This is a genomic window from Marinobacter sp. F4206 (assembly GCF_019392195.1).
GTDB lineage: Bacteria > Pseudomonadota > Gammaproteobacteria > Pseudomonadales > Oleiphilaceae > Marinobacter.
Genome location: NZ_JAHXKI010000007.1, coordinates 1 through 114,410 on the forward strand (window position 1 = coordinate 1; position 114,410 = coordinate 114,410).

The 114,410-nt window shown below is 58.3% G+C and carries 102 protein-coding genes, 3 tRNA genes and 1 pseudogene; 66 read left to right on the forward strand and 40 right to left on the reverse strand.

Annotated features, from left to right (window positions below):
* Window positions 1-125 precede the first annotated feature (125 nt).
* The 8 genes from KZO34_RS18005 to KZO34_RS18040 form a co-directional block, all read right to left on the reverse strand.
* Window positions 126-806 (reverse strand): sensor histidine kinase, encoded by a 681-nt coding sequence (locus KZO34_RS18005; RefSeq protein ID WP_219478476.1) that lies wholly within the window; start codon window positions 804-806, stop codon window positions 126-128.
* Window positions 807-838: 32 nt separating this feature from the next.
* Window positions 839-2,476, reverse strand: coding sequence for a response regulator (locus KZO34_RS18010; RefSeq protein WP_219478317.1), 1,638 nt, complete (start codon window positions 2,474-2,476; stop codon window positions 839-841).
* On the reverse strand, window positions 2,473-5,991 hold the full coding sequence (locus tag KZO34_RS18015; protein WP_219478318.1) for a hybrid sensor histidine kinase/response regulator: 3,519 nt from the start codon (window positions 5,989-5,991) through the stop codon (window positions 2,473-2,475). Before KZO34_RS18015 ends, KZO34_RS18010 begins: the two co-directional genes overlap by 4 nt.
* Before the next feature lie 44 nt (window positions 5,992-6,035).
* Window positions 6,036-6,542: a hypothetical protein gene (locus KZO34_RS18020; RefSeq protein WP_219478319.1), complete on the reverse strand. Its 507-nt coding sequence runs from the start codon at window positions 6,540-6,542 to the stop codon at window positions 6,036-6,038.
* A 92-nt stretch (window positions 6,543-6,634) separates the two neighbouring features.
* Complete coding sequence (locus tag KZO34_RS18025; protein WP_219478320.1) at window positions 6,635-8,401, reverse strand: sodium:solute symporter family protein; 1,767 nt, start codon at window positions 8,399-8,401, stop codon at window positions 6,635-6,637.
* 6 nt (window positions 8,402-8,407) lie between these two features.
* Window positions 8,408-8,671, reverse strand: a complete 264-nt coding sequence (locus tag KZO34_RS18030) for a DUF4212 domain-containing protein (protein ID WP_219478321.1) — start codon at window positions 8,669-8,671, stop codon at window positions 8,408-8,410.
* Window positions 8,672-8,882: 211 nt separating this feature from the next.
* Window positions 8,883-9,590 (reverse strand): 3'-5' exonuclease, encoded by a 708-nt coding sequence (locus tag KZO34_RS18035; protein ID WP_219478322.1) that lies wholly within the window; start codon window positions 9,588-9,590, stop codon window positions 8,883-8,885.
* A gap of 15 nt (window positions 9,591-9,605) precedes the next feature.
* Complete coding sequence (locus KZO34_RS18040) at window positions 9,606-11,522, reverse strand: putative nucleotidyltransferase substrate binding domain-containing protein (protein ID WP_219478324.1); 1,917 nt, start codon at window positions 11,520-11,522, stop codon at window positions 9,606-9,608.
* A gap of 166 nt (window positions 11,523-11,688) precedes the next feature.
* Here KZO34_RS18040 and smrA point away from each other — a divergent pair, with 166 nt between their 5' ends.
* The 9 genes from smrA to KZO34_RS18085 all read left to right on the forward strand — a co-directional run bounded on the left by smrA (window position 11,689) and on the right by KZO34_RS18085 (window position 19,295).
* On the forward strand, window positions 11,689-12,270 hold the full coding sequence (gene smrA, locus KZO34_RS18045) for a DNA endonuclease SmrA (protein ID WP_219478326.1): 582 nt from the start codon (window positions 11,689-11,691) through the stop codon (window positions 12,268-12,270).
* A gap of 62 nt (window positions 12,271-12,332) precedes the next feature.
* Window positions 12,333-12,524, forward strand: coding sequence for a membrane lipoprotein lipid attachment site-containing protein (locus tag KZO34_RS18050; RefSeq protein ID WP_219478327.1), 192 nt, complete (start codon window positions 12,333-12,335; stop codon window positions 12,522-12,524).
* 82 nt (window positions 12,525-12,606) lie between these two features.
* The gene (locus tag KZO34_RS18055) at window positions 12,607-13,089 is read left to right on the forward strand and encodes a (2Fe-2S)-binding protein (protein WP_219478329.1); all 483 of its coding nucleotides are present in this window, start codon (window positions 12,607-12,609) and stop codon (window positions 13,087-13,089) included.
* 7 nt (window positions 13,090-13,096) lie between these two features.
* Entirely contained in the window at window positions 13,097-15,295 is a 2,199-nt protein-coding gene (locus KZO34_RS18060; protein WP_257900525.1) for a xanthine dehydrogenase family protein molybdopterin-binding subunit, read from the forward strand.
* A 1-nt stretch (window position 15,296) separates the two neighbouring features.
* Entirely contained in the window at window positions 15,297-16,283 is a 987-nt protein-coding gene (locus KZO34_RS18065) for an XdhC family protein (protein ID WP_219478333.1), read from the forward strand.
* A 50-nt stretch (window positions 16,284-16,333) separates the two neighbouring features.
* Window positions 16,334-16,960 carry a methylthioribulose 1-phosphate dehydratase gene (locus tag KZO34_RS18070; RefSeq protein ID WP_219478335.1) on the forward strand — a complete coding sequence of 209 codons (627 nt, stop codon included), beginning with the start codon at window positions 16,334-16,336 and terminating at the stop codon, window positions 16,958-16,960.
* Complete coding sequence (locus KZO34_RS18075) at window positions 16,957-17,517, forward strand: 1,2-dihydroxy-3-keto-5-methylthiopentene dioxygenase (protein ID WP_219478337.1); 561 nt, start codon at window positions 16,957-16,959, stop codon at window positions 17,515-17,517. Before KZO34_RS18070 ends, KZO34_RS18075 begins: the two co-directional genes overlap by 4 nt.
* Entirely contained in the window at window positions 17,514-18,206 is a 693-nt protein-coding gene (gene mtnC / locus KZO34_RS18080) for an acireductone synthase (protein WP_219478338.1), read from the forward strand. Before KZO34_RS18075 ends, mtnC begins: the two co-directional genes overlap by 4 nt.
* A gap of 30 nt (window positions 18,207-18,236) precedes the next feature.
* Complete coding sequence (locus tag KZO34_RS18085) at window positions 18,237-19,295, forward strand: DUF3080 domain-containing protein (RefSeq protein ID WP_219478339.1); 1,059 nt, start codon at window positions 18,237-18,239, stop codon at window positions 19,293-19,295.
* A 13-nt stretch (window positions 19,296-19,308) separates the two neighbouring features.
* Here KZO34_RS18085 and KZO34_RS18090 read toward each other — a convergent pair whose 3' ends face one another.
* From KZO34_RS18090 to arsC, 4 genes are read right to left on the reverse strand one after another with little or no spacing between them, the layout of a single operon-like run.
* Window positions 19,309-21,126 (reverse strand): GspE/PulE family protein, encoded by a 1,818-nt coding sequence (locus KZO34_RS18090; protein ID WP_219478340.1) that lies wholly within the window; start codon window positions 21,124-21,126, stop codon window positions 19,309-19,311.
* 33 nt (window positions 21,127-21,159) lie between these two features.
* A complete protein-coding gene (locus KZO34_RS18095; RefSeq protein ID WP_219478341.1) occupies window positions 21,160-21,519 on the reverse strand; it encodes a DUF2069 domain-containing protein in 360 nt (119 codons plus the stop codon).
* Between the two features lie 55 nt (window positions 21,520-21,574).
* Window positions 21,575-22,180: an NAD(P)H:quinone oxidoreductase gene (wrbA, locus tag KZO34_RS18100; protein ID WP_219478342.1), complete on the reverse strand. Its 606-nt coding sequence runs from the start codon at window positions 22,178-22,180 to the stop codon at window positions 21,575-21,577.
* A 42-nt stretch (window positions 22,181-22,222) separates the two neighbouring features.
* Window positions 22,223-22,576, reverse strand: a complete 354-nt coding sequence (arsC, locus tag KZO34_RS18105) for an arsenate reductase (glutaredoxin) (protein ID WP_219478343.1) — start codon at window positions 22,574-22,576, stop codon at window positions 22,223-22,225.
* Between the two features lie 72 nt (window positions 22,577-22,648).
* Here arsC and KZO34_RS18110 point away from each other — a divergent pair, with 72 nt between their 5' ends.
* From KZO34_RS18110 to KZO34_RS18190, 17 genes are all read left to right on the forward strand, one after another.
* Complete coding sequence (locus KZO34_RS18110; protein ID WP_374706542.1) at window positions 22,649-23,116, forward strand: TlpA family protein disulfide reductase; 468 nt, start codon at window positions 22,649-22,651, stop codon at window positions 23,114-23,116.
* A 44-nt stretch (window positions 23,117-23,160) separates the two neighbouring features.
* Entirely contained in the window at window positions 23,161-26,643 is a 3,483-nt protein-coding gene (dnaE, locus tag KZO34_RS18115) for a DNA polymerase III subunit alpha (RefSeq protein ID WP_219478344.1), read from the forward strand.
* Window positions 26,644-26,821: 178 nt separating this feature from the next.
* Window positions 26,822-27,775, forward strand: a complete 954-nt coding sequence (gene accA / locus KZO34_RS18120) for an acetyl-CoA carboxylase carboxyl transferase subunit alpha (protein WP_219478346.1) — start codon at window positions 26,822-26,824, stop codon at window positions 27,773-27,775.
* A complete protein-coding gene (gene tilS, locus KZO34_RS18125; protein ID WP_219478348.1) occupies window positions 27,759-29,120 on the forward strand; it encodes a tRNA lysidine(34) synthetase TilS in 1,362 nt (453 codons plus the stop codon). Before accA ends, tilS begins: the two co-directional genes overlap by 17 nt.
* Before the next feature lie 87 nt (window positions 29,121-29,207).
* A complete protein-coding gene (locus tag KZO34_RS18130; protein WP_219478350.1) occupies window positions 29,208-30,836 on the forward strand; it encodes a CTP synthase in 1,629 nt (542 codons plus the stop codon).
* Between the two features lie 2 nt (window positions 30,837-30,838).
* Window positions 30,839-31,684 carry a 3-deoxy-8-phosphooctulonate synthase gene (gene kdsA, locus KZO34_RS18135; RefSeq protein ID WP_219478352.1) on the forward strand — a complete coding sequence of 282 codons (846 nt, stop codon included), beginning with the start codon at window positions 30,839-30,841 and terminating at the stop codon, window positions 31,682-31,684.
* 63 nt (window positions 31,685-31,747) lie between these two features.
* A complete protein-coding gene (eno, locus tag KZO34_RS18140; RefSeq protein WP_219478354.1) occupies window positions 31,748-33,043 on the forward strand; it encodes a phosphopyruvate hydratase in 1,296 nt (431 codons plus the stop codon).
* A 201-nt stretch (window positions 33,044-33,244) separates the two neighbouring features.
* Entirely contained in the window at window positions 33,245-33,517 is a 273-nt protein-coding gene (locus KZO34_RS18145; protein WP_219478356.1) for a septum formation initiator family protein, read from the forward strand.
* Window positions 33,518-33,557: 40 nt separating this feature from the next.
* Window positions 33,558-34,259: a 2-C-methyl-D-erythritol 4-phosphate cytidylyltransferase gene (gene ispD / locus KZO34_RS18150; RefSeq protein ID WP_219478359.1), complete on the forward strand. Its 702-nt coding sequence runs from the start codon at window positions 33,558-33,560 to the stop codon at window positions 34,257-34,259.
* 25 nt (window positions 34,260-34,284) lie between these two features.
* Window positions 34,285-34,764 carry a 2-C-methyl-D-erythritol 2,4-cyclodiphosphate synthase gene (gene ispF, locus KZO34_RS18155; protein ID WP_219478361.1) on the forward strand — a complete coding sequence of 160 codons (480 nt, stop codon included), beginning with the start codon at window positions 34,285-34,287 and terminating at the stop codon, window positions 34,762-34,764.
* Window positions 34,761-35,861, forward strand: coding sequence for a tRNA pseudouridine(13) synthase TruD (gene truD, locus KZO34_RS18160; protein WP_219478363.1), 1,101 nt, complete (start codon window positions 34,761-34,763; stop codon window positions 35,859-35,861). Before ispF ends, truD begins: the two co-directional genes overlap by 4 nt.
* Window positions 35,862-35,872: 11 nt before the next feature.
* Window positions 35,873-36,643, forward strand: a complete 771-nt coding sequence (surE, locus tag KZO34_RS18165; protein WP_219478365.1) for a 5'/3'-nucleotidase SurE — start codon at window positions 35,873-35,875, stop codon at window positions 36,641-36,643.
* On the forward strand, window positions 36,640-37,296 hold the full coding sequence (locus KZO34_RS18170) for a protein-L-isoaspartate(D-aspartate) O-methyltransferase (protein ID WP_219478367.1): 657 nt from the start codon (window positions 36,640-36,642) through the stop codon (window positions 37,294-37,296). The genes surE and KZO34_RS18170 overlap by 4 nt, the downstream gene beginning before the upstream one ends.
* Window positions 37,293-38,303 (forward strand): polyprenyl-phosphate transporter, encoded by a 1,011-nt coding sequence (locus tag KZO34_RS18175; protein ID WP_459076679.1) that lies wholly within the window; start codon window positions 37,293-37,295, stop codon window positions 38,301-38,303. The genes KZO34_RS18170 and KZO34_RS18175 overlap by 4 nt, the downstream gene beginning before the upstream one ends.
* A 176-nt stretch (window positions 38,304-38,479) precedes the next feature.
* A complete protein-coding gene (locus tag KZO34_RS18180) occupies window positions 38,480-39,364 on the forward strand; it encodes a peptidoglycan DD-metalloendopeptidase family protein (RefSeq protein WP_219478481.1) in 885 nt (294 codons plus the stop codon).
* 201 nt (window positions 39,365-39,565) lie between these two features.
* Window positions 39,566-40,564, forward strand: coding sequence for an RNA polymerase sigma factor RpoS (gene rpoS, locus KZO34_RS18185; RefSeq protein WP_219478369.1), 999 nt, complete (start codon window positions 39,566-39,568; stop codon window positions 40,562-40,564).
* A gap of 204 nt (window positions 40,565-40,768) precedes the next feature.
* On the forward strand, window positions 40,769-41,344 hold the full coding sequence (locus tag KZO34_RS18190; RefSeq protein WP_219478370.1) for a chalcone isomerase family protein: 576 nt from the start codon (window positions 40,769-40,771) through the stop codon (window positions 41,342-41,344).
* Window positions 41,345-41,427: 83 nt separating this feature from the next.
* On the opposite strand, the gene nth is transcribed toward KZO34_RS18190, so the two are convergent.
* Genes nth through metG form a run of 8 tightly spaced genes read right to left on the reverse strand, consistent with a single transcriptional unit; the run spans window position 41,428 to window position 49,653 of the window.
* Window positions 41,428-42,066 (reverse strand): endonuclease III, encoded by a 639-nt coding sequence (gene nth, locus KZO34_RS18195; protein ID WP_219478373.1) that lies wholly within the window; start codon window positions 42,064-42,066, stop codon window positions 41,428-41,430.
* Window positions 42,067-42,094: 28 nt separating this feature from the next.
* Entirely contained in the window at window positions 42,095-42,811 is a 717-nt protein-coding gene (locus tag KZO34_RS18200) for an electron transport complex subunit E (protein WP_219478374.1), read from the reverse strand.
* Window positions 42,812-42,813: 2 nt separating this feature from the next.
* Window positions 42,814-43,515 carry an electron transport complex subunit RsxG gene (gene rsxG, locus KZO34_RS18205; protein ID WP_219478375.1) on the reverse strand — a complete coding sequence of 234 codons (702 nt, stop codon included), beginning with the start codon at window positions 43,513-43,515 and terminating at the stop codon, window positions 42,814-42,816.
* A 3-nt stretch (window positions 43,516-43,518) separates the two neighbouring features.
* Window positions 43,519-44,571, reverse strand: a complete 1,053-nt coding sequence (gene rsxD, locus KZO34_RS18210; RefSeq protein ID WP_219478376.1) for an electron transport complex subunit RsxD — start codon at window positions 44,569-44,571, stop codon at window positions 43,519-43,521.
* Window positions 44,572-44,592: 21 nt separating this feature from the next.
* A complete protein-coding gene (gene rsxC, locus KZO34_RS18215) occupies window positions 44,593-46,419 on the reverse strand; it encodes an electron transport complex subunit RsxC (RefSeq protein ID WP_219478377.1) in 1,827 nt (608 codons plus the stop codon).
* Window positions 46,419-46,997, reverse strand: coding sequence for an electron transport complex subunit RsxB (gene rsxB / locus KZO34_RS18220; RefSeq protein WP_219478378.1), 579 nt, complete (start codon window positions 46,995-46,997; stop codon window positions 46,419-46,421). The genes rsxC and rsxB overlap by 1 nt, the downstream gene beginning before the upstream one ends.
* A 14-nt stretch (window positions 46,998-47,011) precedes the next feature.
* A complete protein-coding gene (gene rsxA / locus KZO34_RS18225) occupies window positions 47,012-47,593 on the reverse strand; it encodes an electron transport complex subunit RsxA (RefSeq protein WP_218637610.1) in 582 nt (193 codons plus the stop codon).
* Between the two features lie 26 nt (window positions 47,594-47,619).
* Window positions 47,620-49,653 (reverse strand): methionine--tRNA ligase, encoded by a 2,034-nt coding sequence (gene metG, locus KZO34_RS18230; RefSeq protein ID WP_219478379.1) that lies wholly within the window; start codon window positions 49,651-49,653, stop codon window positions 47,620-47,622.
* Between the two features lie 140 nt (window positions 49,654-49,793).
* Between metG and apbC the strand changes: the two genes are divergently transcribed.
* The 4 genes from apbC to KZO34_RS18250 all read left to right on the forward strand — a co-directional run bounded on the left by apbC (window position 49,794) and on the right by KZO34_RS18250 (window position 53,654).
* Window positions 49,794-50,894, forward strand: coding sequence for an iron-sulfur cluster carrier protein ApbC (gene apbC / locus KZO34_RS18235; protein WP_219478381.1), 1,101 nt, complete (start codon window positions 49,794-49,796; stop codon window positions 50,892-50,894).
* Between the two features lie 240 nt (window positions 50,895-51,134).
* Window positions 51,135-51,701, forward strand: coding sequence for a dCTP deaminase (dcd, locus tag KZO34_RS18240; RefSeq protein ID WP_219478382.1), 567 nt, complete (start codon window positions 51,135-51,137; stop codon window positions 51,699-51,701).
* Complete coding sequence (locus tag KZO34_RS18245; RefSeq protein WP_219478384.1) at window positions 51,698-52,297, forward strand: YjaG family protein; 600 nt, start codon at window positions 51,698-51,700, stop codon at window positions 52,295-52,297. The genes dcd and KZO34_RS18245 overlap by 4 nt, the downstream gene beginning before the upstream one ends.
* Window positions 52,298-52,376: 79 nt before the next feature.
* Window positions 52,377-53,654: a valine--pyruvate transaminase gene (locus tag KZO34_RS18250; protein WP_219478386.1), complete on the forward strand. Its 1,278-nt coding sequence runs from the start codon at window positions 52,377-52,379 to the stop codon at window positions 53,652-53,654.
* Here KZO34_RS18250 and KZO34_RS18255 read toward each other — a convergent pair.
* The 3 genes from KZO34_RS18255 to purM all read right to left on the reverse strand — a co-directional run bounded on the left by KZO34_RS18255 (window position 53,651) and on the right by purM (window position 56,204).
* Window positions 53,651-54,394, reverse strand: coding sequence for a DUF3108 domain-containing protein (locus KZO34_RS18255; RefSeq protein WP_219478388.1), 744 nt, complete (start codon window positions 54,392-54,394; stop codon window positions 53,651-53,653). The genes KZO34_RS18250 and KZO34_RS18255 overlap by 4 nt on opposite strands.
* 86 nt (window positions 54,395-54,480) lie before the next feature.
* Entirely contained in the window at window positions 54,481-55,143 is a 663-nt protein-coding gene (gene purN / locus KZO34_RS18260) for a phosphoribosylglycinamide formyltransferase (RefSeq protein WP_219478390.1), read from the reverse strand.
* Window positions 55,140-56,204, reverse strand: coding sequence for a phosphoribosylformylglycinamidine cyclo-ligase (gene purM, locus KZO34_RS18265; RefSeq protein WP_219478392.1), 1,065 nt, complete (start codon window positions 56,202-56,204; stop codon window positions 55,140-55,142). Before purM ends, purN begins: the two co-directional genes overlap by 4 nt.
* A gap of 215 nt (window positions 56,205-56,419) precedes the next feature.
* Here purM and KZO34_RS18270 point away from each other — a divergent pair, with 215 nt between their 5' ends.
* Genes KZO34_RS18270 through KZO34_RS18290 form a run of 5 tightly spaced genes read left to right on the forward strand, consistent with a single transcriptional unit; the run spans window position 56,420 to window position 60,248 of the window.
* A complete protein-coding gene (locus KZO34_RS18270) occupies window positions 56,420-57,778 on the forward strand; it encodes a DUF2066 domain-containing protein (RefSeq protein WP_219478394.1) in 1,359 nt (452 codons plus the stop codon).
* Window positions 57,779-57,799: 21 nt separating this feature from the next.
* Window positions 57,800-58,360 (forward strand): CDP-alcohol phosphatidyltransferase family protein, encoded by a 561-nt coding sequence (locus tag KZO34_RS18275; RefSeq protein ID WP_219478398.1) that lies wholly within the window; start codon window positions 57,800-57,802, stop codon window positions 58,358-58,360.
* Window positions 58,339-59,055, forward strand: coding sequence for a DnaA regulatory inactivator Hda (hda, locus tag KZO34_RS18280; protein WP_219478399.1), 717 nt, complete (start codon window positions 58,339-58,341; stop codon window positions 59,053-59,055). The genes KZO34_RS18275 and hda overlap by 22 nt, the downstream gene beginning before the upstream one ends.
* Window positions 59,056-59,102: 47 nt before the next feature.
* Window positions 59,103-59,900 (forward strand): ParA family protein, encoded by a 798-nt coding sequence (locus KZO34_RS18285; protein ID WP_219478401.1) that lies wholly within the window; start codon window positions 59,103-59,105, stop codon window positions 59,898-59,900.
* A gap of 12 nt (window positions 59,901-59,912) precedes the next feature.
* Entirely contained in the window at window positions 59,913-60,248 is a 336-nt protein-coding gene (locus KZO34_RS18290) for a YqcC family protein (protein WP_219478403.1), read from the forward strand.
* Here KZO34_RS18290 and nadC read toward each other — a convergent pair whose 3' ends face one another.
* The gene (gene nadC / locus KZO34_RS18295; RefSeq protein ID WP_219478405.1) at window positions 60,249-61,088 is read right to left on the reverse strand and encodes a carboxylating nicotinate-nucleotide diphosphorylase; all 840 of its coding nucleotides are present in this window, start codon (window positions 61,086-61,088) and stop codon (window positions 60,249-60,251) included.
* A 221-nt stretch (window positions 61,089-61,309) separates the two neighbouring features.
* On the opposite strand from nadC, the gene KZO34_RS18300 reads away from it, so the two are divergent.
* The 9 genes from KZO34_RS18300 to KZO34_RS18340 all read left to right on the forward strand — a co-directional run bounded on the left by KZO34_RS18300 (window position 61,310) and on the right by KZO34_RS18340 (window position 73,011).
* On the forward strand, window positions 61,310-63,613 hold the full coding sequence (locus KZO34_RS18300) for a DUF1631 domain-containing protein (RefSeq protein WP_219478407.1): 2,304 nt from the start codon (window positions 61,310-61,312) through the stop codon (window positions 63,611-63,613).
* A gap of 73 nt (window positions 63,614-63,686) precedes the next feature.
* Window positions 63,687-64,316 (forward strand): 1,6-anhydro-N-acetylmuramyl-L-alanine amidase AmpD, encoded by a 630-nt coding sequence (gene ampD, locus KZO34_RS18305; protein ID WP_257900524.1) that lies wholly within the window; start codon window positions 63,687-63,689, stop codon window positions 64,314-64,316.
* Window positions 64,317-65,204, forward strand: coding sequence for a regulatory signaling modulator protein AmpE (gene ampE, locus KZO34_RS18310; RefSeq protein WP_219478409.1), 888 nt, complete (start codon window positions 64,317-64,319; stop codon window positions 65,202-65,204). It abuts the gene before it with no gap.
* A gap of 120 nt (window positions 65,205-65,324) precedes the next feature.
* Entirely contained in the window at window positions 65,325-67,355 is a 2,031-nt protein-coding gene (locus KZO34_RS18315) for a methyl-accepting chemotaxis protein (RefSeq protein WP_219478411.1), read from the forward strand.
* Window positions 67,356-67,782: 427 nt separating this feature from the next.
* Entirely contained in the window at window positions 67,783-68,250 is a 468-nt protein-coding gene (locus KZO34_RS18320; RefSeq protein WP_219478413.1) for a spore coat protein U domain-containing protein, read from the forward strand.
* A 69-nt stretch (window positions 68,251-68,319) separates the two neighbouring features.
* A complete protein-coding gene (locus KZO34_RS18325; protein ID WP_219478415.1) occupies window positions 68,320-69,012 on the forward strand; it encodes a fimbrial biogenesis chaperone in 693 nt (230 codons plus the stop codon).
* Window positions 69,013-69,020: 8 nt separating this feature from the next.
* Complete coding sequence (locus KZO34_RS18330) at window positions 69,021-69,734, forward strand: fimbrial biogenesis chaperone (protein ID WP_219478417.1); 714 nt, start codon at window positions 69,021-69,023, stop codon at window positions 69,732-69,734.
* On the forward strand, window positions 69,734-72,136 hold the full coding sequence (locus KZO34_RS18335; protein WP_219478418.1) for a fimbria/pilus outer membrane usher protein: 2,403 nt from the start codon (window positions 69,734-69,736) through the stop codon (window positions 72,134-72,136). Before KZO34_RS18330 ends, KZO34_RS18335 begins: the two co-directional genes overlap by 1 nt.
* Window positions 72,133-73,011 (forward strand): hypothetical protein, encoded by an 879-nt coding sequence (locus KZO34_RS18340; RefSeq protein WP_219478419.1) that lies wholly within the window; start codon window positions 72,133-72,135, stop codon window positions 73,009-73,011. Before KZO34_RS18335 ends, KZO34_RS18340 begins: the two co-directional genes overlap by 4 nt.
* Before the next feature lie 37 nt (window positions 73,012-73,048).
* Here the strand turns inward: KZO34_RS18340 and KZO34_RS18345 are convergent, their stop codons facing one another.
* The 5 genes from KZO34_RS18345 to KZO34_RS18365 form a co-directional block, all read right to left on the reverse strand.
* On the reverse strand, window positions 73,049-73,606 hold the full coding sequence (locus tag KZO34_RS18345) for a cob(I)yrinic acid a,c-diamide adenosyltransferase (RefSeq protein WP_219478420.1): 558 nt from the start codon (window positions 73,604-73,606) through the stop codon (window positions 73,049-73,051).
* A 13-nt stretch (window positions 73,607-73,619) separates the two neighbouring features.
* Complete coding sequence (locus KZO34_RS18350; RefSeq protein WP_219478421.1) at window positions 73,620-74,513, reverse strand: ketopantoate reductase family protein; 894 nt, start codon at window positions 74,511-74,513, stop codon at window positions 73,620-73,622.
* A gap of 4 nt (window positions 74,514-74,517) precedes the next feature.
* On the reverse strand, window positions 74,518-77,370 hold the full coding sequence (locus tag KZO34_RS18355; RefSeq protein ID WP_219478422.1) for a valine--tRNA ligase: 2,853 nt from the start codon (window positions 77,368-77,370) through the stop codon (window positions 74,518-74,520).
* Window positions 77,371-77,455: 85 nt separating this feature from the next.
* Window positions 77,456-77,968, reverse strand: a complete 513-nt coding sequence (locus tag KZO34_RS18360; protein ID WP_219478424.1) for a DNA polymerase III subunit chi — start codon at window positions 77,966-77,968, stop codon at window positions 77,456-77,458.
* Window positions 77,955-79,448: a leucyl aminopeptidase gene (locus tag KZO34_RS18365; protein ID WP_219478426.1), complete on the reverse strand. Its 1,494-nt coding sequence runs from the start codon at window positions 79,446-79,448 to the stop codon at window positions 77,955-77,957. The genes KZO34_RS18360 and KZO34_RS18365 overlap by 14 nt, the downstream gene beginning before the upstream one ends.
* 227 nt (window positions 79,449-79,675) lie before the next feature.
* Here KZO34_RS18365 and lptF point away from each other — a divergent pair, with 227 nt between their 5' ends.
* Both lptF and lptG read left to right on the forward strand, forming a co-directional pair.
* Window positions 79,676-80,779: an LPS export ABC transporter permease LptF gene (gene lptF / locus KZO34_RS18370; RefSeq protein WP_219478428.1), complete on the forward strand. Its 1,104-nt coding sequence runs from the start codon at window positions 79,676-79,678 to the stop codon at window positions 80,777-80,779.
* A complete protein-coding gene (gene lptG / locus KZO34_RS18375) occupies window positions 80,772-81,833 on the forward strand; it encodes an LPS export ABC transporter permease LptG (protein ID WP_219478429.1) in 1,062 nt (353 codons plus the stop codon). Before lptF ends, lptG begins: the two co-directional genes overlap by 8 nt.
* Window positions 81,834-81,846: 13 nt before the next feature.
* Here the strand turns inward: lptG and KZO34_RS18380 are convergent, their stop codons facing one another.
* Window positions 81,847-82,380 carry an RDD family protein gene (locus KZO34_RS18380; protein ID WP_219478430.1) on the reverse strand — a complete coding sequence of 178 codons (534 nt, stop codon included), beginning with the start codon at window positions 82,378-82,380 and terminating at the stop codon, window positions 81,847-81,849.
* A gap of 140 nt (window positions 82,381-82,520) precedes the next feature.
* On the opposite strand from KZO34_RS18380, the gene alaS reads away from it, so the two are divergent.
* From alaS to KZO34_RS18410, 6 genes are all read left to right on the forward strand, one after another.
* Entirely contained in the window at window positions 82,521-85,151 is a 2,631-nt protein-coding gene (alaS, locus tag KZO34_RS18385) for an alanine--tRNA ligase (protein WP_219478431.1), read from the forward strand.
* Between the two features lie 106 nt (window positions 85,152-85,257).
* Window positions 85,258-86,496: an aspartate kinase gene (locus tag KZO34_RS18390; RefSeq protein ID WP_219478432.1), complete on the forward strand. Its 1,239-nt coding sequence runs from the start codon at window positions 85,258-85,260 to the stop codon at window positions 86,494-86,496.
* Between the two features lie 188 nt (window positions 86,497-86,684).
* A complete protein-coding gene (gene csrA / locus KZO34_RS18395; protein ID WP_007155535.1) occupies window positions 86,685-86,882 on the forward strand; it encodes a carbon storage regulator CsrA in 198 nt (65 codons plus the stop codon).
* Window positions 86,883-87,008: 126 nt separating this feature from the next.
* Window positions 87,009-87,098 (forward strand) — tRNA-Ser (locus tag KZO34_RS18400).
* 61 nt (window positions 87,099-87,159) lie between these two features.
* A tRNA-Arg gene (locus tag KZO34_RS18405) sits at window positions 87,160-87,236 on the forward strand.
* Between the two features lie 27 nt (window positions 87,237-87,263).
* Window positions 87,264-87,340 (forward strand) — tRNA-Arg (locus KZO34_RS18410).
* Between the two features lie 54 nt (window positions 87,341-87,394).
* On the opposite strand, the gene KZO34_RS18415 is transcribed toward KZO34_RS18410, so the two are convergent.
* The 3 genes from KZO34_RS18415 to KZO34_RS18425 form a co-directional block, all read right to left on the reverse strand.
* Window positions 87,395-87,901 carry a CHRD domain-containing protein gene (locus KZO34_RS18415; RefSeq protein WP_219478433.1) on the reverse strand — a complete coding sequence of 169 codons (507 nt, stop codon included), beginning with the start codon at window positions 87,899-87,901 and terminating at the stop codon, window positions 87,395-87,397.
* A 272-nt stretch (window positions 87,902-88,173) separates the two neighbouring features.
* Window positions 88,174-90,030, reverse strand: coding sequence for a HAMP domain-containing methyl-accepting chemotaxis protein (locus KZO34_RS18420; protein WP_219478435.1), 1,857 nt, complete (start codon window positions 90,028-90,030; stop codon window positions 88,174-88,176).
* A gap of 244 nt (window positions 90,031-90,274) precedes the next feature.
* Window positions 90,275-90,811: a DUF2058 domain-containing protein gene (locus KZO34_RS18425; RefSeq protein ID WP_219478437.1), complete on the reverse strand. Its 537-nt coding sequence runs from the start codon at window positions 90,809-90,811 to the stop codon at window positions 90,275-90,277.
* Between the two features lie 108 nt (window positions 90,812-90,919).
* Here KZO34_RS18425 and dbpA point away from each other — a divergent pair, with 108 nt between their 5' ends.
* From dbpA to KZO34_RS18445, 4 genes are all read left to right on the forward strand, one after another.
* The gene (gene dbpA, locus KZO34_RS18430) at window positions 90,920-92,293 is read left to right on the forward strand and encodes an ATP-dependent RNA helicase DbpA (protein ID WP_219478439.1); all 1,374 of its coding nucleotides are present in this window, start codon (window positions 90,920-90,922) and stop codon (window positions 92,291-92,293) included.
* A 226-nt stretch (window positions 92,294-92,519) separates the two neighbouring features.
* Entirely contained in the window at window positions 92,520-92,771 is a 252-nt protein-coding gene (locus tag KZO34_RS18435; RefSeq protein ID WP_219478441.1) for an OadG family protein, read from the forward strand.
* A gap of 40 nt (window positions 92,772-92,811) precedes the next feature.
* Window positions 92,812-94,599: a sodium-extruding oxaloacetate decarboxylase subunit alpha gene (oadA, locus tag KZO34_RS18440; RefSeq protein ID WP_219478443.1), complete on the forward strand. Its 1,788-nt coding sequence runs from the start codon at window positions 92,812-92,814 to the stop codon at window positions 94,597-94,599.
* A 13-nt stretch (window positions 94,600-94,612) separates the two neighbouring features.
* Entirely contained in the window at window positions 94,613-95,947 is a 1,335-nt protein-coding gene (locus KZO34_RS18445; RefSeq protein WP_374706543.1) for a sodium ion-translocating decarboxylase subunit beta, read from the forward strand.
* 219 nt (window positions 95,948-96,166) lie between these two features.
* Here KZO34_RS18445 and KZO34_RS18450 read toward each other — a convergent pair whose 3' ends face one another.
* The 6 genes from KZO34_RS18450 to KZO34_RS18475 all read right to left on the reverse strand — a co-directional run bounded on the left by KZO34_RS18450 (window position 96,167) and on the right by KZO34_RS18475 (window position 105,051).
* Window positions 96,167-99,286: an error-prone DNA polymerase gene (locus KZO34_RS18450; protein WP_219478446.1), complete on the reverse strand. Its 3,120-nt coding sequence runs from the start codon at window positions 99,284-99,286 to the stop codon at window positions 96,167-96,169.
* On the reverse strand, window positions 99,286-100,704 hold the full coding sequence (locus tag KZO34_RS18455) for a Y-family DNA polymerase (protein WP_219478447.1): 1,419 nt from the start codon (window positions 100,702-100,704) through the stop codon (window positions 99,286-99,288). The genes KZO34_RS18450 and KZO34_RS18455 overlap by 1 nt, the downstream gene beginning before the upstream one ends.
* A gap of 7 nt (window positions 100,705-100,711) precedes the next feature.
* Window positions 100,712-101,401: a translesion DNA synthesis-associated protein ImuA gene (gene imuA, locus KZO34_RS18460; RefSeq protein WP_219478448.1), complete on the reverse strand. Its 690-nt coding sequence runs from the start codon at window positions 101,399-101,401 to the stop codon at window positions 100,712-100,714.
* Between the two features lie 151 nt (window positions 101,402-101,552).
* Window positions 101,553-103,040, reverse strand: a complete 1,488-nt coding sequence (gene cysK, locus KZO34_RS18465; protein ID WP_219478449.1) for a cysteine synthase A — start codon at window positions 103,038-103,040, stop codon at window positions 101,553-101,555.
* A gap of 79 nt (window positions 103,041-103,119) precedes the next feature.
* A complete protein-coding gene (locus KZO34_RS18470) occupies window positions 103,120-104,583 on the reverse strand; it encodes a pyridoxal phosphate-dependent decarboxylase family protein (protein WP_219478450.1) in 1,464 nt (487 codons plus the stop codon).
* A 90-nt stretch (window positions 104,584-104,673) separates the two neighbouring features.
* Window positions 104,674-105,051 (reverse strand): DsrE family protein, encoded by a 378-nt coding sequence (locus tag KZO34_RS18475; protein ID WP_219478451.1) that lies wholly within the window; start codon window positions 105,049-105,051, stop codon window positions 104,674-104,676.
* Window positions 105,052-105,214: 163 nt separating this feature from the next.
* Between KZO34_RS18475 and KZO34_RS18480 the strand changes: the two genes are divergently transcribed.
* Window positions 105,215-106,843 carry a winged helix-turn-helix domain-containing tetratricopeptide repeat protein gene (locus KZO34_RS18480; RefSeq protein WP_219478452.1) on the forward strand — a complete coding sequence of 543 codons (1,629 nt, stop codon included), beginning with the start codon at window positions 105,215-105,217 and terminating at the stop codon, window positions 106,841-106,843.
* 103 nt (window positions 106,844-106,946) lie between these two features.
* Window positions 106,947-107,294, forward strand: coding sequence for a 4a-hydroxytetrahydrobiopterin dehydratase (locus KZO34_RS18485; protein WP_219478454.1), 348 nt, complete (start codon window positions 106,947-106,949; stop codon window positions 107,292-107,294).
* A 92-nt stretch (window positions 107,295-107,386) separates the two neighbouring features.
* Here the strand turns inward: KZO34_RS18485 and KZO34_RS18490 are convergent.
* A pseudogene (locus KZO34_RS18490) lies at window positions 107,387-108,296 on the reverse strand (integron integrase).
* Between the two features lie 370 nt (window positions 108,297-108,666).
* Here KZO34_RS18490 and KZO34_RS18495 point away from each other — a divergent pair.
* The 8 genes from KZO34_RS18495 (at window position 108,667) to KZO34_RS18530 (ending at window position 114,314) form a co-directional block, all read left to right on the forward strand.
* Window positions 108,667-108,975, forward strand: a complete 309-nt coding sequence (locus KZO34_RS18495) for a hypothetical protein (RefSeq protein WP_219478456.1) — start codon at window positions 108,667-108,669, stop codon at window positions 108,973-108,975.
* Window positions 108,976-109,112: 137 nt separating this feature from the next.
* Window positions 109,113-110,060 carry a zinc-dependent alcohol dehydrogenase gene (locus tag KZO34_RS18500; protein ID WP_219478458.1) on the forward strand — a complete coding sequence of 316 codons (948 nt, stop codon included), beginning with the start codon at window positions 109,113-109,115 and terminating at the stop codon, window positions 110,058-110,060.
* Window positions 110,061-110,119: 59 nt separating this feature from the next.
* Window positions 110,120-110,683, forward strand: coding sequence for a hypothetical protein (locus tag KZO34_RS18505; RefSeq protein WP_219478460.1), 564 nt, complete (start codon window positions 110,120-110,122; stop codon window positions 110,681-110,683).
* A gap of 92 nt (window positions 110,684-110,775) precedes the next feature.
* Window positions 110,776-111,336 (forward strand): hypothetical protein, encoded by a 561-nt coding sequence (locus KZO34_RS18510; protein WP_219478462.1) that lies wholly within the window; start codon window positions 110,776-110,778, stop codon window positions 111,334-111,336.
* A 100-nt stretch (window positions 111,337-111,436) separates the two neighbouring features.
* Complete coding sequence (locus KZO34_RS18515) at window positions 111,437-112,129, forward strand: hypothetical protein (protein ID WP_219478465.1); 693 nt, start codon at window positions 111,437-111,439, stop codon at window positions 112,127-112,129.
* Window positions 112,130-112,308: 179 nt separating this feature from the next.
* Window positions 112,309-113,190 carry a hypothetical protein gene (locus KZO34_RS18520; protein WP_219478466.1) on the forward strand — a complete coding sequence of 294 codons (882 nt, stop codon included), beginning with the start codon at window positions 112,309-112,311 and terminating at the stop codon, window positions 113,188-113,190.
* Window positions 113,191-113,227: 37 nt separating this feature from the next.
* Window positions 113,228-113,773: a hypothetical protein gene (locus KZO34_RS18525; RefSeq protein ID WP_219478468.1), complete on the forward strand. Its 546-nt coding sequence runs from the start codon at window positions 113,228-113,230 to the stop codon at window positions 113,771-113,773.
* Window positions 113,774-113,855: 82 nt separating this feature from the next.
* The gene (locus KZO34_RS18530) at window positions 113,856-114,314 is read left to right on the forward strand and encodes a hypothetical protein (RefSeq protein ID WP_219478475.1); all 459 of its coding nucleotides are present in this window, start codon (window positions 113,856-113,858) and stop codon (window positions 114,312-114,314) included.
* Window positions 114,315-114,410: the final 96 nt, after the last annotated feature.

Sequence of the window (114,410 nt, forward strand, 5' to 3'; positions counted from 1 at the left end):
CTGCGCCGATGGTAGTGTGGCATTGCCCATGTGAGAGTAGGTCATCGTCAGACTCTTAATACCTAAACCCCAGCTTCGAGGAAGCTGGGGTTTTTTATTGCCTGGAGAAATGGCTGTTAACGCGGTCACGGCAGCCAGATTTCGAAGACACCTCCGCCAAAACTCCCGCCATTGTGCAGTTTAATGGAGCCGGTCCGCTCACCTTCACAATGGAGCCTGGCAACGGAGGAGGCGAAGAAAAGGCCGAGGCTGGTGCTGCCGCTATTGAAGTCCAGGGATTTAAAACTCAGCGTTCCCGTGTGCTGCATGCTCTCCGGATATCCTGCGCCGTCGTCTTCAACACCTATGACGAGATAACCGCTGCGTTCCTCGGCAGTCAGTCGAATCCTGCTTCGGGTGTACCTGAGAGCATTGTTGAGGGTGTTGTTTAACACACCGGTCAGCAAGTCCGCGTCGAAGAAACCGTTAATATCCTGAGCTTCGATATGACATTCGATGCCCAGACCGTTGAGGAGGGGCGTGTGTCGGGCAAGGTGCGCCGACAGAAAGTCCGGAACAAAATGCTCCTCGATGTGGGCCGACAGGTTGTCCTCACCAAGCCGGTAGATACCCAATAGCTGCACCAGATCGTTGTGCATTCGCTCGGCTTCGTATTGCAGAGTGTTAAAACGGGATGAGTCATTGAGGTCTTTGTCGTAATCCGCTCGTAACTCATCGAGCGAGTTCAGCAGCATGCCCAGTGAATTTTTCATGTCATGGACGGCCGAGGCCAGCACCATGGAGAAATCTATGCTCTGGTTGGCCATTCGTCCGGGCTTCTCCGGCTCTTGTGCGTCAGTCATGCTGTCAGTCCTTCCAGTTTCCGGCACAGTGCCTTGTATCGCCGATGCTGCCGGTGTTGCTCCGGCAGCCCCTCGAGCCGGTCGAGGCACACCCTGCACTGGCTCAGAAGGTCGCGGTTCGTCGAATCGTTTTCGTATTCCTTCATCAGCACCTGAACCAGATTCAGGTTCAGCGCAGCGTGGTCCGGTACCACGCTCAGTGCTTGGGAAAAAGCCTCAGCCGCTGTCGCGAGCTGACCGGATTCAAAGGCTTTTATGCCATCCCGGTTGAGCGTACGCGCCTGTAGTTTCTGCCGGAATCCGACCGGCTCATCCAGCAGGCTCTCAATCTTCTGGACAACGTCTGCATCGTCGGCAAAACGTTCGGCGAGCTGTGCCAAGAGAGTCTTGGCATGGCTGTCATGTCCGACCCTGAATAGCGTCTTGGCGTAATCCAGGCCGGTCTCGGCATCCAGCACTTCCGTGCTTTCAATATCCGCCTTAATCCCGGCGAGGAGCTTCTCCGCATCCTGCCGATTACCTTGACCGGCATGCACGCGGCATTGGATGATTCGGCTGCGAAGACTAATATCGGTGCGGTCGGAAAATCGTTTCTCCATTCTGCTGAGAGCAGTCATTGCCTCTCTGGCACGCTCTGCACCTTCGGGTTCCTGGTCGCCTTCACTGAGGTCTGAGAGGCTTTGGCCAAGGGCCAGGTGATGTTCGGGGCAGTCGTGTATCGAATGGGTGCCGAGGACAACAGTGCGTCGCCAGGCTTCAGATGCGGTTTCGATATCCTGATTGGCTTCGGCCAACTGTGCCAGATGTCGTTGCCGCAACAAGGCGTTCGGGGAATGTTCAACGGCCTGTTCGAGGATTCGTTGGGCCTGCCCCACCTTGCCTTGTCGTTCGAGACCATCGGCCAGCAGATCATAGGCTTCCATGTAGTCAGGATGGTTGGCGATGAGCTGCCTCAGACTGTCGACGGCCTGATCGTAACTCCGGTTTGCCAGCAGGACCTTACTACGCCCGAGGCGGGCCCAGGACAGTTCCCTCTGGTTGAGTACCTCGTCGAAGACTTTCGCCGCATGCGCCAGATCCCCGAGCCGGAAGTAGAGATCTCCCAGGGTCTTCATCAGCCACGTTTTGTAGCGTGGCTGCTTCGGTAGCGCCTGCAGGCACAGGGAGATTGCTTCTGGATAGTTCTCCCGGTCGATCTCCCGGTTAATGGGGTACAGGGCATTGCGCTGGTCAATCAGGGCGCTCAGGCGTTGCTCCAGCACCGCGCGGTTGATGGGTTTGGTCAGGTAACCGTCGGGCTGGTTTTCCCGGGCGCCCATAACCATCTGCTTAGAGGTTTCTGCGGTTACCATGAGAAAGAGCGACGAACGTTTCAGCAGTTTCTTGTGTCGGAGCTCCTCAAGCACGTGCTGGCCATTTCTGCCTTCTCCAAGGTTGTAGTCACAGAGCACAACATCAATATGGTTGTAGGTGCACAGCTGAATGGCCTGGGCGGCATTGGGCACAAGTTCGATGGTGTCGGCACCGCAACTTCTGAGCATTTGCCGCATTGAAAGACGAAAGTTCTCAAAATCATCAATGATCAGGTAGCTCAGCTTACGAAATGCATTTGCCGTGTTGCCGGGATCCGTCATGATCGTTTCTGCTTGAGTAACTTGTTGACTAGCGCCCGAAGCGCCGCCGGCTTAACGGGCTTGTACAGCATGTGGTAGCCCCGGCTGACCGCGTCTTCTCGGACCTCTGGCGCCATGTAGCCGGTTATCAGTATGCCCGGAATGTCATTGCTGACCGCTTCCCGGAGGCTATCCATGGCATCCAGCCCGTTCTTGTTATCATCCAGCTGGTAGTCTGCCAGGATGATCTCAGGCGTCCGGCCATCAAGTTTGTGGATGGCATCCTCGAGACTCTCGGCGGCGGTGACATCGCATTTCCAGTTACCGAGCAGCGCCACCATCCCCTGGAGGATAGCAGGGTCATTGTCGATGCACAGGACATGAAGGCCGCCGAGGCTTGAAACCCGACGTGAGGAGGCCGCGGGCTTGTCGCCGGTTGGCTCACGCTGTTCCGCAGCCGCGACCGGAACGGTAATGCCAAACAGGCTGCCCCGCCCCTGGATGGAGTGCACGGTTACCGGATGGTTGAGCATGCCGCTTATTCGGTCGACGATGGCCAGCCCAAGGCCCAGGCCTTTTTTGTCCCGGCCCGTCTGAAAGCGCCGGAATTCTTCAAAGATATGAGTCACCTGATCTTCCGGGATGCCTGGCCCGGTGTCCCAGACATCGATCCGGATGTAGCCCTTGAGTCTGCGACAGCCGAGCAGAATCTTGCCTTTGGGCGTGTAGCGGATGGCGTTCGAGAGAAAGTTCTGTATGACCCGGCGCAACAGCTTGGCATCTGACCTTACCCAGGCGGTGCTGGGTACAACGTGCAGTTCCAGCCCCTGGTCTTTGGCAATGGCGGAAAAATCGGTCGCCAGGTGTCGAAGGATGTCATTCACGGGGAAAACGCCAATGTTCGGCTCCAGGGCGCCGGCATCCAGTTTGGAAATGTCGAGCAGTGTACTGATAATCTCTTCGGCGGCACCGAGGGAGCTGTCGATATGTTCCACCAGGTCCTTCGCCTCACCATCGGATGACTTGCCGGCCAGGGCAGAGGTGAACAGGCGGGCGGCGTTCAGGGGTTGCAGCAGGTCGTGGCTCGCCGAGGCCAGAAAACGGGTTTTACTCTGGTTGGCCTGTTCTGCGACGGACTTTGCCTTGAGCATCTGCTCGTTAATGACCTGGAGCTCCTGGGTCCGCTCCTTTACCCGTTGCTCCAGGTAAATGTTGGTTTCTTTCAGCGCCTGTTCGGTTCGGCGCATGGCCGTGATGTCCTGGAAGGTGGTGACATAACCGCCGCCGGGAATGGGGCTGCCGTCGACCCGAAGCACCGTTCCATCCGGGCGCTGGCGTTCGTAGGACATCGGCTTGCCCTCACGCATGCTGGCACACCGGTTGGCAACGATGTCATCAATGCGCCGGGCGGAGAGGTTGGCGTTGGTCAGGTTGTAGCGCATCAGGTCTTCCACCGGGCGGCCGACCCGGACGAAGCCTTTAGGATAGGTAAACAGCTCCAGATAGCGATGGTTCCAGACCACCAGCTGCTGCTGGTGGTTCACCACCGACACGCCGAGGCTGATGTTTTCAATTGCCGACTGAAGCAGCTCACGACTGAAGGTCATGGCCTGGGAAGCTTCATCAACGATGCTGACCACATCCTCGATCTGCATGTCGCGACCGGTCAGGGTCGATTCCAGCACCACCCGCGCTGTGGATGCACCGATTACCGAAGCCAACTGCCGCTCGATGTATTTCATCAGGTGGGCAGAAGCAGGCCGGTGCGGATGCAGGCGAATCGCATTGCGGCGCTCGTAATTGCGGAAAATGGTCTCCGAGCGCTCCTCGCCCATGAAGCGGTCGGTCAGTGCCTGCAGGTCTGATGTCAGGATCTCCCCCTGCCAGCTCTGATGCTGCGCGGTTTCGGCTCTGGGCTGGGGATCATGGAAAAACGAGGCAATCTGGATCTTCTCCCGCACCCGCTGACGGGTGAGCATCGACAGCACCGTGTAGGTCAGGGTATTGATCCCGAGACTCCAGAGAATGCCATGGCTGGTCTGGTCCAGATCGGATCCGAACAGGGCGGTTGGCCGGGTCCAGCTCAGGCCCCAGAGGCCCTGGTTGATCAGGGTGTCTGTCACCCAGCCGGTACTCGCCAGCGCCGGCAACAGCAGCGTGTAGCACCACATCAGGAATCCGAGCGCCAGCCCCCACACAGCGCCCATGTAGTTGCCCCGACGCCAGATAATGCCGCCCACAAGGGCCGGACCAAACTGGGCGGCTGCGGCAAAGGAGAGCAGGCCGAAGGCGGTCAGGCTATAGTCCGCACCTGCCATCCGATAGAAGCCATAGGCGGTGAGCAGCACCACGAAGATGGCCACGCGTCGGATGCTCAGGAGCAGGTAGCTCAGGTCTGCACGCCGGTTCATTCTCGGGCGGAAGAACTTCAGCAGGGCCGGCATGATGATTTCGTTACTGACCATGGTCGCGATGGCAACCGAACAGACAATGACCATGGCCGCCGCGGCAGACCCGCCGCCGAGGAACGCCAGGATCGCCAGCCATTCTTCGCCCGCCATGATGGGGAGTTGCAGGATAAGGATGTCGGGATTGCCGTTCGCCGCCTCGGGGGCCAGCAGGCCGGCGGCAGCAATCGGAAGCACGAATGCGCTGGCGACGATCAGGTAAATGGGCATTGCCCAGCGGGCAACCTCGAAATCCCGGTGATCGGTGTTCTCGACGACCATGACGTGAAACTGTCGGGGTAAACAGATGATCGCCAGCATGGCCACGAGTGTCTGGGTAATGAATGCCGGCGCCTCAAGACCATCGGTGGTCAGAGTGCTGATCAGGTCTGCGTCCTGCGCTCGGTCGAACAGTTCTCCAAAGCCACCATAGAGTCCGTAACCGACAAACAGCCCAACGGCGACGAAGGCCACCAGTTTGATCAACGATTCGAAGGCAACGGCCTGAATCATGCCACGGTGGTGTTCCGTCGATTCCAGGTGGCGGGTACCAAACAGGACCGTAAAAACCGCCAGGGCCAGGGTGATGTACCACGCCGAGTCATTCCAGGCCACGGTACTGAGCTCCCCGGTTCCGGTGCCGGCCTCGGAGAGGACATTGAAGCCCATGGAGATCGCTTTCAGCTGAAGGGCGATATAAGGCACGCTGCCGATCAGGGCGAACGTTGCAATCATCGCCGCCAGGAGTTGGGACTTGCCGTAGCGCGAGGCAATGAAATCGGCAATGGACGTGCTGTTATTACGCTTGCTGATGTAGATGATCCGGCGGAGCAGGGGCGCACCGAACAGGAAGACAAGGAGCGGGCCAAGATAGATGGGCAGAAAGCCTAGCCCCTCCTGGGTCGCCCGTCCGACCGCGCCGTAAAACGTCCAGGAGGTGAAATAGACCGCCAGAGAAAGCGCATAGATATGCGTACGCGCGAGCCGTCGGCGGTAGAGTCCCGGATGTTTGTCACCGGCCCAGGCGATGACAAACAGAATCGAGATGTAGGTAAAGGAGATTAAGACCAGCAGCCAGGCACTAATCATGGTAGAGCGATTCCGTCGGGTGCGGGCATTGTGCTACCGGCCTGTCAGCCGGTGCAGACTGTTTTCAGTAGCGTGTCGGAGGTGTCCAACACCTTCATGTTGTCGACCCGGGGTGTGCCGTCTGAGCCCAAGGGTACCAGTTCCCGGGATTCGCAGTTGAGAATGTGGATCCGGTGCGACACGGCATCCGTCAGTTTCTGCTCAAAGCGATACAGGGTAAACCGGACGATATCGGAGTTGGAGGTATCCTGGCTAATGCTCTTGGTGTCCACGGTTGAGAACGCGGTGACATAGGGGAAGGCAAAGGTCCAGGGGCGCCAGAGAATGCCGTCCGTTTCCGTGTCGACCACGATCGCCTCCTCGGGAAGCAGGGTTTTCTTGTGGTCGTACCAGGTGTATTCACCGTGGATCAGGTAGCCGAGCATTCCGATTCCGGCAAACGCCGGGATAATCCACTTTGGAGCTTTATTGCGGGTAGCAGCACGGATGCCAAGGGCAATGCCGGCAGCGCCCAGGCCGCAAAATACAGTGGCGACTAAGGTCCAGAACATACAATCGTTTCCTCAAAAAAGAACGGGCTCCCTCATTGAGGAAGCCCGTTCAGTACAACCTGTCAATTCAATGAATCAGGTCGGGTTGTAGCTTAGTGGTCTTGAGCCTGACCGGAACCGCGTGGGTAACGGACGCTTTCAACCAGCTCCTGAATCTCAACGGGCGGTTCTTCAGTTGCGTTGGATACAACGAAGGCTACCGCAAAGTTGATGATTGCACCAACCGCGCCGATAGACAGCGGGGAGATGCCCAGTACCCAGTTTTCCGGGGTGTCTGGCAGGTTGTTGGTGCCCGGAATGAACAGCCAGCCCTTGTACACGAAGATGTAAGCCAGGGTGAAGCCCAGACCGGTCAGCATGCCAGCAATGGCGCCGGTGTTGTTAACGCGCTTGGAGAAGATACCCATCATCAGCGCCGGGAACAGGGATGCAGCGGCGATACCGAATGCCAGCGCAACGACCTGTGCCGCGAAGCCTGGGGGATTTGCACCAAGCCAGGTGGCAACCACGATTGCCACGGCCATGGAAATCCGTGCCGCCAACAATTCGCCTTTCTCCGTAATATTCGGGTTGATGGAACCCTTGATCAGATCGTGACTGACTGCGGAGGAGATCGCCAGCAACAGACCTGCCGCCGTGGACAGAGCCGCTGCAAGACCACCCGCTGCAATCAGGCCGATGACCCAGCCAGGCAGGTTGGCAATTTCCGGGTTGGCCAGTACCAGGATATCCCGGTTAACAACCAACTCGTTGCCTTCCCAGCCGCGTGCCTGAGCTTCGGATTCGAAAGCCGGGCTGTCGTTATACAGCTGGATGCGGCCGTCGGAGTTCTTGTCCTCAAACTGGATCAGACCGGTAACTTCCCATTCCTTCACCCAGTTCGGACGCTCATCGTACTGGATCGGCTGCGCTGAAGTGCCGTCCGGGTAGATGGTGGTCATCAGGTTCAGGCGCGCCATGGAGGCAACAGCCGGAGCGGTCAGGTACAGCAGGGCAATGAATACCAGGGCCCAGCCGGCAGACCAGCGAGCGTCCGCAACCTTCGGTACGGTGAAGAAGCGGATGATGACGTGTGGCAGACCCGCGGTACCGATCATCAGCGACAGGGTGAACAGGACCATGTTCAGCTTGTTGTCCACGTCCGCGGTGTACTCGTTGAAGCCGAGGTCAGTGATGACCTGATTCAGCTTGGCGAGCAGTGGCATGCCAGAATCGGCGTGCGTGGAGAACAGACCGAGACCGGGGATTGGGTTGCCGGTCAGTTGCACGGAGATAAACACCGCAGGGATGGTGTAGGCGATGATCAGCACGCAGTACTGGGCTACCTGGGTGTAGGTGATGCCCTTCATGCCGCCGAGTACGGCGTAGATGAAGACCACGATCGCAGCGATGATAAGACCCAGAGTGGCGTCCACTTCGAGGAACCGTGAGAAGGCAACACCGGCGCCCGCCATTTGACCGATTACGTAGGTTACAGACGCGACAATCAGGCAGAGAACCGCTACCAGACGCGCATTCTTGCTGTAGAAACGGTCACCGATGAACTCGGGAACCGTGAACTTGCCAAACTTCCTCAGGTACGGAGCGAGCAGCATGGCGAGCAGCACATAGCCGCCGGTCCAGCCCATGAGGAAGGTTGAGTTGGCATAACCACCGGCGGCAATGAGGCCAGCCATGGAAATGAAGGATGCCGCTGACATCCAGTCCGCACCGATCGCCATACCGTTGGTGATCGGATGAACGCCGCCGCCGGCGACATAGAAGTCCTTGGTGCTACCGGCTTTCGCCCAGATAGCGATCAGGATGTAGAGGAGGAAGGAGCCCCCTACGAAGATGATATTGATGGCAAATTGGCTCATTCGTTCTTACTCCTCGTGCACGCCGAATTTTTCGTCGATCTTGTTCATGCGCCATGCGTAGTGAAAAATCAGCGCGATGAACGTGAGAATGGAACCTTGCTGGGCAAACCAGAAGCCCAGGTCCGTTCCACCGACGGGAATGCCGGCCAGCAGGGGACGGAGCAAAATTGCAAAGCCGTAGGAAACGAGGGCCCAAACGACAAGGCTCCCGAGTATGAGGCGCAGGTTCGCCTTCCAGTAGTTTTCAGCGTCGTAGCTATGACCTGACATAGGATCACTCCTGTTTTGTTGTTGTGGAGGTAGGGTGGGTTTTATATGTGCTTTTCCGGATAGAGAATTTATTATTCATATAGTGACTCTCCGACTTGTTGTCATATCTGACTTTACCGGTCAAGCGATTTATAGATATTGGCAAAAGGTCTAATTCTCAGTCATTTGCCGTCGTTTTGGGTCATTCGACGAGCACAGATTCCCTATTTGTTCAGAACCGATGCATGTTTTGAAGGCGACGGTGGTAACGCAGCTTGTCGTGAAGCTCTTTCAGAGTTTTCAGGCCCTCTTTTCGTGCCCGGTTCAGGGCGATCAGGGTCAGCTCGGCGGTGGCGAGGGCATCGGCCGCGGCGTTGTGCCGGGCACTGACCTCCAGTCCGAAGAAATCGGCCCAGTTATCCAGCCCTTTCCCGCCGGTTTTTGCGTCCGGGAAGAACACCGGTAGCAGGTCGGCAACGTCCATCCAGGTGTGGCTCGGCGTGTAGCCCAGTTGGCTGCGGAGGGTCTTCTCCAGAAATTTCTGGTCAAACGCGGCATGGTAGGCCAGTACCGGGTCGCCGTTCATCCAGTCCAGCAGATAGAGCAGGGCGTCTTCGGTTTCGTGGCCCTGGGTCAGGGCCTCGTTGCCAATCCCGTGAATCAGGACGGTTTCCGTGATATCCAGCTCTGGGCGCCGCAGTATCAGATCGAACTGGTCGTGCAGGTGAATGACGCCGCCGTTGATGGCGACAGCGCCGATGGCAATCACCTCGTCTTTGGCGGCATTCAGTCCGGTTGTCTCAAGGTCCAGTACGATCAGCCGGCTGCCAGCGAGGAGTTGGTCGCCCGGGATTTTCGGATTTGGCAGGTTCCCCAGGTCCACCCCGGCGCCGCGGCCCCCGCGATGCCGTTCTATCCACTGTCTGATTTGCTCAAGCATGGTTCGGGCCGGCCTTCAGAGTTGGTAGGTAACTTCGAGTTTCTGCTGCAGACGCTGGGCCTGACGGAAGGATTCCCGCAGGATTCGCCGGTCCAGGGGGTTCAGGTCGTCCGGATCGATGTAATTCGTGAGCTCCTCGCCCCGGTTCAGCATTTCCTGATGAGATCGCATGCGAATGGCCTGGATGAGGCTGTAGCCCTCTTTCCAGGCGTTGGCATCTTTCGGGTCGAACACGCCCTTTTTGGCCAGTTCGTCCATCCGTTCAAGGGTATTCGCGGTTTCCACCCCGTTGGCGAGCGCAAACACTCGGACCGACTCGACAAACGGGGCCAGCCCCTGTCGCTTGAGATCCAGGGCGTGTTTGTTGCCATCGGTGACGTATCGGAAATTGCGGAACATGGTCAGCGGTGGTTTCCGCTGAAAAGCATTTCCGGCGAGCATTTTCTGGAACAGGGCGTTTTTGCGGATGCGGGAGAGCACCTTGTCGAGCAGTTTGTTCAGTGGCTCCGTGGGCCCGAACACCGACCTCATATCAAGGAAAATGGAGGAGTACACCAGGTTCTGTGGCGTTGAGGCATCGATAAACCGGATGAACCAGTCGTCCCACTCGCGATCACTGAGGCAGAGCTTGGGGTTGCTGGCCATGATGTTGCCCTTGCAAAGGGTGAAACCGCACTCTGCCAACTCCTGGTTGACCGTTTGTGCGAACGGGAGCAATTTCTCCCGGACCTGGTCTTCGGTCATGCCTTCCGGGGTCTCGAACAGGATACCGTTGTCCTGATCGGTGAGCAGGGTTTGTTCCTGTCGGCCTTCGCTCCCGAAGGTCAGCCAGGTAAACGGAATGCCCGGGTCGTTTTTCTTGATGTTGAGTTCCAGTACCCGCCTTACGGTGACGTCGTTCAGGGTGGTGATGATCTTCACGACCTGGCCGGAATCCGCGCCATGCGCCAGCATGGCATCGACCAGTCGGGACACGTCGGTTCTCAGGCTGACCAGAGTTCTCAGGTGAGTGGCGGTGCCGATGGTGCGGGCAAGGTTGACGAGATCGACCCGCTGCAGGGCGAACAGGTCCCGCTCGGACACCACGCCGATCAGTCGATTCTCGTCATCGACCACGCACAGGTGCGCAAAATGGTGTTCGGCCATCAGCATGGCGGCTTCAAAGGCGTCAGCGTGGGAGGGCAGGCGGCAGGGATCTGCGGTCATTACTTGCCGTATCGGGGTGTCCAGCGGGCCTTTCTCTTCCGCGATCATGGTGCGCAGGTCCCGAAGAGTGAAAATGCCGGCCGGGTGTCGGTTGTCGTCAGTCACAATAATGCTGCCGACATTGTTCTCGTGCATTCGCGCCACGGCTTTGCGGACGGGAAGGTCCGGGGAGCAGACAATCGGATTTCTGAGGGCGTAGCGTTCAAGCGGTGTGTCGAGGGTGTTGCTGGAGCCGATCGACGCCATGGCACTGGACTGGATCCGCTGGTTCACCTGATCGAGCAGGCTGCTGACACCGCGCAGGCAGAAGTCGCGGAAATGTTCGCTCTCGGAGAACAGGGTGATAAAAGCATCCTGTTCAATACTTAGACAGAAGGTGTCGCCTGCCGCCCGGTGCAGTGTCCGGGTTGGCCGTTCGCCAATGAGTGCGGCCAGTGGAAAGCACTCGCCCAGACTGATTTCGAAGGTGGTATCGGTCCGGTCTTCCTTTTCATTATGGCGTTCGCCGCGGATCCGTCCCTGCTTTACGACGTAAAATCGTTTTACCACGCCGTCGTCCGGAGAAATCACTTCATCGCCGTCTGCATAGAATCGCAGGGTGGCATGCTCCGCAAAATGAGCCAGGTGATTGTCGTCCATGCTGGAAAACGGGGCATGCTCCCGAAGGAATGTCATGATGGCTCGGGTGTTGTGCGGACGGGCGCTGTCCTGATTCGCTGCGGCCATGTAGGGGTCCTTCCTTCGTTATTATTGTCCGGTTCCAGTGTAGTTCACCTGACCGGTGAAGAGCCTTACGATTTTCGTCGAACGGGCGAGGCCGTTTGGCACTTCTTTATGGCGGGCGGAGCGGGTGGTAAAGTTTGCCAATTCACAGCGTACTGATAGCACTGCCATGACCACGAAAGAAGAACGCCAGAGCTTCCTGGAAGAAATGAAGGATGTTCGGCGTATAAAAAAGCCCAATCGCGCCGAAGTCCAGGCACCCCGGGAGCTTACCCCCGGCCATCTGGAGCGCCAGCGTGCGGCGGTTGAAAAGGTGATCAGGGACAAGAACCCCCTGACGTCCGACATGGTGGAGCCCCTGACTGCCCATGATGTTCTGGCCTGGCAGCGACCAGGTATCCAGCACGGCGTGTTTCGCAAGCTGCGGCTGGGCCAGTACCCGATCGAGGCCCGGCTTGATCTGCATCGGATGACAGTTGAACAAGCCCGCCGGGAAGTGTTCGCGTTCGTGGGAGACTGCGTCCGGTATGGGCTGCGTTCAGTGATCATTCTGCACGGAAAGGGCGAGCGCAATCCCGATGGTATCGCACAGCTGAAGAGCTATTTGGCGAAGTGGCTCCCCGAACTCGACGATGTGCTGGCTTTCCATTCGGCCCAGAAACACCATGGCGGCACCGGTGCCGTGTATGTCATGGTTCGAAAGAGTGAACGGGACAAGCAACATAATCGTGAAGTTCACGGGAGTCGGTAACGAGTCCCTCATCCTTGAGTGTCATTTTCAAGCCGCGTAAGCGGCCCCAGAGAGGTATTAGCGTGAAAAAGATTTTGTTGATCGTGTGTTCGGTAGTTGCATTGGCTGGCTGTAAGGATCGCGTCATCTGGAATGACAATGGCAAGCTTGAGGGCGCCACCGAAAACCGTGAGGTCTGGAATTCCAATGGCCAGATGGACTCCGGAGAACGCAAAATCTGGGTCGATAAGGAAGGCAAGGAAGTCATCAAGTAACACTCCGGTCCGAGCATCATTGAGGCGGGAAAGAATAACAACTGTCCGGGTGGACCGGAAGTAAGTGCGGGAGAGCAGGGATATGGCGTTGAGCCTGACAGTCAATGGCGAGCAACGTTCGCTGGAAGTCGAGGGGGATACTCCTCTTTTATGGGTCATCCGGGACGAACTGGGCCTCAAGGGCACCAAATTCGGATGTGGCGCGGGGCTCTGTGGCGCCTGCACCGTGCATCTTGATGGACAACCGGTGCGCTCCTGCTCCACGCCATTAGAACTGGCGGCTGGTGGCCAGGTAACGACCATTGAGGGGCTGGGCGACCGGGATCGCCTGCATGCCCTGCAAGAGGCCTGGATTGAACAGGGTGTGCCGCAATGCGGCTATTGCCAGTCAGGCCAGATCATGAGTGCCGCCCACCTGCTGGCTACCAATGCCAGCCCTTCCCGTGACGATATAATCGCGGCCATGACCGGTAATCTTTGCCGATGCGGCACCTATTCCCGCATAGTTGCCGCGGTTGAATCGGTTGCCAATGCCACGCCGTCCGAGTCGAAGGAGGGCGCGTAACGTGAGCATGAACAGACGTGACTTCCTGAAAGTTGGTGTCGGCGCTTCTGGCAGCCTGATGCTCTCGCTTTCGTTGCCTGGCTGTGCCGGCGCCCAGACCGGGTATCAGCCTGAAACCGGCGAGTGGAAACCGGATGCCTGGCTTGAGCTGACCAGGGACGACGAAATCTTCTTTACCCTGGCGCGAGTGGAGATGGGGCAGGGAACCTACACGGGCCTGACAACCTTGATTGCCGAGGAACTTGGCGTCGAGCCGGATGCCATAACGCCACGGTTCGCGCCCGCGGCTCCGGAATACCGCAACCCCCTCTACAAGCTCCAGCTCACCGGTGGCAGCACCAGTGTTGCGACCAGCTGGGAGCCATTGAGGACCGCCGGCGCGTCGGCCAGGCAGATGCTGGTCATGGCCGCCGCACGGGTCTGGGAGGTCGAGGTCGCCGACTGCACCGTTCGCGACGGGCAGGTGGTGCATCCGAACGGAATCGACTCCATGCGCTTTGGCCAGTTGGTGGAGCTGGCGTCCAAAGAGGTTATTCGCGGCGATGTCCGGCTCAAGCCTCGCAGCGAGTGGAAGTATATTGGCAAGCGCGGCGGCCGGCTTGATGCCGAAGCCAAGTCTACGGGGACCGCCGAATACGGTATCGATGTCGAATTACCCGGCATGGTCTACGCGGTGGTGACCCGTGCTCCCCGTTACGGTGGTCGGGCCCATGCGTTCAACGCAGAGGAAGTTCGGGCCATGCCTGGCGTGGTTGACGTGGTGGAGATAGAGCGTGGCGTGGCTGTGGTCGCTGACAAATACTGGCGCGCCCGAAAGGCCCAGGCGAAATTGATCGTCGAATGGGATTTCTCAGAGGCCCTGTCGGTGTCCACCAACGAGGTGTTCGATGCCTACCGCAAAGCAGCAGACGAAAACCCGGGTGAGACCGAACGCAGCGAGGGTGATTTTGACAAGGCCGCCGGGGCCGCACCCACGGTACTCGAAGTGGAATACGCCCAGCCCTATCTGGCGCACGCCACCCTGGAACCGATGAATGCGACGGCCTGGTACCGGGGCGACAGTGTGGAGATCTGGGCACCGACCCAGGCGCCGGACCTGGGGCAGATTGCCGCGGCCCGGGCGACAGACCTGTCGCCGGATGACGTCACCATCAACACCACATTCCTGGGTGGTGGTTTCGGTCGCCGACTGACCCAGGATTTCATCGAAGAAGCCGCCGCAGTGTCATACCGCACCGGCAAGCCGGTAAAGGTCATCTGGTCCCGGGAGGAAGATACCCGCCACGATCTCTATCGCCCGGCGATGCTGCACCGTATGAGAGCGTCGCTCTCGGATGGGGAGCTGACTGGCTGGCACCATCAGATTGTTGGCCCCCAGATTCTGGACTGGTACGTGCGCAACGCGGCGCCGGCCCAGTACCCGTGGGCGCCCAAGTTCATGTACGACAGCCTTGGTTCGATGGGACTGATGCTGGAGGGCATCGCTACGCCCAAAGACATGTCGGCCATTGAAGGGGCGGTCGAATACCCCTACGCGGTCAGCAACATCGATATTCGTCATACCCACACGGATCCGGGGGTGCCGGTTACCTGGTGGCGTTCGGTGGGCTATTCCCATAATGGCTTTGCGGTTGAAACCTTCATGGATGAGCTTGCTCATGAGGCCGGCGAGGATCCTTACCAGTTTCGCCGCAAGCTGCTGGCCTCCGAACCCCGTCATCGAGAGGTGCTTGATCGGGCCGCGCGGCTGGCGGGCTGGGACCAGCCGGTGCCGGAAGGTCGTGGGCGCGGAATCGCGCTGTTCCGGAGCTTCGGCACCTTTGTCGCCCAAGTGGTCGAGGCTGGTGTTGAGAACGGTGCCATTCGAATTTATCGGGTGTCTGCAGCCGTAGACTGCGGCCAGGTGGTGAATCCGCGAATCGTCGAGGACCAGATCGAAGGGGGGATCCTCTTTGGTTTGACCGCCGCCCTCTATGGTGAAATCACCCTGGAAGAGGGTGAGGTCCAGCAGAGCAACTTCCATGACTACCAACTGATGCGTCAATACGAGCGCCCGGACGTGGCGGTGGAGCTTGTTGACAGTGAGGAACCGCCAACCGGTGTCGGGGAGCCCGGTGTCCCGCCGGTTATTCCGGCGCTTGGTAACGCGCTTTTCGCGTTGACCGGTGAACGGCAGCGCAGCCTGCCGTTAAAGGCCACTGCCTGAGATGGCCGGTGAGAGCATACCGGCAACCGGCCGCGCCTCGGTCATCCTCGATGTTGCGGCCTGGCTGGATCAGGGCGAGCGGGTCTGGCTCTGCACCATCGTCGAAACCTGGGGCTCGTCGCCCCGGCCTGTCGGATCCTGGCTCGCAATCAGTGCGTCCGGGCGCTGGAGTGGGTCGGTCTCCGGCGGCTGCCTCGAGGAGGACTTGCTGCGTCGTACCGCCAGTAGTGGTCCCACGAAGCCGGTGGCGATTGATTACGGCATTACCGATGACGATCGCGACCAGTTCCAGTTGCCCTGTGGCGGCAGGATTCGCCTCTTGGTGGAGCCTCTCCAGAGCGCCGAGGCGGAAAATCATGTTGCCGCCCTGGCATTGGCCCTGAAACAGCGCAGGCCTGTGACGCGCCGCGTTCGTCTGGATGCTGCGCCGGAACTGGTCTCCTTGACGGGCCCGTCCCCCTCATCCCTGACCTTCGATGGCGATCAGCTCGAGCATGTACTGCAGCCCGAGTGCCGATTGTTGCTGATTGGTGCCGGGGAGGTGGCTCGCTATGTTGCGGACTTTGCGGCAGCGGCCGATTTCGAAGTAACCCTGTGCGAACCACGGGACGCCTTTGCCGAGGGCTGGGGGTACCCGCACATACCCCTGGAGCGTGCCTTGCCGGATGATCTGATCGGTCAGCGTTTCAATGATCCCTGGTCCGGGGTGCTTGCCCTGGCTCACGATCCCCGGATTGACGACATGGGTCTGCTGGCGGCACTGGCATCACGGGCCTTCTACGTCGGGGCCATGGGGTCCCGGAAGACCTCGGAAGCCCGTCGGGAGCGGCTTGCCTCCCTCGGGCTTGATCAGCTGGCCCTGGATCGGCTGCGCGCGCCCATCGGGGTCGATATTCCCAGCAAGACACCCGCGGAAATTGCGATCTCCGTGGTCGCCGACGTGATCGCAGCGCGACACCATTTGCGGGCTGCTTTACCATCCCTATAATGTCGGCAAATGAACGCTTCTAAGGCGATTCGAAACCTGGGGGATAGGCCGTGTTTGATGTAACCCGATACGCCGTCGCGGCGGACGCCATTGTTGAAGCTGGACGCTTCCTGTACCAACGGGGCTGGTCGCCGGCTACCAGCAGTAACTACTCGGCTCGAATCGACGAACGACACATCGCCATCACCGTATCCGGACGTCACAAGGGTGAGCTGGGCGCGGGCGATGTCATGGTGGTGGATCTCGCCGGGCAGCCGGTCCAGAGCGATTGCCGCTCGTCGGCGGAAACCCGGCTTCATACGGTACTCTATGAGGTATTTCCCGACGTGGGCGCAGTGCTCCACACCCACTCGGTCAAGGCCACGGTGCTGAGCCGATTGCTGCCCGCGGGTCAGCCATTGGTGCTGGAGGGGTACGAGCTGCAAAAGGCGTTCAGTGGTGTGCAGACCCACGAATCCCAGTTGGCCGTCCCCGTTTTCGACAATACCCAGGACATCGATGCCCTCGCCAGAGACACCAAAACCTGGTTCACAGACCATCCGGAGCAACCGGGTTATCTGATACGCGGCCACGGTCTCTATACCTGGGGCAAAACCATGGCGGACTGCCTTCGCCATGTAGAAGCCTTTGAATTCCTGTTTGAATGTGAACTTGAAACCATGAGGGTTCGCCCATGACTACCTTGAGTATTTTTAACCAGAGCCAGCCAGAGACGGCTCATACGGTCACTGAAAACCCGTCGGAAATTCGGGAGCTATTGGCGAAGCAGGGCATTCGCTTTGAGCAGTGGCCGACCCGGTATCTTCCGGCGGAAGCCTCTCAGGACGACATTCTGGAGGCTTATCAGGAGGAAGTGGCCGCGCTGAAAGCCGAGAGTGGGTTTCAGACCGCCGATGTGATCAGCCTGAACCCGGACAATCCGCAAAAAGACGCGTTTCGCCAGAAATTCCTGGACGAGCACACCCACAGCGAGGACGAAGTCCGGTTCTTCGTGCGCGGGCAGGGGCTGTTCTATCTGCACCTGGGCGACGAGGTGTTTGCCGTTCTGTGTCAGAAAAACGATCTGATCAGCGTACCAAACGGCACCCGGCACTGGTTCGACATGGGGCCCGAACCGCGGTTTACCTGTATCCGCCTGTTCACCAATCCCGAAGGCTGGGTGGCGGACTTTACCGGTGAAGATATCGCAGGGCATTTGCCGCGTTATGAAGCACTGGCAGGAGCTGCCGGATGATCCGGATTGTCCTGACCGATATCGAGGGGACAACGAGCTCGATCTCCTTTGTTCACGACGTGCTGTTTCCCTATGCCAGCGAGCATCTCCCGGCGTTCGTCCGGGAGCACCATGAGGACAGCCCCGCTGTGGCTGAGCAGCTGGATGCGGTGGCACAAAAGGCCAATGTTGATCGCAGCGATATCGAGGCGCTGATAGACACCCTGCAGACCTGGATCCGGGAAGACCGCAAAGAAACTCCATTGAAAGCCCTTCAGGGTATGGTCTGGGAGCAAGGCTACCAGCAGGGAGAGATCAAGGGACACATATACGACGACGCTGCCGACTACCTGCAGCGTTGGCATGATCGGGGTTTACGTCTGTTCGTATACTCCTCCGGATCGGTCAAGGCCCAGCAGCTGATCTTCGGATTCACCACGGCCGGAGACTTCACCCCGTACTTTTCCGGGTATTTCGACACCCGGATCGGCGGCAAGAAAGAGGCCGACTCTTATCGGGCGATCCTGAGTGAGCTGGGGGTGGAGCCCAAGACGGTTCTGTTCCTGTCCGATGTCGAGGCGGAGCTGGAGGCGGCTGAGGCGGCTGGAATGAAAACGGCCTGGCTGGTGCGTGACGGCGACCTGCCTGAAACCGGCCGGTTCGTGGCCCGTGATTTTTCGGAGGTGGATCCCCTGCTGCGCAAGCGGTAAGCCTCCCTTGTCAACGCTCAGGAGACGTTCATGCCCGGTGTCAGATGGATCAGGATACTCGTTTCGGGCCTGTTTCTGGCACTTCTGAGCGGGTGCAATCCCTTCTCTGAAGCCCGTCCGATGATGGATGAATACGTTGAGCGGGTCGCCCGGGTTCTGGAAACGGAGCCCGGGGTCACCGCCATTGAGTCTCCCTCGCAAATCCCCAGACGCCGCAATCGGGTCCTGCCCATGCCGGAGCTGGATATGGGCATGCTGGACTTTCTGTCCCTGTATGGCTGTGAGTTGCAGTTCGTGGTGGGCGAGAAGAACTCGGTCATGGGCAAGGTCATGCAACCGTTGAACCGGTTACGTTACGAACTCCGGTTTATCGAGGCGGCCCAGGACTGCTTGCCCGAAACGGACGACGAAGAGTTGGTGGAGGCCCTGGAAGAGGCGATAGAAAGCAAGCGGGAATCCTTGCCCATTGCGATCTGGAATGCCACTTGGGGCGTCGAAGAAATCGAGACGCTGTTTACCCTGGCCAAGGGGTATTATCCCGTCTCGCCCAAGGGAAATCCGGTATCTGATCTGGCGCTTGATGCCAATGAGCTGAAAAACGCGGTGGTAGCCTTGCGGTCGGGGACGCTCGAGGTATCGTTGGAATTTGCCGGCTCCGTGCAACAGCGGTGGCAGGCGGAATACCGGGCCGGCCAGTTGATCAATAGCGCAGCCTTACTGAAAACCCGGCTTGATGATGCCACGGCCCTTATTCAGGGTCGGGTAAACGGACGTCCCTTGTGCCTGAACGGCAAGCCCAACAATCAGTCAGAGATCGTCCAGAGCATGTTCTTCAGCGTCTATATCGAAAAGATACAGCCGTATATGAGCGATGTGCGTCGGGCCCGGATGACCCTGATCGAGCCGCTTGCCGCGCTGGCCGGGGAGCAGCGGAGCGTTATGCCGTCGGCCTTCGAGAGCTGGTACCAACGGCATTTGTCCCAGGTTGCAGAAAATAGTCTCTGGCGGGAACTTGATGAGGCCATGTCACGCCATACCCGGGCCTGGCAGAACCTGCTTGGACAGTGTGGGTTACGGCCCGGCGCCTGAAATCAACCGAACGTCACCGCTGGCTTTCCGGGGTTACCCGGAGAATCTCCTCGACTGTCGTTTGTCCCGCCGCAACCTTCTGGGCACCGCTGAGTCTCAGCGATTTCATGCCTTCCTTATAGGCATCCAGTCGCAACTGTTCAAGCTCGCATCGGTCGGTGATCTGCCGGGTCAGGGTGCCGGACAGACTCATGATCTCGTAGACGCCGGCACGACCGAGATAACCGGTATTCCGGCATTCCAGGCAGCCCACCGGATGATAGAACTGTTTGGGAACCGGTGCCTTCCAGGGCCGGGTCAGGGTCTGCCAGGCCTGTTCGTCTGCAGGCCCGGGTGCCTTGCAGTGCGGGCACAGGGTGCGGGTCAGGCGCTGGGCCATGACGCCGAGAACGGTGGCGCGAATCAGGTAGGGAGGAATGCCCAGTTCCATCAGTCGGGTGATCGCGCTGGGGGCGTCGTTGGTGTGCAGCGTGGAAAGCACGAGGTGGCCGGTAAGTGCAGCCTGCACGGCCATCTCTGCGGTTTCCAGATCCCGGATCTCGCCGATCATGATGATGTCCGGATCCTGCCGCAACAGCGCCCGAACCCCCGCCGCGAACGTCAGATCAATGTTGTTCTGAACCTGCATCTGGTTGAACGCCGGTTCCACCATCTCGATTGGGTCTTCAATGGTGCAGACGTTCAGTTCTGGCGAAGCCACCTGCTTGAGCGTGGAGTAGAGTGTGGTGGTTTTGCCGGAGCCGGTGGGGCCGGTGACCAGGACAATGCCATGGGGGTGAGAAGTGATGGCTTGCCAGCGTTCCCGGTCATCCTTGCCGAAACCGAGCTGCTCGTAGGATTTCAGTAGAACGTCCGGATCGAATATCCGCATCACCATCTTCTCGCCAAACGCAGTCGGCATGGTGGCCAGCCGCAGTTCCACCTCACGATTGTCGGGCTTTCTGGTCTTGATCCGGCCGTCCTGTGGCCGCCGTTTCTCGGCAACATTCAGGCGGCCCAGAATTTTCAGGCGGCTGGTGACGGCCACGCCCACGTGTTCCGGAAATTCGTAGACGTTGTGCAGAACTCCGTCGATCCGAAAGCGGACCTGGGTAACGGCCCGTCGGGGCTCGATGTGGATGTCCGATGCCCGCTGGTCGAAGGCGTACTGAAGCAGCCAGTCGACGATCTTGACCACATGCTGATCGTTGGCGTCGGGGTTTTCGGAGGTGCCCAGGTCCAGCAGCTGCTCGAAATTCTGGTTACCACCGGCGCCGGGTGACTGGCTACCGCCCGCCTTACTGACGGAGTTGGCCAGTTGGTAGAATTCAACCGTGTAACGCCGGATGTCCTCGGGGTTGGCGACCACTCGACGAATATCTTTGCGCAGGGCCTGGCGCAGATTGCTCTCCCAGTCGCTTTTGAATGGCTCGGGGCTGGCGACCAGAACTTCATCCTGCTGGATTTCCACGGCGAGAATGCCATGGCGCTGGGCGAACGCATACGACATGACTTTGGCGATCGCGGGGGCATCAATTTTCAGCGGATCGATATGGTAATAGGTCTGCCCCGCCCAGTCCGCGAGCCACAGGGTCAGGCGGTCAAGATCCAGGGTCCGGTCGGTTTTCAGGCTGGTGAGGCCTGCGATGGCAACCAGCTCCAGCGGATGGCGTTTTGCCGCCTGGCCAGTGCCGGAGGCGGCGCCGAGGTTGGCCGTCAAAACCCGTTCGGCGTCGTCCTGACTGATTTCCCCGCTGGTAACCAGCGCCGTGCACACGTCTCTCAGGGTCAGTGTGCTGTGCGCGGGTACCGTCGGTTTTTGAGCACGCTCAGGCGTGTGGGTGTCAGACATGGGAACTCGCTGTTGCATTCGTTTCAGGGTGGATCAGTCTGCAACTGGCCGGTTCACTTTCAGGTGAATCATGGCCACAGTGAACAGCAGGAACGTCAGCACGGTGAGCAGAACCGGCCCGGCGGCGCCTTCGCTCAACCAGGCGGAAACCACCGCCTGGGTGAAGTAGAAGATGACCACAAAGGCCAGCCAGATGTAACCCCGGTTGTGACCACGGAACACCGGAACGGCGAAGGCCAGTAGTGGCAACAGTTTAACCGTCAGCATCAGCGGAACTGAGACGCCCTCCACAGGGGCGGGATAAAATGTGGTGACCAGCAGCGTAGCCAGCACGCCCAGATAAAGCAGGATGGTCAGCCGGGCTGTGTTCCGGGCTTTGGGGTTGTGAAGCATAGCGTGATTCCAAAGAGAGTTTAGAAGTGCATTACGACAAGCGGTCCGGGGTGTATCAGGCGGACAGTTTGAGTGCGAAACGGGCCAGACGCTCACCCAGGGCCTGACACAGGGCTTTTTCATGGGGACTGACGGGTAATTGCTCGCCGGTGCCCGCCCAGTGACTGGGTCCATAGGGTGTCCCCCCGGTTTCCGTCTCACCGAGCGCTTTTTCGGTGTAGGGCAGGCCGCATAGCACCATGCCGTGGTGCAGCAGGGGGATCATCATGGTCAACAGGGTGCTTTCCTGACCGCCATGGAGACTTCCGGTTGAGGTGAAGGCGCCAGCCGGTTTTCCCGACAAGGCGCCACTGAGCCAGAGGTCGCCGGTGGTATCGAGAAAGTGCTTCAGGGGTGCCGCCATGTTGCCAAAGCGGGTCGGGCTGCCCAGTGCCAGCCCGGCACAGTGGGCGAGGTCTGATTTGGTGGCATAAGGCGCGCCACTGTCGGGCACAGGAGGCAGTGACGCGTCGGTATCCGGCGATACCGGCGGCACGGTTCGTACGCGGGCCTCGATACCGGCAACCCGGGCCACTCCCCGACCGATCTGGGTTGCCAGTTCGGTGGTTTGGCCGTTCCGGCTGTAAAACAGGATCAGGATATACGGCGCCTGTTCGGCCATGGGCGGGTTCCTTCAATCAGTGGTGAATTGCGTGAGCTGGTATTACAGGATTGACAGCACGTTTTCCGGCGGTCGACCTACCGCAACCTTGCCATTCGCGAGTACAATGGGGCGCTCAATCAGTTTGGGGTTGGCCACCATGGCGGCGATAAGCTGGTCACGACTCAGATCGGGGTTGTCGAGTCCGAGCTCCTTGTATTCCTTTTCCTTGGTGCGCATCAGCGCGCGGGGCTCGGCATCAAGTGCCGCCAGGATATCGGCCATTTCGCGCTGTGTCGGCGGTGTTTCCAGGTAGCGCACAATTTCCGGTTCAATCCCCCGATCTGTAAGCAGTTCAAGGGTTTGGCGTGATTTTGAACAGCGTGGGTTGTGGAAAATCCGGGTTGGTTCTGTCATCTTCGAGCCTGATCGTCTGTCTGAATGGATACAGCAGTTTTGTCCGCCCGTAGTCTAACAGGAGGTTTTCTCGTGCAGTACCCTGCAAACCGGAGGTTTCTCCACCGGATGGCCCGCTTCGGGCTGTTCTTTCTGATCCTGGTGACCGCCGGTTGCGAGAAGATCGAGCTGGACCGCGCTGGCGGTCCGAAACTGAACTGGGACCAGCTTCGTGGCCAGTGGGTTCTGGTCAATTACTGGGCGGAATGGTGCAAGCCCTGTCTGGAGGAGATTCCCGAACTCAATGAGTTGGACAAGGCGCCGGATATCGCCGTACTCGGTGTCAATTTTGATGGCATCCAGGGTCAGGAGTTGGAACAGTTGGGGGAGCGCATGGGCATTGAGTTCACCATGCTGGCGGAAGACCCGGGCCAGAAGCTTGGTTGGCAGACGCCGGTGGCCTTGCCGGCAACCTTTGTGATGAACCCGGACGGGGAGTTGCTCGAGGCCCGCTTCGGCCCCCAGACAGAAGCAGACATCCGGGCCCTGATTGGCGGTTAACGCCCGGGCCCGAACAGAATTTACCACAGGAATTGCCTGACGTTATGGCACAGACTTTTGTACACCTCCGCGTACATTCCGAATACTCAATGGTTGACGGACTGGTACGGGTAAAGCCCCTGATCAACCGGGTTGCCGAGCTGGGTATGCCAGCCGTCGGACTCACCGAGCAGTCGAACATGTGTTCCCTGGTTCGTTTCTACAAGGCCGCCACCGGTGCCGGAGTGAAGCCCATTATCGGGGCGGACCTCTGGCTGGAGAATCCCGACGAACCGGACAATCCGTTCAGGCTGACGTTGTTGGCGCGGAATAACGATGGCTACCTGAACCTGACTGAAATTATTTCTCTGGGTTACACCGAAGGGCAGCGTTTCGGCAAGCCGATTATTCAGCGCAAGTGGCTGGAAGACCGGCCTGGCGGCCTGATCATGCTGTCCGGGGCGAAACTGGGCGATATCGGCAAGGCCCTGCTGGCCGACAAGCCAGAGCTTGCTCGGGAGCGTGCCGAGTACTGGATGAACCTCTATCCGGATGCCTGTTACCTGGAACTTCAGCGTACCGGTCGTCCCGGCGATGAGGACTGCCTGCACCGGAGTGTTGCGCTGGCCCAGGAGCTGGGTCTGCCGGTGGTGGCTACCAACGATGTGCACTTTGTTGATGCCGAGGACTTTGAAGCCCACGAGGCCCGGGTCTGCATCGGCGAGAGTCGGACACTGGACGACCCCCGTCGGGACCGACGGTTCAGCGACCAGCAATACCTGCGCAGCGCCGAGGACATGATCGAGCTGTTTGCCGACATTCCCGAGGCTATCGAGAACACCATGGAGATTGCCCGCCGCTGCTCCGTGAAGGTCCGGATGGGCGAGTACTTCCTGCCGAATTATCCCATCCCGGATGGGATGACCATGGACGACTACTTCCGCAAGGTGTCCGAGGAAGGACTGGAAGAACGTCTTGCCAAGACCCTGAGCAAGGATGATCCCGATTACGAGGAAAAGCGGGCAGCCTACTACAAGCGGCTGAACTTCGAGCTGGATATCATCATTCAGATGGGGTTCCCGGGCTACTTCCTGATCGTGATGGACTTCATCAAGTGGGCCAAGAACAATGGCGTGCCGGTCGGGCCGGGCCGGGGTTCCGGTGCCGGTTCACTGGTGGCCTATGCCCAGCTGATCACCGATCTTGACCCCCTTGAATACGATCTCCTGTTCGAGCGGTTCCTGAACCCTGAGCGGGTCTCCATGCCCGATTTTGACGTCGATTTCTGCATGGAAGGCCGTGACCGGGTTATCGAGTACACCGCCCAGAAATATGGCCGGGAGGCGGTTTCCCAGATCATCACCTTCGGGACCATGGCGGCCAAGGCGGTGGTGCGGGACGTGGCCCGGGTGCAGGGCAAGTCCTACGGTTTGGCGGACAAGTTGTCCAAGCTGATCCCGTTCGAAGTGGGCATGACCCTGGAAAAGGCCATCGAGCAGGAGCCCCAGCTCAAGGAGTTCCTCGAGAACGATGAGGAAGCCCAGGAAATCTGGGAGATGGCGCTCAAGCTCGAAGGTGTCTGCCGGAATGCCGGTAAACACGCCGGCGGCGTAGTGATCGCGCCCACCAAGATCACCGATTTCTCGCCGCTCTATTGTGATGATGAGGGCGGTAGCCTGGTCACCCAGTTTGACAAGGGCGACGTGGAAGATGCCGGACTGGTCAAGTTCGACTTCCTGGGGCTGCGCACGCTCACGATCATCAAGTGGGCCCTGAATATGATTAACCCGCGCCGGCAGCAGCGAGACCTGCCGGAGCTGGATATCAATGAAATCCCGCTCGACGATGTGCCGTCGTTCGACATGCTCAAGAAGGCCGAGACCACAGCGGTGTTCCAGCTGGAATCCCGGGGCATGAAGGACCTGATCCGGCGGCTTCAGCCAGACTCCCTGGAAGACATGATCGCCCTGGTAGCGTTGTTCCGGCCGGGGCCGCTGCAGTCCGGTATGGTTGATGACTTCATCGACCGGAAGCATGGTCGCCAGCCCATGTCCTTCCCGCATCCCGATTATCAGTATGAAGGCCTGAAGCCGGTTCTGGAGCCCACCTACGGGGTCATCCTCTACCAGGAACAGGTCATGCAGATCGCCCAGGTCATGGCCGGTTACAGCCTTGGTAACGCGGACATGCTGCGTCGGGCCATGGGTAAGAAAAAGCCCGAGGAAATGGCCAAGCAGAAGCAGTTCTTCCTGGACGGCTGCGAGCAGAACGGCATCGACAAGACCCTGGCAGAAAACATCTTCGACCTCGTGGAGAAGTTCGCCGGTTACGGTTTCAACAAGTCCCACTCCGCCGCCTACGCGCTGGTGTCCTACCAGACCCTGTGGCTGAAGGCGCATTACCCGGCCGAGTTCATGGCCGCGGTGCTCACCGCCGATATGCAGAACACCGACAAGGTGGTCACGCTGGTGGAAGAGTGCAGGAACATGAAACTGGACCTTCTGGTTCCGGATGTGAGCCGGTCGGAGTACACCTTCACGGTCAATGATGATGGCCAGATCGTGTATGGCCTCGGTGCCATCAAGGGGCTGGGCGAGGGGCCGATCCAGAGTGTCGTGGAAGGCCGTGGTGACGGCGAACCCTACCAGGATATTTTCGATTTCTGTCGACGTATTGATCTGAAAAAGGTCAACAAGCGCGCCATGGAGGCGCTGATCCGCTCCGGTGCCATGGATAAGCTGGGTGCCAGCCGGGCGCAGCTGATGGCCAGTATTGACAAGGCGGTTCAGCAGGCCGGCCAGCAGTCCCGGAATGAATCCGTGGGCATGACGGATATGTTTGGCGAGATGCTTGAAGGCGGTGAGGGCGGCGATCCCTATGCCGACGTGGCTGGCGTTCGGGAGTGGCCGGAAAAACAGCGCCTGAAAGGTGAGAAGGATACCCTTGGCTTGTACCTGACGGGCCATCCGTTCGACGAGTATGAGAAGGAAGTGCGCCGTTTTGTGCGTTCCTCCATTGCCGACCTGAAGCCCAACAAGTCACCCCAGCGGGTGGCCGGCCTGGTGGTCGCCCAGCGCACGATGAAGACGCGGACCGGTTCAACCATGTGTTTCATCACCCTCGATGACCGTAGCGCCCGTATCGAGGCAACGCTGTTCTCGGAAGCTTTTTTCGAGAATCGGGAGCTGTTGCAGTCGGACCAGGTGATTGTGGTCGAAGGCCAGGTCAGTCACGACGACTATTCCGGTCAGATGAAGATGCGGGTGAGCTCGGTGATGGACGTCGGTACCGCCCGTCAGCAGTTCAGCCGTGGGCTAAAACTTGCCCTGCGTTCGGACCAGCTGCAAAACGGCCTGCTGGAAAAGCTGGACAACACGCTCCGACCCTTCCGGTGTGAGGGCAGTCCGGTCTGGATTGAATACACCAGTGCCGAGGCCCAGACCCGGATTGAACTGGGGGAGTCCTGGCGGGTACAGCCCGACGATAACCTGCTGCTGGAGCTTCGCTACCTCGTGGGCGACCAGTCCGTAGAACTGGTCTATGATTAGATCAGTCCGGCAAGGTTCTGGGCGCAAATACGGCTGACATATTGAAAAATTAAGGTTTTGTCAGAATGTCGACTCATACCAATGTCCGCTTTAGCCGTGTTGCTGGCGCTGCTATCTTTGTCCCAAATTCTGGTTTGGCGGAGTGTTTCTCCACCTGGCAATCAAATGATGGAACATCATGAACCCTAATTATCTGGATTTCGAACAGCCCATTGCCGACCTGGAAGCCAAGATTGAAGAGCTTCGCATGGTGGGCAACGACACCGATATCAACATTACCGACGAGATTGCACGGCTCAAGAAGAAGAGCGTCAGCCTGACTGAAAGCATCTTCTCGAATCTCAAACCCTGGGACGTGGCTCGTCTGGCCCGTCATCCGCGCAGACCTTACACACTCGATTACATTGAATCGATTTTTGAGGACTTCGACGAGTTGCACGGCGACCGCCGGTACGCAGACGATCTGGCCATTGTCGGCGGGACTGCGCGTCTGAACGACAAGCCGGTGATGATCATTGGTCACCAGAAAGGCCGGGAAGTGCGGGACAAGGTCAAGCGCAACTTCGGCATGCCCCGCCCGGAAGGCTATCGCAAAGCCCTGCGGCTGATGGAGATGGCTGAACGGTTCAAGATGCCGATCCTGACCTTTATCGATACCCCGGGAGCCTATCCCGGGATCGGTGCCGAGGAGCGTGGCCAGAGTGAGGCCATCGCCTTCAACCTGGCGGTGATGTCCCGACTGAAGACACCGATCATCTCCACGGTGATTGGTGAGGGCGGGTCCGGTGGCGCGCTGGCGATCGGTGTTTGCGACCAGTTGAATATGCTTCAGTACTCCACCTATGCGGTGATCTCCCCGGAAGGTTGTGCCTCTATCCTCTGGAAGAGTGCAGAATTTGCAGCCCAGGCCGCAGAGGCCATGGGGGTAACAGCAGATCGTCTGAGGGACCTTGGGTTGGCCGATAATGTCATTCAGGAGCCCCTGGGTGGCGCCCACCGAAACCCGGATGAGATGTCGGAATCCCTGAAAGAGATCCTGGCCAATGGCGTGGCGGAACTCAGCCGCCTGCCGCTGGATGAGCTGGTAGCCCGCCGCTATGAGCGGCTGACCCGCTATGACAACGGGCGCTGAGCCCGATCACGGATTTGCCTGGCCGGATGCACTGTGCGCGCCGGTCAGGTCGCTCCCCGAACATTCCCGCCTGTGGGTCGCCCTGAGTGGTGGCCTGGATTCCGTCTTGCTCCTGCACCTGGCCGCCTTCTGTCACCGTGACCGAGTTGGCATTCGTGCCGTTCATGTAAATCATCAGCTCCAGCCCAACGCCGGCGACACCGAGGCGTTCTGTCGTGCCCAGTGCAGCGCCTTGGGTATTCCCCTGGTCACCCGACGTGTTTCAGTCGGCAACGGACGGGCTGGCGCCGACACCGGCACCGGCGGTGTGGAAGAGGCCGCTCGCGAAGCCCGCTACGCCGTGTTTGAAGAAGTCCTTGAACCGGGCGACCTGCTGCTTTTGGCTCATCACGCGGACGATCAGGTGGAAACGGTTCTGTTTCGCCTGGTTCGGGGCAGCGGAGTCGCGGGGCTGGCCGGCATGCCGCACTGTCGTCCGCTGGGGGCAGGGCAGCTTGCCCGGCCACTGCTGGAGCTGGAACGGGCGGAACTTGAACGCTGGGCACGGAGAGCCGAGCTCGAGTGGGTGGAAGACCCGAGCAATACCGATCAGGGGTATGACCGCAATTACCTTCGCCATGCCATCATTCCGGGTCTGAGGGCCCGTTGGCCGGGCCTGGCGCAGCGGGTTCGTCACAGTGCCAGGGCCTGTGCCGACAGTGAGTTTCTGAATGAGCGGCTGGCGGAGCGCCAATGGGCTGACTGTTCCGAGGGTACGAGGGCGGTGTCCGTCCGCGCCTTGCAAGGGCTTAGTGTCGTGGAGCAGAAAAATCTGATGCGCTGGTGGAGTCGGGAGTGTGGATTTCGTCCGCCGGTGGTTTCGGACTGGCACCAGGTTATGCACGATCTGCTGCAGGCCCGCGAGGACCGGGAACCCGAGTTGCGGGGGGAAGGGTTTCGACTGCGCCGGTTCCAGGGGTGGATTTATCTGGTGCCGGAGCACTCCACGGTGCCCCAGTCGTCGGTGACGTTGACGCCGGGTGAGTCATTGCGATGGGCCGACTGGACACTGTTGCTGGAGCCGGTCGCTAACCCGGAATGCCCGCCCGGGCCAATAAGGGTATCTACGAGGCAGGGTGGCGAGCGTGTTCGTCCCCGTCCGGATGGGCCGTCGAAATCACTGAAAAACTGGTTCCAGGAGCAGGCCGTGCCACCCTGGGAAAGGGCCTGTCTCCCGTTGGTTTTTGCGGGTTCCGGAGACACCGGAGAGTTGATCGCCATTGGCGATTTCTGGTGTTCTGAACAATACTCGGGAGGCGCTCCTGCCGCCGGTTGGCGGCTTGTTGTGAAGCGGGAATTTGATTGAGTCAGGTGGGGGTTTCTGGTAGTCTGGCGTCCCATCTTGAGATGACAATCTCCCTCCTTCACCGAACCAGACAATCATGGAATCTGCATGACGCGTTATATTTTCGTCACCGGCGGTGTCGTGTCCTCCTTGGGGAAAGGTATCGCATCCGCCTCTCTGGCAGCGATCCTCGAGGCACGCGGCCTGAAGGTCACTATTCTCAAGCTGGACCCGTACATCAACGTGGACCCCGGCACCATGAGCCCGTTCCAGCACGGTGAGGTTTTTGTCACCGAAGACGGCGCGGAAACCGACCTCGACCTGGGCCACTACGAGCGGTTCATCCGCACGCCGATGAGCCGTCGGAACAACTTCACCACCGGCCGTGTCTACGAAGAAGTCATTCGTAAGGAGCGTCGTGGTGATTACCTGGGCGGAACGGTTCAGGTAATTCCGCACATCACCGACGAAATCAAGCGTCGTGTCGTTGAAGGCGCGGCCGGTGCCGATGTGGCACTGATCGAGATCGGCGGTACCGTGGGTGATATTGAATCACTGCCATTCCTCGAGGCCTGTCGGCAACTGAAGGTCGAGGTTGGCCCCCAGCGTGCGCTGTTCATGCACCTGACCCTGGTTCCCTACATTGCGACCGCGGGCGAGATCAAGACCAAGCCGACCCAGCATTCCGTGAAGGAAATGCGCTCCATTGGCCTCCAGCCGGATATCCTGCTGTGCCGCTCCGAGCACGAAGTGGACGCCAGCTCCCGCCGCAAGATTGCACTCTTCACCAACGTGGAAGAGCGCGCGGTCATTCCGCTCCAGGACGCCAAATCGATTTACGCCATTCCGCGCATGCTTCACGAGCACGGCCTGGACCAGCTGGTCATCGAGCGGTTCAATCTGGATGCGCGTCCGGCGGATCTGGGGGAATGGGACGACGTCGTTGAATCCCTGATGAACCCGCAGGGTGAGATTACGATCGCCATGGTCGGCAAGTACATGGAGCTGCTGGATGCCTACAAATCGCTGATCGAGTCCCTGCTGCACGCCGGTATCAAGACCCGCACCAAGGTCAATATCAACTACATCGACTCCGAAGATATCGAGCGCGATGGCACCGGCGCACTGGAAAGCGCGGATGCCATTCTGGTGCCCGGTGGCTTCGGTGAGCGTGGGGTTGAGGGCAAGATCCGCACGGTCCAGTTTGCCCGTGAGAACAAGGTTCCTTATCTGGGAATCTGTCTGGGCATGCAGGTGGCGGTGATTGAATACGCCCGCAATGTGGCCGGTCTGAAAGACGCCCATAGCACCGAATTCCGTGAGCATACGCCAGAGCCGGTAGTGGGGCTGATTACCGAGTGGTTGGACTCCACGGGTGAGCGCGAAGAGCGTACTGGAGAGTCCGATCTCGGCGGCACCATGCGTCTCGGCGCGCAGGATTGTGTGCTGACCGAAGGCTCAACCATTGCCAACTGCTACGGCCGGAAAACCATTCGCGAGCGCCATCGTCACCGCTATGAGGTGAACAACCACTTTTTGCCCAGGCTGGAAGAAGCCGGCCTGAAAATCTCCGGTCGTTCCTCCGATGGCAAGCTGGTGGAAGTCGTGGAAGCTGGCGATCATCCCTGGTTCGTCGCCTGTCAGTTCCATCCGGAATTTACCTCGACACCGCGCGACGGTCACCCGCTGTTCAAGGGCTTTGTTGAAGCCGCCCTGGCGCGTAAGAAGGGAGCCTGATCATGGCGCGAAGCACCGTTAGCGTTTCGGATATCGAGGTAGCCAACGACAAGCCATTTGTGCTGTTCGGTGGCATGAATGTCCTGGAATCCCGGGAGCTGGCGTTCGAAGTTGCTGAGTCCTACGTTGAAGTGTGCCGGAAGCTGGGCATTCCCTATGTCTTCAAGGCATCGTTCGACAAGGCCAACCGCTCATCGGTGCATTCCTTTCGTGGACCGGGTCTGGAGCAGGGTCTCCAGATCCTGGCTGATATCAAAAGCAAGTTCGGTGTGCCCATCATTTCCGACGTGCATGAGCCGGAGCAGGCCGCACCGGCAGCAGAGGTCTGTGACATTATTCAGCTGCCGGCCTTCCTGAGTCGTCAGACCGATCTGGTGGTTGCCATGGCTGAAACCGGTGCGGTGATCAATATCAAGAAGGCCCAGTTCCTGGCACCCCAGGAAATGAAGCACATCATCAGCAAGTGCCAGGAAGCCGGCAACGACAAAGTGATTCTTTGCGAGCGTGGCACCAGCTTCGGGTACAACAACCTGGTCGTGGACATGCTTGGCTTCGGGATCATGAAAGCGATGGATGTGCCGGTGATGTTCGACGTGACCCATTCCCTGCAGATGCCCGGCGGTCGTGCCGATTCTGCCGGTGGTCGTCGTGCCCAGGTCACCGACCTGGCGCTTGCGGGTATGTCCCAGGGGCTTGCCGGTCTGTTTCTTGAGGCCCATCCGGACCCGGATCAGGCCAAATGCGACGGCCCATGCGCCCTGCGCCTGAGCCAGCTGGAACCGTTCCTGGCGCGTGTGAAAGCCGTCGATGACCTTGTGAAAAGCTTTAAACCTATCGACACCGCCTGATTGGCGGTGTTCTTCGTTTCGTCACACCCTTTGACTACTTGAATATTTTGGAGATTCATCACAATGACCAAGATTGCCAACATCAAGGCTCGCGAGGTCCTCGACTCCCGCGGTAACCCGACTGTTGAAGCGGACGTCCTCCTTGAAGACGGCACCCTCGGCCGCGCCTGTGCGCCATCTGGTGCGTCCACCGGTTCCCGCGAGGCGCTGGAACTGCGTGATCAGGATGCCTCCCGCTATCTGGGCAAGGGTGTGCGTAAGGCCGTTGATGCGGTAAATGGCAAGATCCGTGAGGCGTTGCTGGGCAAAGATGCGGCAGATCAGCGCGCCCTCGATCAGGTGATGCTGGAGCTCGATGGCACCGACAACAAGGCCAATCTGGGCGCAAACGCCATTCTGGCTGTGTCTCTGGCGGCAGCCAAAGCCGCAGCCGAATCTCTGGGCAAGCCGCTTTATGCCCACATTGCCGATCTGAACGGTACCTCCGGCCAGTTCAGCATGCCGGTGCCAATGATGAATATCCTCAACGGCGGCGAGCATGCCGACAACAACGTTGATATCCAGGAATTCATGGTTCAGCCGGTCGCGGCCAAGAGCTTCGCCGAAGCCCTGCGTATTGGCGCCGAGATTTTCCATAGCCTGAAGAAAGTGCTCAAGGCCCAGGGTCTGAACACGGCCGTTGGTGACGAGGGCGGGTTTGCCCCGAACCTGCCGTCCAACGAGGCCGCGCTGGCGGTCATCAAGGAAGCGGTTGAAAAGGCCGGTTACGAATTGGGAACCGACGTCACCCTGGCGCTGGACTGCGCTTCCTCCGAATTCTACAAAGATGGTCAGTACCAGCTGTCCGGTGAGGGCAAGAGCTTTGATTCCGAAGGCTTCGCCGACTACCTGGCGGGCCTCTGTGAGCGTTATCCGATTGTCTCCATCGAAGATGGCATGGACGAGAGTGACTGGGACGGCTGGAAAGTGCTGACTGACAAGCTGGGCAGCAAGGTCCAGTTGGTGGGCGACGACCTGTTCGTGACCAACACCCGTATCCTCAAGCAGGGTATCGACAAGGGCGTGGGCAACTCCATCCTGATCAAGTTCAACCAGATCGGTAGCCTGAGTGAAACCCTGGATGCCATCAAGATGGCTCAGGACGCGGGCTACACCGCCGTGATTTCCCACCGCTCTGGCGAAACAGAAGACACCACCATCGCCGATCTTGCGGTGGCAACCTGCGCCGGCCAGATCAAAACCGGTTCCCTGTGCCGTTCCGACCGCGTTGCCAAGTACAACCAGCTGCTTCGCATCGAAGAGGCTCTGGATGGTAAGGCACCGTACCGCGGTCTGAGCGAAATCAAGGGGCAGGGCTGACTCCAGTCCTTCCATTTTGATCCACGATCCTTATGATTGTGGTCACAAAAGTGTTAAGGCCATCGTGTTCTGAGCATTAGTTCAGTCACGATGGCCTTTTTACACAAGCGCTTAGAAGAAGTTGTTGCTAATCTACTCTAACGTCTATACTCGACCTACAGCGTTGAATTTTTGATCGGTTAATTCTTGACGGAATCGGCAATGAAGTTGCTTTGGACCACCATGGTTGTGCTGATAATCCTGCTGCAGGTTCGCCTGTGGGTCGGGGAGGGCAGCTTTGCGCAGGTCTGGGCGCTGGAACAGTCCATTGCCGAACAACGGGCGGAGAATGCCGAATTGGCTACCCGCAACGAGCGCCTCTATGCGGAGGTCCGGAACCTGCGCGGCGAGCGTGGCGCCGTAGAGGAACGCGCCAGAATGAACCTTGGGTTGATTCGCGAGGATGAAACGTTTTTTCTCGTTGTAGAAAACTGAGTTCCAGATCTCGAGTCCCCAGACGTTCCACGGAAAACCCATGACTACCTCAAAACTCTGGCTTGTCGTGCCTGCCGCTGGAATCGGCCAGCGCATGCGGGCTGAATGCCCCAAGCAGTATCTTCGCATTGACTCCCGTTTCATTCTCGATATCACCCTGTCACGGCTACTGGATTCGGCCCCGTTTGCCGGCTGCATGGTTGCCCTGAATGCGGCGGACCATTGGTGGCCCGATACCGAGGCCAGCACGGACAGTCGCATCCAGACCTGCACCGGTGGTGCCGAGCGCTCGGATTCCGTGCGTGCAGCGCTGCTGGCACTGGCTGAGCAGGTGGCCGATGACGATTGGGTTCTGGTACACGATGCGGCTCGTCCCTGTGTTCATCCCGGGGATCTCGTGAAACTGGTTGAAACCCTGTCGGATCACCCGGTTGGCGGACTACTGGCGGCGCCGGTCGCCGATACCCTGAAAAAGGCGGGCAGGGGAGCGAATCCGGAAGTCGTGGAGACAGTAGACCGGGGCCGCCTGTGGCGTGCCTTGACACCACAGATGTTCCGGTACGCTGCGCTCGTCGATGCACTGGCGAGGGCTCAGGAATCGGGGCAGGCAGTGACCGATGAGTCCTCTGCGATGGAGTTTTCCGGTAATATGCCGTTACTGGTGGAGGGTCGGCCAGACAACATCAAGGTAACCGTTCCGGCCGATCTGGATCTGGCAGGCTTTATTCTCAGCCGGTTCTGAACTTATTGTCTTCCCGGAGTATGTTATGCGTATTGGTCAGGGCTTTGATGTCCACGCCTTTGGTCAGGGTGATGCGGTTATTCTCGGGGGCGTATCCATTCCCCATCACCGGGGACTGAAGGCCCACTCAGACGGTGATGTCCTGTTGCACGCGCTGGCGGATGCGCTTCTCGGAGCGGTTGCTCTGGGGGATATTGGTCACCTGTTTCCGGATACCAGTGATGAGTGGGCTGGCGCCGACAGTCGCGACCTCTTGCGTCGGGTCATGCTGCGAGTAAGGGATGAAGGCTATGGCGTGGTCAACGTCGACAGCACGATCATCGCCCAGGCGCCAAAGATGGCGCCGCACATTGAAACCATGCGCCTCAATATTGCGGAAGACCTTGGCATTCCCGCCAGTCGAGTGAGCGTGAAAGCAACCACCACCGAGAGGCTCGGTTTCACTGGCCGCGGCGAAGGCATCGCCTGCCAGGCCATCTGCCTGCTGGAGCAGGTCCCCTCATGAGTGATGCCACGCCTGCCGGCCGCTGGCGCCTGGACTGGCCGACTTCGGCGGGGTTTCGGGTGGCGCGGGCAGAGCTGAAGTCATGCCCGAAAGATTTTCAGGTCGATGAAGAAATTGCCGGTTTTCCCGAACGGTCCGATCCTGGAGAAGAAGCTGGCGGAGACGGGGAGCACCTGTGCCTTCGGTTGCAGAAAACCGGTGACAATACCGAATTTGTCGCTCGCGAGCTGGCTGTGCTGTCCGGCTGCAGGTCGTTTGACGTTGGCTTCTGTGGCATGAAGGATCGCCATGCGGTCACCAGCCAGTGGTTCAGTCTCTACCGCCCGGGCATGGCGAACTCCGATGCCGATTTTATTGCGAATGTAGCGGAGCGTTGGCGCGTGCTGGGGGCGTGGCGCCACAATCGCAAACTCCGTCGCGGTGAGCATCGGGGTAACCGGTTTATCATCACCCTGCGCGGCATTGACGGCCGACGTGCTGAAATTGACGAAGCGCTGACGCGCCTTGAGGTTGACGGTGCGCCCAATTATTTTGGGCCCCAGCGGTTTGGCTTCGGCGGTGCCAATCTGGATCGGGCGGCTACCATGGATGCCTCTGCAATGGATCCCCGGGGACGCTCCGGGGGGCGGGGACGTAAAGGAAAACACCGCGCTGGCAGAGAGGCTTCGAAAAACGTATTGTACTTTTCGGCAGCGCGTTCATGGCTGTTCAACGAAGTTCTTGCCCGCAGGGTGGCCGATGGTACCTGGTTGAGTCCGATTGACGGTGAGCCGGGACTTGCCGCCGGTGAACCGGAAGCAACCGGACCGCTCTGGGGCGATGGTGGTACCTCCGCCAGTGGACTCCAGGAAATGTTGGAGCGAGGCGTCGTCGAGCAGGCGCCGGGGCTGGTTCAGCTGTTTTCGACGACCCGGATGAAGCCCGAGCGTCGCGCGCTGAGGGCCAGGCCCGCTGAACTGGCTTGGTATTGGCAGGAAGAGGGCTGTTTGCGGGTGGAATTCACGCTTGCGCCGGGCCAGTACGCCACCACCATTCTGAGTGATATTTTCGAGCTTGAGGACATGAGCCTCGGCCGCCATAACAAGCAACAAAGCTAGCGGAGAACACAGTGCGTATTCTGTTGTCGAATGATGACGGCGTCCATTCGCCGGGGCTAATTGCCCTGTATGACGGGCTTCAGGGAATTGGCGACCTGGAAGTCGTTGCCCCGGATCGGGACCACAGCGGGGCCAGTAACGCCCTGACCCTGAATCGCCCCTTAACCGTAGAACAACATCCCAACGGCTTCCGCTCCGTTGACGGCACTCCCACGGATTGTGTGCACCTGGCGGTCAACGGTCTGTTTCAGGAACCGTTCGATCGAGTCGTATCCGGCATCAACACCCATGCCAATCTCGGCGACGACATCATCTATTCCGGAACCGTTGCCGCCGCAACGGAAGGTCGCCACCTCGGACTTCCAGCCATTGCCGTCTCGCTGGTCAACGACGGCCACTTTCACTACGAGACCGCTGCCCGTGTGGTTCGTCTGCTGCTTGAGTCCGAGCGCCCGCTGGTGCTGGGCCCCCGTTCCATTCTCAACGTCAATGTACCGGATGTACCCTGGGACCGCCTGAACGGTTTCCGGGTCACTCGACTGGGTCATCGAGAAAGAGCCGAGGGGGCCGTTCCCATGACCTGCCCCCGAGGGAAGGAGCGCTACTGGATTGGCGCCGCGGGCGCGGGTGGCGATGCCGGACCCGGTACCGATTTCCATGCCGTGCGCGAGGGTTTTGTGTCCATCACACCCGTTCATATCGACATGACCCGTCATGAGGCTCTTGTACCGCTCCGTGACTGGATCGAAGGCCTGGGCCATGGCGAGGAGGCGGGTGGATGAGCGCACAACTCCAGGGTATCGGCATGACCTCTCGGCGAACCCGCATGCGTCTGGTGCAGCGTCTGCGTGAGGCTGGCATTGAATCCGATCGTGTGTTGGACATTATTGGCGAGGTGCCGCGCCACATCTTTCTGGATGAGGCGCTGTCTCATCGGGCCTATGAGGACACCTCGTTGCCCATTGGTTACGGCCAGACTCTGTCCCAGCCTTATATTGTGGCGCGCATGACCGAGCTTATGCTCGCCCACGCACCCGCCCGCGTGCTCGAATTGGGTACTGGCTCGGGCTACCAGACCGCGGTTCTCGCCCGGTTGTTTGACGAGGTCTTCAGCGTCGAGCGGATTAAGCCACTCCAGGACCGGGCCCGTGATCGTTTGCGCCAGCTCAATGCGCGGAACGTCCTCCTGAAGCATGCCGACGGTGGGATGGGGTGGCCCGATAGGGGGCCCTTCGACGGCATTATCGTGACCGCCGCACCGGTGGAAGTGCCGCCGGAACTGTTGGAGCAGCTGTGTGACGGCGGTGTGCTGATTGCGCCCGTTGGCGAGGAAAACCAGACCCTGGTGGAAGTAACGCGCAGGGGAGACCGGTTTGACCATAAAGAACTTGAACCGGTGCACTTCGTCCCCCTTCTGGGCGGGGTGGTCCGTTGAACGATGACGTCCGGAATGCCGTTAACCTGAACCGCCCACACCATCCGGCTGCGGTCTTTGTTCGAGGCATGGCGATGGGGGCGGCTGACATCGTGCCCGGGGTGTCGGGTGGCACGATTGCTTTCATCACAGGTATCTATTTCCGCTTGCTGGAGGCCATCAATGCAGTCCCCGGTGCCATCCTGAGTGATTTGATCCGGGGCCGTTTCAAAGCTTTCTGGCAAGTCTGTGACGGAACCTTTCTGATCTGTCTGCTTGGCGGGGTGCTGACCAGTATCCTGACCCTGGCCTCGGCCATCAGCTACGCGCTTGTCGAGTACCCTATTCTGATTTGGAGTTTCTTTTTCGGATTGATTGTGGCGTCGGTCTGGCATGTTGGCCGTCAGGTTCGGCATTATCGGCCCTCGCTGTGTGTGCCGCTGCTCATCGGTATTGGTCTGGCCTGGTGGATAACCACCTTGTCCGCGGGCCAGCTTACTCCCTCCGGGCTGGCTTTCTTCGGCGCGGGCGCACTGGCCATCTGTGCCATGATTCTCCCGGGTATTTCCGGCAGTTTCATTCTGGTCATTATCGGTATGTATGCTCCGGTTCTTGCGGCCATCAAAACCGCGGATCTCGGCATTCTGTTGCTGTTCATGGCGGGATGTCTGCTGGGGCTGCTTTCTATCGCGCGTGTTATTACCTGGGCATTCCATCATTTTCACGATTTCGTCCTGGCCCTTCTCACCGGCTTTATGGTCGGCGCCCTGAACAAGGTGTGGCCCTGGAAGCAAACGCTTAGCTGGCGGACTAACAGTTCGGGTGAACAGGTTCCCTTGAATGAAAGTAGCATCGGTCCCTTTGCCTTTGCGGATCTGACCGGGCAGGACCCGAGACTCGGGCTCGCAGTATTGATTGCCGTCGGTGGATTTTTGCTGGTGCTGCTGGTCGAATGGGGCGGAACGCGAAACCCGCGGAGGAAGGTGTCCCGAGATTCGGCGGCACAGGATGAACAAAATGTTACCTAACGCACAGACAGGATGTTTCTCCCGGTAACAGGTGTGGTCAGGAGGTAACTTGGATTCCCCAGGAAATTGTGCAATATATTAGCAAGTTACTTTTAAAACTTTAGAAAGTTGTGTGACACAGTGGATGCGTTATACGGATTTTTTATAACTGGGTCGTTTTTATTCTTGTGAGATTCTTGCGTGGGCTGTTCAGTGCCGCTTTGCCGGCTTTCCCGCGGTTCCCTTCCGGTGCCCAGGTTTCACCTCGTGCCCTGAAATACCCCCGTCGTCAGTTTCCGGTGTCTGCGATCCTGCTTCTGGCCGCGCTGCTGAGCGGCTGTAACACGCCTGCCCTGTATCAGGATGACCTCTACAACCCGCCCGTTTACTGGGGTCGACACGTGGTTCAGCCGGGTGAAACCCTTTACAGCATCGCCTGGCGCTACGGTCGTGATTACCGTGAGCTGGGCAGCGCCAACGGGATTGATCCACCCTGGACCCTGAGGGCAGGTCAGGTCTTGCGTCTTGACCTTCGCGGAACTGTCACATCCGATCGTCAGAATCGGGTTGCATCCAGACGTTCTGCCGCCTCGTCGGGCAAGCCTCGAGCAGCGCCACCGGCGCCCACGCCGAAACCTGTCCCAAAACCGGCGGTGACCCGGGCCCCGGAAAAGGGAGCTCCGCTGGCGTCACAGAGTCAGACGGTCGCGCGGGTGAACTGGCGTTGGCCGCACATTGGCACCGTAATTGCTGGATATTCAACATCCGGAAAAGTCAACAAAGGTATTGATATTGCCGGAAAAGCCGGGGATGCTGTAAAGGCAGCGGCAAACGGAAACGTTGTTTACGCCGGCAATGGGTTGCTTGGTTACGGCAACCTGATTATTGTGAATCATAACGAGCACTATTTGAGTGCTTACGCACACAACCGGAAGATTCTGGTGCGGGAAGGGGAGGATGTGAAAGCCGGTCAGGTGATCGCAGAGCTCGGTAGCAGTGGCGCTGAACGACCCATGTTGCATTTTGAAATCCGAAAAAATGGCAATCCGGTTGATCCCGCCCACTACCTTCCAAGACGTTAGCGCAGAGGCAGTCAGGATGCTGCTTCCCGCCACCACCGGCACTGACAGAAAAACCGCGTTCGAAAAAAATAAAAAACGGTCGCAGTTGTGACCGGCCAACCAACAGATGTCCTGAAGAAGAAAAGCAGTTTACGAAGAACGTCCGCAATAACAAGAAGTATCGGACGAACACCCAGGATTATTGAGAGGCGGGGCAGGAAAATGTCAGCAGAGCAGGAAGAAATCATCATTGATCGCGCGGCGGACGTGGATGAGTCCGAGGATCAATTGCTAGCAGAAGAGAAAGTGGACAAGTCGTCAGCGGATGAAGAGACCGCGGACGCAGATGAAGAGATTCCCACCCAGGGGCGTTATTTCACCAGCCAGAAGCAGCTGGACGCCACTCAGCTTTACCTCAACGAAATCGGTTTTTCGCCCCTCCTGACACCGGAGGAGGAAGTTTATTTCGCTCGTCTGGCACGCAAGGGCGAGGACTCCGGCCGAAAGCGAATGATCGAGAGCAATCTCCGGCTCGTGGTGAAAATTGCACGGCGTTACGTCAATCGGGGCCTGACTCTGCTCGATCTGATTGAAGAGGGTAATCTTGGCCTGATTCGGGCGGTGGAGAAATTCGATCCGGAACGTGGATTCCGCTTCTCAACCTATGCCACCTGGTGGATCCGGCAGACCATTGAACGGGCGATCATGAACCAGACCCGGACTATCCGGCTGCCCATTCATGTGGTCAAGGAACTCAACCTTTACTTGCGTGCCGCACGGGAACTGACCCAGAAGCTGGATCACGAGCCGTCTGCTGAAGAAATCGCGCGGATGGTCGACAAGCCGGTCGCTGATGTTAAACGCATGTTGGGGCTCAACGAACGGGTTGCCTCCATGGACACCCCGATTGGCACCGGGGGTGAGAAATCCTTGCTGGACACGGTTGCCGATGAAGGGGCTTCCGATCCTGCGGACCTGCTCCAGGACAACAACATGTGTTCGTGCCTGGAAAAATGGATCGATCAGCTCAGTGAGAAGCAGCAGGAAGTTCTGTCCCGTCGCTTCGGTCTGAGGGGCTATCCGGTCAGCACACTGGAAGAAGTGGGGCAGGAGATCGGGCTCACCCGGGAGCGGGTTCGCCAGATTCAGGTCGAAGCGCTGCGTCGCCTGCGAGAGATTCTTGAGAAAGAGGGCCTTTCCGGAAATTTGCTGTTCAAGTAATCCTTGTCTTTATCGGATCGTGCCAAAACCGGCCGGGGAAACCTGGCCGGTTTTTCTGTTTCAGTATGGCCGCAAATGAGAACCAGGTTCAGCCGGACCATCCCCCGTCGTTGTTAGAATGCCCGGACCGGGCGGGGATAAGGGTGTCGAAACCCGGTGCACGAATGAAACACGTCAATAATAACGATCGAAAAGGAAAGGACTATGAAGAAGGCTCTCTTTACCGGTTTTATGTCTCTGGCCATGGCAGCCGCGCTGTCAGCGCCGGCATCTGCTCTGACCGTCGAGGGTGTGGACGTACCCGACACCTATTCGGCCATGGATACCGAACTGAAGCTTAATGGCGCAGGCACCCGGTCCAAGTGGTTTATGGACCTCTATGTAGGTGGCCTGTACGTGCCGGAAGCCATTGATGACGGTGAGGCTGTAATCAACGCCGATGAGCCCCAGGCTATCACGTTGCACATCATCTCCGGCATGATCACCAGTGAACGCATGACCGAAGCGACCCTGGAAGGGTTTGAATCGTCGACCGGCGGCGATATGGCTGCGATCCAGAGTGATGTGGACCAGTTCATGGCGGTGTTCCAGGAGGAAATAAAGGAGGGTGATGTCTTCGATCTGGTTTACCTGCCGGGCGAAGGTGTCAACGTCCTCAAGAACGGCCAGCAAAAGGCCACCATGGGTGACCTGGCATTCAAAAAAGCGCTTTTTGGTATCTGGCTGTCTGACAAGCCGGCCCAGGAAGACCTGAAAGAGAAGATGCTGGGGCAGCGGTAATCGCTGAGCCCTGACCGTAAAAAGCCGGCATTCACTGCCGGCTTTTTTATGGGCCCGGCGCTGGCGAAACGCCTCGGGTGGGCCTACTGATAGTCGCGCTTTTCCTTGAACTCGCACAGATCTTCGATGCTGCACGCTCCGCACTTTGGCTTACGGGCGGTGCAGGTGTAACGCCCATGGAGAATCAGCCAGTGGTGGGCGTCCAGCAGGAACTCCCGCGGCACCAGTCGCATTAGCTTTTGTTCGACCTCTAGAACGTTTTTCCCCGGTGCAATGCCCGTCCGGTTCGAAACCCGGAAAATGTGGGTATCCACGGCCATGGCCATATGGCCGAACGCTGTATTGAGAACCACGTTGGCGGTCTTCCGCCCAACGCCCGGCAAGGCTTCAAGATCTTCGCGCTTTTCCGGCACTTGGCTGCCATGCTTTTCGATGAGGATCCGGCAGGTCTTGATGACGTTTTCGGCCTTGCTGTTAAACAGGCCGATGGTCTTGATGTATTCTTTTAGACCGTCCACGCCCAACGCCAGAATCGCCTCCGGAGTGTTTGCTTCCGGAAACAGTTTGTCGGTCGCCTTGTTGACGCCAACGTCGGTCGCCTGGGCCGACAGGATGACGGCGATCAACAACTCGAACGGCGTGCTGTAGTTCAACTCCGTGGTGGGATTCGGATTGGCGTCGCGCAGCCGGGTAAAGATTTCAATACGTTTTTGCTTGTTCATGAGATCTGGAATTCACCTTGCCTGCGGGTCAGGAAACGTTGCCGGTCACGCGAACGCGTTTGCTGCCGCTGGTGGCAGGGGACGGTTCGGCCGCTTTGCGGCGCTGCTCAATATGGTTATCGATGCCGTTCTTCAGCGCAATCAGCAGGCCCAAGCCGACGAACGCGCCCGGGGGCAAGACCATGAACAGTACGTCCGGATAGCTCTCAAACGGGCGAATGACCCAGTCGGTCGCCATGGGGCCCAGCAACAGATCCATATCGACAAACAGCGTGCCCTGGCCAACCAGCTCCCGCAGGCCGCCCAGCACCACCAGTACTGCAAGAAAACCCAACCCCATCATAGCGCCATCCAGCAGGGCAGGTCCGGGCGTGCTCTTGGAGGCAAAGGCATCGGCCCGGCCAAGAATGGCGCAGTTGGTAACGATCAGCGGAATGAAGATGCCCAGAATCTGGTATAGCTCGTAGGTGAAGGCCTGCATCAGCAGTTCGGCGCAGGTAACGAACGACGCGATGATCATCACGAAGGCCGGCAGTCGGACCGATTCGCCGACAAAATTCCGGATCAGGGACACGGCGAGGTTTGAGCCCATCAGCACCATCAGGGTTGCGAGTCCCAGGCCAATGGCATTGACGACCGTGCTGGTTACCGCCAGTAGCGGGCAAAGTCCCAATACCTGAACGAGGGCGGGGTTGTTGGTCCAGAGCCCGTCACGAATGATTTCGTTGGAGGTTTTGGTGGCCATAATCAGGAATGCTCCGAACGGGTTGCTTCTCCGGCAATGGCTTCCGGAGTGATGGCTTGCTGTCGGGGTGATGGCGCCTCGTTGAGGCGCTCCCGGATTGCCTGCCGGTTCTTACGGAAATAGATCAGGGATTTCTGGACCGCCTTGACCACTGCCCGGGGCGTAATGGTGGCGCCGGTAAACTGGTCGAATTCACCGCCGTTCTTTTTCACGTTCCACTCTCGGTGTGGCGGTTGGCCAAGTGACCGACCTTCGAAATCGAATATCCAGTCCGACTTCTTGGCCTCGATTCGGTCCCCCAGCCCGGGCGTTTCCCTGTGACTGGTGACCCGGACACCGAGCACAGTGCCGTTCAGGTCCACACCGACCAGAAGCCGGATGTTACCCGAATAGCCGTCCGGGGCAACGACCGGCAGGATCATGCCCGTGGGCTGGCCATCCCGTCGCGCCACCCAGGCCGTCGGCGGTCCGTCGGTGGCGAGTCGGTCACTGGCCGGCAGCTGAACCGTATCCCGAAGCAGATCGTTGTCATGAGCGCTTTCGGGAATGATCTCGAACAGGGCCTTGGCCTCGGCGCGGGCCGCCTGTTCCTGTATACGTTCTTCGGTAAGCGCCTGGGTGACCGCGATGGTGCCCCCGGTGATCATGGCGAACAGGCCCAGACCAATGGCGCTGCGACGAATCGATTGTGCAAGTGCGGCCATATCTTATCCCTGCTTCCTGCCCGGCACACCGCGGCGGGCCTTGTGGTGGCCGTAGGTCCTCGGTGGCGTGTAGTGATCAATGAACGGTACCGCGAAGTTCATCAGCAGAACACTGAAGGCCACGGCATCGGGGTAGCTGCCCCAGGTTCGAATCAGGTAAATGAGCACGCCGATTCCGGCCCCGTAGATGAGTTTGCCCTGATGGCTGGTTGCCGCCGACACCGGATCGGTGGCAATGAAGAAGGCCCCGAGCATGGTGCCTCCCGCCAGCAGGTGCAGGGACAGCGGGGCGTACTGATCGGCGTTGTTGCCGAAGGCCAGGCTCATAACGGCAAGTCCGGCGAGAAAACCGGCCGGAATGTGCCAGGTGATGATCCGGAGCAGGACCAGCAACACGCCACCCGCCAGGAACGCCGCATTAACCCACTCCCAGCCCCGGGCGATGCCCTCGCCAAAGGTTGGGTGCTCAAGGACTTCGGCGGCGGTCCGGGTGGCGATTTTGTGTTTGTACTCGTCCAGGGGGGTGGCCATGGTCCAGCCATCCACCGAGGTCTGCTGGGCCGAGGCGATGGTCGTGAGCGTTTCACCAAAACCCGGGGCGCCGTTCCATAGCAGGGCGGGCTCTGCCCAGTTGGTGGTCATGGCAACCGGGAAGGAAATCAGTACCAGGGCGTAACCCACCATGGCCGGATTGAAGGGGTTGGAACCCAGGCCGCCGTATAGTTGCTTGGCGACCACGATGGCGGATATCACGGCAATGCCGGATACCCACCAGGGTGCGAACTGCGGCAGCGACAAGCCAAGCAGCAGTCCCGTTACCGCAGCCGTGTTGTCTTTGAGGAAAAAGGCGACCGGCTTATTCCGGAGCTTCAGGATGGCTGCCTCGCAGGCCATCGCCACGGCGATGCACCAGACGACGTTGATCAGGTTGCCCCAGCCAAAGAACAGGGTTTGCGCCAGCAGTCCGGGCAAGGTTGCAATGATCACCCAGAGCATGACCCGCGAGGTAGGGCGGGCATGACGGGCATGGGGTGAGGACTGTTGAGCAAATGCCATGAAGGTCGGGCCTGAAATCGGTTAATCGGTTGACTGGGATTCGGGCTGGGACGCCAGCTGTTTGCGGGCAGCGGCCAGGGTGTCTTCCGCGCGCTGTACCCGGTCGTGATTCTTGGCGACCGCCCGTTCCAGTTTGTCCACATTGTCGGCTAGCTGGGTTTTGGCGTCTTCCAGCATACCCTGCATGGTTTCAAGTTTGGATTGGGCCTGGGTCAACTGCTTTTCGAGCGCCTCAAGATCGGGCTTGTCCTGAACGGGCTCGGCAGACGGTGCTTCCGGCTTTGCGGCCGCGGTCTTGGCTTTCTTACGTGCCAGCGCCTGTTCTACCAGTGCGGCCTTGGCCGAACGCTCATCTGTAGCGTCACCCTCGGCGGCGGCCTTTTCGGCTTCTGCCTTCTTTTTGGCCTGGGCTTCGGCCGCAGCTTTGGCACGCTCCTTCCGGCGTTGTTCCTTCTCCTGCTGTTCTCGCTCCAGACGCGCCTGTCGGGCTTCAAAGCGTTCACGGGCCCGGTCGGCTTTCAGCTGTTCGGCCCGCTGGACGCGAATCTCACCCTTGGCGTAGCGGTAGTACTGCACCAGGGGAATGGAGCTCGGGCAAACATAGGAGCAGGCGCCGCACTCAATGCAATCAAACAGGTTCAGGTGTTCGGCTTTTTCAAACTCTGTGGCCTTGGAATACCAGAACAGCTGCTGCGGAAGGAGCTCCATCGGGCAGACCTCGGCACACTCGCCACACCGGATGCACGGCTGTTCCGGCGGCGGTGACGGCAACTCGTTGGCGGTAGCGGCAATGACGCAGTTGCTGGTCTTGATCACCGGCACCGCTGTGGTGGTGAGGGTGTAGCCCATCATGGGCCCCCCCATCACCAGGCGATTGACCTTTTCTGTCTGCAGGCCTGCCTGGTCCAGGAGGTATTGCACTGGCGTGCCGATCAAGGCGTCGAAGTTGCCCGGCTCCCGGACCGCCTCGCCCGTGATGGTCACGGTTCTGGAGATCAGGGGCCTGCCTTCAAGAATTAAACGGGAGACGGCAACGGCGGTGCCGATATTCTGGCACATCACTCCGATATCGGCGGGAATGCCGCCACTGGGTACTTCCATGCCGGTCAGGATCTGAATCAGCTGTTTTTCCCCGCCGGAGGGATATTTGGTCGGAATGACGGCGAGTTCAATCTGCGTGCCTTCCGCTGCCGCGCGCATGGCCTCGATGGCTTCCGGCTTGTTGTCCTCGATGCCAATGACGCATCGTTCCGGGCGGAGGATCCAGGCCATTACCTTCAGGCCCGCGACGATCTCGTCGGCCTGTTCCCGCATGGTCATGTCATCGGCGGTAATGTAAGGCTCGCACTCGGCGCCATTGAGGATCAGGGTATCAACCTTCCGGTCTCTCGGTGGACGTAGCTTGATATTGGTGGGAAAGCCCGCACCGCCCATACCGGAGATGCCGCCGCTCCGGATGCGTTCCAGCACCTGATTCCGATCCAGGCTCCGGTAGTCCGGGACGGGTTTGAGTTCGGCCCATTGGTCTTCGCCATCGGGGCGCAGGGTGATGCACCAGTCATTCATGCCAGAGGGGTGGGGCACCGGCAATTCGACGATGCTTTCGATGGTTCCGGAAGTCGGCGCATGCACCGGTACACCCATGCCGTTGGTCACATCCGCGATTCTTTGGCCCTTCAGGACCCGGTCGCCAACGCTGACAATTGCGGTCGCCGGTTCGCCGATGTGCTGCTGCAGGGGCAATACCAGGCGGTCTGGAATGCCGGCGGTGCGAATAGGGCGGGCGGTGGACTGATGCTTGTTCTCGGCCGGGTGAATACCGCCGGCGAAATCCCACAACTGAGTCATCAGGCGCTGGCTCCCTGGCGATCGGTAGCAATGACGCCAGACGCCGGTGGTGTCCAGGTCCAGGTTCGGATATCAGGCTCGACAGTGACCATGTCAATACAGTCCACAGGGCATGGTTCAACGCAAAGATCGCAGCCGGTGCACTCGCTTTCGATCACCGTGTGCATGTGCTTGGCGGCGCCCAGGATGGCATCCACTGGGCAGGCCTGGATGCATTTGGTGCAACCGATGCATTCGTCTTCGCGGATAATCGCCACTCGTTTGGCCTGCTCGACACCGTGTTCAGCGTCCAGCGGTTGGGGCTCCACGTCGAGTAAATCGGCCAGGGCCTTGATGGTGGCTTCGCCGCCCGGAGGGCACTTGTTGATGGCATCGCCGTCGGCGATGGATTCGGCGTAGGGACGGCACCCCGGAAACCCGCACTGACCACACTGGGTCTGCGGCAGGAGCGAATCTATCTGGTCCACCAGCGGATTGCCCTCAACCCGGAAACGCTCCGAGGCAAAGCCCAGCAAGCCGCCGAACACCACGGCCAGGGCAAGTAAAACCAGAACGGCGATGATAATGCCTGTCCACATACTAGGCGTCTCCGTTAAACGCTGACCAGGCCGGTGAAGCCCAGAAACGCCAGCGACATCAACCCTGCGGTTACCATACCAATAGCGGCACCCCGGAAGGCAACCGGCACGTCAGCCACCGCGATGCGTTCACGCATGGCGGCAAACAGCACGAGAACCAGCGAGAAGCCGGCGGCGGCACCGAAACCGTAGAGTACGGACTCAACGAAGTTGTTGTTCTTGTTCAGATTAAGCAGCGCAACGCCGAGCACGGCGCAGTTCGTCGTGATCAGCGGCAGAAAGATGCCAAGCACCCGGTAGAGCAGGGGGCTGGTCTTGCGGACCACCATTTCGGTGAATTGCACCACGACAGCAATCACCAGGATGAAAGTGATGGTCTTCAGAAACGCCAGATCCAGCGGCGCCAGCAGATAGGTATAAGCAAGGTAACTGCACACCGATGACAGAGTCAGTACGAACGTGGTGGCCAGAGACATGCCCATGGCAGTCTCCAGTTTGCCGGAGACCCCCATGAAGGGACACAGCCCCAGGAACTGCACCAGCACGAAGTTGTTCACCAGGATGGTGCTGACCAATATCAGCAAATACTCTGTCATGGGAGCTGCTCTGCCTCGTTCGCTGCTTACATGATCCGCATGCCGGGTGTGGCACCGGAATCAGGGGAGAGAATGAAGATCTCCTTACCGCCCGGCCCTGCGGCCAGAACCATGCCCTCAGACAGGCCGAATTTCATCTTCCGGGGCTTCAGGTTGGCAACCATAACCGTCAGTCGGCCTTCCAGGTCTTCGGGTTTGTAGGCGGATTTGATGCCGGCGAACACGTTGCGCTCTCCGTGCCCGATATCCAGGGTCAGGCGCAGGAGTTTGTCCGCCCCTTCCACGTGTTCCGCTTTGACAATCTTTGCGACACGGAGGTCCACCTTCGCGAAATCGCCAAATTCTATCTCTTCGGCGACCGGCTCCAGATTGGCAGCGGGAGCGGGCTTGCCCGTCGCGGCAGGCAGCTCTTCCCTGGAAGCGTCGAGCATTTTTTCAATCTGGGCCATATCCACCCGGTTCATCAGCGGCTTGAACTTGTTGATGCCGTGATTCTCCAGACGCTGCTCGCGGCCATTCCAGTCCAGTGTAGCGTTCAGGAAGGCTTCGGAGGCCCTGGCGGTTTCCGGCAGAACCGGCGCCAGGTAGGTCATCAGCAAGTGGAACATGTTGATGGCGTTGGTGCAGATGGCCTGGAGGTTATCATCCTGGCCTTCTTGCTTTGCGATTACCCACGGCTGCTCGTCGTTTACGTACTGGTTGGCAATGTCGGCCAACTCCATGATCCGGCGCATGGCGCGGCCGAATTCCCGGGACTCGTAGAATTCTTCGATGTCCTTGCCAGCATCAATGAACTCCCGGAGCTTGTCATGCTCGGTAACCTTGCCCAACTGACCGTCAAAACGCTTGGTAATAAATCCGGCGCTGCGGCTGGCAATGTTGACCACCTTGCCCACCAGATCCGAGTTCACCCGGGCGGCGAAGTCTTCGAGGTTCAGGTCCATGTCGTCAACGCCACCGGTAAGCTTGGCGGCAAAGTAATAACGCAGGTACTCCGGGTTCAGATGATCCAGGTATGTGCGGGCCATGATGAAGGTGCCGCGGGATTTGGACATCTTCTTGCCATTCACGGTCACAAACCCGTGGGCCCAAACCGCGGTCGGCGTCCGGAATCCGGAGTCGTGGAGCATGGACGGCCAGAACAGGGCATGGAAGTTGATAATATCCTTGCCGATGAAGTGGTACACCTCGGCGGTGGAATCGGCCTTCCAGAAATGCTCGAAGTCGATGTCTTCGCGGTTACAGAGGTTTTTGAAGCTGGCCAGGTAGCCGATCGGGGCGTCCAGCCAGACATAGAAATACTTGCCCGGCGCATCGGGAATCTCGAAGCCGAAGTAGGGTGCATCGCGGCTGATGTCCCACTCCTGTAGGCCGGCATCCAGCCATTCGGCCAGCTTATTGGCAACCTGCGGCTGAAGCGTGCCGCTGCGGGTCCAGTTGGCCAGGAAATCGTGAAAGTCGGGCAGTTTGAAGAAATAATGCTCGGACTCTTTCTCGATCGGGGTGGCGCCGGAAACCGCAGAGCGCGGGTTGATCAGCTCCGCGGGGGTGTACGTCGCGCCACAGGCCTCGCAGTTATCGCCGTACTGGTCCTCGGTCTTGCACTTCGGACAAGTGCCCTTGATGAAGCGGTCCGCCAGGAACATGTTCTTTTCCGGATCGAAGGACTGGGTGATCTTGCGCGTGGCAATGTGCCCGTTTTCCTGCAACTGGCGGTAGATGTACTCGGAGAACTGGCGGTTCTCCTCCGAGTGAGTCGTGTAATAGTTGTCGAAACGGATGTGGAACCCGGCGAAATCCTGCTGGTGCTCGTCGCGAATTCGATCAATCAGCTGCTCGGAGGTGATGCCTTCGCGCTCGGCCCGCAGCATAATGGCAGTTCCGTGGGCATCATCGGCGCAAACGTAGTAGCAGTTCTGGCCACGCATGTTCTGGTAGCGCACCCAGATGTCGGTCTGAATGTATTCCAGCAGGTGGCCCAGATGAATGGGGCCATTGGCGTAGGGAAGGGCGCTGGTGACCAGAATATCGCGCTGTTGCTTTGAACTCGCTTGCGTCATGGTGTGTCCGAACCTTTCTTCAAAGTAGGGGTTGTATGGTCAGAAACGGGCACAGATGATACCTTCCGAGCAGAAATTTTTCACCCGAATCACCTGTTTCCGTGCTTAAAATCAAGCATGAGCTTATTCCGGAGAACCCGATGACACAGATTTCAGAGCAGGCCCTGCAGGCGGCGATTCGCGAGTACCGCGATCCGTACCTGGAAAAGGACCTTTACGAGCTGGATGCCGTCAAGACACTGAACGCCGATGACGCGGGCAACGTGACCCTGATGGTCGAGTTGCCATACCCGTCCAAAGGCATTGCCGGCGCCCTGAAACAGCTGGTTTCCGTGGCGCTGGAGAATGTGGACGGGGTCGAGCATGCCGAGGTGCATGTCGGGCAGAAAATCCACTCCTACAAGGTCCAGAAAGACCTGCCGTCCGTCCCAGGCGTCAAGAACATCATTGCCGTGGCCTCCGGCAAGGGTGGTGTGGGCAAATCCACCACCGCCGTTAACCTGGCCCTGGCGCTTCAGGCCGAGGGCGCGCGCGTTGGCATTCTGGACGCTGATATCTATGGCCCAAGCATCGGGATGATGCTGGGCGTGCCCGAGGGCAAGCGACCGGATACCCGCGAGAACAAGTATTTTGTGCCCATGGACGCCCATGGCCTCCAGGCCAACTCCATGGCCTTTGTGGTCACCGACAAGACCCCCATGGTCTGGCGCGGCCCAATGGTCAGTGGCGCGGTCATGCAGTTACTCCAGCAGACCCTCTGGAATGAACTCGACTACCTGATCGTGGACATGCCGCCGGGCACCGGCGATATCCAGCTCACCCTGGCCCAGAAGGTTCCGGTCACCGGTGCGGTGATCGTCACCACGCCTCAGGACATCGCGCTGCTGGATGGCAAGAAAGGCATCGAAATGTTCCGCAAGGTGGATATTCCGGTACTGGGCGTGGTCGAGAACATGAGCGTCCACATCTGCAGCAACTGCGGCCACGAGGAGCCGTTGTTCGGTCACGGCGGCGGCGAACGCATCGCCGAGGAGTACGACACCACCTTGTTGGGACAGCTGCCGCTGCACATGACCATCCGGGAACAGACCGACGGCGGCCAGCCTTCCGTTGTGGCCGAGCCGGATTCGGAGGTGGCGCGCCGTTACCGGGATATTGCCCGCCGGGTCGGCGCTGAGCTGTCTACCCGCGAGCGTAACCTGAGTGGTTCCATCTCCAGTGTGTCGGTGACCGAGCACTAGGCTCAGGTTTTACCTGAAAGCTGCTCACAGCCTGATCGCGAGCGCAGGAAACACTGGCCAAAAATGTCGAAGGCCAGGGATGGCCGAAGACAAGTGCACAAGGATGTGCTCGTAGCGGTTTTTGGCCAGTGTTTTCTGTGGTCGCAGCCCCCGCCGAGGTAAGCCCGCGAGGTTTCGACAGACCACCATCGAACAGGTAAACTACGCCTCAATTTTTCCAGTGGAAACGAGACTTCACCCATGAGCATCAAATCCGATAAGTGGATTCGCCGGATGTCCGAGCAGCACGGCATGATCGAACCGTTCGAAAGCGGGCAGGTTCGTGAATCCGAGAAAGGCCGGGTTATCTCCTACGGCACCTCGAGTTACGGTTACGACGTGCGTTGCAGCAACGAATTCAAGATCTTCACCAACGTCCACTCCGCGACGGTCGATCCCAAGAATTTTGATGACAACAGCTTCGTAAACTACACCGGTGACGTTTGCATCATTCCACCGAATTCCTTTGCTCTGGCTCGCACCGTGGAGTATTTTCGTATTCCCCGCAGCGTGCTCACCATCTGCCTCGGAAAGTCCACCTACGCCCGTTGCGGCATCATCGTCAACGTGACGCCGCTCGAGCCCGAGTGGGAAGGCCAGGTAACCCTTGAGTTCTCCAACACCACCAACCTGCCGGCGAAGATCTACGCCAACGAAGGCGTGGCGCAGATGCTGTTCTTCGAGTCCGATGAGATCTGTGAAACCAGCTACAAAGACCGTGGTGGCAAGTACCTGGGCCAGACCGGCGTCACCCTGCCGCGGACATGAACGCTAACCAGTTCCTGAAAGCCGTTTCCCAGCTGCAGGGATGGCGCGAATGCGCCTTCCTGCTGGCGCTTTCCGAGCGCTCTTTCCCCAATTATGCGCTATTTGCCGATGCGGTCGGCCTGAAGACGGGTGGCAAGATGCGGCAGCTGCTGGATCTGGCGTGGGACATGCTGCAGAAGGACACGGCGGAATCCGCCATTCCCCAGCTACTGGCCAAGCTTGAATCCCTGTCCCCGGACGTTGACGCCTACGATGCCTATGGGGTGTATCCGGCATTCGATTTCTGCCAACTGCTGGAGCAGGCCTTGCTGAATCGCCTGAACCCGACCAAGCACCGGGCGACAGATGCCTCTCAAATGGCCACCGGTACCGTGATGAGCTTCGTCGAACTGTCAGAGGGCGATGAGCTGGATGAAGATGAGCTGGTGCGCCTGCTTGAGCAGCACCCGCTGATGAAAGAGGACAAGACTTTCCAGCGGGACATCGTGCTGGCACTGAAACGCCAGCGCACGCCCACGGAGCAGTTTGTCGACAAACTGCGGGGCGATGCCGCCAACGACGGCGTCAGTAATCTGGGTATTTCCCTGACCGAATAACTTCCTCCGGCAGGGGCGGGCTACACTGTCTCTGTCGCTGATATTTTATTCACCCGGTGTACACGACGGATTTTACGCCATGAAGCTCTCTGCGTTTGGTCGCAAGTTTACAGCCGATGCCGGCATAACCTCGCTGATGGATGACCTGGGCAATGCCATGGCATCCGGCGATGACATGATCATGATGGGTGGCGGGAACCCCGGCCACATACCTGAAATCCAGCAACGGGTTCAGGAAATTCTGGCGGGCATGAGTCAGAACGAGGGTGACGTCCGGCGCCTGGTCGGAATTTACGATCCCCCTCAGGGCGAGAAGCAATTCATTGGTGCGCTTGTGGACCTATTGAATCGCGAGTATGGCTGGGGTCTTGAGCCGGAGAACATTGCCCTTACCAACGGCAGTCAGGCCGCCTTCTTCATGCTGTTCAACATGTTTGGCGGCGATTACGGCAATGGTCAGCGTAAGCATATCCTGTTGCCCCTGGCGCCTGAGTACATCGGTTACGCGGATGCCGGTATCGAGCCGGGGCTGTTTCACGCGGTTCAGCCCGATATCTCGTTCACCGATGCCCACGAATTCAAGTACCGGGTCGACTTTGACGCCGTCGAAGTCACTGGTGAGACCGGTGCCATCTGTGTCTCGCGCCCCACCAATCCCACTGGCAATGTGGTTACCGACGAGGAGTTGGCCCGGCTCGAAGCCCTGGCCCGGGAGCACGATGTGCCGCTGATTGTCGACGGTGCCTACGGTACGCCGTTTCCCAGCCTGTTGTTTGTCGATGCCACGCCAACCTGGAACGACCAGATCATACTGTGTCTGAGTCTCTCGAAGCTCGGGTTGCCTGCTGCCCGGACCGGTATCGTGATTGCTGCAAAGCCGGTGATCAAAGCGCTGTCAGGCATCAACGCCATTATGAACCTGGCAACTGGCAGTTTCGGCGCCATGCTGGCGGATCCGTTGGTACGCTCTGGTGAGATCCTGTCCCTGAGTCGGGATGTAGTCTGCCCGTTCTATAAGGCGAAAATGGAGAAGGCAGTTGCCGTGTTCCGGGAAGCCATGGGGGAGGATACCTGTCGTTGGTATATTCACAAGCCGGAAGGGGCGATGTTCCTCTGGTTGTGGTTCCCGGATTTGCCCATCACCAGTCTGGAGTTGTATCAGCGTCTAAAGGCGCGCGGTGTGCTGGTGGTGTCCGGTCATTATTTCTTTCCGGGTCTGCCCGAGGATGACTGGAGGCATCGGCATGAATGCCTGCGGGTGACCTATTCCCAGGACGATGATCGGGTAGCCGAAGGGCTGCGGATCATTGCAGACGAAGTCAAAGCGGTGTGGGCCGAGGCCAGTGGCCTGTCCTAGCCCCCCACCTCGGCTCGGTTCAGCCTGAGCTCGTAACTGCTGCCGTCAGGTTCAACCTGCAGAAGGCGCACCAGCAGGAAATCCTCGTCGGGCGCGAACCACATCAGTGTTTCGCGTTTTGAGGACTTGTCCCTTACTTTTTCCGCTTTCAGTGTCGGGATGGACCCGCGTTCAGTTTTCAGGGGTTCCCGGTCGAGAACGGCAAAGCGGTCGTGGTCGTAGTCACCACCATCGATCACATGGTAAGACAGATCACGCTTGCCGGACTTGATGTCCTGGCTTAGTTGCAGCTGGAAGCCCAGAGGGTCCAGCGCTCCGTCCATCAACTCCAGTTCAAAAGCCTTGCCCTTGTATTCTCCGGTGGCGATTCCGGCGTCCCAGTCAAAATCAATGGATTGTTCCCGATCCTTGATAAGGAAGCCTGATAGCCGATAGCGGTAGCGTAGCGGGACAACCCGGCTGTCCTCCCATTTGAGCACCAGGGACTCATCAATATCGGCAATAAAGGAATCGACATCGGTGCGGTACAGCCAGACCCCATTGCCTTGGTCGCTGAGCGTACGCTTGGCGGTGCCGTTGAGGGATACGCCTTTGTTCATCGAGGCGGTGTAAGTGACCTGATAGGGTACGAGTTCGGAGCCGGGCTCCTCCGCCAGGCTCGGGAGGCTCAATGTCCCCAGGAGCAATACCGTTGTCGCCCCGGGGGGCAGTATCTTTGCGGTCAGTCGAATCAAATGCATAGGTGGTAACCCAAAAGCCGTCTCTGATGGCGACAGTTTAGCGGGTTACCAGCGGATGGGAGATGACAATCCGTTCAGGCTGGGGCTCAGTTATCAGGGAGGCGCATGGGGCTGCTCAGCAGCTCGCCATCGAACAGGACGTAATCGCTGCCCAGTTGGATACGTCCCTCGCAGAACCAGCGCACGACAATCGGGTACAGGATGTGTTCTCTCTCCTGTACGCGTTCTGCCAGGGTCTCGGCGGTATCGTCCGGCGCGACGGCCACCTCGGCCTGTGCGATCACCGGGCCGCCATCCAGCTCTTCGGTGACAAAGTGGACCGACACGCCATGATGGGTGTCTCCGGCATCCAGTACCCGCTGATGGGTATTGAGACCGGTGTATTTGGGAAGCAGTGACGGGTGAATGTTCAGCAACTTGCCTCGGAACGCGCGGACGAAATCGGTGGTCAGGATGCGCATGAAACCCGCCAGTACCAGAAGGTCCGGGTTGTGACGTCGGATTTCCGCCATCAGCGCGCCGTCGAACGCCTCCCGTGAGTCGTATTTTGTGTGATCAACCGAAAACGTCTCGATGTTGGCCTGGGCGGCCCGTTCGAGCGCAAAAGCGTTCGGGCGGTTGCTGCCAACGGCGCAGATCTGGCCGGGAAAGTCCCGCTCCCGGCTGGCCTCAATCAGGGCCTGAAGGTTGGTGCCGCTGCCGGAAGCCAGAATCAGGATGCGGGGCAGGGGAGTCTGGTCTGCCTTCATGCCGAGAGCAGCCCTGGCGCGTAGCGAACCACTGGATCGCTGTCAGCAGATTCTGCGCCTTCAATGACGCCCACCTGCCAGGCGTGTTCACCCAGCGCCTTCAGGGTGTCCAGGGCCAGGTCCTTCTGGTTCGCCGGAACACAGACGACCATGCCAATGCCGCAGTTAAAGGTGCGATACATTTCCTCGCTGGCGACACCGCCGGCATCCTTCAGCCACTGGAAGACCGGAGGCAGGTCCCAGCTGGAGGTATCGATGGCGGCAATGCAGCCGTCGGGCAGTACCCGGGGAATGTTTTCTGGCAAGCCGCCGCCGGTGATGTGGGACAGAGCGCGCACATCCACTTCCCGGATCAGTTGCAGCAAATTTTTCACGTAGATGCGGGTCGGCGCCATCAGGGCGTCGCCAAGGGTGCTGCCATCCAGTGACTGGTCCAGGTTGGCTTCGCTGACTTCCAGTATTTTCCGAATCAACGAGTAGCCGTTTGAGTGAGGGCCGGATGAGCCAAGGGCCAGCAGCACGTCGCCAGCCTGCACGCGGCTGCCGTCAATAATTTCGCTGCGTTCGGCAACGCCGACACAGAAGCCGGCGAGGTCGTAGTCATCACCGTCGTACATGCCCGGCATTTCGGCGGTTTCACCGCCAACCAGCGCACAACCTGCCTGTGAGCAACCTTCGCCAATGCCGGACACCACCTGTGCAGCAACATCAACGTTGAGCTTGCCGGTGGCGTAGTAATCCAGGAAGAACAGCGGTTCGGCACCACCGACCACCAGATCGTTCACGCACATTGCCACCAGATCGATGCCAATGCTGTCGTGTTTCTGCAATTGCATTGCCAGACGCAGCTTGGTGCCCACCCCATCCGTGCCGGAAACCAGAACGGGTTCGTTGTATCCGGCCGGGATTGAAACCATGGCGCCAAACCCGCCAAGACCGCCCAGGACTTCCGGGCGCTTGGTACGCGCGGCAGTCTGTTTGATACGGCTTACGAGTTCATTGCCTGCGTCGATATCAACGCCGGCATCGCGGTAGGTCAGGGAGGGTTTCTGTTCGCTCATGGTGTACTTTAACCGTTGGCCAGTGGGTCAGGCGGCGGATTTTAACAGGTGCGGTGTGGCGCTCCAAATGTAATTCCCCCTACGGCGTGCGGGCAGCAACAACAGTAGACGGGCAAGGTATTGCCAATATTGCTTTTCTGAAACCCTGGCCTGCTACTCACACCTTGGACCATGGTGTATCCTAGGCGCCATTCATGCGAACTGCAGGGTGTTTCATGTCAGTATCAGGACCAAAGTCGGCGTACCAGTCCGGGCCAGCCGCGTGGGTTGTCATATTAGGGCTCGTTCTCGCGGCCTTTTGCGCTCCCGTTTCCGCGGTCACCGTGTCCGGCCTCTATTCTGTTGAGGTTCCGGTAACCGGGTCTTCTCCAAATGAACTTGCGGTCGGCTATGCCGATGGCCTCGCGCGGGTCTTTGTTCGCGTCTCCGGGACCCGGGATGTGCTGGACAAGGAAGGCGTGGAAGCGGTGCTGGCCGATGCCGAGTCCCTGCTGCTTTCCTATCAGTACCTGCGGGGCGAGAACGGGGACAACCGGCTTCGCATGGCATTCGGGGCAGTCGGCGTCAATCGCGCACTGGCGTCGATCAATGCACCGGTATGGGGGGCAAACCGTCCACTGACCCTGGCCTGGGTTGCTGTGGAGGATCGGGGTTCCCGAAGCCTGATTACCGAAAGCCCGGATTCGGGTGGTTCCGATAGCCAGCAAACGTCCTCGACCTGGCAGCGGGCCTTCGACCAGGCCGCGCTTGACCGGGGGCTACCGGTAGCGTTGCCGCCGGCGACGTTCAGTGGTGACCGTGAGTTGCTGTCTGATCTCTGGGGACAGTTCGTCAACCGGATTCGTGGTGTCTCTGGTGATATCGAACACGACGTCATGGCGCTGGTTCGGGTCAACCGCAGCGGTGGTCAATGGCGGGCCGGCTGGGTCTTCGATGGCATGTCCATGGACGGCGGTGAGGAGTCGGTTACCGCACCCACTCCGGAAGCGCTGGCCCAGACCGTGGTCAATCGCTGGGCCGAGCGTTATGCGAACCGCTATGCCGTCGCCGCGGGTGAAGTAGGCGAGTCGCCCCAGGTGGACATCGTCCTGCGGGGTGTCTCAGCCCTTGAGGATTACGGAAAAATCAACGACGTACTCGAGGGGCTGACTCCCGTGGTCAGCGTTGGCGCGACCCGGGTCAAAGGTGATCAGCTGACGCTGCGCGTCGCGTTTTCCGGCGAACTGGACCAGCTCAAGGAGTACATTGCCCTGGACCCCCGTTTCGTGGCTATAGAAGGAGAGCCGAGCGGCCCGGAAGTGGCCTCGCCAGAGTCTGCCGAGGCGGAGATGGTGCTGGGGCCAGCTGCTACCGAGGTTGAACCGCCGGTAAGGCCAGAGACGGAAAATGTCCCGGAGGGCAGCGCCGAAGCTGAACCAGGTGACGCAGAGGCTGAGGGAAATCAGTCCATGTTTTCCTATCAGCCGGTACCGGTGGATGAGAAGGAGGCCGAGCAGGCGTTCGAATCCCTGTATCAGGTGCTGTATTATCGTTGGGAAACAACGCCCGTCATCGGGAAGGGTGACGGACAGTAAGGCGTTACCGGAGGGAGTCTTGTGAGTTTGGAACGCTGGCGCTGGATTCCCAATGCCCTGACGTTTTTGCGCATTCTGCTGATTGCTCCCTTCGCGGGCGGCTTGCTGGCCGAAAATTATCGTCTCGCGTTGCTGATCTTCGTGGTGGCGGCAGCCACGGATGCCTTTGACGGCTATCTGGCACGGCATTTCAACTGGCGGTCGAGGTTTGGTGCCATTGCCGACCCCCTGGCTGACAAGGCGCTGTTGCTGACGGCTTATCTGATGCTCACGCTGACCGGGGTTCTTCCGGTCTGGCTGTTCGTCCTCGTTCTTGGTCGCGATCTCCTGATTGTGGTCGGCGCCCTGGCTTATCATTACGGTATCGGACGCTTTGATATGCAGCCCAGCATTCCGGGCAAGCTCAACACCTTTATCCAGATCCTTGTGGTTCTTGCCATCATCGTTCTGCTGGCCGGCTTGCCCATGCAGCCCTGGGTGCTGGAATTCGGTATCCTGCTGGTGGCGGTCTCGGCGGTCTTCAGCGGCTTGCATTATGTTTTGATCTGGGGGATGAGGGCATGGAGGGCCAGGCGGTCGTGAGAGCATCGCAACTTTCGCTGGGAATCAAGCTCCGTGACGACGCCCGCTTCGATAATTTCCACGGTGACCGCAACGCCAGTGCCGCGTCACGTCTGAAGGCTATCTGTGATCAACCGGAGGGGATTCCGGTTGTGGTGATTTGCGGGGACTCCGATACCGGCAAGAGCCACCTGCTTCAGGCTGTTTGTCACGATGCCGAAAGCCGGGGGCGGGCCGCGGTGTGTATCAGCATCGCCGAGTTGGAGCCCTTTGGTCCTGAAGCGTTAGCGGGGCTCGAGGGTGCGGACGTCATCTGTCTCGACGATCTGGATCGTATTTCCGGCCAGGATGCCTGGGAAGAGGCGGTGTTTCATCTGTACAACCGGGTCCAGGACCGCGGTGGTCTGCTGGTCGTCAGCCTCTCCGAAGTCCCCTCGGCTGCTGCGTTCGCGTTGCCCGACCTGGTGTCGAGGCTCACCCACGGTCTTACTGTTCAGTTGGGCATCTACCGGGACGATGACCGTCTCCGTATCCTGATGGCCCGGGCCGAACAGCGTGGCCTGGTGATCGGTGACGATGTTGCCGGCTTCATCATGCGGCGCGCACCGCGCCGGCTGGGGGATTTATTGGCAATTCTGGATACTCTGGATGAGAATTCGCTTCAGGCTCAGCGACGGCTGACCATTCCGTTTGTAAAAACCGTGATGGGTTGGTAAACGGAAGATTGGCCCCACAACTAGAAAATGCGTAAGGGAGAGACGACATGAGACGGGTTGTATTCAATCAGAAAGGCGGCGTAGGCAAATCCAGTATCACCTGTAACCTGGCAGCGATCAGCGCGGCCCGTGGCAAGCGGACGCTGGTGGTGGATCTGGATCCGCAGGGTAACTCCACCCACTATCTGCTGGGCAAGCCGGCGGCAGAGCTCAAGGACACGGTCGCTGACATGCTGGAGCAGACCGTAGCCTTTACCGTTTTCAACCGTCGCCCGGATGAATTTGTTCACGCCTCTCCCTTCGACAACCTCTTTGTGATGCCGTCCAGCCCCGAACTGGATTTTCTGGAGCGAAAGCTGGAGGCCAAGCACAAAATCTACAAGTTGCGGGAGGCCCTGAAAAAACTCGGCGAGACCTTTGACGCGATCTACATCGATACCGCTCCGGCACTGAATTTCTACACCCGCTCCGCGTTGATTGCGGCCCAGCGCTGCCTGATTCCGTTTGACTGCGATGATTTTTCACGTCAGGCACTCTACAACATCCTGAACGAGATCCGCGATCTGCAGGAAGACCACAATGAGGATCTGGTGGTGGAGGGCATCGTTGCCAACCAGTTCCAGCCAAGGGCCAGTCTGCCCAAGCAACTGGTTCGGGAGCTCACGGAAGAGGGGCTTCCGGTGCTGCCGGTGCGGCTATCGAGTTCCGTGAAGATGAAGGAGTCCCACCAGAGTCGTCAGCCGCTCATTCACATGGCACCCAAGCACACCCTGACCCGACAGTACGAAGACCTGTTCCGCGTCTTGCACGGTGAGACCGTGGAGCTGGAGCCTTTGGCCGATTAAAGACGAGTTGATATGAATGATTCCAGTGATCAGATAGGGCAGGTTGCCGACAGCCTGCTCCGCATAGAGATTGAGCTGCGTCAGCTAGGGCTTTGGGAAGCGGAACCGCCATCTCCGGAGGCGCTGCAGAGCACCCAGCCCTTCTGCATCGACACGCTGGAATTCACCCAGTGGATCCAGTTTGTGTTTGTGGCGCGGATGAAAGTGATCATTGAGAATGACCATCCACTCCCGGCGGTTTCGGGGATTGCCCCGATGGCAGAGGAGCATTTTCGTGGCCGACCCGAATCAGGTGACAGCCTGGTCCGGGAGCTCGAAGAGATTGACCGGTTGTTGTCCGGGAACTGATCAGTCCAGGCGCATGGACAGGTCCGTGGCTTTGACGTCCTTGGTCAGGGCGCCGATCGAGATATAATCGACACCGGTTTCCGCCACCGGAACCAGTGACTGTTCGTTTATCCCGCCAGAGGCTTCGAGGCGCGCGCTGCCATTGGTCAGCGCGACCGCTGCCCGCATGTCTTCGAGAGAAAATTCGTCCAGCATGATGATGTCGGCGCCCGCTGAAAGCGCCTGCTCTAGCTCGTCCATGGACTCCGTCTCCACTTCCACCGGCCGGCCGGGGGCGATCCGTCGGGCTTCGCTGATGGCCCGGGCGATGGAACCACAGGCCGAGATGTGGTTTTCCTTGATCAGGAATGCGTCCCACAGGCCGATTCGGTGGTTGTGGCAACCACCACAGGTGACCGCGTATTTGAGGGCCAGGCGCAGCCCGGGAAGGGTTTTTCGAGTATCGAGCAGGTGAACGCCCGTGTGAGCAACCTTTTGTGCGTAACCGGCACACACCGTCGCGACTCCGGAGAGTGTCTGCAGCCAGTTCAAGGCTGCACGCTCCGCCGTCAACAGGCTGCGGGCCCGCCCCTGCATGCGAAACAGGACCTGATCCGCGGCAACGGTGTCGCCATCCTCGACCTGCCAGTCCAGGGCGACCTCCGGGTCAACCTGACGAAAGACTTCGTTCACCCATTCACGCCCGGCAATGGTTGCGTGTTCGCGGGTAATGACCCGGCCGGAGGCGAGTTTGTCGGCGGGAATCAACTGCGCTGTGATGTCGCCATCACCAATGTCCTCGCGCAGGCTCTGGGCAACATTTTCAACTCGGGCTTGGCGAAGAAGTTCTGCAGGGATCATGGCAACGGGTCCGGTGGTATCAGGATGAAACGTGAATAACGGGGGATTCTATAGGCCCGGCCCCGATTCGCCAAACGGTACGAACCGAACTGCTAAACTGTGACCAGCGTCTGATCTACACAAAAGGTGACAAAATCTGACACAAGCTGACGCAGACAGCTCGTATGATGAAACATTCTGAAAACTCCCCGGCATTCCGCGATCTTACCCGGAGCAGCTCAATGGCGCGCGATAACAATATTGTCAGTTTTTCTGGCCAGAAGCCGCTGCAGAGGTTTTCCCTGCCTCAGGCGCTGGTGCGCTTACGTGACGCGTCGGGTCAGTCTCTGCAACGAGTGCTGGCAAACTTTTTTGATCGCTCGGACGATGCCCTCTTTGAGCTGGCTGATCGCGCCAGCGCCACCCGGGACCAAACCGCCTATTTCGATGCCATGCGGGAGCTTCGCCTCCGGCGCAAGGCCATGGTGGTTTCCATGTTGCAGTATGTCAGTCAGGCCTTCAACGATATCGGCAAGTTCCGGCCCCGGGAGTCCGCAGGTACTCTCGATGAGGTGGAAGAGGATTCCCTGAGCCTGGTGGATCACTCCCAGCTCGAACAGCAGGTTGCGATTGAAAACCTGATCAACAAGCTGCGCAGCCGGTATTCCGATCAGATTCGGTTGCTGACCGTGCGGGTCAACCATGTGGTGCCGTCCATCGAACTGGCGGACAGTCAGATGCCCCTCAGTCCGGAAGTCCTGTGCGGCGGGGTGGCGGAAGCGTGCGCCGACCTTGACATCGATATTCGCGCCAAGCTGGTTGTCCTCAAGTTGTTTGATCGCCTGCTGGCCGACACCCTCGGAGATTTTTACCAGGAGGCCAACCACACCCTGGTAACCGAGGGCGTCCTGCCCGATATGAAACGCCCCCCCGTGGAGCAGTCAGGGAGCCCCAAAGCCACCTCGCGTGGGAGAGTTCAGGGCGCCAGGAGCAGTGGCGTCCGATCGCCGGGTTCGGATTCAGGTACAGATGGGCAGGGGGCGCAGGCAACCTTTTCCGAGCTGAGTGCGTTGCTGCACCAGGGTCACGAAGCGTCCGGTGCCGGGGGAACAGGTTCCGGTGAAGGTCATCTGGATACGGATCGGCTGATGGCCCGGTTGAGTGAAATCCAGGCGGCATCCGGCCAATGGGGCGTGGACGAGATCATCACCCTGAACGATCAGCTCAAACCGGTTCTGACGGTGGATCAGGGCAAATTTACCAACGTAGGGCAGGTGGACAACGACGTCATCAACCTGGTTGGGATGCTGTTCGATTTCATTCTTGAGGACCGGCAGTTGCACCCGGTCATGAAGTCGCTGATCAGCCGGCTGCAGATCCCGGTTCTCAAGGTCGCCTTGAGCGACAAGAACTTCTTTAACCGCGGTGGTCACCCCGTCCGCAAGCTGCTGAATGAATTGGCACTCTCCGCCATTGGCTGGACCGAGAAGCGCACCGGACAGCGGGATCCACTTCGGGACAAGATCGAGTCGGTGGTTGGGCGGGTGCTGAACGAGTTTACCGACAACGTTGGGCTGTTTGACGAATTGCTGGCCGACTTCAGCCACTTCATGGACCTTGATCGCCGGCGCCGGGAGCTGGTCGAGCAGCGCCTCCGGGATGCCGAAGAGGGGCGCGCCAAGCAGGAGCGGGCGTCCGAAGCGGTCGACGGTATGATTCGGGGTCTGGTCACGAATCGTGAGGTTCCGGCGCCGGTTGCCCAGCTGATGCAGGAAGCCTGGCGTAAGTATCTGCAATGGGTCGTGCTGCGGGAAGGTGAGGACAGCCAGAAGTGGACTGAAGCCCGGGACCTGACCGAGCGGCTGGTGTGGAGTGTCGATCCCAGGCCCGTGTCGGAGACGACGCGCAGCGACCTGTTGCGGGCGATTCCGTCCATTGTCGATGACCTGCGTAAAGCCTTGCAGGAGATTTCCTGGGATCCGTTCGCGACCGACTCGATCATCCGTGATCTGGAGTTGGCCCACGTCGACGTTTTCCAGCGTCTGGTAACCGCGCCCTCCCGTGCGGAGCCCCCGATTGAGGCCTCACCAGAAGCCTCGCCGGAGCCGGTAACCGAAACTTCGCCAGCGAACGTCGCCGGACGGAGCAGCGGTGCAGAAGCTTCCGGTGCGGAGAAGGCACGCCCGGAGGCGCCTGTCGAACCGGTAGTCAAAGCCGGGGCGCCGGAGGCCTCCGATGACGGGGCGGAGCCGTCTGATGCTGTCGCCCAGGAGTGGCTCGACCGAGCTGACGCCCTGCGGGTCGGTTCCTGGATTGAGATGTCAAAGGATGGCGGCAAGGTTCGCTGTAAGCTGGCGGCGTTTATCAAGGCCACCGGCAAGTACATTTTCGTCAACCGCAGTGGTGCCAAGGTTGCTGAGTATCATCGTCAGGACCTGGCGTCAGCCATGGCCTCCGGCGAAATCGGTATGCTCGATGACGGCCTGATCTTTGACCGGGCGCTGGAATCGATTATTGATAACCTGCGCAGTAGCCGCAAAGACTGAAGTCGTAGCAAGACCGGCGACTTTGTGCTTCAATCAGGGCATTCTGTAATGCCCTGATACCTTTGGATTTACCTTGCCTCATTCAGACCCAGAACCCATCACACAGATTGCTTCCTCCGGCAACATCAACACGCTTCGTGAGACCGGAAGGCTACCGGCGGCCCGCTGGCGCCCATCGCCCAATTTTGGCCCCCGTCCTGAGTCTGCATCACTCACTCTTCTGGTGGTACACAACATCAGCCTGCCCCCGGGCCAGTTTGGCGGACCGGAAATTGAGGACTTTTTCTGCAACCGCCTGGACCATGCGGCGCACCCCTATTTCGAAACCATTGCCGGAATGCAGGTGTCGGCCCATGCCCTGATTCGCCGGGATGGCTCGTTGGTCCAGTTTGTCAGCCTTCTGGATCGAGCCTGGCACGCCGGCCGCTCCTGTTTCCAGGGCGAAGAGGAGTGCAATGATTTCTCCGTCGGTATTGAACTGGAGGGGACCGACGATATTCCGTACTCGGAAGCCCAGTATCGTTCTCTGGCCCGGATCGCACACCTGATCATGCTGGCCTGGCCGGCGGTGACGCCCGACCGGCTAACGGGGCATTGCGATATTGCACCCGGTCGTAAAACCGATCCCGGTCCGGTGTTTGACTGGCAGCACTTTCGCTCCCTGCTGGCGGAAGTTGCTACCAACGATAAGGAGCGGGGCTGAATGGTCTTGATCGTCTTTTTGCTGGCCTACATGGTTCGGCGCCGGCTGGATACCCACAACCGCCTCTCGGGTGACAAGCTCTGGCGGCACTGGTTTCACCAGGCTGTGAAGGTCGAGGCAGGCCATGAGGCCGGGATTGCTGGTGGGTTGGCTCTGGTTGTATTGCCGGCCTTGATCGTCGGGCTCGGCGTGTATGTGCTTGATGTCATCGGCTGGCGCTTTGCAGGTTACCCCATTGAGTGGCTGATCCTCGTCCTGATGATGGGAGCGCCCGGCTGGCGCCCGGTACTACAGAGCTACTCCATGTCCTGGCAGCGCGGGGATATGCAGGCGGCGTGGCACGTTGTGGAGGACCGTTTGCCGGCCGAGGAGCGGGGCGCCGCGTCATCACCGGACGTGATGCATCTTACCCTGTCGAAAGTCCTGTTGGTCACAGTCTTCCAGCGCTTCTTCCTGGTGGGCTTCTGGTATGTGGTGGGCGGTATTGGTCTGGCGGTGCTGGCGCGCGGACTGGTAGCGCTTTCCGAACAATGGCCCCAGGCGGCGGCCCGCTCCCGATTCCAGCGGTTGGCTGAATGGATGGCCTGGGTACCGGTACGATTGCTGTCGGTGACCTTCGGCATTGCCGGCGACCTCGCCGGCTGGCTCCGGGAATTCCCGGCCAGTGTTGGCGGGCTCTCCAAGAAAACCGCAGATGTCCTCATGATTTCCGCGAATGGGTCGTTAACCGGGTATGCGTTGGATCCGGAAAGGTTCTCTCGGATTCATTCGGAGGAATGGGCAGATTTCGGTGGGCGTAGCCTGGGGGCAATACGGGATCTGCTTAACCGGAGCATGCTGGTGTGGATATGCGCGTTGGCGCTATTGGTCATCTTCGGAATGATCTGATCGATAACATATAAAAATTACACTTCAACAACAAATAACACTCAAGTTCCTTAGACTTTAGGCGACAATATAAAAAGAGAATATTTGTTCAGTTGTTGAAGTTCCAGCGAGAGGGAAACCGTGAAGCAACTCATTAATCCTGCCATAGCACTGATGAACCGGCTGCCCATGGTCTACAAGTTCAGCCTGATCAGCATACTCTTCCTGTTGCCGATTGGCGGGCTCTCCTGGCTGGTAATGTCTCAGCTCAATCAGTCGGTTCAGACCATGACCCGAGGCGTTGAAGGGCTTCAGCAACTTCGGAGTGTCGAGCAACTGCTTGTGTCCTCCATGGCTTACCGGGATTACCGCGCCGCCGGTGTGCTTAAGAACGAGGATGGTTTGATGGCCGCTTCCGAAGACGCCGCCGAACAGATCGACGCGCTGCTGGAGGCGCTGATGGCTGAACAACGCTCTTTCGATGCCTCGGGATCCTGGGCGCAGCAAGTGGCTGCCATCCAGAAGGATTGGGAGGCGCTGCGGGCCGACGACAATTACCAGGGCAATATCGACCCCCAGTTCAAGTATTACCAGGAATTCGTGCAGAAGGTGATGTCGCTGCTGCCGGCCACCATTGAAATTTCCGGTCTTGGCCAGGATGCGTCCCGTGAGAACCAGTTGCTTCTCGGGCTGGCTCGGGAAGCCTTGCCCGAAGCCCGGGGCGTGATTGGCGAGGCCCGGGCCTACGGCACGTTTGCGCTGGTGGAAGGGCAGGTGGGTTATGCCCTGAGCGACGGGCTGAACGCGATCTACGACGGCCTGACCAACCGCAGTTCACTGTTGGCGCCGGCGCTGTCGGTGGCGGCCGAGGCCTCCGATCAGCTTTCGGACGAAGCTGGCAACACCATTACCCGGGTAAACGAGAGCCTGACTCTGGTGCGTGATGCGCTGGATCTCAACGTTGTCACGCCGATGCGACTGGAAATGCCCTGGCAGGAATACGACGCTCTGATTCGCGCGCAGCTTGAACATTATGATGAGCTGACGGCCGCGATTTTTGATGTGGTCGAGGGCAATCTTTCCACTCGTCTGGAGCAGGAGGTGAATCAGCGGCGGCTCATTGTGGTCGCACTGGTGGCCATTCTGCTGGTGGTCGTTTATCTCTACATTGGCTTCTTCATGTCGGTGCGTACTGCCATCAACCGCTTCACCGAGGCGGCCCGGAATGTGGCGGCGGGTGACATGACCACCCACATCAACCTTCGGAACCGGGATGAGCTGGGGGAACTGACCAGCGAGTTCAACAACATGACTGATCGCATTGCGGAGCTGATCCGATCGGTCAGCGGTACCACGGCGGATGTCGACCAGCAGGCAGCGCGGGTTAAGGACACAGCTGCCGCGAACAGCGAAGCCGTGGCTCGTCAGATGGAAGAAAGCGGTCAGATCAATGAAGCCATGAACCAGATGGTGGAAGCCGTTAATGAGGTTACCGAGAGTGCGCACCGGGTAGCTGACAGCGCCGGGACCGCAGAAAGCGATACCGAAACCGGACGGCAGGTAGTGGCGGATACCGTAGAAACCATCAATCGGCTGGCCTCGGAAATCTCCGGCGCGGTCGATGTGATCAACCGGGTTAGCCAGGACAGTGACAACATCAGCCAGGTGCTGGTTGAAATCAAGGCCATCGCCGAACAGACCAACCTGCTGGCCCTGAATGCCGCGATCGAGGCGGCCCGGGCCGGCGAGCAGGGCCGGGGCTTTGCGGTGGTGGCGGACGAGGTACGTTCGCTGTCCCAGCGCACTCACAAGTCGACGGAAGAAATCGAAGGCATGATTTCACGGCTGCAGAGCGGCGTTAAGGATGCCGTGTCGGCAATGACCAACAGCCGGGATGTGACTGAGACGACGGTGACCAAGTCCGGTCAGGTGACCGAGGCGCTCGACCGCATTGCACGCGGCATCTCCATCATCGTGGATATGAGTCACCAGATTGCCCAGGCAGCCGAAGAGCAGTCTGCTGTGGCCAAGGACGTGAATGCCAGCGTCGCGCAGATTGGCGATCTGGGGCAGACCACCGCCGCCAACGCCGAGGAAACCCTGGGATCATCCCGGGAGATGTCTGACCTCACGGCGTCGCTTCAGCGCCTGGTGGAAGCCTTCAAGGTGTAAAGAATAGTTTCATTCCTGATACATTTGTGTCAGAAAATTATACACCCTCTATGAAAGCAAGGTTTTTCGATGCATTTTTTAACGCATTCTATTTACATGGAAAAATCCGGAAGGATGAAGGCAGGACAGCTTGAATCCCGTTTAAAACGTTTTATGTGTAAAAAAATCTGACAGATTGGTGTAACTCCCAAGAAGCGCTCATGCCGCTTCTCGCGCCCAGAAAAACAGGCCTACCTGTCAATTATGAATACATAAATTTCATATCCATGAATTGGCCAGCAGGCTGAACCCCCGACCTATTCATATCTACCTGTTTCAACGTTATTTTTCGTTTCCGGCACACCCATTGCTCCAGAGCGAACTGCCGAAAGCGCCGAGAAGGTTCGAGGCGTTAGGCGAGTCATAATAACCGTTACGGAGAATGGATATGAAATTGCGTACTTTTGCTTCCTGCGTCGCCCTGGCTGTGTCTGCTGGTGCAGTAAATGCCGATACTTCTGTGGAGGTCCCCCTGAGCGGGACTCTGCCCAAAGAATGTAATATCTCTGCCTACCTGAATGGTCCTTTCGACAACCTGGATATGGCGAGTCTGTCCTCTCAGGGAGCTGAGTCAGTGACAGTCAACTGTAACTACGGCGGCAGCGCTTCTGTCACATTCTCCTCAGCCAATGCGGGTCAAATGGTGAGCGGTACTAACCAGGTTCCCTACAAGCTGATCGTGTCAGGTTCACCTTATAGCAGCGGTGTATCGTTGGCGACTGACCAGACCTGGAACGGCTGGCCAGCGGTTGCCAATGCCGGTCAGACGCGCTCTCTGAGCGTTCAACTGGACAGCATTGCCACAGTCGCGGGCGCGTACAGTGATACCGTGACAGTGTCTGTCGCACCGAACTAAGTTCCGGTAGTTCAGGTGAAAAGAAGCCCGTGGTTTTCGCGGGCTTTTCTTTGGCTGAGGAGAAGGTTGATGCTTAAGACTCGTCGAGTGTTTTGTGCTCTGGTCGCCTGTTTCGTGGCAGGACTGATGTTGTCCTCTGAGGTTGTTGCGTTTCAACTGGTCCCTACGGTGTCAGTGCTGGAACTGCCGCAAGACGCCAGCGGTATAACGGTGGTCGTTGAGAACCCAAGAACTGTCCCGTTACCGGTGGAGTTTGAGCTTGTTGAACGGACCGTGAATCTGGACGGATCGGAAGAGTACACCCCTGCCGATGAAGAGTTTCTCGTTTTTCCACCCCAGGCTGTGATTGGACCGGGTAAGAGCCAGGCTGTTCGAGTTCAGTGGGTTAGTGACTACCCGAGCGAATCCCGATCGTTCACGCTGTTTGCGTCAGAGATTCCCGTTGATCTTGAGGATGTGGGTAAGCCAATGCTGCAAACCCTGTTTCGCATGGGGGCCTCTATCCATGTAACGCCGTCTTCGGCACAGCCGGATGTCACATTGACTGAAGCGTCAAAAACGGAGTCTGGCATGGAGTTGACGCTGGAGAACATTGGTGATCGATTTATCTATTTGAACGATGTGAGACTGGAGTTTGACGACCGGATGTATACCGGAAGTGAACTGGCTAACATCGTCGGACGAACGTTGTTACCACCTGCCAGAAAACGAACCATAATCATTCCAGAAGAGACGGGCATTCCCAGAATCAGCATTAATTAGGGGGCAAATTGAGAAGTATTGTCTTCGCACTTGGTTGTCTGGTGGTAAGCAGCGCCTTGGCCATCGGTGTTGCACCGACGCGCCTGATTTTCAAAACCGCCAACGAGGAAGCGCAAAGTCTGCGGATTGTCGGCGATAAATTGGCCGATACGGCCGTTGAGCTATACGTGCTGGCGCGGAAGTTCCAGACTGATGAGGTTCAACTGGTTCCGGATGAAGGGGCGTGTATTGAACTCTCAATCCCCCAGACGCTGATAAAGTCCGGGAGTGGTCAGGAGGTCTGGGTCCAGCCAGACCCGATGACACCGGGCTGCTATGGCCAATCGTTCTACCTTGTTATTGAAACGCTGCCGATTGCCGGAGCTGAATCAGGCCACTCTGGCCAACTTCGTATTGCGCCAACCTTCCTGGTCCCTATCCATCTGGCTCCCAGTTCCGCGGCCGATCTGTCGTTTTCCCTGCAACAAGAGGGCCGATATCTTCAGCTGTCCAATTCCAGTAACGCCTCGATTCTCTATTCAAGTCTTCAATTGGAGTTGCAGGATGAAATTACCGGTCAGTGGCGCCTTTTGTCGGGCAGAGTGATTGCGGCGGCACTCAACTCTGATGCTCTTCTCGCGGGCGAGCGACGTGTTCTCGCGATTCCTGAGTTGCTGGGTGAGGGCACATTCACCGACATTCGCAGGGCTTCTGCCGACATCCCTCCGGGCGACAAGATTTGATGCGTTGGGCGGCGTTACTACTGATCATGTTACCGGTTCTGGTGGTGGCGGAAGGTTCCACCTTCACCATGGATTTGCCGGTTTACATCGACAACGAGGAAGCCGGGATTTTAACCGTTGGAATCGAAGACATGCAGCTGGTCCAGATTCAATCGAACTCATTTTCAAAGTTGTCAGGGGATTTTCTGAGCGAAGAGCTGACTGAGGATATTCTCGCCCAGGAAGAGAACGGACAGCTTCCAGTTGCCATCATCAGGGACCGCGGCCTCGATATTCGCTTTGAGCCGGCGACCCTGCAAATAGTCATAGCCCCGACCCAGGATCAGAGACCGCTCAAAGAGGTTTTTTCCTCCAGGCAGTACCAGTACAGCCCTGCATCCCCGGGGTCGGACTTCTCGACATTCGTTAATTACAACGTGGTTCAGGGGTACGTGCATCAGAGTCGTTTCCAGGAGGGGCGGGAACCCTTGCGAGGCGTGCTCGATGGTGCCATCAATCTCGGTTTTCTTGGGCCGGTCACGATGGAGTGGGAGGCGCTTTACCAGGAAGAACAAAGTCAGGAATGGGCCCGGGAAAGCTCCAGGCTCGTTATCGACGATCAGCAGCGTGCAATTCGCTACACGCTGGGCGATGTTTTTTATCAAAGCACGGAATTCCAGGGCGCTCCGGAACTTCTTGGCGCCTCCATCGAACGTCGCTACGGTGTACTTCAGCCCTTTAATACGGTGACGGCAACCGGTCAGCAGACCTTTGAGATTCAGCGGACGTCCCGTGTTGATGTCTATGTGAATGGAATTCTTCAGACCAGCCGAAGACTGACTCCCGGTCGCTACAACCTTCGCGACTTTCCATTCGCCGAGGGGTTGAACGACATTGAGCTGGTCGTGACCGATGAATTCGGGAGGGTCGAGCGGCTCGCATTTTCCCTGTTTTTGGACAGCAACCTTTTGAAAGAGGGGGTCAGCGAATTCTCCTTCAACGCGGGTTACCGAAGGAAACCGCCGGAGAACAATACCATTGATTATGATTATAACCGACCGGCCCTGTCCGGATTTTACCGGCACGGCCTTACCTCCAATTTAACGCTTGGGGGCCAATTCCAGGGTGAAGAAGACCTTGAGGTTTATGGTCTGGAAGGGGTGCTTGGAACGCCGGTCGGCACCTTCTCTTCCACCGTTAGTCGGAGTGAGTCCGAGCCATTCGGGAGTGCTATGGCCGGAGCGGTCAGATGGCGCTACGAATTCCCTTCAAGCTATCTTGCTTCCCCAATAACTGCCCAGATTGCGTCCATTTTCAACGAGCAGAACTATCTCTCACTGGGGCAGGACATTCCGAGCGTAGTGTTTCGAACTCAGCATCAGGCGCGTGTTTCAAGCTCCCTGTACAGTGGCCTGTTTTTCAGCGCTGCCTACAGACAGGCTGAAGGTTTTCAGCCTGAGGATGATGAGCGAGGGATCAGCCTGTCTCTTTCACAGCGGTTTAACTGGTTCAATGTGAATCTCTATGTGGATTACGTGGAAGCGGAGGAAAACGATACAAACGTTCTGGTCAATGTGTCCGTTCCACTCGGGTATGGGCGACAGGTTCGTGCAACGTATAACCGGCAGCAAGAGACCTCGGGCATTCAATATAGCGATTATCCCGTCAATGCTGTCCACGATTTCGCAGGGTCGCTGGGCATCGAGCGAAATGAGCGGGATATGGAAGAGCATCAGGTCTCTGGCAATCTCGACTATACGGGAAACCGGTTCGTTGCCCGGGTCGACCATGACTACACGCAGGAAGGTTTTTTCGAGGGCGAGACGGAAGAGCGGTCGCAGCTGGAACTGGGCGGAGCCCTGGTTTTCTCGGACGGATACCTGGCGTTATCACGGCCCATATTCGATTCCTTCGTAATGGTCGATCGACACGAATCCCTGTCAGAATCGGATATTCTGGTTAATGAAACGGCGTTCGGTCCCAGTGCCATTGCCAATGATTTCGGGCCGGCTGTGGTACCCGATCTGGTGAGCTACCGGGAACAGCAGGTTTATTGGGAAGCCGCGAGCATGCCCATGGGCTACGACATGGGGGATATGTGGCAGAAACTGACGCCGAGTTATAAGTCGGGCACAGTCTATACTGCCGGATCGGCGGCCAGTGTGATTGCCATCGGGATTGCAGTGCCGCAAGACCCGCAGGATATTGCATTGAGGTCCGGGGTAATTGAGCCAGCGGATGGTCGTGATTTTCCGCAGCGACAAACCTTCACCAATCGCAAGGGCAGGTTTGTCGTCCAGAAACTGGAACCGGGTGAGTACCGGATTACGTTTGACGGCAATCTGACGGGGAGTTTTTCTGTTCCAGAAGGGGCAGTTGGCTACGTGGATCTAGGGAAGATAATCGTAAGGACTCAACTATGAAGATGCTGACCGCTTGCTCTGTTGTTTTGAGTGCGATGCTGATGACATCGATCGCCCAGGCTGCCTGCAGCTTTGAATTTCAGGAAATTCGTCAGGATAACCGAAGACCTTATAGCTCCTTTCACCCCGGGGTGAATGTGCTTGATTTGATGGTTTCTACGAGACAGACGAGTTGTGAGCAACTGACGTTTTCCTTTGAAAGCGCCAATGACGGCACTCTGGCCGGCGCCAACGGCAAAATTCAGTACCGGCTGAAGGATCAGTCGGGCCGCAACCTTGAGACTCGGGGGGCAAGCCGCGTGAGCGGTAAGGAGGTCCTGAGCAGACGCCTCGGATCGTCCCTTATCCTCCAGGCGTTCTTGGATCCGGGCAGTTTTGTGCCACCCGGTGTGTATCTGGATAACCTGTCGATAACCGCGTTCAGCAACGGAGAGGCCGTGGCACAGGTTGAGGCCGACCTCTTCCTGGAGGTGCGTCCCGAGGCGAATATTTCACTTACGGGATCATCCAGTGGTGGTTTTTCATCACGAGCAGGAGGTAGTTTGAACTTCGGGAGGCTCAAAGAAGGCAAGGAACGGTTTGCTTTCCTGTTTGTCCGGTCCAATGTCGATTACGGGTTGACTGTCAGTTCAGAGAATAATGGCTATCTGGTGCATCGGAGCGAGTCCGGGCCTGACGGCCGGATCTCCTATTCTGCCTGGTTGGATCAGGCACTTCTGGATCTGACTTCCCGGTCCACGATTCGCCGGGCTGACATGACCCCCGCGTTCCGGTCACGGCCTCACAAACTCACTGCCCGGATAAACGAGGTTAAGGGGAAACTCGCAGGCGACTATCAGGACGTGATCCTGGTGGAAGTGGTCTTTCTCGAGTAAGCACAGGCCGACCACCTCCATCGCAGGTGCCTTAGGCTCACAGGCCGGATTTTGTTTGCTCCCACAGAATTTCTTCACCGCCATCGCGCCGGGCCAGTACCCGGGCAAACACGAACAGCAGGTCTGAAAGCCGGTTCAGGTAATGGCGGGACGCCATGTTGATCGAGTCCTCATGCCCCAGGGCCACGACGATGCGTTCGGCCCGCCGGCAGACGGCCCGGGCCAGGTGGCACTGGGCCGCGGCAGGCGTACCGCCGGGCAGGATGAAGTTCTTCAGTGGTGGGAGCCCATCGTTATGCTGATCAAGGGTTTGCTCTAGCCACTCGATATGATCCTCGCCAATCACTTTGCTGCCGGGAATGGCGAATTCACCGCCCAGATCGAAGAGATGGTGCTGGATGCGTCGCAGGCCCTCTACCAGGGCGTCGTCGCTATCGAGGGTTTCGATCAACAGGCCAATGTGGCAGTTCAATTCATCGGCCGTGCCCATGGCTTCCACGCGCTGGGCATTTTTGGCGATGCGGTTGCCATCGGCCAGACCGGTTGAGCCGTCGTCCCCGGTGCGGGTGTAGATTTTGGAAAGGCGATTGCCCATCGGCGTGCTCCTGTTAATTGGGTGACAGCTGTTGTACCTGTTCCGTCAGCATTTGGTTCACCGGCGTGGCGATTCCGAGGGACTGACCAAGACGCGACAGATAACCGTTGATGTAATCGATTTCGGTGGGGCGCCCCTGCAGCATATCACTGCGCATGGAGGAGGTGTTGCCGGCGGTTGCGTGGGCCACGGCTTCTATGCGGGCTCTGAGATCCGCCGGTTTACTGGCTGGCTGACCGCTTGCGGCCATCAATTGAGCGATTTCCCGGCACAGGTCGTCGATGTGGGTCCGGAAAAAGTCAGCCGCCACGATGTCGCCGTTCGGGCAGTCGAGAATCGCGGTAAATGGATTGATGCCGGCATTAATCACCAGTTTTTGCCAGAGCCGGCCGAGGATGTCGTTTTCCGGATGGATTCTCAAACCGCTGCCGCCCAGTCGTTCTGTCACCGCGGCAATGTGAGGCCGGCCGGCGTCCGTCAAGGCGCCGACCCAGGTTTCGCCAGCACCGGCGTGCACCACCTGGTCTGGTGACGGCCGGTTGGCGCCCTCGGTCGTACTGGCGGCCAGTACGGGGTGATCCGGCCAGCGTTCTGCGACTGCCTGTTGGCTGCCAAGGCCATTCTGAAACAGCACAATGGGGGTCGTCGGGGGCAGGGCGCCCGCTATGCCCTGAAGGGCTGCCAGCGTATCCCCGGCTTTGGTCATGACCAGTAACAGGTCAGGCGTATCTGAGGCGGTGAGCCAGGGTATGGAGACCGGGTGTTCCGCACCGTCGAGACCTTTAAGGCTGTACGCCACAGGCCCGGCTGGCGAGGTGCCCGGTCTGGGAACAAAGGCGGTGTCGCGGGCAGGCAGCGAGGCGGCCCAAAGCCGCCCCAGTGCGCCTGCTCCAAGAATGGCAATCATGCCGTTACATGGCCTCGATGTCGGCTCGCTGCTCGCTGAGACGGGTCAGGCTGCCCTGGGCTTCCCGGAGCTTTTCCTGTTCCTTCTCCACCACCTCGGCGGGGGCCTTGGCAGTGAATTTCTCATTCCCGAGTTTGCCTTCCAGGCGGCCAATCTCTTTTTGCAGGCGCTCAAGCTCCTTGTCCAGTCGCTTCAGCTCCGCTTCCTTGTCGATCAGACCGGCCATGGGCACCAGCACTTCCATTTCGCCAACCAACTGGGTGGCTGACATGGGCGCTTTGTCGCCATCAAACCAGTCCAGGCTTTCCAGCTTGGCCAGGGAGGACAGGAACTGACGGTTGTCGTCCATGCGGCGCTTGTCTTCCGCATCTTTGCCGCGCAGCAGTACCGGAATTTTCTTGGCCGGGGAGATGTTCATCTCGCCGCGGATGTTGCGCACGGCGACGATCACGCCCTTGAGCCACTCGATGTCGGCAGCCACGGCCGGATCCTGTTTGCTGCTGTCAGGCTGCGGGTAGGGCTGCAGCATGATGCTGTCGCCAGACTTTCCTGCCAGCGGGGCAATGCGCTGCCAGATTTCCTCGGTAATGAACGGCATGATCGGGTGAGCTACCCGGAGGACCGCTTCCAGTACCCGAACCAGGGTGCGGCGGGTGCCGCGCTTGGCCTCGGCGCTCGCATTCTCATCGTTAAGCACCGGCTTGGACAGCTCCAGATACCAGTCGCAGTATTCGTTCCAGATGAACTCATACAACGCGTAGGCGGCGAGGTCGAAACGGTATTGGTCGAGATGACGAACGACGTCCTGCTCGCACTTCTGCAGCTCGCTAATGATCCAGCGGTCAGCCAGAGACAGTTCCACGGGTTCGTCGTTGACGCCGCAGTCTTCGCCTTCGGTGTTCATCAACACATAACGGGCGGCATTCCACAGCTTGTTGCAGAAGTTGCGGTAGCCTTCCAGACGCTTCATGTCCCAGTTGATGTCCCGACCGGTGGTGGCCATGGCCGCCAGGGTGAAGCGCAGGGCATCGGTACCGTGGGCGGCGATGCCCTCCGGGAATTCTTTCCTGGTGCGCTTGCCGATCTTCTCGGCCAGCTTCGGCTGCATCAGGTTGCCGGTGCGCTTCTCCAGCAGGTCGTCCAGGCCGATGCCGTCGATCATGTCCAGCGGGTCGATGACGTTACCCTTGGACTTGGACATCTTGTCGCCATGTTCGTCCCGGATCAGGCCGGTGACATAGACGGTGTGGAACGGGACCTGTGGCGTGCCGTCTTCGTTCTTCATGAAGTGCATGGTCATCATGATCATCCGGGCGACCCAGAAGAAGATGATGTCAAAGCCGGTGACCAACACGTCAGTGGGGTGGAAGTTCTTCAGGCGCTCGGTGATTTCCGGCCAGCCCAGAGTGCCGAAAGTCCAGAGTGCCGAGCTGAACCAGGTGTCCAGCACGTCGTCGTCCTGGGCCAGTTCGAGATCGGCGGCCAGGCTGTGCTTCTGGCGCACTTCCTCTTCACTGCGACCGACGTAGATGTTGCCTTCGGCGTCGTACCAGGCCGGAATGCGATGACCCCACCACAGCTGACGGGAGATGCACCAGTCCTGGATGTCGCGCATCCAGGAGAAGTACATGTTCTCGTACTGTTTGGGCACGAACTGGATGCGACCGTCTTCCACCGCCTCAATCGCCGGCTTGGCCAGGGTCTTGGCGTCGGCGAACCACTGGTCCGTCAGCATCGGCTCGATGATCAGCCCGGAGCGGTCGCCCCGGGGTACGCTCAGCACGTGGTCTTCTTCCCGTTCCAGCAGGCCGGCTTCTTTCAGGTCGGCGACGATGGCCTTGCGGGCCTCTTCGCGGGTCAGGCCGGCGTAAGCGGACGGCATCTGGCCATCAATATCGCTGTTCTCGGTGCCATCGGAATTAAACACTTCCGCAACGTCCCGGATGTTGGCGTCCTGGGTCATCACGTTGATCATGGGCAGGTTGTTGCGTTTGCCTACAGCGTAGTCATTGAAGTCGTGAGCCGGGGTGATCTTGACGCAACCGCTGCCTTTTTCCGGGTCGGCGTGGTGGTCGGCCACGATGGCGATCTTGCGATTCACCAGCGGCAGCATGACATGCTTGCCGATCAGATGCTGATAGCGCTCATCATCCGGGTGCACGGCCACGGCGGTATCGCCCAGCATGGTTTCCGGTCGGGTGGTGGCAACAATGACGTGGTCTTTGCCGTCTTTCGTGGTGGCTCCGTCAGCCAGCGGATAGCGCAGGTGCCAGAAGAATCCCTTCTCTTCCTTGTTCTCCACCTCAAGATCGGAGATGGCGGTGTGCAGCTTCGGGTCCCAGTTCACAAGGCGCTTGCCGCGATACACCAGACCCTCGTCGTACAGACGGATAAACACTTCCTGCACGGCCTTGTAGAACCCGTCGTCCATGGTAAAGCGTTCGTGGTCCCAGTCTACGGAATTGCCCAGGCGACGCATCTGGCGGGTAATGGTGCCACCGGAGTGCTCTTTCCAGTCCCAGATGCGTTTGATGAACTCATCACGGCCGAGGTCGTGGCGGGTTTTTCCTTCCTCAGCGCCGAGCTTGCGTTCAACCACCATCTGGGTGGCGATGCCGGCGTGGTCAGTGCCTACCTGCCAGAGGGTATTGCGGCCCTGCATGCGTTTGTAGCGGGTAAGCGTGTCCATAATGGTGTGCTGGAACGCATGGCCCATGTGCAGGCTGCCGGTAACGTTGGGCGGCGGGATGGCAATGCTGTAGGACTGGCCTTCACCGGAGGGGCGGAAGTACCCTTTGGATTCCCAGTTCTCGTACCACTGGCGCTCGATATTTTCTGGCTGGTAGGTTTTTTCCATGGGTTTCTGCTGGTGACCGTTGGTTGATTCGCAAGGGGAAATTAAGACGCCCGATTATACATGGTCGCTCGTGTTGCGGCGAACCTCAGCGCTTTCTCTGGTCGTGGACCCGGGCCTCGATGCCGAGGGCGCGCAGCTGCCGGAAATGGGAGCGGGCCTGGTTCAACACGCCCGGTTCGTTGTGGGCGACCAGCGCCAGGCGCTTGAACCGGTCCGCGTCCGCCGGCAGGGTGCTGGACAGGATGATGACGGTGTCCCAGTCCTCGGCGTCCGGCGGGAAAAGCAGGATGCCGACGGGGTCGGTGCAGGCGGTGGCCGAATCCGGCACCACGCTGTGAGGTATAAACGCGTCGGGACTGAAGTTCCACAGCAGGTCATCCAGCTCCTGGGCGTGCTGCAGGGTGTCGCAGATTATGCAGACACGATCGCCCTGCTGCCAGGCCTTATCCACCAGTTTGGCGGCGTGGAGGTTTCGGGCTGCCGGCGTATTCTGGGCCAGGATGTGAAACCAGTAGCGCTGGTTGGGATCCTGTTGCCCGGAAGCACCGGCAGCGGGGCTGCCGGACTCCGGGTGATCGCCGGGGTTACTTGCCGGCATGGGACATCAGGTAGTTAACCAGCAGGGGGACAGGGCGACCGGAGGCTCCCTTAGCCTTGCCGGAGTGCCAGGCTGTGCCCGCGATGTCGAGGTGGGCCCAGCGGTATTCCTTGGCAAATCGGGACAGGAAGCAGGCGGCGGTAATGGTGCCGGCAGACCGGTCGCCGATGTTCTGCATGTCGGCAAAGTTGCTGTCGAGCTGGCTCTGGTAATCGTCCCACAGGGGCAGGCGCCAGGCCCGGTCATCCGCCCGTTCGCCCGCGGCCAGGAGTTCATTGGCGAGCTCGTCGTTGTTGGCAAGCAGGCCCGTGGCATGGTGGCCCAGTGCGACGATGCAGGCACCGGTCAGTGTGGCCATGTCGATCACCGCCGCCGGATCAAACTTCTTCACGTAGGTGAGGGCGTCGCACAGGACCAGCCGGCCTTCCGCGTCGGTGTTGAGAATTTCCACGGTTTGGCCCGACAGGGTGGTCACGATATCGCCCGGGCGGCAGGCGCCGCCATCCGGCATGTTCTCGGCTGCGGCGATGACCGCCACCACGTTGATCTTGGGCTTGGTTTCCGCCAGGACCTGCATGGCGCCAAAGACACCGGCCGAGCCGCCCATGTCGTATTTCATTTCATCCATGCCAGCACCCGGCTTCAGGCTGATGCCGCCGGTGTCAAAGGTGATGCCTTTGCCGACCAGTACCTGTGGTTTGTCTTTGGGGTTGCCGCCGCGGTATTCCATCACGATCAGGCGCGGTGGCTGGGTGCTGCCTTTGCCCACGGCCAGGATGGTGTTCATGCCCATCTTTTCCATCTGCTTTTCATCAAGGACTTCGGTCTTGATGCAGTCGTGATCCTTGGCCAGCTTTTTGGCCTGCTGGGCGAGCCATTCCGGATGACAGATATTGGGCGGGGTGTTGCCCAGGTCGCGGGTGAAGTTCATGCCGCGGCCGGTCGCCAGGCCCAGGTTGAAGGCGTCTTTCAGCGCTTTGCCACCACCGGAGGCGGTGACCAGCAGCTTGTTCAGTTTGCGGGCAGAGGGCTTTTCGCTCTTGTAATCGGTAAAGGTGTAGAGCTGCTCCTCCAGGGTCCGGCCGATCAGGTTCAGGCGGGCTTCCTCGGAACTCACCACGTCGGTGCCTGTTAACGGTGTGTCTGAGAGGGTAACCAGTGCAGTTTTGGAAGGACCGTCTTTCAGGGCGCCGACCATCGCGATCAGGGCCTTGCGGTAGGTCGCCGGTGTGCGCTCGGTGTTGTTGCCGGTTCCCACGACCAACAGCCGGTCCCAGGGTTGGTCATTGAGCGGTACGCTGTGCGTGGTGGCATTTTTTCCGGTGATATCACCGCTCTTCTGGAGAGTCTTGATCAGCCCGTCCAGAGCGTCGTCCGCCTGAGTCGTGGACTCCGGCCAGGTGCCTTTTTCGGGAAGACCGATCACAAGGCAGTCGGCTTTTGTACTGACAATGGCTTTACTGCTCAGGCTGAAATTCATGGCAACTCCTGTTGAATGTTCTTAAGAACTGTCCGCGGTCGGCGGAGGCGATTTCCGATCTAGTCTAGCATTGGGGTTGGCAGGGGATTAATCAACCGGCAGGCCTGCCAGGGCTGTCAGGCCTGACCGTAAACGTTCCACTCTGTCATTCGGTTCAAAGGTTACATAGAATACGCGCAGTTATCTGTTTCCTCCATGATTTTACCAGCACTGGCAGAGAGACCCATTTGAGCATTATTTTCCGTTATCTAGTTCGCCAGGTGATGATCAGTATGGTTGCCGTCTCGGGCATCCTTTTGCTGGTGTTCATGAGTGGCCGGTTTCTCAAATACCTGGGCAGTGCGGCAGAAGGCGAAATTGCTGCTGATGTGTTGTTTTCCATCATGGCATTTCGTTTCCCGGGCTTTCTGGAGCTGATTCTGCCACTGGGGTTGTTCATCGGGATCCTGCTGGCCTACGGGCGGATGTACCTGGAAAGTGAGATGACTGTGCTGTTTGCCTGCGGGGTGAGTGATCGCCAGCTTCTGGTGAAAACGCTTCTGGGCAGTATGCCGGTGATGGCGATTGTCGGGGCAATGAGCTTGTATGTGTCGCCCTGGGGCATGAAACAGGTGGAGCAGATCTTCAACGAGCAGCGCCAGGCTACCGAGTTTGAAATGCTGGTGCCGGGGCGCTTCCAGGACTTCAGCGCCGGAGGCCGGGTGACCTACACGGAAGGGCTGAGCGACGACAAGCGCGAGTTGAGAGGCGTGTTCATTGCCGAATACGGCAAGGACGGTGAGGGCGTGACCATTTTTACCGCCGAGTCGGGCTCGCAGCTGATCGACCGGGAAACCGGCAGTCGATTCCTGATCCTCGAAGATGGTGGCCGCTTTGATGGCACACCGGGGCGGCTTGAATACAACGTTACCGGGTTCGAAGCCTACGGGCTGAAAATCGAGAGTGGTGAAAAGGGAACCCGGGAACTGGAAGAGGGGATCAGTACACTGGATCTGATGAAGTCCGACAACCTGGAGGATCGGGCGCTGCTGCACTGGCGCTTTTCGCTGCCTCTGATCGTTCCGATTGTGACCCTTCTGGCGGTTCGGCTGAGCCGGGTGAACCCCCGTCAGGGTCGGTTTTTCCATCTGCTTCCGGCCATGTTGGTGTACATCACCTACCTGGGTCTCCTGATTGTCGCTCGCGATGCGCTGGCGGACGGCAAGGTGCCCGAGTGGATTGGCATGCTCTGGGTGCATGGACTGTTCCTCGCCTTTGGTCTCTGGCTCCAGTTCGGTCCCCCCTGGCTGCACCGGCGGCGTGCCATCAAGGAGGCTCGCGCCCATGCGTAGGATAGACGGCTATGTCATGCGCACCGTCGGCGGTGCGATGTTCCTGGTCATGGTGGTGGTGCTCTCCCTCGACCTGATCTTTGGTTTTATTGCGGAGCTGGAAGACACCCGTAACAATTATCAGACCATCGAAGCGCTCTGGTATGTCGCCCTGACGCTGCCGCGTCGCATCTATGACTACCTGCCGCTGGGCGCATTCATGGGTTGCCTGGTGGGGCTGGGGTCGATGGCAAGCTCCTCCGAGTTGACGGTGATCCGGGCGGCCGGGGTGTCGCTTAAGCGGATTGTCTGGTCCGCCATGAAGCCGGCTCTGGTGGTTGTTGTGCTGGGTGTCCTGATCGGCGAGTACATCGCGCCGCCTGCCGAAAGGCTCGCCCAGAGCGAAAAGGCAGTCGCTCTTGGTGCGGGAAGTAATGTTGCCTCGGCGAGCGGGGTCTGGCACCGGGAAGGGGATGTGTTTATCCATCTCAACGCGGTGCAGCCCAATGGGGTGCTGCACGGGGTTTCCCTGTTCCGGTTTAACGAACAGCGCGAACTCATGTCCTCAAGCTTTGCCAAACGTGCCATTTTCCAGGGTGATCACTGGCAGCTGGAAAGTGTACGCACAACCCGCATCGAAGACACCGGAACCAGACTGGTGCAAAGCCAGTCCCTGCGTTGGGAGACGGGGTTGTCACCGAGCGTGCTCAGCGTACTGATCGTGAAGCCGGAAAACCTGTCGATGTCCGGTCTTTATACCTACGCCAATTATCTGGAAGAGCAGGACCTCAACGCGTCGCGCTATTGGTTGGCGTTCTGGAAGAAGACCCTGATGCCGCTTGGTACGGCGGTCATGGTGCTGGTTGCCATCTCATTTATCTTCGGGCCATTGCGATCGGTAACCATGGGCTTCCGGGTCTTCACCGGGTTGCTGGTGGGCTTGCTGTTCAAGTACATGCAGGACCTGCTCGGACCCATGAGCCTGGTCTATGGCTTTAACCCGATGCTGGCGGTACTGGTCCCGATTGCGGTCAACGCCGTGGTTGGCGCAGTCCTGATGCGAAGGGCCGGGTAAGCGGCCCTGACAGTCAGCGGGATTCCTTCGGAACCTGGACCACAACGCTGCTCGACATCCGGTCGGTAATGGACAGTCCGTTGATGGGCAGGAACAGCGCGATAATGGCCGGCAGGGTTACAAACAGCGTCGCTGCACCCACGTAGTAGCCCGCCAGCAAGGCGAGGAAGAACACGGCCGCGGCAGTCACGTAGCGGCGCAGGGCCTGGCTCCAGCTTACGGATGTGCCATCCAGATTCTCAATCCGGATCCGCCAGACCTGCATGCCCAGCGTCTGGCCGATGCGGGTCCAGAAATAGGCGAAGAACAGGTACAGCACCAGGAACAGCACGAAGGTCAAGCCCGGGTCCCCCGAAAGCTGGCCGGCTTCAGCCATTTCCTCAAACCGATCCCAGCCGGTAATCCAGCCGCCGATCACGGTGTACACCCAGGTGGCCACGAGCAGAACGGCAATGCTGATCAGGGCGTCATAGATAATGGCGAGCGCGCGCTTTAAGAATGTGGCTGGGGGTAATAGTTCCTCGGCGTCATGGAAGCGTCGGGGCATGGAATCTCCTGTGATGTTTCACGTTTTTCCTGTTCTCGGCGTGTGCTAGAGTAGCGGATTTGCACACGCATGTAAGTATTCGTATTCAATCGCGGACCCGCCAGTTCCACGGCGAGTTTCTGGAAAGGTATCAAAGGGCTATGAAAACCGCAGAGTTGCGACAGGCATTTCTCGATTATTTCAGACAGCAAGGCCATGCTATTGTTTCAAGCAGTTCGCTGGTGCCGGCGGATGACCCCACGCTGCTGTTCACCAATGCGGGAATGAATCAGTTCAAGGATGTGTTCCTGGGCCGGGAAGAGCGCGACTATACCCGGGCCACCACGTCCCAGAAGTGCGTCCGTGCCGGCGGTAAGCACAACGACCTCGAAAACGTCGGCTACACCGCCCGCCACCATACCTTCTTTGAAATGCTCGGTAATTTCAGCTTCGGCGACTACTTCAAGCGTGAAGCCATCAATTACGCCTGGACCTTTCTGACCGGTGATGAATGGCTCAACCTGCCGACTGAAAAGCTGTGGGTGACGGTCTATGCCGACGACGATGAAGCCTACGATATCTGGAACAAGGAAATAGGCGTGCCGGCGGAGCGCATTGTGCGCATTGGCGATAACAAGGGCGCCCGTTACGCTTCCGACAACTTCTGGCAGATGGGTGATACCGGTCCCTGTGGCCCCTGCACAGAAATCTTCTACGATCACGGTCCCGATGTGGCTGGCGGTCCTCCCGGAAGTCCCGAGGAAGACGGCGACCGATACATCGAGATCTGGAACGTCGTGTTTATGCAGTACAACCGCACCGCCGATGGCGAGATGTTGAAGCTACCCAAGCCCTCGGTGGATACCGGGATGGGCCTGGAGCGGATCACGGCGGTCCTGCAGGGTGTTCACAGCAACTACGAAATCGATCTGTTCCAGGACCTGCTGCGGGCTGCCTCCGACGTGCTCGGTGGTGTCGCTGCAACCGAAGCCAGTCTCCGCGTGGTGGCTGACCATATCCGTTCCTGCGCTTTCCTGATCTCCGACGGTGTGATGCCTTCCAATGAAGGTCGCGGTTTCGTCCTTCGCCGCATCATTCGCCGGGCCGCCCGTCACGGCAACAAACTGGGTGCAACCCAGCCCTTCTTCTACAAGCTCGCCGGCCCTCTTGCTGACCTGATGGGCGAGGCCTACCCGCAACTGGTAAGCAGCCGCAAGCAGATCGAGAAGGTGTTGCTGCAGGAGGAAGAGCAGTTCGCCAAGACCCTGGACAAGGGGCTGCGCCTGCTGGAGCAGGACATCGCGGAATTGAAGGGTGACGTGATTCCGGGCGACACCATTTTCACGCTGTATGACACCTATGGGTTCCCGGTTGATCTGACCAACGATATTGCCCGCGAGCGCGGACTGACGCTGGACTACGATGGCTACGAGCAAGCCATGGAGGCTCAGCGCGAGCGTGCCCGGGCGGCGAGCAAGTTCGGCATCGATTACAACGCAGCCGGTCTCAACATCGAGGGTAAGACCGAGTTCACCGGGTATGACCACATTGATGGTCACGAGCGCATTCGTACCGTGATTGTCGGCAGCGAAGAAAAAAATGCCGAAGCCGGCGATGAGGCAGTTGTGGTTCTGGAGCGTACGCCGTTCTATGCCGAGTCCGGCGGCCAGGTCGGCGATACCGGTCTGCTGACCTGGAGTGGCGGTCGCTTCAAGGTCACCGATACCCGCAAGGAAGGTGATAACCATCTGCACGTCGGTACGCTGATTGAAGGAGAGTTGTTTCCGGGACTGGAAGTGGATGCCCGGATCGACCACGCACGGCGCGAGCGCACCAAGCGGAACCATTCCGCCACGCACCTGCTGCACGCGGCATTGCGTAAGATTCTGGGCGAGCACGTTACCCAGAAAGGGTCCCTGGTGGATCCGGATAAACTGCGTTTCGATTTTTCGCATTTCGAGCCCGTAACCCCGGATCAGCTTAAAGAGATTGAGCGCCAGGTTAACGAGCAGATTCTTGATAACACGCCGGTTCAAACTGAAATCACCGACATGGAGAAGGCCCAGGAGAAGGGTGCGATGGCACTGTTCGGTGAGAAATACGGCGATACGGTGCGTGTGCTGAGCATGGGTACCGATAGCTACTCGGTGGAACTGTGCGGCGGCACCCACGTTGCCCGAACCGGTGACATCGGCCTGTTCCGCATTACCTCGGAAAGCGGTATCTCCGCCGGTGTCCGTCGGATTGAAGCGGTCACGGGTTTCGGCGCGCTGGAATGGGTCGACAGTACCGAGCGCACCTTGCGTGACACCGCCGGTCTGGTCCGTGCGACCCGGGATACCGTTGTTGAAAAGGTTCAGCAGACCCTTGATCGCAACCGTCAGCTGGAAAAAGAAGTGGATGCCTTGAAGGCCAAACTGGCCAGCTCGGCCGGCAGCGATCTGGCCGGATCGGCAGTGGACGTCGCAGGTCTGAAAGTCGTAGCTTCCGAGCTTGAAGGGGCGGACCGCAAGGCCCTCATGGAAACCGCAGACCAGCTCAAGAACAAGTTGGGCGAGGGCGTGGTTGTCCTGGCCAGTGTCGAAGGCGGCAAGGTCACTTTGGTGGCGGGTGTGACCAAATCCGCGACTGGCAAGATCAAGGCCGGCGACCTGATGAAGCATCTCGCGGCCCAGGTAGATGGCAAAGGTGGCGGTCGGCCGGATATGGCTCAGGGTGGCGGTAACGATCCGAGCAAACTGGCGGATGCCCTTTCGGGTATCCCGGCCTGGGTTGAAAAAAATATCGGTTAAGCAACTATTTGTGAGAACGGATAGGGGTTTATAATCCCGCTCGTTTTCTTTAAAGACTGGCGAGGCGTTGCTTCGCTGTGAGTCCCCGTTTCGGATACTGGAAAAAATGGCGCTGTTGGTTCAGAAGTTTGGTGGCACCTCGGTTGGCACAACCGAGCGAATTGACGCGGTTGCGGAAAAGGTAGCCCGTTTCCGAAAGGAAGGTCATGATGTAGTGGTGGTGGTCTCGGCCATGAGTGGCGAAACCAACCGCCTGATTGCTCTGGCCAGTAGTATTATGGACGAGCCTACGCCGCGTGAGATGGACGTTCTGGTGTCCACCGGCGAGCAGGTCACCATTGCGCTGTTGTCCATGGCGCTGCAGAAGCGGGGCTGTGATGCCCGTTCCTACACCGGCTCCCAGGTTCGGATTGTGACGGACAGCACTCACACCAAGGCGCGCATCAAACAGATTGATGAGCAGCGTATGCGCGAAGATCTGGATGCGGGCAGGGTTGTGGTCGTGGCCGGTTTCCAGGGCATTGATGAGTGCGGCAACATCACGACGCTGGGACGCGGCGGCTCGGACACCACGGCCGTTGCTCTGGCAGCCGCCCTGAAAGCTGACGAGTGCCAGATCTACACGGACGTTGACGGTGTCTACACAACCGATCCCCGTGTCGTCGACAGCGCTCGTCGCCTTGACCGCATTACGTTTGAAGAAATGATTGAAATGGCGAGTCTGGGTTCCAAGGTTCTCCAGATTCGCTCGGTAGAGTTTGCAGGCAAATACAACGTTCCATTACGGGTTCTTTCCAGCTTCCAGGAAGGCGAGGGAACCCTGATTACTCTTGAGGATGAAAACGCCATGGAGCAACCGGTTGTTTCCGGCATCGCCTTTAACCGCGACGAAGCAAAGTTGACCATCGTCGGCGTCCCCGACACGCCGGGAAGCGCGTTGCGCATTCTGAAACCGGTAAGCGATGCTAATATTGAAGTGGATATGATCGTTCAGAACGTGGGCGAGGATAACAAGACCGCGTTTACGTTCACCGTGCATCGCAACGATTTCAAGCGGGCGAAGGAAGTACTGCAGCGGGTTTCGGATGAGCTGGGTGCCCGTGAAGTGGGCGGCGACAGCAAGATTGCCAAGGTAAGCATTGTGGGCGTAGGCATGCGGTCCCACGCCGGTGTTGCTACCCGCATGTTTGAAGCCTTGTCCAATGAAGGCATTAATATTCAGATGATCTCCACATCGGAAATCAAGATTTCCGTGGTGATTGATGAGAAATATCTCGAGCTGGCGGTTCGCGCACTTCATAGTGAGTTTGAACTGGACAAGCCCGCGGTAGAAGAAGAGGTCTGAATACGCAGATTTCAGGTCGATCTGCCGGGCCTCGCCATATAAGGGAATCATTTATTGAGCCTATGACAGAACGGAACCGTATAAGGGGATGTGCGTCTTTTGATCAGTCAGTGATCCCGCTATAAAAGCGATAGTAAATAAAAAATCATTTGTCGGAACAGGTAAGCTCTGGATAGGGAGTAAGGGATATGTTGATTTTGACTCGCCGCGTTGGCGAAACTCTGATGGTGGGTGATGAAATCACCGTAACCGTGCTCGGAGTGAAGGGGAATCAGGTACGCATTGGCGTTAATGCCCCGAAAGAAGTGGCGGTACACCGTGAAGAAATCTACCAGCGTATTCAGTCGGAAAAAGGCTCGGAAGAGCCGGAGCCGGGCAATAGCTGAGAGATAAAAAGCCGTTCAAGGGAAACCTGAACGGCTTTTTTCTTTATAGGGAAAATCGGCAGGGAAAAATCACCTGTCAACCCTATGAAAACAGAAAAATTATGGTAGTATACGCCCCGTTCTCAAGGAGAGGTGGGTGAGTGGCTGAAACCAGTTCCCTGCTAAGGAACCGTACGAGCAATCGTACCGAGGGTTCGAATCCCTCCCTCTCCGCCATTTTCCATGAGGAAAGTGAGAACAGGTTGAAGTAGCACTCAACCAGGCAAGTGAATAATGCGCGGCTGTAGCTCAGCTGGATAGAGTACCTGGCTACGAACCAGGCGGTCGGAGGTTCGAATCCTCCCAGCCGCGCCACTTATTTCACACTTGCACCAGTTTCAAGCGGCTGTAGCTCAGCTGGATAGAGTACCTGGCTACGAACCAGGCGGTCGGAGGTTCGAATCCTCCCAGCCGCGCCATACGAAATAAAAAACCCCGCTCGAGCGGGGTTTTTTATTGTCTGAAGCTTTTCTTTACATCTTCATGCCGTGGGGATCCATCAACTGACCACGAATGGCCCCATCCGGGTATTCAGGGTTATGGATGTTGATGTAGAAATCGGCCGGATTCTCGAGAATCCGTTTCACAATGCCCTTCTCCCCAGTCGGGAATTTACCTTTCTCTCCTTCGGTAAGGCAGTCAGCTGCATCGCCATCCTCCGGGCCGGCCAGGGCGGCCACGGGGGCGCCATTCATGCCTTTGCCGGCTTCATGAATGTGGGCCGCCATACCCTCTTTGACCGGCACGGCCTGAATGCCCTCAACCTGGATGACATAGCAGAGGGTGGTTGCGTCGCCGTCGATTCCAAAGACGTGAGCATGACCCTTACCATTGCTGTCGCCCTTGGAGCCAACCATTTCCTTTGCGCTCAATTGTGTGGTCAACACGTGGTTGGTATGCCCGGCATGGGCTGTGGAGGTCAGTCCCAGAGAGGAGGCAAGGGTGGCGATAAATAATGACTTCTTGATCTTGTGGTTCATGGTATCTCCCCGAAATAATTTCAGATGACGGTTATGCGAGCTATCGCCTAATTAATGCGTATCAGGGCGGGGAAAAGTTGCAGTGGGTCTGAAAAAAAGCGTTTGCGCGGTGTTGGCTTCTATTGAGTGATCGCTTCCGGTATTCCGAGGGGCAATGTCTTTATGACGAGGAAAACCAGGGTGGTAAAGGTGAGTTTGACTGCTGAAGTCGGGAGGGGCGCAGGAAACGCTGAAGCCTTTTCCTGCGCCCTTGTGGCGAGCCGGATGGAGAATTAAAGCCGAAAACGCGAGATCAGGGTCTGGAGTTCGCTGCCGAGCCTGGCCAGTTCAACGCTGGAGCTGGCTGTCTGGTTGGAAGACGCGGCAGACTGGTCAGTCACATCCCGGATGCTGGTGATGTTCTGGTTGATCTCTTCAGCCACCGAGGTTTGTTGTTCCGAAGCCGTGGCAATCTGGTTGTTGTACTGCTTGATCTCGTCCACCGCGCTGGTAATGCGTTCAATGGTCTTTCCTGTTGCCGTGGCTCGTTCCAGTGTATTGGTGGCCATGGCTGTGCTTGATTCCATGGCTGAGACCGAATCTCCGGCGCTGCTCTGCAGAGCGGTTACCAGGGTCTCGATTTCCTGAGCGGACGCCTGGGTGCGCTGTGCCAGAGAACGAACTTCATCGGCAACCACCGCAAACCCGCGCCCCTGTTCGCCGGCACGCGCCGCTTCAATGGCGGCATTCAGCGCTAGTAGGTTGGTCTGCTCGGCGACCGACTTGATGACGTCCAGAACGGTTCCGATATTGGCGGTTTCTTTCTGGAGGCCCTGAATGGTTTCCATGCTCTGGTTGACTTCCCGCGCCAGATTGTTCACCTGACTGACGGTTTCCCTGACCTCAAGTTCTCCGTCGCTTGCCTGGCTGGCGGCTCCGGTTGCTACTTCAAATGCCTGTTCGGCGCTTCGGGCAATATCGGCAACGGTCGCGGTCATCTCATTCATCGCTGTGGCGACCTGATCGGTTTCCTGCTTCTGACGATTGATGCCTTCGCTGGTCTGATTGGTTACCGTTGAGAGTTCTTCGGCGGAAGCGGCTATGTTGGTAGCGCCGGTTTCAATGCTTTTCACCAGCTCCCGCAAACTGGTCACCATGGTGGCCAGGGCGGCCATCAGGCGTCCGATTTCATTGGTGCCGGTGGCATCAATGTCGACGGTCAGGTTTCCGGAGGCCACTTCGGAGGCAATAGAAACGGCCCGGTTGACCGGCGAGACAATAGACCGAGTAATAAGGAGCGCCATGAGTATGCCTAGCAGCACGGCCACCCCAGTGGCTCCGTAGATCAGCCAGAAGGCGCTCTGGTGTTCGGCTTCCATTTTTCCGGTTTGACCGGCCCGGAGCTGGTTCGCGGATTCGAATGCGTTGGTGGCGGCGTTGACCATTTCATCCGAGAGGCGACTGCCGGACTGAGTCAGGTCCACCACGGACTGGAATGCACTGACGTATGTCTTCAGGGCGGCGTTGATTTTTTCCTTTTCTGGGGCGCTGATCGCTGCGGATTTGAGGGGGCCCTGAACCCGCTTTGCATCGCCAAGGTACGCGTTGACGCTGGCCTCTTCGTGTTCAATCAGGAACTTCCGCTCGGAGCGACGCATGTCCTCGAAAATCGCCGAGGCAAAGAACAGTGAGCTGTGCGCTTTCAAAGATGAACCGAAGATTCTCGCGCTGGTCTCGAGACGGTCGAGCGCGTCTTCCCGTTCGCTGATATTTTCCTCTACCTCACCCATCAGCCGCTGATAGGTTCTCACATCGGCCTGAATGCCGGTCAGGGTGCTGATATCCTCGACGGCACTTAACAGTGGTTTGATGTTGTTGGTCAGATCCAGAACGAGATCGCCATGCGCCTGGGTTTTTTCGACGGCCTCGGGTGAGCCGGTGAGCAAGAAGTTCTTCTCTTCCACTCGGGCTTCGGTGAGGCTGGTATTGACCTGGCCCAGCATGGCGACGATGTTGGATCGCTGGCTGTAGCTGTTGAGTGCGCGGTTACCAACCACGCCCACAATAATGGTCAGCACCAGCAGGAGGGCAAACCCCCCAGCAAGCTTCGTGCGGATGGTTGTGTTAGTGAACAGATCTGGAAAACGCATCGTTGTTATATCCCTAAAGCGTGTGTGCCGTGCCCGCCTTGCCTTTGCAACTCCTCGCCCAGAAGCTGGGCAGCTTTCCTGATACGTGCCATGGAATTGAAGGTGGCTTTTATTTGATTCTTATTAATTCTTTTTTCGGCCGGGTATTCCAGAACTTTACCGTTACAGATGATTGCCTGATGTTTTGAGGTGATACAAAAATGAGCCCGGATGAGCTCATTGTCTATCGGAATGGGAGGTCGGATCACCACATCAGGTCATCGGGGATTTCGTAGCCGGCATAGGGGTCGTCTTCGCCAACATCATCGGTTTTGCGATCATGAAGAACCACGACGGCACTCTCATCCCGCTCCATGATCTTCCTCGCAACGCCTTCCGCAACGATCTCATACGCCTCATTCACGAAGACAATTGCCAGACGCCCGCGTGAAAGCTGGTCGACCATGGTGTCGTCGACAAAGATCTTCTTGATCTTCTTGTCGTGAACGAACTGGTAAGATGTCTCGCCACGGCTGCGGTCCAGACGGTTGGTCTCGACGAGCTGCCGAATCTGAGCCTGAATCGCTTTTTTCTCGGCCTCTTGCTGGCGTTGCCGGTTAAGCTCGCGGTCCCGCTCGGCTTTTTCTTCGCGGGCCTGGCGGGCCCGAACTTCCGCTTCGTTCTCCTGAACAGTGCCCTTGGGCTGGGATTTTCGCTTTTTCCGTTTTTCGGTACGGATGGCCTTGGCTTTCTTCTCGTCAGCCAGGCCGGCTTTCAGTAGCTGATCCTGTAGGGACGCCATTAGTAACTCCGTTAATTGGTGGCAAACTCTGGTATCCTGATGCGCTAGTATACGCCCTCATTATTTTGCCTCCATCACCCGTGTTCGCCGATTTCAGGATTTTCTTGTATGCCTTCCTTTAAAACGTTTGGTCTTTCCCCTGCCATGACCTCCAACCTTGAGCAGTTGGGGTTTGAGCAGCCAACTGAAATTCAGGCGAAAGCCTTGCCCCATTGTCTGGCGCGCCGGGATGTGATCGCCATGGCGCAGACCGGTAGCGGTAAGACGGCGGCCTTCGGCATTGGGCTGATAGAACACCTGAAGCCCCGATTGTTTGCGGTGCAGGGGTTGGTGCTTTGCCCCACGCGAGAGCTGGCGGACCAGGTGGCCAAGGCGCTTCGGGAACTGGCCCGAGCCCGGGATAACGTGAAGATTCTGACCCTGTGCGGTGGGGTGGCGATTGGTCCACAGATCGGTTCCCTGAGCCACGGCGCCCACATAGTGGTAGGTACACCGGGCCGGATTCAGGACCATCTCAGAAAAGGCACGCTCACCCTGGACCGGGTAAATACCGTGGTGTTGGACGAGGCGGACCGGATGCTGGACATGGGGTTTGAAGAGGCCATGGAAGATATCCTGGGCCAGACCCCGGAGTCCCGCCAGACCCTGATGTTTTCCGCTACCTGGCCGGAGGCCATCCGCAAGCTCAGTACCCGCTACCAGCGTGAGCCAGAGGATGTGCGGGCTGAGGCAAACCAGGGCAATCCGGATATCCGGGAAATGTTCTACGAAATCGCGCCGGGCGCTGCTCATGAGGCGGTCATGGCGCTGCTGTCTGAGCGTGAGCCGTCGTCCTGCATCGTGTTTTGCACCACCAAACAACAGTGCGATGAGCTGGCGGATGATTTGCGCCAGAACGGGTTTTCTGCCCTGGCCCTGCACGGCGACCTGGAGCAGCGAGAACGAGACAGTGTGTTGGTTCGCTTTGGTAATCAGAGTTGCTCGGTGCTGGTGGCGACGGATGTGGCGGCCAGGGGGTTGGATATCAAATCCCTGCCATTGGTGATTAACGCTGAACCGGCGCGGGATCCCGAAGTGCATACCCATCGGGTCGGGCGGACCGGCCGGGCAGGGGAACAGGGGCTTGCCGTGACCTTCTGCACGCCCGCCAAGGGGCACAAGATCAATCGGCTGGAATCGGAGCGTGGCCGCGCTGTCGAATGGGGTGATACCGAAGCGTTGATGGCGGTGCCCAGGAAACCGGTTGCGCCGGCCATGAAAACCTTATGCATCGCTGGCGGTCGAAAAGAAAAGATCCGACCGGGCGATGTGCTGGGTGCGCTCACGGGTGAGGCTGGAATTCCTGGAACCGCGGTGGGGAAAATCGACCTCTTCGATTTCCAGTGTTTTGTGGCAATTGACAAAAATCATGCCGCCAAGGCATTGAAGCGACTGGAAGCCGGCCGTATCAAAGGGCGAAAAATCCGCGTCCGGTACGCGTGAGGCCGGGCTTCAGTCGGTATTCGGCAAACTCGTCACTAAGGGCCAGGTGACTCGGAAACTCCCTATAGCAATTTGCATTTAGGTTGCTCACGGCTGGTTAAAACGGTAAATTACGCAGGATTTTGCCTCCCGAATTGCTCTGGAAGGGCCTTAGACTTTAGTCCAACTGGTCCGGCCAGACAAACCGGGGAAATCAACAAACCAATAAAGCAGGTAGCTATTCGATATGAATGACCTGATGTCACAAGCCGTAGATCTGATGATTGCGGGCATGGGGTTTGTGTTCGTGTTCCTGATTATTCTGGTATTCGCAACACTGCTCATGTCCAAACTCATAGCACGGTTTGCGCCGCCAGAGCCGGCAACCCCGGCCAAAACGCCACGTGCCAAGCCCAAGGCGCCTGCGTCGGTTGACCCCGATACCGCCGAGGCCATCAAGAAGGCGATTGCACAATTCCGGTCGCGCCACAAGAAGTGAGCCGGTAATAGATAGAACCTTTAAACAGAAGGCTGACACGATGACTGACACAAAGAAACCGCTGGGAATTACGGACGTTATCCTGCGTGACGCCCACCAGTCCCTGCTTGCCACCCGTATGCGGCTTGATGACATGCTGCCCATTGCCGAGAAACTCGACAAGGTCGGTTTCTGGTCTCTGGAATCCTGGGGTGGGGCCACCTTCGACTCCTGCATTCGCTACCTGGGCGAAGATCCCTGGGAGCGCATCCGTGAACTGAAAAAAGCCATGCCCAACACCCAACAGCAAATGCTGCTGCGTGGCCAGAACCTGCTGGGTTACCGTCACTATGCGGATGACGTGGTGGACCGTTTCTGTGAGCGTGCCGCCGAGAATGGCGTTGATGTATTCCGTATTTTCGACGCGATGAATGATCCGCGTAACCTGGACCGTGCCATCAAGGCCGTTCGCAAGACCGGCAAGCATGCCCAGGGCACCATCGCCTACACCACTAGCCCGGTTCATACCATCGATATGTGGGTTGACATGGCGAAGGAAGTGGCTGACATGGGCGCGGACTCCATCGCGATCAAAGACATGGCGGGGATCCTCAAGCCTTACGTGGCCTACGATCTGGTCAGCCGCTTGAAGAAAGAGCTGGATATCCCGATTCACATGCAGTGCCACGCCACCACCGGCATGTCTACCGCCACCGCTATCAAGGCCGCGGAAGCCGGCATCGACAACGTGGATACTGCCATTTCTTCCATGAGCATGACCTATGGCCACTCGCCCACCGAGGCAGTTGTCGCCATCCTGGAAGGTACCGACCGTGACACCGGTCTGGACCTGAATCTGTTGGAAGAAATCGCCAGCTACTTCCGCAAGGTGCGCAAGAAGTACGCTAAGTTTGAAGGCAGCCTGCGCGGTACCGATTCCCGCATCCTGATTGCCCAGGTTCCGGGCGGCATGCTGACCAACATGGAAAACCAGCTGCGTGAACAGAACGCGAGCGACAAGTTCGACCAGGTCCTGGACGAAATTCCCAAGGTCCGCGAAGACCTGGGCTTCATCCCGCTGGTAACGCCGACCTCCCAGATCGTGGGTACCCAGGCGGTACTGAACGTTCTGACCGGCGAGCGCTACAAGTCCATCTCCAAGGAAACCTCTGCGATCCTGAAAGGCGAATACGGTGCTGCGCCGGCGCCCATGAACAAGGAACTGCAGGACCGTGTTCTTGATGGCAAGGAAGTGATGACCTGTCGCCCAGCGGATGTGCTTGAACCAGAAATGGATAAGCTGACCGACGAGCTGAAGAAGCTGGCGGACGAGAAAGGCATCAAGCTGGCTGACAACGTTGAGGACGATGTTCTGACGTACGCGTTGTTCCCGCAGATCGGCCTGAAGTTCCTGGAAAACCGTGGCAATCCGGATGCGTTCGAGCCGGTTCCGACCGCTGAAGACGCGGCGCCCGCCAAGAAGGCTGAAGGACCCGAGACCTACACCGTTGATGTCAACGGCAAGAAGTTCGTGGTCGCTGTTTCTGAGGGTGGTGAAATTACCCAGATCCAGGGTGAGGGCGGTGCTGCCTCTGCACCGGCTGCCTCCTCTGCTCCGGCTCCTGCGGCTGGTGAGGGTGAACCCGTGGTTGCGCCTTTGGGCGGCAACATCTTCAAGGTTCTGGTTTCTCCGGGTGACACCGTGGAAGAGGGCGATGTGATGATCATCCTAGAGGCCATGAAGATGGAAACAGAGGTTCGTGCACCCAAGGCCGGTACGATCGGCGAAGTCTTCATCAAGGTCGGTGATGCCGTTTCCCCTGATGATGAAATGCTGACAATCGCATAAGGGCCAGCATTCCATGGATAAATTAATGACACTCTGGACGGGCAGTGGCCTGTTCAATATCGAGCTTGGCCAGGTAATCATGATTGCCGTCGGCCTTCTTCTGCTGTTCCTTGCGATTCGCAAGGGCTTTGAGCCGCTGCTGCTGGTGCCCATCGGGTTCGGCGGTATTCTGGCGAACATTCCGGAGGCAGGGCTTGCCCTGACTGCGGCGGAAAACGCGATCCATTTCGCGCTGAAAGATGGCGCGAGCCAGCTTCTGGTCGCCCTGGCGGCGCCGCTGGACGTGGCCTATCAGGCGGGTCAGGCGGTCACGCCCGAGCTGAAGGAAGCGTTCAAGGTGGCGGTGAAAGAGGCTAGCCACTCCGAAATGGTAATGGCGAATTCCATCGCCCAGGATTTCGGCTACGGCAATGGCATGCTCTATAACTTCTACTCTGTGGTTATAGGCAGCACCATCGGGCCACTGGTGATCTTCATGGGTGTGGGCGCCATGACCGACTTTGGCCCGCTGCTCGCTAACCCGAAGACGATGCTGCTTGGCGCTGCCGCGCAGTTCGGTATTTTCGGTACGGTTCTGGGCGCTGCGCTGCTTGATTGGTTCGGTATTCTGGATTTCAACATTCTGGAAGCCGCGGCCATCGGCATCATCGGTGGTGCCGACGGCCCGACGTCTATCTATGTGTCCAGCGTGCTGGCTCCGCATCTTCTGGGTGCGATTGCGGTATCGGCCTACGCCTACATGGCGATGGTGCCGATGATCCAGCCGCCGATCATGAAGGCGCTGACCAGTCAGAAAGAGCGGGCCATGAAGATGACGCAGCTGCGTCCGGTCAGCAAGAAAGAGAAGATCATCTTCCCTCTGGTCGTGCTGATTGCGGTTGTTCTGTTCCTGCCGGATGCAGCGCCTCTGCTGGGTATGTTCTGTTTCGGTAACCTGATGCGTGAGTGTGGTGTGGTTGAGCGTCTGAGCGATACGGCCCAGAACGCGCTGATTAACATCACGACCATCTTCCTGGGGCTGTCTGTCGGCTCCAAGCTGATGGCAGACAAGTTCCTGGATGCTCAAACACTGGGTATCCTGGGCCTGGGTATCGTCGCCTTCGGTGTTGGTACCGCGTGTGGTGTTCTGATGGCGAAGCTGATGAACAAGTTCACCAGCGAGCAGATCAACCCGCTGATCGGTTCTGCCGGTGTATCTGCGGTGCCGATGGCGGCGCGGGTATCCAACAAGGTGGGTCTGGAAGCCAACCCGCAGAACTTCCTGCTGATGCATGCCATGGGTCCGAACGTGGCCGGTGTTATCGGCTCTGCGGTTGCTGCGGGTGTGATGATCAAGCTGCTTAGCTGATCCTCTCGCTCGTTCAGTACCGAAAACCCCGCTTGGCGTATGTCTTGCGGGGTTTTTCTTTTTAGGACTGCCAGCGTGGGGCTGCACCTGCATGGACACCCTTTTCAGGAACCGCTACGAGCACATCCATGTGCGCTTGTTTCCGGCCGTCCATGGCCTCCAACATTCCTGAAAAGGGTGTCCACACAGGTGCATTCAGGCTTGCGAGTTTTCTCGTACCTAGTGAAAATTCCGGGAACTGACCGGAAGCGTCTTGATGAGGTGGCTCAGGTCCGAGAGTTTTCCGGCCATCACGTGAACGATATCCCCCTCTCTCTCCAACACTCCTTTCACATGTAACAACCGCGCCGTCAGCAGCGGTTTTCGCTGTCGTCTTGCGGTTTCCAGCCAGACCACCACGTTTACGTTGCCGGTTTCGTCTTCGAGGGTCACGAAGGTAACACCGGAGGCGGAGCCGGGGCGTTGGCGGCCGGTGACGAGGCCGGCGACCTGCACGGGGATGCCGGCTTTGGTGGTTTTGAGTTGTTCGGCGCTGAGGCAGAACTGGAGATGGCCCTGTTCACGGAGCAGGGCCAGTGGGTGACGTTGCAGGCTCAGGCCCTGGCTGGTGTAGTCGGCGAGTACGTTCTGGCCTTCGGTGGGTTCCGGAAGCTGTTCGCATTGCTCTGGCTGGTAACTGGCCGGGGCTTCCTCGGCAAACAGTTCGGTGGGTTGTTCGTACTCCAGCAGTTGCCAGTAGGCCTGGTGGCGGTTGGCGGTGAAGTCCGGCATGGCGTTGGCGCCGGCGAGCAGTTCCATGTCCCGTTGCTGGAGGCCGGCAAGGCTGCGCAGTTCGCTGGCGGAGCTATAGCCGTTATCTGGCCGTTGCTGGCATAGCCGCTCGGCGCCGCTGGACGAGAAGCCCTGAATTAGCCTGAGTCCGAGCCGGAGGTGCTGGTTCGGGCTGTTCAGAGTGTGATCCCAGTGGCTGTGGTTTACATCGACCGGCAGCACGGTCACCCCGTGGCGGCGGGCATCCTGAACCAGCTGCGAGGGGGAGTAGAAGCCCATGGGCTGGCTGTTGAGAAGGGCGCAGTAGAACGCAGCCGGGTGATGGCACTTGATCCAGGCGGAGACGTACACCAGCAGCGCAAAACTGGCGGCGTGGGATTCGGGAAATCCGTAACCGCCAAACCCGCAGATTTGCTGGTACAGCCGTTCAGCGAAGTCGGCGCTGTGGCCCCGTTCCAGCATGCCGGTGACCAGTTTGTCCCGGAACGGGGTCAGGTCCCCGTGGGATTTCCAGGCAGCCATGGCCCGGCGCAGCTGGTCCGCCTCGCCGGCGGAGAAACCGGCCGCGACCATGGCCAGCTTGATGACCTGTTCCTGGAAGATCGGCACCCCCAGCGTGCGCTCGAGCACCTTGCGGATGGCGTCGTTGGGGTAGTCCACCGGCTCCAGGCCGTGCTTGCGCCGCAGGTAGGGGTGCACCATATCACCCTGAATCGGGCCGGGGCGAACGATCGCCACTTCGATCACCAGGTCGTAATAAGTCTCCGGTTTGAGTCGGGGCAGCATGTTGATCTGGGCGCGGGACTCCACCTGGAATACGCCGATGCTGTCGCCTTTCTGGAGCATGGCGTAGGTGGCGCGGTCTTCGTGGGGGATGTCTTGCATCCGGAAGGGATGGCCCTTTTCCCGGCTGATCAGTTCCAGAGCCCGGCGAATGGCTGAGAGCATGCCCAGAGCGAGGACGTCCACTTTCATCAGGCCCAGGCTTTCCAGATCGTCTTTGTCCCACTGAATCACGGTGCGGTCGGCCATGGCGGCATTTTCCACCGGGACCAGTTCGGCCAGCGGGCCGGAGCTGATGACGAAGCCGCCCACGTGCTGGGACAGATGCCGCGGGAAACCCAGCAGGGTATTGACCAGGGTAAAGAACTGGTCCGCCACTTTCGGGTTTCGGGTCAGGCGCTTGTCGAGCACCTGTTGGCGCCAGCCGGTGGCCTTGTCACGCCAGTCGATGCCTTCCAGCAATTGCTCCACCTGAGCCGGATCAAAGCCCAGGGCCTTGCCGACATCGCGGATGGCACTGCGGGGACGGTAACGAATCACCGTGGCGGCCAGTGCCGCACGCTCCCGGCTGTAGCGCCGGTAAATGTACTGGATGACTTCTTCCCGGCGCTGGTGTTCGAAATCCACGTCGATGTCCGGGGGCTCGTTCCGGTCCTTGGAGATGAAGCGTTCAAACAGCAGTTCCACCCGGGCCGGGTTCACTTCGGTGATGCCCAGGCAGTAACAGACCGCGGAGTTGGCGGCCGAGCCCCGGCCCTGGCAGAGGATGCCGCGGCCGCGGGCAAAGGCGACGATGTCATGAATGGTAAGGAAGTAGTGCTCGTACTTCATCTCAGAGATCAGCGCCAGCTCCTTGCGAATCAGGGCCTGCACGGTCAGCGGCGTGCCATCCGGGTAACGGCGGCGTTCACCCTCGTGGGTGAGTCGTTTCAGGTAGCCGGCCGGCGTTTCTGCCTCCGGTACCAGGTCTGGCGGGTATTCGTAGCGCAGGCTGCCGGGCTCGAAGGTGCATTGGTCAGCAATCCGGAGGGCTTCCCGGAGCCAGGTGTCCGGGAACAGGCGCCGCAAAACCGGTAAGGGCCGCAGGTAACGTTCGCCATTCTGAAACAGGCAGTGGCCGGCGTTCTCCAGGCTGGTGTGGTTGCGCAGGGCGGTGAGCACGTCCTGAAGCGGCTGGCGCTCACGGCTGTGCATATGCACCTCGCCGGAGGCGGTGATCGGGCAGCGCAACTGGTCGGCCAGCCAGCGGGCCCGGGCCAGTTGCTGTTCTTCGCCGGATTCTAGGGTACGGGCCGCGGCAATCCAGAAGCGTGGCTCGAACAATCGTTGTAGCCATTCGCCACCGGCCAGGGCCTGGTCGGCGTCGGCTTCAGCCGGTGCGGGCGGCAGCCACAAACACAGACAGTCATCCAGTGTGTGGGTCTCCACATCCCGAAAGAGCAGTTGGTACTGGCCCTTCTCAGCCCGGCGTCGGCCGGTGGTGATCAGCTGGCACAGCTGGCCATACCCCTTGCGCGTGCGGGCCAGAACAATAAACCGGGGCGGGACGGCGCCGGGCGGGCCGTCATCAAGCTCAAACCAGCTGCCGGTGATCAGTTTCACCGGGCTGTCCTTCAGGGCGGCCCAGGCGCGGGGAATACCGGCCACCGAGCAGGCATCGGTGATGGCCAGGGCGGTGTAGCCCAGCTCGGCGGCCCGTTCGGCCAGTTCCTGGGGGTGGGAGGCGCCGGTCAGAAAGGTAAAGTTGCTGAAGCAGAACAGCTCGGCGTAAGACAATTCGTTCATCAGCCAAACCAACCATGCACGAACCAGCCGTCCCGGACATCCCGGAATACCCAGGCCAGCTGACCATTACTGAGTTGGGCAATGTAGTAGTCCCGATGCACCCGCTGGCCATCCCACCAGCCGCCACTGATCCGTTCCGGCCCGGCAAACCATGTGGTCGGCGCTTCCGTGAGTGGTTGTGGCCCCTGCAGCAGCCATAAGGGGCGGCGGGGCAACTGACTCCAAGGCGTTGCCTCCGGCCGGCTTTTTCGCTGCACGGCGGAGGCGCTCCAGGCCCGTTCCGGGCGATGGTCGGCCTGGGGCGACAGCTGCTTGAGGGCATGGTCCCCAAGGCGGGCCTGTAGCCGGCTCATCAGGGTATGCCAGGCTTCATTCAGATCCTGGGTCTCGCCCAACAGATCTTGCCCGGTGGGGGCTTCGCGCCCCAGGAAGCGTTTTACCGACAGCAACAGTGAAATGACCGGAGCCCTCAGGGGGTGCTGCTCAAAGCGCAGGCGAATCAGGTTCAGGAACGCCTCTGCCCGGTGCTCCGGACCGGAGGTGCGGATGCGCAGGCGGGTCGGTTCTTCGTGCCGATGATGGAGAATCAGCAGCAGGCTGTCGGTCTCCTGCTGGCGCCAGCACAGGTCCTCCTCCAGTTCTGACAGAATGCGCTGCAGCGGAAACAGCAAGCCCTGGACCTGTTCAATCTCCTGTACGAAATCCGCCTGCTGCCGGAAGTGGTGGGGTGGCTGCCAGGGGGACTGTGGGTCTAGCCGGGAACCCTGAATTTTCTGGACATGGGCCAGGGTTTCCGGGGACAGTCGGCGAGCCAGCTCTGCCGGCGGCAGGTCAAAGACCTCGCTCAGGGTGTTCAGCCCCAGCCGCTGCAGGCGGGTGCAGGTGCGGGCATCGAACTCTGCCGCCAGCAGTGGCATCTGGCCCAGGGTGCGCAGGATGTGGCCGTTGTCTGCGGTGCACTCCCCTCTACCACTGCGGGCAATCAGCCGGGCCGCCAGGGGGGTGTGGCCAATGCCGGGCCAGGCCGTCAGCTGGCGTCCATCAAGGGCCTGTTCCACGGTCTGCCAGACTGCCGGCAAGCCACCGTACAGCCGCTGCAGGCTGCCGATTTCCGCCATCAGGCCATCCGGCGGTGCCAGCACAATGTGGTCGGCATAGCGGTACAGCCAGCGGGCCTGATCCTCAAGAATCCGGGCTTCCTGCTGATGGTCTGCTCGCACCGTACCCAGCTCCGGCACCAGACTGATGGCGGTTTTCAGCCGCATGCCAGCGTACACGCCCTGATCCCGGGCACCGGGGCAGGCTTGGATCACCTTTTGCCCGGAACCTTCGACGATCACCAGTGCGCCCGCTTCCTCGCGGGACCGGCGAATATGGTCCAGCAACAGGTGCGGGAAGTGCAGGTACAACCAGAGCATGGCGATATTACCGGTTTGAAGCGGGCCAGGGACCCTGAACCACACGGGGGGCTTCGTGGAATGACAGGTCTGCCCGGTGCGACATAGCCAGGGTGCAACGTTGGCCGGGCCAGCTGCCACGGCGCTTCACGATATTGACCTTCAGGTCCTGTTGCTCGCCGGGTTCCAGCTCCAGGCGCAGGGCGGCGGGGGAGTTCTGATCGGCATAGCGGCGCTCACGGAAGAGCACACACACATTGCTGCCGGCCTCGGCGGCCAGCTGTAAACGCCGGACCTCCCGCGAGGCCAGTTTGCCCGGCCAGGCCATCACCAGACCGGTAACCGGCGAACGCAGGCAGTTTTCCAGAGTCCACAGGAAATCGCCGTCGTCGTAAGTGTGGATCATGACCACCTGATCCAGATTCACACCTTCCCGGGCCAGTGCCGGGGCATAGGGCGTATACGGCGGGTTCAGCCAGAACACGGTTTTGCCATTGTGGGAAAGCCGTTGCATCAGGGGCAGCAGCAGGTGCAGCTCGCCAATACCGGGGGTGTCCAGCAGGCATTCGCTGAGGGCACCCTTCGGCCAGCCAATGCCGCCGAGCTGGTTGTCCAGAATCTGGTAACCGGTCGGTTCCGCCGGCTGGGTGGTTTGCGTGTGCCGGTGCCCCTGCCAGACACGGGCATCCTGCATCAGCGTGTTCAGAAGCTCGCTCATGGGAAAAGTCTCAATATACTGTTTAAATATACAGTATTCTGAAAGCGGCTGGATTTCAAGGATGGCGTGAAGGCAATGCTGAGTTTTCCCAAGGAGAAGCCGGCCACAAAAAAGGGGCTGAAAGCCCCTTTTGAAAGATGGTGTCTCGGGATCAGCGAGGATGCAGCCAGCCCGGCAGCATGCTGTACGGGTCCACATGAATCTCCGGGTTGAAGTCGATGTGCTGGCTTTGCAGGCGGGGGAGCAGGGACCCATCCTTGATCTGGTCAAAGACATCGGTGCAGCCGCCAACAAACTCGCCGTTGATGAAAATCTGCGGCAGGGTGGTCCAGCCGGTTTTTTCTTTCAGTACCGCGCGTATCTGGCCACCCCGGTTGCCCTGTTGATAGGCCACCGAATCCAGATCCACCGACTTGTAGTCGATGCCATACTTCTGGAACACCTTGCGCACCGACCAACAGAACTCACACCATTCCAGTGCAAACATGACGACCGGGTGGGCCGGATCGCTGATCAGTGCTTCCACTTCCTCCACCGCTTCCGGATCCAGCTCGACCGGCTTGCTCGGAGCCGGCGGTGCCTGCGGCACGGTGATATCGAACCGGTAGTTGGGGGTGGAGCGTGACAGCGCCATTTCCTCTTCGGTCATTTCCACGGGCACATCCTCAAACAGCGGGGTGGTCAGGTAGCGCTCCCCGGTGTCTGGCAGCATGCACAGGATGTTCGAGCCTTCCGGAGCCTGTTCGGCAACCTGGAGGGCGCCGGCGAAGGTGGCACCGGAGGAGATGCCGACAAAGATCCCTTCACGGCGGGCCAGATCCCGGGCGCACTGCAGAGAATCGTTACCATTGATGGGCAGGAACTCGTCGATGTTGTGGGCCTGCATGACTTCTTCCGCGAGCTTGGGCACAAAGTCCGGTGACCAGCCCTGCATCAGGTGCGGGCGGAACATCGGGTGGCTTTCCGAGTGGTTGCCACTGGCATCCCGGGGCTGGGCAATGCCGCTGGCCAGAATCGCGGAGTTGTCCGGTTCACAGACAACAATGCGGGTGTTCGGGCTCTTGCGCTTAAGCACCCGGGACACGCCGTTGAGTGTGCCGGCGGTGCCGAAACCGGTGACCCAGTAATCGAGCCCGACGCCCTCGAAATCCTCCAGAATCTCAACTGCCGTGGTGCGTTCGTGCACGGCGGCGTTGGCCGGATTCTCGAACTGCCGGGGTTGCCACCACCCGTGTTCACGGGCCAGTTCTTCCGCCTTGGCGACCATACCGGAGCCCTTCAGGGAGGCAGGGGTGAGCACGACCTTCGCGCCCAGAAAACGCATCAGCTTGCGCCGTTCCACACTGAAGTTTTCGGCCATGGTGACCACCAGAGGGTAGCCCTTCTGGGCGCAGACCATGGCCAGCCCGATGCCGGTGTTGCCGCTGGTGGCCTCGACAATGGTTTGTCCGGGCTTCAGTTCGCCGCGGCGCTCCGCGTCTTCGATCACGCCCAGCGCCAGTCGATCCTTGACCGACCCCATGGGGTTGAAGGCTTCGACTTTGACGTAAAGATTGACCCCCTTGGGGCCAAGGTTGTTGATACGCACCGCCGGAGTACGGCCGATGGTGTCCAGGATGCTGCTGTAAAGCGTACCCATGATTCTTCTCCTCTTATGCTCTTGAGAGAAGGAAGCCCTAACCCATTTCGGGGTACGCCAGGGATCCCTAAATTATAGCTCAGCCAGCGGCTTCGTCATTCGTTTTGGCCACTTCCTGGCCCACGATCAGAACCTCGTCAACGAGTTCATCGGCTTCCTTCAAGGTTGTTCTTGCCCCCACAAAACAAGGCCGGATCGCCAGCGCGCCATTGACCACGGTGGTGCTGGGGATCGCCAGCCCACGCTGCACCATGCGCCGGTGAATGCGGCGGTTCAGTTCGTTCAGGTCATCCCAGCGCTCGCCAAGATAACGAAAACCGCAAATCGAGAGGGTGGGTTCCGACACCACCTGAAGATTCGGGTGCTCCTGGGCTCGTTCGGCAACGTGCCGGGCCAGACTGTTGTGGCGAACGATCCGTTCCCGTAAACCTGCTACGCCGATCTCCCGAATCAGGGCCCAGACCACCGCACCACGGGACGGGGCGGACAGCTCCACGCCCATGTCCGCATAGGGAATGCCCAGGTTGTCCATGGAATGCGCGACGCCCTCGGTGGTGCAGGCGCCTTCCAGATAAGTGGCCGCCTCCTGGGTGAAGGCCCGGTTCAGCAACTCGCGGTCTTTCACGTAGGTAGCGCCAATGCCGACGGGGGCGCCTAGCCACTTGTGCGGGTCCACGATGACGGAATCGGCCAGCTCCAGCCCTGCGTACAGGTGCCGGATGCGGGGATCGAGAATGCCCGGCAGGCCATAGGCGCCGTCCACATGAAACCAGACGCCGTAAGCGCGGGCGGTTTCACCAACCTCCCGGAGCGGGTCAATGGCGCCCCGATTGGTGCTGCCGGCATTGGCGATCACCGCCACCGGTAACAGGTTTGTCTCCTGATCTGCCATTAACTGTCGGCGCAATGCCGCCGGACACATCCGGCCCTGCGCGTCGGTTTCGATTTCGCACACCGAGCGCCGGCCCATTCCCAAAACGGCGGCGGCGCGTTGAACCGAATGGTGGCATTCGGCGGAGGCATACAGACGGCAAGGCCGGTTGATCCCGTCCCTGGCCGGATCAATACCCAGACCTTCAAACGCCCGCTGTCGGGCTGCGCCCAGAGCCACCAGATTGGCGACTGAACCACCGCTGCTGTACAGCCCTTTCATGCCCTCCGGGAGTTCAAACATCCGGGCCATCCAGTCCAGCGAGAGTTCTTCAAGGAAATTGAAGGCGGTAAGACCAAGGCGCTGCGGCGCCGCCACCGAACCGGCCAGCGTTGCCAGCGCGCCAATGGTGGTGGCTCCGGTAGTGATAAAGGCGGTGCAGCCAGGGTTGGGGATGGGGGAGCCGTTGGGAATCACCCAATTGCCCAACTCTGCCAGCACCGCACGGATGCCAATGCCGTCTTCAGGGATCGGTTGCTCCAGGGCCGAGCGCCAGATGTGTGCCTGCTGTTGGGCATCCGGATGCTGAAAGGTCAGGTAAGCGTCCAGCTGCTGGGCGAGCTGTGCTGAGAACTCTGTCAGGTGGCCGCATTCGGCCCTGTCTGTGTTCATGATCATGACGCTCCAACTGGTTCGACCCAAAAAAATCGGGATGGTTTCACTCAATCGCGGCGACTCCCGGTGAGCCGCCGCGGTGTTCGCTCAGGCCAGCATCAGGCCGCCGGTCGCCAGGAACTCCATGGTTCGTGGCGCGCCCGCAACCTCGGCTCCGTCAATCAGGTCGGACTCGCCGATGCCCTTGGTTTTCAGGCAGACCGGGCAGATCCAGATCTTGCCACCGTTGGCCTGGTACTGGCTGATCAGGTTCTCCAGGGGTTCGTGGCCATCGGCTGCCAGTCCCTCCATCGCGCCCTTGACGAACAGGTTCGTGGCATCGGCGGTGATGAACAGGGCAGTTTCACTGGTTTTGGACGCGGTGGTCGCAAGGATGGTGGCAATGGTGGCGCGTTCAAGGTTGTTGGTGCCGTCCTGGCAGTTAACCAGGTACTTGTTGAGGGCGTTGGCTTGTTGAATGGTCATGTCAGTGTCTCCGGGTGGTCGGTGTGTGGTTGCTCATGCAACAGGATCTATCGTAGGCCTCGGAGTCAGGCCAAGCTTGGCGGGGAAACGATTTAAATCTGGAGAAACTCTGGATATTGAAATACCCTTTTAAAGACATGGACAGGCTTTTACGGCTTGGCTTATGCGTTACCAATTTGACGACTTTGAACTCGATACCGACCGTTTCGAGCTATCCCGTAGCGGTGTTGCCCTGGCAACCGAGCCGCAAGTGATCGAATTGCTTGTCATGCTGGTACAGAATCGCCACCGCATGCTCACCAAGGAAGAAATCAACGAAAGCGTGTGGCGAGGCCGGATCGTCTCCGACTCGGCGCTCAGCAGCCGCATCAAGATTGCCCGCAAGCTGCTGGAGGATGATGGCCGCACCCAGCGCTACATCCGTACGGTGCACAAGAAGGGCTTCCGTTTTATTGCCCCGGTGCAGGAGCTGGACGTTGCCGAGGACACCCCGGCAACCGTGGGGCCATCCGCCGCTGAACCGCCGACGGTAGAGCCTGAATCAACGTGTCCGGCACAAGAGCCAGCCCCCCACAGTGCCAAGCCAGCGGTTGCGGTACTGCCGTTCACCAACCTCACTAACGACCCCGGCCAGGAATACTTCTCAGACGGCATTACCACCGACATCATCTCGAACCTCTCCAAGCACCGCTGGCTTGATGTGGTGGCCCGTAACACCAGCTTTGGCTTCAAAGGGCAGGCGACCAATGTGCAGCTGCTGGGGCAGACTCTGGGCGTGGATTACGTGGTGGAGGGTAGTGTGCAGCGGGCCGGGGACCGCGTGCGAGTGAATGTTCACCTCACGGATTGCCACAGCGGACACACTCAGTGGGCCGATCGTTACAACCGCCAGATTGCCGACATCTTCGAGCTGCAGGACGACATTACCGAGACGATCGCCGCCCGCCTTGAGCCCGAGATCGGCTACGCCGAGCGCTACAAGGTGGTCCACAACCGACCGGCCAATCTTCAGGCCTGGGATTGTTACCACCTTGGTGTTCACCATTTCTATCGATTCACCGGGCCGGACAACCGTGAGGCCCAGCGTTTGCTGCGACAGAGCCAGGAACTGGATCCCTACTTCGGAGAGGCGTATGCCTGGTGGGCCTATGCGGTGATTCTCGGCATGGTCTACTGGGATACCAAACCCGCCCAAACCCTCCTGGATGAGGCCCTGCGAGCCTGTGATCAGTCGCTGTCCCTGATGCCCAACAATGCCACCTTTCATGCCCTGAGGGCACGGGTGCTGCTGGCGCGCCGAGAATACCGGAGCGCCATCAGCGAAAACCGCATAGCCATTGAGCTCAACCCGACTTTCGCCGCGGCGTTTTGCGGCCTCGGTGATTCACTGGCCTACGAGACCCGGTACGAAGAAGCACTGAAAAATTTCCGGAAATCCATTGCCCTGAGCCCCAATGACCCGCAGATGTGGGCATTCTTAACCTACGGCGCTCTTGCCATGATTTTCAAGGGTGATTACGAGACCGCCCTGGAGTGGACGGACTGGGCCGCAACCATCCCCAATTGCCAGTACTGGACCAGCGCCCACCGCGCCGTGGCACTGGCGTACCTCAACCGGACCTCGGCGGCTCACGATGCGACGGCGCGGCTGCTGCTGGAATTGCCCGGGTTTTCGGTAGCTTTTGCCCGGGAAAAACTTCTCTACCTCAGGGAACAGGCTCAGGTCGATTGTTATCTGGAAGGACTGCGCCGGGCAGGGGTGCCAGAACAGGCGACCATGCTTGCCAGTTAACACCCAGCCCTCAGGCGTTGCCTCACGCAACGCCAGCCCCGGTTGATAAAGCCAGACTTGAAGCCCAGAGTAGGGGTGAATGGAACGAATTCGGAGGTAACGCATGAGCGAGTTAACCCAGCAATCCTGTGAAGCCTGCCGTGCAGGTGCCCCAACGGTTTCGGAGAGTGAAAAGCAAACCCTGCACAAGGAAGTTCCCGACTGGGAAATCGTTGAGGCCGACGGCGAAGAGCAGTTGCACAGGGTGTTCAAGCTCAAGAACTTTGCCCAGGCCCAGGCATTCACCAACAAAGTGGGCGACCTGGCCGAGGCGGAAGACCATCACCCCGCCATACTTCTCGAGTACGGAAAAGTAACCGTGAGCTGGTGGACCCACACCATCGGCGGTTTGCACAAGAATGATTTCGTGATGGCGGCCAAGACGGATGCGGCCTACAACGAGATGCAATAACGGCGCAGTGGCGGAATCTCTTTCCGCCACTGCCTCTCCCTTCTGGTCAGCCACATCCGCATAAAGCGGATACCAGCGAGTAACCGGGAGAGCTAGAAACCGTCGTCTACCGGGCTGCGGACGCCAAAGCCGCCTCTTCGGACAACGTGGGTGTAAATTTCGGTGGTGCGGATATCCGTGTGCCCAAGCAGCTTCTGAATGGTACGAATGTCGTAACCGGCCTCCAGCAAACGGGTAGCAAAGCTATGCCGGAAAGTATGGCTGTTTGCTGGTTTGCGAATGTCTGCCGATCGAATGGCTTTGCGAAAATTTTTCTGAACCGTTCGATCAAGCATATGGTGCCGCCGCTGAATACCTGAGCGTGGATCTACTGAGAAATCTGTGGCCGGGAAAACGTACTGCCAATCAGGTTCCCGGCTCGCGTTCGGGTATTTACGAGAGAGCGCCGTGGGCAAATACACCGAGCCGTAGCCCCTGGCCAGGTCGCTGGCATGTTGTAGCAGCGCCGATTCAATTTGCTGAGTAAGAGGACGAATAAGCGAGTCGGGCAACAGCGTGACTCGGTCCTTGTTTCCCTTGCCGCTGCGAACCACCAGTTGCTGCATTCCAAAATCCACATCCTTGACGCGAAGGCGCAGGACCTCATTGATCCGAAGGCCCGAACCGTAAATAAGCATGGCTATCAATCGAAATTCATCTTTCATATTCCCAATAGCGGCCCTGGCCTCCTCGGTACAGAAAAACCAAGGCATTCAAGGCAACTCTCTGAGTTGCCGCACTGGCGTTTGTCTGCAGGACCAGATAGGAGAGAAATGCCTCCACTTCTGAGGCGCCCATCGTCTCCGGGTGTTTGCGATCATGAAAACGAATGAACCGTTTGATCCAGAACAAGTAGGTTTTCTCAGTTTTATAGGCCAGCCCGCGCATACGAATGAAGCCGCGTAATTTGTCCAGAAACCTTACTGGAGGTGCGGGCAAAAGGGAGGGGATATCCATATCCATTCTCAATCTCCTGATTCTGTATGCATATACAGTAATCTTGATTGGCACTACAGGTCAACGGGGGGCGCGGTGCGGAGTTATACGAACCGGTTCGCAAAACCCCGGAAACTTTGCGGGAAAGCGACGTAAGTATCTGATATGGTTGAACCCGTATTCAGGTTACCTTGGAGTTATACGCCCCTTCGCGTTTGGAAAATGCATTTTGAGAAGGGCGCATAACTCCGGCGGTAGCCGTGGCATTTTTTTGTTATGCATTGTTTTGTGGAGAGTTTTTCTTGATGAAGAGCTCGGTTGGATTGGAATTATACGAATGCGTGTTATACGAACGCGTTCGTTGAATACGCTGTTATGGGCGCAGGTTGAATTGCGAATGAAGCACCACGCTTTTTTCATTGGGATAGCAGTATTCTTTGCATTCGCGATTTGGTTTCTGTTTTTCAGTCGCCCTGATGAAGCCTCTCTTGTTGTACATGTTGGCGGCCCCACTTGGTCTGGGGTTCTGATGTTGATTTTAGGAATCGCTTTTTTCGCATCTTATGTTTTTCAGCAGGCGGCGTTTGCGAAGCCATTTTTGTTCATTTGCCAACATTTTTCGTCTCCAGCTAGTGACAAAATGGCCTTGTTCTATGGCGCGCTATTGAGTATCGGTGGGATCGCTGTGGTGATTAATGCTCTATGACTCGAGCTGTAGTGCTGGGGCCCATAACAAGGCCATCAAATCTGTTGCGGCCACAAAAAGCGTGGCCTCCACCGGACTGCCTACGCGCTGCTTCGGCAGCCGTTTATGGCGGCGTTATACAGGGAGGTGTAACCTAAATGAGAGCTCTCTTGCTTAAGGGCCCGCAAAAATTTGGTCTCGAAAATGTTGCTACACCAAAGCCAAGCCAAGGCGAGGTGATCATTGATGTAGAGGTCACAGGGCTTGGTGGTAGCGAAGTAGCGGCGCTTCAGAATCCAGGGCTTCGGCCTCTTCCAAACATAATGGGGCATGGGCTTTGCGGCGTAACAACCGCAGGTCAACGAATAGCGGTTTTTCCACTATCCGGTTGTGGGGACTGTCTCTACTGCAACCAAGGCCAGTCCCAACTTTGCGACGATTGGAGTCTGATTGGTGTTCAAAGACCTGGGGGCTTTGCCGAACAAGTATCGGTTCCAGAGAGTGCTCTTGTTCATCTACCCGCCTCATTAAGCTGGGAGCAAGCGTCGTTCATCGAGCCGTTTGCAAACGCCGTGAATGCGTGGGAGCGCGCTCAACCAAAGCCAACCGACTCAGTGCTGATTGTAGGAGCTGGCTCACTGGGTCTAGGTTTAACAGCAATGGCTCGGGATCAGGGCTATGGATCGGTATTTGTCTCAGATCTATCTCCCAATCGCTTAGAAGCTGCTTCGTCACTTGGCGCTTGCGAGGTAGCTCGGACCTTCGGCCGCGAATTCGACATCGTGTTCGACACTGTTGGCACAGAGGTAGCTCGCACTGAGTGTATTAATCGAACGAAGAAAAATGGAAAAAGCGTTTTCCTTGGCTTTGCTTCGCAATCTTTAAGTGTTGATTTCACACGCATGATTCGAGAGCAGAAAACGTTTATTGGATCGTTTGTTTTTTCGAGGGAGCAGTTCGCGAAAGCAATGGAGCTAGTGCAGGGTTGTAGTTCTAAGTGGGTAAGAAACGTGAGTTTCAATGAGGTTGAAGCCGAGCTAATGGCATACGCAAATGGCGATTTTGAATCAATAAAGTCCGTGCTTCGACCGCAAAAATCAGTATAACCAATAGCGTAAGACGGACGGCTTTCAGCCACCGCTTCGCATAGGCGTTAAGCAATCATATGGCTAAAGAAATGGTTTCTATTTCAGGATCTGGGAAGGTCACAACCTACAACTGGATGCTCAAAAGTGCTCGTGTGGCGCTTGAATTTGCGCGTGAGAAGGAAGAAGGGCGTTTTTTTCAGGCGATGAACGTGTTGGTGTATTCAGCATTCGCCGTGGAGGCGTATTTCAACCACCTGGGTGCGCATTTGGATTCGAATTGGGAGTCCAAAGAGAGGAAGTTTTCAAAGTTCAAAAAGCTGCGCCAATTCAATGAACGCCTCGAACTCAATCAGGATCTTTCGAAAGAACCCTTTCGCTCTGTTATGGATGTATTTGACTTCCGTGACGCACTTGCGCACGGCAAGACTGAGGAAGTTGAACGCCAGGAAACAGTCGAGCTCTCAGAGGATGAGTTACGATCCTATATGATCGGCACGAAATGGATGGATGCCTGCACTTTGGAGAATGCAGCGCGGATCTTTTCCAACGTCGAGGAAGCTATTCGACAGCTACATAGGGCAGCGGGTCTCGGTGAGTACCCCTTCATCCACTACCACAGTTCGGCATACAGTCTTGCTTAACAAGGGGCTGCAGCGGACCGCTTTTCCGGCGCGTTGCGCCTCCAAATCGGCCGCGGAGCCCAAGCGTTAGCCGTGAAAGGAAGCTTTTCCAGATGCCCAAATGTGTAGATCAAGATTTTCCTTGTCAGAATCCAAATTATACGGATTTCGACAACATCGCTACCTCAGAACTCTACAATCCTCCATCGGCAAGCGACATCGTAAACGCGAGTGATTTTTGCACTCTAGTGCCTCTAGAAAGAGCCTTCCAACTCACTGATTTGACATACAAAGATTATTTTAAGGGATTGCGCAATAAAACAGGCGTTTACCATCTATGGATTGATTATGATGATTGCGATGATCATGACACCCATACAATGCTTTGTGTATATGTAGGAAAAGGATTGGCAGAGGGAAGGGTCAATGATCACATCAAGAAGAAATGGCCAGACAAAGAATCGTTATATGTTACTTTCTACGAGTGTAGTAACAGAATCGCAAAGTACATAGAACAATTATTCTTGGATACCTATAAATTTTATCTAAATAAGCAGGAAAACACTGGCACAAAGAACCTTTTTGCTGTTTGGGATAATGAGCGACATTTACTTGGTACAGAGCTTCATGCCGTAAGCAACTTAACCAATATCAATGACATAGATGGCATATAGAAAATTAACGGCTAACAAGGCACTCGTTCGGACGCGAACTACGCTGCGCTGCACAGCTTATAAACGTTAGGCAAAAACCTGAAATGGGATTAGATGAAAGATGGAAAAGAACGTTGTCAAACCAGAAAAAATAACCAAGCCCATTCAGCTGCTTGGAGCTTGGTTGGTTGGTCTGGTTTCGCTCAACAGTTGCTTCCTATTCGCAGCAGCAAACTTTGGGACAGGAACCTGGGAGTCAGAGGCTCTTGTGATTGCTTCGATATCAAATGTGCCCGTCTTCCTAATAGCTGTTTTCTTACTGCAAACGAAGTTTAGGCCAGAGCTGCAGGAAGATGCGTATTATGCTAACTATTTAAGTCAAAAGACCAATGAAATAGTTAAAAGGCCGAAATCCGAAGTTATCTACAGTGAGTTAATGGGGCGCGTCGAGAATATAGAGGCATCACTTGCACAAACTAATAATGTGGACGCAGACGTAAATGAGCTTTCCAGTCTTCTGATCGGCGTCAACCGCCACTTTGGCGACATAGAGTCGATCAAAAGCCATTTGGCGAGTAAAGGTGTTGAAAGTGTAACTGTATTTGGTCCTTCAGACACAGCACCAACACATAGAGTTCTGTCGATTTCGAATCGTCTCAATAGCGAAAAAATAATTGCTGCCAAAAAGTTATCGGCCGAATTGAAGATGGATGGGTACGCATTCTTTGATCCCGTATCAGAAGAAACGGATGAAGATATTCTGATTGGCGCATACGGCAATATTGAGTTTGAGACTCTTACAACTACTGCCTAACAATTCGCGCCACGCGGACGCAATAAAGTGCGCCGGTGCGCTCGGGCGTTAGCTTAAGGTGAAGCGTCATAAACTGATGAAAGTAATAAGGTTTTATGGAAGGGATATACTTTAACGCGCATTTAACTGAGTCGATATTTTTCAAGCCGGAACAATTATATGATGGAAACAGAAAGGTCTTGAAAAATCTTGAACACATCGAGAAAGGTAATATCTATTTTATTGCTGAGAGAGGTAAGGTTCGCGTTGATCCAAAAAAAGTTAAATTATCATCCAAAGGTAGACTTAGAATTGATCTAAGACTTTGTGATGGCGCAGTTGTTAGGGAAACAATTGATACGGCACCTCTGTTTATTGATCTAGGTGATATGTTTAGAAAAATATATGGAGATACCAAAACATTGCAAATGCATATTAGGTCAGTTGAAAATGCTGATGAATACGAGCGCCTATTGTCTAAGTCTGGCTCATTACCTGTAATCGGCTTATCGTTGATTCCTGAAAAACAGAATAAAAAGAATGTTGCGCTAAGGCTTTATACCCCAGACGGTCAAGTTAACGATGCACCATTTTCTATACACAGCATCATTTCCGCTTACGCAATCGATATCAGAGATTTTCCAAAGATTGCATATATAGGAAAGTCATCTTCTTTAAGCGACCGAATATATAAGCATGAAAAGCTTCAACAAGCTTTGGCTGTTTTAGATGATGACTCAGATATTTATTTATACGCTTTTCAATTTGATAGTGACAAAATAATTAATAAAAAACTCTCTGATGGTCGAACGTACTTGGAGCGAAACTCTACTAGTGATGTTGCTGGTGCTGACGCTATCTCTTTAGTTGAAATGAGTCTCATTAATTACTTCAAACCAACGCTGAACACTGATTACGTCAACGCTGATATTCCACGCAATGACATTTTCAGAAGATCGCTCAGCAATAAATATACTCATTTTGTTATGGAAGTGATTCACGACGACGGTAGTTTCTGGGAATTTGGCTCTGAAGTTGTTCCTTCGTCTTTAAGTCATACCATAAGATACGAAGTAAGCTAACAAGTGGCTGCTACGGACCCAAAACAGTTGGCACCTTTTGCGCATTTCGCTTCGCGGCGCAAAAGCCGCCAACTATTTCGGGCCGCAGAGCCAGGCGTTAAGAATAGGGAAAACCGTGCCAACAGTTACACTCAAGGACATCAAAGCTGCCTCTGACGAATTTTTTCGTCGCCATTGGCCTTCCTCGGAAATGGAAATGCCAAGATGGAATAGCCCATGGGATTTGGTCGGAACATTACCTGGGCACAACAAACAGGGTGTATACCTGTTGTTGGGAGAGCACGACGAAGTCCTCTATATTGGCGTTGGCGCATCTTTAGGCGGTGGCAAATATACTGGTTATGGTCTTGGTTCAAGGACTGGCCAATATTTCCGCATGGCAGAAGGTCAACGAGGTGTTCCGGTAAAGGATCGGCAGTACGTTCCTAAGACAAAATGGGCTGAACGCGGTGTGTCCCAAGTGGTTACCCTGGGCTTTCATCAAGACTACGCATACTTGGCTTATGGATTAGAAGCATTTCTGTTGCGGGAGATAGAGACCCCCTACAACAAAGTCCGATCGGCCAGGGCATCAAATTCTTAACAAATTGTTGTAGTTCGTTTCGGCCTGCGGCCTCCACCGGACGCCCCTGTCGGGGCGCCGCTAAACCAAGGCGTTATGACCAATGATCGAATATTCGAAGTCTGACATCGCTATGGAATATCTCGACGCAGCAATTGAAGAGCGGGAGCTGCATCAAAGATATTTTGCTGCAATGAACTTGGCGGGAGTGGCGGAGGAATTATTCGGAAAATTGGTGCGAGTAGCCGGTGAGAAAGATCGTCTAACCAGCACGATTGAGGACCTTAGCTATATACAAGAAAAGCTATGGGGGAAAATGGGTTGGGCGAAGCAAAGCCCGAAAGACCTCAAAAAGCTGTTGGTTAGCCCCAAAAATAGCATCAAACACATGGATAACGGCGCAGACTCAAACGCGAAGCTTCATTTTGAAGTGGAAGATGAATCGAAGTGGATGATTCAGTCTGCAATTCGGAACATGGACGCGCTTGGATTAGAACGTTCAGAAGCTGTGAGGCGCTTCCTGTTGAAGCACGCAGACGATGATTCACTGGACAAGTCATAACCAGTTATTCCAGTTCGTTCTGCACTTCCCCCACTTCAATAGACACGCATCGATAACTCCGAAACAGGAGAGCTACGATGCCGAAGATGCTCACTG

Excerpts from the sequence above, each read along its gene's own strand:
- KZO34_RS18145 (WP_219478356.1), top strand. The coding sequence starts at position 33,245 with ATGAAGTTGCTTTGGACCACCATGGTTGTGCTGATAATCCTGCTGCAG.
- KZO34_RS18415 (WP_219478433.1), bottom strand. The coding sequence starts at position 87,901 with ATGAACCACAAGATCAAGAAGTCATTATTTATCGCCACCCTTGCCTCC.
- KZO34_RS18360 (WP_219478424.1), bottom strand. The coding sequence starts at position 77,968 with ATGCCGGCAAGTAACCCCGGCGATCACCCGGAGTCCGGCAGCCCCGCT.
- wrbA (WP_219478342.1), bottom strand. The coding sequence starts at position 22,180 with ATGGCCGAACAGGCGCCGTATATCCTGATCCTGTTTTACAGCCGGAAC.
- KZO34_RS18200 (WP_219478374.1), bottom strand. The coding sequence starts at position 42,811 with ATGGCCACCAAAACCTCCAACGAAATCATTCGTGACGGGCTCTGGACC.
- rsxC (WP_219478377.1), bottom strand. The coding sequence starts at position 46,419 with ATGACTCAGTTGTGGGATTTCGCCGGCGGTATTCACCCGGCCGAGAAC.
- rpoS (WP_219478369.1), top strand. The coding sequence starts at position 39,566 with ATGTCAGCAGAGCAGGAAGAAATCATCATTGATCGCGCGGCGGACGTG.
- KZO34_RS18095 (WP_219478341.1), bottom strand. The coding sequence starts at position 21,519 with ATGCTTCACAACCCCAAAGCCCGGAACACAGCCCGGCTGACCATCCTG.
- KZO34_RS18345 (WP_219478420.1), bottom strand. The coding sequence starts at position 73,606 with ATGGGCAATCGCCTTTCCAAAATCTACACCCGCACCGGGGACGACGGC.
- KZO34_RS18390 (WP_219478432.1), top strand. The coding sequence starts at position 85,258 with ATGGCGCTGTTGGTTCAGAAGTTTGGTGGCACCTCGGTTGGCACAACC.
- KZO34_RS18270 (WP_219478394.1), top strand. The coding sequence starts at position 56,420 with ATGTCAGTATCAGGACCAAAGTCGGCGTACCAGTCCGGGCCAGCCGCG.
- arsC (WP_219478343.1), bottom strand. The coding sequence starts at position 22,576 with ATGACAGAACCAACCCGGATTTTCCACAACCCACGCTGTTCAAAATCA.
- KZO34_RS18030 (WP_219478321.1), bottom strand. The coding sequence starts at position 8,671 with ATGTCAGGTCATAGCTACGACGCTGAAAACTACTGGAAGGCGAACCTG.
- csrA (WP_007155535.1), top strand. The coding sequence starts at position 86,685 with ATGTTGATTTTGACTCGCCGCGTTGGCGAAACTCTGATGGTGGGTGAT.
- KZO34_RS18005 (WP_219478476.1), bottom strand. The coding sequence starts at position 806 with ATGGCCAACCAGAGCATAGATTTCTCCATGGTGCTGGCCTCGGCCGTC.
- KZO34_RS18470 (WP_219478450.1), bottom strand. The coding sequence starts at position 104,583 with ATGAACACAGACAGGGCCGAATGCGGCCACCTGACAGAGTTCTCAGCA.
- truD (WP_219478363.1), top strand. The coding sequence starts at position 34,761 with ATGAGTGATGCCACGCCTGCCGGCCGCTGGCGCCTGGACTGGCCGACT.
- KZO34_RS18170 (WP_219478367.1), top strand. The coding sequence starts at position 36,640 with ATGAGCGCACAACTCCAGGGTATCGGCATGACCTCTCGGCGAACCCGC.
- KZO34_RS18130 (WP_219478350.1), top strand. The coding sequence starts at position 29,208 with ATGACGCGTTATATTTTCGTCACCGGCGGTGTCGTGTCCTCCTTGGGG.
- KZO34_RS18325 (WP_219478415.1), top strand. The coding sequence starts at position 68,320 with ATGCTTAAGACTCGTCGAGTGTTTTGTGCTCTGGTCGCCTGTTTCGTG.
- ispF (WP_219478361.1), top strand. The coding sequence starts at position 34,285 with ATGCGTATTGGTCAGGGCTTTGATGTCCACGCCTTTGGTCAGGGTGAT.
- KZO34_RS18420 (WP_219478435.1), bottom strand. The coding sequence starts at position 90,030 with ATGCGTTTTCCAGATCTGTTCACTAACACAACCATCCGCACGAAGCTT.
- dcd (WP_219478382.1), top strand. The coding sequence starts at position 51,135 with ATGAGCATCAAATCCGATAAGTGGATTCGCCGGATGTCCGAGCAGCAC.
- hda (WP_219478399.1), top strand. The coding sequence starts at position 58,339 with ATGGAGGGCCAGGCGGTCGTGAGAGCATCGCAACTTTCGCTGGGAATC.
- kdsA (WP_219478352.1), top strand. The coding sequence starts at position 30,839 with ATGGCGCGAAGCACCGTTAGCGTTTCGGATATCGAGGTAGCCAACGAC.
- KZO34_RS18495 (WP_219478456.1), top strand. The coding sequence starts at position 108,667 with ATGAAGCACCACGCTTTTTTCATTGGGATAGCAGTATTCTTTGCATTC.
- KZO34_RS18355 (WP_219478422.1), bottom strand. The coding sequence starts at position 77,370 with ATGGAAAAAACCTACCAGCCAGAAAATATCGAGCGCCAGTGGTACGAG.
- purN (WP_219478390.1), bottom strand. The coding sequence starts at position 55,143 with ATGAAGGCAGACCAGACTCCCCTGCCCCGCATCCTGATTCTGGCTTCC.
- purM (WP_219478392.1), bottom strand. The coding sequence starts at position 56,204 with ATGAGCGAACAGAAACCCTCCCTGACCTACCGCGATGCCGGCGTTGAT.
- KZO34_RS18505 (WP_219478460.1), top strand. The coding sequence starts at position 110,120 with ATGGCTAAAGAAATGGTTTCTATTTCAGGATCTGGGAAGGTCACAACC.
- KZO34_RS18190 (WP_219478370.1), top strand. The coding sequence starts at position 40,769 with ATGAAGAAGGCTCTCTTTACCGGTTTTATGTCTCTGGCCATGGCAGCC.
- rsxB (WP_219478378.1), bottom strand. The coding sequence starts at position 46,997 with ATGTGGACAGGCATTATCATCGCCGTTCTGGTTTTACTTGCCCTGGCC.
- rsxG (WP_219478375.1), bottom strand. The coding sequence starts at position 43,515 with ATGGCCGCACTTGCACAATCGATTCGTCGCAGCGCCATTGGTCTGGGC.
- KZO34_RS18090 (WP_219478340.1), bottom strand. The coding sequence starts at position 21,126 with ATGTCTGACACCCACACGCCTGAGCGTGCTCAAAAACCGACGGTACCC.
- accA (WP_219478346.1), top strand. The coding sequence starts at position 26,822 with ATGAACCCTAATTATCTGGATTTCGAACAGCCCATTGCCGACCTGGAA.
- rsxA (WP_218637610.1), bottom strand. The coding sequence starts at position 47,593 with ATGACAGAGTATTTGCTGATATTGGTCAGCACCATCCTGGTGAACAAC.
- KZO34_RS18290 (WP_219478403.1), top strand. The coding sequence starts at position 59,913 with ATGAATGATTCCAGTGATCAGATAGGGCAGGTTGCCGACAGCCTGCTC.
- KZO34_RS18380 (WP_219478430.1), bottom strand. The coding sequence starts at position 82,380 with ATGCCCCGACGCTTCCATGACGCCGAGGAACTATTACCCCCAGCCACA.
- tilS (WP_219478348.1), top strand. The coding sequence starts at position 27,759 with ATGACAACGGGCGCTGAGCCCGATCACGGATTTGCCTGGCCGGATGCA.
- KZO34_RS18250 (WP_219478386.1), top strand. The coding sequence starts at position 52,377 with ATGAAGCTCTCTGCGTTTGGTCGCAAGTTTACAGCCGATGCCGGCATA.
- KZO34_RS18425 (WP_219478437.1), bottom strand. The coding sequence starts at position 90,811 with ATGGCGTCCCTACAGGATCAGCTACTGAAAGCCGGCCTGGCTGACGAG.
- nth (WP_219478373.1), bottom strand. The coding sequence starts at position 42,066 with ATGAACAAGCAAAAACGTATTGAAATCTTTACCCGGCTGCGCGACGCC.
- KZO34_RS18485 (WP_219478454.1), top strand. The coding sequence starts at position 106,947 with ATGAGCGAGTTAACCCAGCAATCCTGTGAAGCCTGCCGTGCAGGTGCC.
- cysK (WP_219478449.1), bottom strand. The coding sequence starts at position 103,040 with ATGGGTACGCTTTACAGCAGCATCCTGGACACCATCGGCCGTACTCCG.
- apbC (WP_219478381.1), top strand. The coding sequence starts at position 49,794 with ATGACACAGATTTCAGAGCAGGCCCTGCAGGCGGCGATTCGCGAGTAC.
- KZO34_RS18335 (WP_219478418.1), top strand. The coding sequence starts at position 69,734 with ATGCGTTGGGCGGCGTTACTACTGATCATGTTACCGGTTCTGGTGGTG.
- KZO34_RS18075 (WP_219478337.1), top strand. The coding sequence starts at position 16,957 with ATGACTACCTTGAGTATTTTTAACCAGAGCCAGCCAGAGACGGCTCAT.
- KZO34_RS18285 (WP_219478401.1), top strand. The coding sequence starts at position 59,103 with ATGAGACGGGTTGTATTCAATCAGAAAGGCGGCGTAGGCAAATCCAGT.
- KZO34_RS18015 (WP_219478318.1), bottom strand. The coding sequence starts at position 5,991 with ATGATTAGTGCCTGGCTGCTGGTCTTAATCTCCTTTACCTACATCTCG.
- smrA (WP_219478326.1), top strand. The coding sequence starts at position 11,689 with ATGACCACGAAAGAAGAACGCCAGAGCTTCCTGGAAGAAATGAAGGAT.
- KZO34_RS18530 (WP_219478475.1), top strand. The coding sequence starts at position 113,856 with ATGATCGAATATTCGAAGTCTGACATCGCTATGGAATATCTCGACGCA.
- eno (WP_219478354.1), top strand. The coding sequence starts at position 31,748 with ATGACCAAGATTGCCAACATCAAGGCTCGCGAGGTCCTCGACTCCCGC.
- KZO34_RS18255 (WP_219478388.1), bottom strand. The coding sequence starts at position 54,394 with ATGCATTTGATTCGACTGACCGCAAAGATACTGCCCCCCGGGGCGACA.
- KZO34_RS18510 (WP_219478462.1), top strand. The coding sequence starts at position 110,776 with ATGCCCAAATGTGTAGATCAAGATTTTCCTTGTCAGAATCCAAATTAT.
- dnaE (WP_219478344.1), top strand. The coding sequence starts at position 23,161 with ATGGCACAGACTTTTGTACACCTCCGCGTACATTCCGAATACTCAATG.
- rsxD (WP_219478376.1), bottom strand. The coding sequence starts at position 44,571 with ATGGCATTTGCTCAACAGTCCTCACCCCATGCCCGTCATGCCCGCCCT.
- KZO34_RS18060 (WP_257900525.1), top strand. The coding sequence starts at position 13,097 with ATGAACAGACGTGACTTCCTGAAAGTTGGTGTCGGCGCTTCTGGCAGC.
- KZO34_RS18500 (WP_219478458.1), top strand. The coding sequence starts at position 109,113 with ATGAGAGCTCTCTTGCTTAAGGGCCCGCAAAAATTTGGTCTCGAAAAT.
- metG (WP_219478379.1), bottom strand. The coding sequence starts at position 49,653 with ATGACGCAAGCGAGTTCAAAGCAACAGCGCGATATTCTGGTCACCAGC.
- KZO34_RS18085 (WP_219478339.1), top strand. The coding sequence starts at position 18,237 with ATGCCCGGTGTCAGATGGATCAGGATACTCGTTTCGGGCCTGTTTCTG.
- KZO34_RS18475 (WP_219478451.1), bottom strand. The coding sequence starts at position 105,051 with ATGACCATTCAACAAGCCAACGCCCTCAACAAGTACCTGGTTAACTGC.
- alaS (WP_219478431.1), top strand. The coding sequence starts at position 82,521 with ATGAAAACCGCAGAGTTGCGACAGGCATTTCTCGATTATTTCAGACAG.
- KZO34_RS18365 (WP_219478426.1), bottom strand. The coding sequence starts at position 79,448 with ATGAATTTCAGCCTGAGCAGTAAAGCCATTGTCAGTACAAAAGCCGAC.
- KZO34_RS18010 (WP_219478317.1), bottom strand. The coding sequence starts at position 2,476 with ATGACGGATCCCGGCAACACGGCAAATGCATTTCGTAAGCTGAGCTAC.
- KZO34_RS18025 (WP_219478320.1), bottom strand. The coding sequence starts at position 8,401 with ATGAGCCAATTTGCCATCAATATCATCTTCGTAGGGGGCTCCTTCCTC.
- KZO34_RS18020 (WP_219478319.1), bottom strand. The coding sequence starts at position 6,542 with ATGTTCTGGACCTTAGTCGCCACTGTATTTTGCGGCCTGGGCGCTGCC.
- dbpA (WP_219478439.1), top strand. The coding sequence starts at position 90,920 with ATGCCTTCCTTTAAAACGTTTGGTCTTTCCCCTGCCATGACCTCCAAC.
- KZO34_RS18040 (WP_219478324.1), bottom strand. The coding sequence starts at position 11,522 with ATGGCCGCAGCGAATCAGGACAGCGCCCGTCCGCACAACACCCGAGCC.
- oadA (WP_219478443.1), top strand. The coding sequence starts at position 92,812 with ATGACTGACACAAAGAAACCGCTGGGAATTACGGACGTTATCCTGCGT.
- lptG (WP_219478429.1), top strand. The coding sequence starts at position 80,772 with ATGCGTAGGATAGACGGCTATGTCATGCGCACCGTCGGCGGTGCGATG.
- KZO34_RS18055 (WP_219478329.1), top strand. The coding sequence starts at position 12,607 with ATGGCGTTGAGCCTGACAGTCAATGGCGAGCAACGTTCGCTGGAAGTC.
- KZO34_RS18515 (WP_219478465.1), top strand. The coding sequence starts at position 111,437 with ATGGAAAAGAACGTTGTCAAACCAGAAAAAATAACCAAGCCCATTCAG.
- KZO34_RS18320 (WP_219478413.1), top strand. The coding sequence starts at position 67,783 with ATGAAATTGCGTACTTTTGCTTCCTGCGTCGCCCTGGCTGTGTCTGCT.
- KZO34_RS18065 (WP_219478333.1), top strand. The coding sequence starts at position 15,297 with ATGGCCGGTGAGAGCATACCGGCAACCGGCCGCGCCTCGGTCATCCTC.
- KZO34_RS18340 (WP_219478419.1), top strand. The coding sequence starts at position 72,133 with ATGAAGATGCTGACCGCTTGCTCTGTTGTTTTGAGTGCGATGCTGATG.
- mtnC (WP_219478338.1), top strand. The coding sequence starts at position 17,514 with ATGATCCGGATTGTCCTGACCGATATCGAGGGGACAACGAGCTCGATC.
- KZO34_RS18245 (WP_219478384.1), top strand. The coding sequence starts at position 51,698 with ATGAACGCTAACCAGTTCCTGAAAGCCGTTTCCCAGCTGCAGGGATGG.
- KZO34_RS18455 (WP_219478447.1), bottom strand. The coding sequence starts at position 100,704 with ATGCTCTGGTTGTACCTGCACTTCCCGCACCTGTTGCTGGACCATATT.
- KZO34_RS18450 (WP_219478446.1), bottom strand. The coding sequence starts at position 99,286 with ATGAACGAATTGTCTTACGCCGAGCTGTTCTGCTTCAGCAACTTTACC.
- ispD (WP_219478359.1), top strand. The coding sequence starts at position 33,558 with ATGACTACCTCAAAACTCTGGCTTGTCGTGCCTGCCGCTGGAATCGGC.
- ampE (WP_219478409.1), top strand. The coding sequence starts at position 64,317 with ATGGTCTTGATCGTCTTTTTGCTGGCCTACATGGTTCGGCGCCGGCTG.
- KZO34_RS18035 (WP_219478322.1), bottom strand. The coding sequence starts at position 9,590 with ATGCTTGAGCAAATCAGACAGTGGATAGAACGGCATCGCGGGGGCCGC.
- KZO34_RS18480 (WP_219478452.1), top strand. The coding sequence starts at position 105,215 with ATGCGTTACCAATTTGACGACTTTGAACTCGATACCGACCGTTTCGAG.
- KZO34_RS18350 (WP_219478421.1), bottom strand. The coding sequence starts at position 74,513 with ATGATTGCCATTCTTGGAGCAGGCGCACTGGGGCGGCTTTGGGCCGCC.
- KZO34_RS18435 (WP_219478441.1), top strand. The coding sequence starts at position 92,520 with ATGAATGACCTGATGTCACAAGCCGTAGATCTGATGATTGCGGGCATG.
- KZO34_RS18300 (WP_219478407.1), top strand. The coding sequence starts at position 61,310 with ATGGCGCGCGATAACAATATTGTCAGTTTTTCTGGCCAGAAGCCGCTG.
- imuA (WP_219478448.1), bottom strand. The coding sequence starts at position 101,401 with ATGAGCGAGCTTCTGAACACGCTGATGCAGGATGCCCGTGTCTGGCAG.
- KZO34_RS18445 (WP_374706543.1), top strand. The coding sequence starts at position 94,613 with ATGGATAAATTAATGACACTCTGGACGGGCAGTGGCCTGTTCAATATC.
- nadC (WP_219478405.1), bottom strand. The coding sequence starts at position 61,088 with ATGATCCCTGCAGAACTTCTTCGCCAAGCCCGAGTTGAAAATGTTGCC.